Raw genomic sequence first — 111301 nt, forward strand, 5'->3', positions numbered from 1 at the left:
GCATACCATCACCACTATCGCCGGCAAATTTGATCACGACGTCTTCTATCTGTTGTATGGATGTATTTGACATTTCGGATTGTTCTATTAATAATGCAAAATTAGGCATTCGCCCGCTTAGTTTCGGTTATCCCTACGGATAATTACGTATTCCGTGCCCAAAAGTACACAAATATGGTAGACTTTTCACACTTTTCCACGCTCATTAATGGGAGTGCAAGTTATCGAATTACTGATCCAAGTAGTAATCAAAAGCGGAAATCCTAAAATGATCCCCTATAATGTTAAAGTGAATCTAAGAAAATGTTAAATACTTTTGTTGCAGATTATCTGGCACTTATGGGCATGGTAGTTGTCTTATCTCTCATACAAGCAACGATTGAAATGTGATAAAACCTAACGATTCAGTCATTCATTTTAACCATATATACATAACCATTCTTTATTGAACCATTTAAAATTGTATGCTATGAAAAAGACTAAATTAAGCATGTTAGCAGTAGCCGCGGTAGCCATTGGTGCATTCGCATTTAAAGGAATTGATGGCGGCGCAATCGCCGGTAAAGTAACACCTGCAGATGGTGCTACGGAAGCCTGGGCGGTAGCTGGTGCTGATACGCTGAAAGCAGCTATTTCAGACGGCGCATTTTCTTTCACTAACGCCAAATCCGGAACTTACACTATCATCATTGACGGTAAAGATCCGTACAAAGATGCTACTATCACGGATGTGAAAGTAGAAGATGGTAAGTCTACCGACCTTGGCGACATTAAATTAGAGCAATAGTTGGTTTTCATAGGGGTTAATCAAAGCCGGCACATGCGATAAGCATGGCCGGCTTTACTTTTTAAGTTGATATTGACATCAAATAAAAAACGCCACAGCGGATAGCTGCGGCGTTTTTCGTATCATATCAGGACGAGGCTTTTATCAAGCGCCGCCGAGTTTGCATTTCTGCAGCACTTCCCATGATTTGCCGTTGTGGCGGAGGAAGTACAGGTTGCTTACCTTAAAGCTGGCTTTGTACTCTTTATTCTCGTACTCCGGCCATGCTTTATCGAACTGGTCGTCCATGAGGTCTTTGAACGCCACGGTAACGTGAGGTGTGAAGCCAGTGCGCGCCAGCATCGTACTGAAGCCAAATTCCTTACGCAGGAAGTTGATCAGCTGACGGTGCATAGCACTCATGGTTTCGCTCTTTTCAACGTTAATGAACAGAACGCGGTTTTGTTTATTCGGGAAAGTACCGAAGCCGTTGAGCGACACTTCGAAAGGCGCCTGCGTTTTGGCAAACTCTGTGAGTTCATCGCAGAAAGATCTTTCGAGTGCCGGATCAGCAGTGAATGGCACCTGGAGCGTGATGTGCGGGAGCACTTTCAGCGCGTACATCGGGCCATAGTTTTCAGCAAATTCCTGCTTTATTTTGATGATCTCTTTACCTACTTCTGCTGTGGGCAGTAAAGCGATAAAGTAGATTTTGTTATCCACTCTTGGCTCCCCTGGAGCCGCCGCCGAAGCCGCCACCGCCTTGTCTGCGCTGGAAGCCACCGCCGCCACCGCGATTGCCGCCGTAGCCACCGCCGCCGCGATTGCCGCCGCCGTAACCACCACCGCCGCGATTACCGCCGCCGTAGCCACCGCCGCCGCCACGATTGTAGCCGCCGCCACCGCCTTCACGGTTGCCATAGCCACCACCGCCATCACGATCGCGATAACCGCCACCGCCTTCGCGGTTGCCGTAGCCACCGCCACCCCGATTGCCGCCGCCATAACCACCGCCATAGCCGCCACCGTCACGATTGCCGCCGTAGCCGCCACCGCCGCGATTACCATAACCGCCACCGCCTTCACGGTTGCCGTAGCCGCCACCGCCTTCGCGATTGCCGTAACCACCACCGCCTTCACGGTTGCCATAGCCGCCACCGCCTTCGCGATTGCCGTAACCGCCGCCGCCTTCGCGACCGCCGCCACCGTAGCCGCCACCACGGTTTCCACCGCCGTAGCCGCCGCCGCCATCACGATCGCGATAACCGCCGCCGCCCTCACGGTCGCGGTATCCACCGCCACCGCCGTAGCCGCCGCCACCGCTATTGTCACGACCGCCGCCGTAACCACCATTATTGTCGCGCGGACGATATCCGCCGCCGCTGCCGTCCCGATCGCGTCCATAGCCACCGCCGTCGCGGTCACGATCATTGTTGAAACGACCTAAATCTCTGTCGCCCCGGTTAAAACCGCGGTCACCATCCTTGTTAAAATCGGATTGACTGTTAAAGCCACCTTCCCGGTTTTGGTTGGGTTCTTGATCTCCTCCATTGGAATCTGGAGAGTACTTTCGGGGGCGTTCATTTCTCTCAAAGTTCATCTTACTTGATTAAAAACGTTTTGAAGCAATTTTTTCGATGATTTCATAAAAATGAAAGACATCTTCATAAGAGTTATACATAGGTGCTGGAGATACCCTGATCACTCCCGGTTCTCTCCAATCTACTACGATACCGGCCTCGGTCATCCTTTCATGGATTTCTTTTCCTTTTTCTTTAAATAACAAGGATAACTGGGCACCTCTTTCATTACAATTTTTAGGTGTAATTATTTCTAGATCAATATCTTTTAATTGTTCCAGCAGGAATTCAAGATAGTTGGTTAACCTGATGCTCTTTTCCCGTAACCTGTTAATACCAGCGGCATTGAACAATTCCAGTGAAGCTTTAAGCGAAACCATATTGAAGACCTGGGCAGTACTTTGTTGCCATCCTGAGGCCTCGGCTTTAGGGATAAATCCTTTTTCCATGCGGAAGCGGGTACTCTCTTCGTTCCCCCACCAACCGCCAAACCGTGGATAGTTACGATCCGATGCATGTTTGTCGTGTACAAAAACACCGCCAACAGCACCCGGACCACCATTTAAATATTTATAAGAACACCAGACGGCAAAATCTACTTCCCAATCATGTAACTTCAACGGAACATTGCCTGCAACGTGCGCGAGGTCGAAACCTGCGATAGCGCCAACGTTATGCGCCGCGGCAGTGATAGCCTGCATATCTAATAACTGACCCGTGTAGTAGTGTATTCCGCCCAGCAATATTAACGCAATACTAGTATTATGTTCGTTAATAATTTGCAAAATATCTTCTGTCCGAAGGATACTTTCGCCGTGACGAGGTGAAATTTCAACTATGGTGCTATCCGGTTCAAGGCCGTGATGCCCTGCCTGCGTCTCTACCGCGTACTGATCACTGGGAAATGCTCCTTTTTCAACCACGATCTTATACCTTGCTTCGGTAGGCCTGTAGAAGCTGGTCATCATAAGGTGAAGGTTCACGGTAAGGGTATTCATCACTGATACCTCGGTTTCCTTCGCGCCTACTATTTCTGATAATGTCTTACTAAACTGTTGATGGTAGAATAACCAGGGATTTTTTGCTTTCCAATATCCTTCTACCGCTACTTCCCGCCAATCGGCCAATTCCTGCTCGATGGCTGCCTGTACGCCCCTGGGCTGCAATCCCAGAGAATTCCCACAAAAATAAATTGCGTCTTTACCATTATGTTGCGGGAAAAAGAACTCATTTCTAAACCCTCTCAATTCATCCTGCTCGTCTTGTTGCCTGGCGTACGCTAGTGATGCTTCAAATGATTGCATATCTCTCTTAAAAAAACGCGTTATCCGGTTTCCTATTGCCGGCGCATGTCTATCTTAAACTTATATTAGTATACTATTACTCCTTACGTATTAATATTTATTTGCAGGTTGGTTTTTCATCTTCCGAATCAGGTTAACAGTGGCCTGCTCCAATAAAGATAAGCTAATTATTCAATAATCAAAGCTTAATTTTTATCAATCGCCGTCCAGCAGATTGCCCAGTCCGCCCAGGATGCTGCCCTCTTCCCGTCTGCCTCCGGGACCGCCATAAGCCAATACCCGGCTGGCTAAACGACTGATCGGGAGCGACTGCACCCAAACCTTACCAGGCCCTCTCAACACTGCGAAGAAGAGCCCTTCGCCACCGAACACCATATTCTTGATACCACGTACAAATTCAATATCAAAATCGATGTTCTGGGTGTAGGCCACCAGACAACCCGTATCCAGCTTCATTACCTGGCCGGGCGCCAGTTCCTTTCCACCACCATGCCACCTGCATGTACAAAAGCCGGAGCCATCGCCCTCCAGTTTCTGCATGATAAAACCTTCGCCGCCAAAAATACCGGTACCCAATTTACGCTGAAACTCGATGCCCACACTCACGCCTTTCGCCGCGCACAAAAACGCGTCTTTCTGGCAAATTATCTTGTTGCCAAGCAGGGAAAGGTCCATTGGAATAATCTTACCAGGATAGGGAGAAGCGAAGCTGACGCGTTTTTGCCATAACCGGCATTAGTGAAGGCGGTAATAAAGAGGCTTTCGCCGGTGAGCAGCCTTTACCGGCACTCATCAATTTACCGAGAAAACCCTGGTTGGCCTGAGAACCGTCGCCGAACATGGTTTGCATCTGGATTTCCTGGTCCATCATCATGAAACTACCGCTCTCTGCGATCACAGTTTCCTGTGGATCCAGCTCAATTTCAACGATTTGCATTTCTTCACCAAAGATGCGATAATCAATTTCGTGGTTCTGCGGCATAAGGTCGGGTTGATAGATTTTTCAATTGCAGGGGCAAGATACGAAATCGGACGATTACCATGGTTACCTTTTATAAATATTAATATATGTAGCAGACTGTGGCAATGTCGCATGAAGCCAACCTGCCATAAAAAAGCCGTCCTGAAGAATCAGGACGGCGATCTGTTAAACCTACAACTGTTACACTGTTTGCTCTAATTAAAAAAACAACTAGTTTTTATATTCCGCATGCACACCGTTACCAGACCTTGCATGCTCTTTATTTTGCTCGTCATGCGCCTGGCTGTTGAAGAAGTTATACGGCTTCTCCGACTGGTAATTCACGTCGTGCAACCTGTGCAGCGTTTCTTTCCGGGAGAATAACTTCAGGAACAACGGCAGGAACGGTACATATTTCAAACCACGGGGCCAGCCATACACGTCCAGGATGTCGATCACACGTTTGTTCATGTAATACATCGTTGGTACCAGGATCAGGGTCAGGAAGGTCGCGAAGATCAGACCGAATACCATGGTCCAGGCCAGCGGTCCCCAGAACGCCACGTTATCGCCACCGAAATAGATATGCGGGTTACCGGTAGAGAACAGCGCGGCGAAGTCGATGTTCAAACCTACGGCCAGCGGAATCAGACCAAGGATCGCAGCGATCGCGGTCAGCAATACCGGCGTCATACGGGTACGGCCGGCTTCCACTACTGCTTCGTGTACAGGCGTGCCCTGCATCACCAGCAGATCGATGAACTCCACGAGTACGATACCGTTACGTACTACAAGTCCCGCCAGCGCCATGATACCTACACCGGTCATTACGATGGAGATATCCATACCGAAGATCGAGAAGCCAAGGAACACACCGATGATACTGAAAAACACTTCCAGCAGGATGAGCAATGCGCGGCCCATAGAGTTAAACTGGATAACCATGATCATCATCATCAGGCCTACTGCGCTCAGCAAGGCGCCTACCAGGAAGTTCATCGTTTCCATCTGGTCTTCCTGCTCACCGGTCATTTTAATCATAATGCCATCGGGCTGACCAAATTCGTCGATCGCCGTCTGGATGTTTTGCACCACTTCATTGGCGTTATAATCGGACAGTACGTTAGAATACAGAGTGATCACGCGTTTCTGGTCAATGCGTTTGATACCTGCATAGGTGTTACTGTAGCGGATGTCTGCCACGGAAGACAAAGGCACCTGGCGGATCTGGCCGCCCATGTTCATATCACGGTAAGTGATATTCATGTTCAGCAGCATATTAATATTGTTACGCTGATCTTCTTTGAAACGCACCATGATCGGGTAGTCGTCTTCCGGATCGCGGAACTTAGATACTTCGAGTCCGTACAACGCGCTACGCAGCGCACCGCCGATCTGGTAAGTTGAAATTCCTTCGCGGTTGGCGCGTTCGCGGTCAATCACCACAATTACTTCAGGTTTGTTCGCCTGGAAGTCGCTTTTCAGTTCTTCCACACCACCAATAGAAAGTGAATCGAGGTAACGTTTCAGGCGATCGGCGGTACCGGTCAGCTGGTCAAAATCATCACCCGAAATTTCGATGTTGATGGGTTTACCAGTGGGAGGTCCGCCTTGTTCCTGCTCAACAGTGATATCCGCGCCGGGAATGCCTTTTACGGCCTGGCGAATCTTATCCAGGTACGCCACGGTGGATGCGCCGTTACGCTGCCCGAACTCCACGAAGGCCACGGTCACTTTACCTTTCTGCGGTTGCACGCTCTGGTCCATCTGGCTGGGATCACCCGCACCAACAGCAACGTTGGAGATGATGGATTTTACCAGCGGGTTCTTTTCACCCACAACACCAACAATTCTCTTTTCCACGATAGCTGTAATAGAGTCGGTATATTTCTGATCGGTACCATTCGGCAGTTCCAGGTAAGCGTAGATAAAGTTGGGATCGGCCTGGGGGAAGAATACAACCTTCGGGCTGCGGACAGCCGTTAGGAACAGGCTGAATATTAGCAGGACGAACGTAGCAACCAGGGCCAGTACAGGGCGCCAGCCGTGCAGACACTTCTCCAGGAAACGGCTGTACGAGTTCTGAATACGTGGCCAAAAATTATGCTGGAACGAACGCGCCACACCGCCAAGCCAGAATCTCTCCAACACCACGAGCAGATACATCACTACGATAAAATTGCCTACGCCGATACCGATGCCATAACCAATTAAGGCTGCTACTGCAAACGCGATGGAAATTATCGTAAACGTCTTGTCAAATTTCGGTTTGGGATGATTTTCACCCTCATGACGGTCCATGAAATCCACCGCAAATACCGGGTTAATTACATAGGCCACGATCAGCGAAGCGATCAGCGTAGTAATAAGAGTGATAGGCAGATATTTCATGAACTCACCGATAACGCCGGGCCAGAACAGCAATGGCACGAACGGCGCCAACACCGTTAACGTACCGGAGAATACCGGCAGGAATACCTCGCCAGCCGCCATTTTTGCAGCTTTCACGATGCCCAGGTCTCTCCTTTCGTAAAAGATACGATGCACATTCTCGATTACCACGATCGCATCATCCACCACAATACCCAATGCCGGGAGGAAGGAGAAGAGCACCATCATGTTCAGTGTAATGCCTGTAATCTGCATCACAATAAACGCGATAAACATGGAGATCGGCACGGACAATGCCACGAAAATCGCATTCACAGCGCCCATGAAGAACATCAGGATCACGGTTACGAGGATAAAGCCGATGATAATGGTGTTGATCAGGTCGTGCAGGGTAACGCGGGTGGAGTCCGACTGATCCGCGGTAATTACTACCTCGAGGCCTTTCGGCAGGTAGTTTTCACGCATTTCTTTTACGATCTTCTGGATTTTATCCGAAGCATCGATCAGGTTTTTACCGCTTTGTTTAATTACGTTGAGCGTAATTACATTTTTACCGCCAAGACGTGCGTAGCTTTCCTGTTCCTTGAAACCATCCACTACGTCTGCAATGTCTTTCAAGTATACAACCGCGCCGGACGAGCCGCGCACTACGATGTTCTGAATTTTAGTCGGATCTTTATATTCGCCTTTCACGCTCAGTGTACGCTTCTGTCCATCCAGTGTTACCTGACCGCCGGACACTGTACGGTTTTCGTTCGCGATGGCGCCCGCTACATCTTCAAAGCTGATCTTAGCCGCGTCCATTTTGTATTTATCCAGATTGATCTGAATTTCACGGTCCAGCGCGCCAATGATGTCCACACGCGTAATTTCCGTCAGGGCTTCTACCCTGTCCTGCATTTCATCTGCATACTTCTTCAACGATTGCAGGTCAAAGTCACCGGACAGGTTAATGTTCATGATCGGTATCTGCGACACGTCAATCTTCATGATCTGCGGCTCCTGGTCGAGGTTATTCGGCAGGTCCGTTTTAGCATCGTCTACCTTTTCGCGTACCTCCTGCCGGGCCGTTTCTATATTAACATCCGTATTAAATTCAATCGTGATGATAGAAAAGTCCTGCATGGATGTGCTCTTGATTTCCTTTACACCGGAAATACCGCCCAGTTGCTTTTCGATGGGCTTGGTCACCAGCGTTTCCATATCTTCCGGGGAAGTACCAAAGTAAGCCGTCTGGATATAGAACTGCGGAAACACCACCTCGGGAAACTGTTCTTTAGGCAGCGACTGGTAGGCAAAGATGCCCGCCAGCGACAGGATGATCGTGGCCACATAAATGCTGACCTTATTATCGACCGCCCAACTGGTGATTTTAAACTCTTTATTTGAATCTTTCATAAAATACTTTTAGCATGATGAGCTGCGGAGATACACTTACAGTTTGATCAGGTCGTTGTCGTTCAATCCCTGGAAACCAGTGGTAACGATCTTTTCGCCGGCCTGCAGACCGCTTTTGATTTCCGCTTTATCATTATAAGTACGTCCCAGTTCTACGTTTTTACGTTGGGCTATCATTTTGCCGTTGCTGTTACCAGCCGTAATCACGTAAGGCTTGCCCATGGAGTATTGTAACACACCAACCGGCACTACCACAGCGTTAGACGCGACGTAGTCGACGATTTTCAATTGTGCGATCATGTTTGGGCGCAGATTTGCGTCGGGAGAAAGTGGAATTTCCACTTTAATGGTGCGGCTCAGCGGATCGATCACTTTGGACGCGAATGCGATTTTAGTGCGGATCTCTTTGTTGATGTCCGGCAGCACGATCACAACAGGATCTCCTGTTTTGACTTTACCAGCATAGCTTTCTGCTACATTCGCCACCACCTTCAGGTTACTCGTATTCACTACACGGAACGAGGGAGCGCCCGGTGCAGCCTGGTCACCCAGTTTCGCGATCACCGCATCTACCGTTCCGGAAATCGGCGACACAATGCGGTTCAACGCCAGCTGATCATTCAGCGTAGCCAGCCTTCTTTCCAGGCTTTCTTTCTGATTTTTAGCTGTCAGGTATTGCATTTCGGTACCAATTTTCTGGTTCCACAAACGCTGTTGTTTCTCAAAAGCAATGTTGGCGAGGTCCATCTGCGTTTTCACTTCCGCAATATTGGAGCGCATCACCTGGTCATCAATTTGCGCCAGCATTTGGCCTTTGCTTACCTGCTGACCTTCGCGCACATAAATGTTAGTGATCACACCCGGACTTTTTGCGCTAACGTCTACGTTTTCACGGGCATCGATGCTGCCCTGCACATCGATATAATGCTCAAACAGCGTATCCTGCACGGTGGCAACGGTTACTGTTTTCTGTTTTACATTGGCCGTATCTTTCGTTTTCTTTTCCAGTTCGGCAATCTCTTTATCCAGCTTTGCACGGTCCTGTTTCAGCTTCAGCAGTTTCTTTTCCGGGTTCTTTTCTTCACCACCGCCACATGCAGCAAGAACAGCGGTGAACATCAGCAGTGAAAAATATCTTTTAATCATATCTATAGATTTTAAAGCGCGATTGTTAGTGTTGTTAAAGTTTTGCATTGGCTTTGAGGTAAGCGATTTTAGCTTTGATAGCCTCGTACAAAGCAGCGAAGTAATTGCTTTGTGCGGTCAGCAGATCATTTTCGGCCGTAATCATTTCTATGCTGGATCCCACTCCCTCACGATATTTAATGCGGGTACTTTCCAGTACGTCCTGTGCCAGGTGCATGTTCTGATCCTGCGCGTCCAGCGTTAGCACATTGTTTTTAAAAGTAATGGCTGAAGTTTCCCGTTCCATATCTATCACCTGGCGGATATTATCCAGGTCTACTTCCGATTTTTCCAGTCTCAGGAAAGCCTGGTCTGTCTGGCGTCTGCGCTGGTTACCATTAAAGATGGGCACATTCAGATTTAAACCCCAGGCCACGTAGCCGTACCACATTTCACTTTTGAAGTAGTTGAACGTGTTCGACTGCCTTGATGCGCCGGCATTGGCAAAAGCTGCCAGTGTCGGGAGATGCGCCAGTTTGTAACGTTTCAGGTCATACTCGTTCGCCCTTTTCTGTGCATCCAGCATCTGGAATTCGATGCGGTTGTTGTAGGTAAAGGAACCATCTTCGCCGATGTTTTTCACCTGGTTTACGTCCAGCGTATCAGTAAGAATGATCTGCTGTTTCAGCGGCATGCCAATCTGGTATTTCAGGGTAGCGATGGTCACATCAATGGAGTTGGCCAGCTTCCGTTCTTCGGTACGAAGATTGGTTACCTGAACCGTCAGGCGGTCTACATCCAGCTTTTCGGCCAAACCATTATTATAGATTTCTTTTGTTTCCCCAGCATCTTATCGAGGCGGGTGATATTTTCACTGAGAAACTTGTGGGCCTTCTGGGCAGAGAGCACTGGTAGTAGCTCTGGTACACATCGCTTTTCACATCGATCTCTGTTTTTACCACGTTTTTGTTCGCCAGTTCTTCCAGCGTTTTACGCGCCTGAAGGGCCACCATCACGCTTGGATCGAATAAAACCTGCTGGAGGTTCACCTGTCCCAGGGCGTTGTACTTCAATCCAAACGCAAATGGAACCAGCGTACCTTTGGGAATGGTATCACTGAAGTTTGATGCGTCGATCAATTGTTTCTGGATGACCGGATTGTCCTGGAAACTACCAGTGGCGCTGAGATTCGGCAACGCCATACCCGACACTTCCTTGTTGCGGGCCAGGGCGATCAGTTCATCGAGCTTGGCAGTTTTGATAGTGTTCCGATTGGCGAGTGCGTAGTCAATGGCCTGTTGTATGGACAATGGCTGCACGTCAGTAGTTACCGTCGGCTTCTGTTGCGCGTACACACCAGCGGCCAGCGGCATCATCGCTCCCAGTAAACCGATGAGCTTCCGTTGTAGTTGCATATTTCCTGATATTTATTAGGGTCTTTGTTTTCGATATGTTTCGATCAATTCGTATCCTTCTTTTGTCACTAAGCCAAACAGAAAATGCTCCAGCAGCACAAGCTGCACCTTACTCATATCGTACGTCTGCATCGGAAACACATCGGGTTGTACACAAAACATCACGCAGGCGGTACGAAAACGGCTAAGAATATCTATCTCCAGGTCCGGGCGATACAATCCTTCTGCAATACCTCTTTCCATATTATTCCGGATAAAGTCGAGCAGAAAAACATTACGATGGGTCTGGAACAGTTGAAAGGCGCGGGCATGAAACTTCTGGAGGTCTAACATCGCTACGGGGTTCATGTTTCTAAGGCGTTCATCCAGCATCTTCATCACCGGGAACATCTCTTCAAGCGCGTTGGCCGATTGTTGGCGGCCACTGTTACACTGGTCTTCCATCAATTGAAGGTGACGGCTCATTACATTCAGCACCAGGTCATCTTTGTCCGCAAAATTTGCATACAGCGTTTTTTTGAAATCCCCATACGGACGGATATGTCGTCCATCGTAACAGAGCGTGTGCCATACTGCCGGAATAGAGTAAAAGCAGTATCCAGGATTCTTTCTTGTACTTCCATGGGTAATTTTTAAACGCTTTGTAAATGCTTAACAAAACTATGGAAACTTTTTAAACCACAAAAGTTTCCATAGCATTTTTTTAGATTTATTTCGGGAATGGGAGAAGCTGTGGATTTAGTCTAATTTTGCCGCGATATCCGCTAAACAACGCCCGGAGCATGAGAAAAATACCATAAAAGCTGTAGACACAGATCATTACAGCCTTACATATAATTAACACACACCATGTCTGCTAAAACAAGTATCAAGAAATTATTTTCGCGCCTCTTGCGCTATTTTTTCCAGGGATTATTGATCCTGGCTCCCATTGGAGTCACCATGTTCACCCTATATTGGGCATTTAACACGATAGACGGGCTGTTGCCGCGCGACCTGATTGCAGATAACTCTACCCTAAAGTTTGTGAGATACCGGGGCGTGGGCTTCGCCTTTGTGCTGATCATGGTAGTGGGCGTGGGTTACCTGAGTTCCTCCTTCATTATCAGCCGACTGTTCGACATGTTCGGGCATATGATCGAGCGCACCCCTTTATTAAATATATCTACTCGTCTGTTAAAGATGTGTTCGATGCCTTTGTGGGTGAGAAAAAGAAATTCGATCATCCGGTGCTGGTCAACGTTTACGGCGAGGATGTGTGGGAGATGGGCTTTATCACCCAGAACGATGTCAGCAATTTCGGGCTGGAGGGGTACCTGGCGGTATATGTGCCTCACGCCTATGCCATTACAGGTAAAGTATTTATGGTAAGAAAGGAGAAAATCCGCGAGCTGGAGAATATTTCGGCGGGCGATGCCATGAAATTCGCTGTATCGGGCGGGGTTACGACCATTACAGAGCATCCGGCGGTACAATCATAATTTTATCAAGGGAGATATGACAGCCACGAATCCTTGCGGTTGTTGGCTTTTCGTTATTGTTGATAAATAATTTTACCCCTTCCAATGTATATATGTACTAGAAAAATATTAAGTAAAAATATTTGGTTAACAATAGGATGATGTGTTAACTTTATTCCAGGCCGACCTTAACGGCTTCGAACATGTTAACCCGTATCATCTGTATTATCGCCTTTCTGGCCGTGCCGTTACTTGCTATTGCCTGGGGCTTTTTCGGGCACGAGAAAATTAACCGCCACGCTATTTATTCGTTGCCGCCGTCCATGGTGGCATTTTACAAACTGCACACGGACTACCCGGTGAAGCATTCCACCGACCCGGACAAGCGGCGCTACCTGCTACCGGACGAGGGACCGCGCCACTATATCGACCTGGACCATTATCCGCCGCAGATGCGGGACAGCCTGGCTATTCCATGGAAACAGGCCGTGGCAAAGTTTGGGCTTGACAGCCTGCAACCGCACGGGGTGCTGCCCCGGCATTTCGAAACCATGATGTACCGGCTTACGGCAGCGTTTATATGCCGCGACGTGGCGGCTATCCTAAAAGTTTCTGCTGAATTAGGCCACTATGTGGCGGATGCGCATGTACCGCTGCACAGCACCGCCAACCATAATGGTCAACTGACGGGGCAGCACGGCATCCACGGCCTGTGGGAGTCGCGCATTCCCGAACTGCTGGCCGACGCGGAATTCGATGTCTGGGCGGGAAAAGCCGCCTACATCCGGGAGCCGCGGGCATTTATCTGGCGCGTGATCGGCGAAAGCGCCGCGGCGGCAGACAGTGTATTGATGATAGAAAAACGGCTCAGCCAAAGCTGGCCTGCCGATGCACGCTACGCCTGGGAGAACAGGAAGGGCAAACTGACACGTAGTTACGCCAGTGACTACACGAAAGCGTATAATCATAAAATGGGCGACATGGTGGAGCGTCGGATGCGGTCGGCCATGTTGGCCGTGGCCTGCTGCTGGTATACTGCGTGGGCAAACGCGGGACAGCCGCCTTTGCAAATGATTAACAATACTAAACTTCCGGACGTAGTGGAAAAGGAGCAGGAGCAATTGGAACAGGGGTTCCAGGCAGGTAAAATATTTGGAAGAGAGCACTAAGAATTGTGAATAAGTTACGCTATCTTTGTTGCTCTATCTTTTTAACCTGTCCTCAGCCACCATCCTACCGGTAACTATACCGTTTATTATTTTACCAAATTCCTTCGAAAAACCATGAACGTGGAAAATACAAACAACGTATTCAATTTAGATCGCAACATGAAGGTGCACAACTTTAACGCTGGTCCTTCGGTATTACCTAACGAGGTTTTATACAAAGCCAGTAAAGCATTGATCGACTTTGAAGGGACAGGGATGTCTATCCCGGAGATCGGCCACCGTACGGAACATTTCACTGCCGTGATGGAGGAAGCCCGTTCCCTGGTAAGAAGCCTGATGCAACTGGAAGACGACTTCGAAGTATTATTTCTGCATGGTGGCGCAAGCACCCAGTTCATGCAAGTTCCTATGAACCTGCTTGAAAGTGGCGAAACGGCGTCTTATGTAGATACCGGTGTATGGTCCAACAAAGCCATCAAAGAGGCTAAACTCTTTGGCTATGTGGATGTTTCCGGAAGCTCGAAGGACAGCAACTACAACTTTATCCCCAAACAACTTGCAGTACCGCCACAGGCGAAGTACCTGCACATTACTACGAATAATACCATATACGGTACCCAATGGTCTACTATCCCCGAAACGGAAGTACCACTGATTGCCGATATGAGCAGCGATATACTCAGCCGCCAGATGGACTTTAACAAGTGCACACTGATTTATGCGGGCGTACAAAAAAACATGGGCGCCGCCGGTGCTACCATGGTTGCTGTACGTAAAAGCGCCCTCGGTAAGGTAACCCGTAAAATCCCCACGATGCTGGATTACCGCTTACATATCGAGAACGGCTCTATGTTGAATACACCGCCGGTATTCTCCGTATACATTTCCATGCTCACCCTGCGCTGGTTGCGTGACCAGGGAGGCGTTGCCGCCATTGAAAAAATCAATGCAAAAAAGCCGCCCTGCTGTACGACGAAATCGACCACAACCCTTTGTTCCGCGCTAATGTGCCGAACAAAGACGACCGCAGCAAAATGAACGTGACCTTCACGATCGACAAAGCCGAGCTGGAAGAAGAATTCCTGAAATTCTGCAAAAAGAAGATATCGTAGGCATTAAAGGCCACCGTTTGGCAGGAGGCTTCCGCGCCTCCCTGTACAATGCGCTCCCGCTCGAGAGTGTGGAAGTGATGGTGGAAGCCATGAAATATTTTAGCCTGAAGAAGGCGTAGCATGTGCTCTAAAGACTGAACGCATGTTGAGAACAAATCCCCGGCGCCTGAGTGCCGGGGATTTGTTTTATATGAAGTATTCAGGATACCGCATCTTTCCCAATGACCGTCCAGTCATTGGTCCCATGACCACGCCCGATCCACTTATCCATCTCCTTTGCAATGGATGGGATCACCGCGAGTGGCGTGCCCGCGGCTTCAGCAGCTTTAATAAACAAACCAGTATCTTTCCGGGCCATGTTCAACTCCCATGAAGGATCATCATAATTCCCTTTAGACATGCGCTGCATACGGGCCTGCAACATCGTACCGGGATTCCAGGCGCTGAACAAGGTGCTTAAATCATCCAGCGGCACCTGCAAAGCCTTTGCGAGCATAAGCGTATCGGCCAGACCGGCAGTAAGTGTTACAAGAAAAGCATTACCCAACAACTTCATGGATGCTGCACGGCCTTCTTCCGCTCCAAAATTCAATACCTTACCGGTCATCTTAGCCAGCTGTGGCTCAAGGCGCGTCACCACGTCCTGATCGCCCGATACAAGCATAAAACCGGTGCTATCCGCAGCATTAGCGGGCCCCATAAATACGGGCGCATGGAGGTAAATAAATCCGCGATCTTTCCAGCTTTTTGTGCGTGCTACCGCACCTTCGGTAGTAGTAGTGGTATGATCTATAATAATAGCCCCTGACTGTAAACCCGGTGCTGCCTTCGCCAACACTTCGTCTACCGCGGCATCGTCCTTCACCACGAGGTGCACCACATCCGCACCACGTACTGCATCCGCTGCATCCGTAAATGCCTTTGCGCCAAATGGCTCCAGCGCCGTAGCCCTGGCGGCAGTACGATTCCATACCTGCACAGTTTCGCCCTTTTTCAACATGGTTTAACAAAGTTGGAGCCTAATAACCCCATCCCCAGAAATGCTTTCATCGAACAAAATTTTAGATAATAAAGATAGCGCTAGTCTTCCTGAATAATATATTTACACCAGATCATGTCACATTTATTAGTCACATGCCAGAACTTAAACCCCGCACGGCCGGTAGGAATGGTCCATATCGGAATTTCCCGGGCCGGTAATGCCATGGCGGCATAGAGCTGTTCCTGTACCGCTGCCGGCAATGCCGGAAAAAGGACAAAATTATCTGGTTCTTTCCCGACGGCCACAAACTTATGGAACCAGTGTTCCAGCCGGGCGGCAATTTGAGCAGGCGCTTTAACAAATTTTTCCAACGGGGCGGGTTTTAGGTTACCCACAAGATAAAAAGGAGTTTTGACAAATCAGTCATTCATAAACACCTCGCGGGTCAGCTGGATCTTTAGCCGCCTTAACATCCCCGGCAATTAATCCTGCCGGCTGTACTCAGCCTGTACCTGTGTGTTCGCGTCCTGGGTAGCGCGGGTATACTGTAAATTATGCGTGATCTCGGTTTTAGCGGACACTACTCGCCAAATTATTCTCTTTTCGTAATTTACACCCATGTCCACACCACTCCACCAACATATCGCCAAACACATACCCATCACACCCGAAGAAGCCGCAGACATCGCCCTCTACTTCCACCCCGCTGATTATAAAAAGAAAGAAAACCTCATCACCGAAGGTCAATACAACCACCAGCTGTTTTTCGTCGTAAAAGGCGTACTTCGTATGTTTTTCATCACCGATAACGGCAACGAGCAAACGATACAGTTCGCCATCGAAAACTGGTGGATGACCGATCACGATGCCTTTCACAAAGGGATAACAGCTACGTTTTCTGTACAGGCCATTGAAAACGCCGAAGTATTATGTATCACCAAACCTAATATGGAAGCCTTACTGAAAGCGCATCCGATCATGGAGCGCTATTTCAGGATGGTGTATGAACGCGCCTATACGGCCTCGCTGTTTCGCGTGAAGTACATTTTCGATTACTCCAAAGACCGCTTCTATCTTCACTTTTCCAACGCCTACCCGGAAGTTGTGCAGCGCATCCCGCAAAAGATACTGGCTTCGTTCCTGGGGTTCACACCAGAGTACCTGAGCGAGCTGCGGAAAAAGCTGGCAAAAAATGGCGGGCATCCTATTTCTTAAACCAGCTTAACTTTTTAGGGAAACGTTTGGGCCATCTTTGTGTTATCAAAATAAAAAAAAAAACACAAATGGAAAACAGACTCAATATTCAACACGCATTCCCCGCAGCTTTCAAAGCCATGTATGGGCTCTCCGCAATTCTCGAAAACACACAGTTAACCAAAATCCAAAAAGAGCTGATCAAGGTGAGGGCTTCACAGATCAACAGCTGTGCATTTTGCCCGGATATGCACACCAAAGATGCACTGAAATACGGCGAAACCGCACAGCGCCTGTTTCTATTGAACGCCTGGCGGGAAACCGATCTTTTACAGCAGCAGAAGAAAAGTCTTGCTCGCTATTACTGAAGAGGTAACGCTTATTCATCAACATGGCTTGAGCAGCAGTACGTATACATTGGCTAAACAATTCTTTAGTGAAGAAGCAATTGCGCAGATCATTATGGCCGTAGTGGTGATTAATGGATGGAACAGAATCGCGATCAGCACACAGCTGCCCGTGCCCAGATGATATATATATGGAGCGCTCTAAGGCGCTCCTTTTTTAAAATCCTCTTTTTAAGGATTGCCCGCCCCTCCATCGCTGCTGATCTTTACAGAAAAAGCAAGCCATGAAACTTCTCGCCCCCATGTTACTGTCCGCCCTCATCGCCACTGCCTGCAGCAAAGGCGGAAGCGACGATACCAATCCACCGACCGGCGTTAAAACACCTACCTATCAATTTACGATCACGAACTGGGATGACGGCTGGACAAGCACCATTAAGGAAAATTGGGCCGAGGTGAATAAAGGAACTGTAAAAGTACTGCTGCATTACCCCAATGCCGCTACGGAAATTTCCGCCGACCCACAACCGCTGGTTAATAATGCCCGGAACCTGCTGTCGGCTTCGAGGTACAGCAACCTGCAGAATTTTACGGTAGCTTCTCCTTCACTGGACTTCGAGCGTGCCTACCTTGGTTACGGAGCCGCAACAGATATTGCCACCAGCAAAACCGTGTTCGTTGCGTTATTCAAGAAAGGGAAATCAGGTTGGATAGAATTTGTAACACCCGATAAAGCCACGTTCGTAGCGCAATTCGGGCTCGATCCGGTTACGATTGACTGGTCCACCAGCGGCAGCGTGTTTAATTCCCTGCGGGTGATGGCCAACTACAACCGTTTTGCCGTAGCGGCCACCGACCTGGAAAGCACCGGAAAATGGACAAACAACTTCGGCGCCAACACTTTCTACTACAGCCTGTACACCGGATTGGGCGTGGGTATGAGCAGTTACAGCGCTACAGAAGAATTCATCTTTTCCAGTAAAATGAAATACCAATGGCAGCTGTTCACCGCCAATTCAGCGGGCGGGGGCACCACGTTCGCCAAAGCCAGGTCGGCCGGCAATTATCAGCTGAAGGACAATTGGAATGCCTATTTCTCCGACATTGAAGGAGTGCCGAAAACTTACCCCGTATGGTTTGCGGCCACCAAAACAGGGCGCGTATTATTCATCGATGGCAATCCGTACACCTGGGTAGGTCAGTAACTCCCAAACTGAGGCAGCCGCCAGATATACAAATGCAGCAACTTAAAATTTGATTAAAATCTGTGCTAAAATCTGACCATGAAAATTAAAATCTAATTATATCTTCCGTCCGGCATACCCTCCAGGCAATGCACACCTATAAAGTTTATTACTTTTGATCCCGATGAGAGTAATGATATTTTTGATGTGCTTGTGCTACCTCCTGCTTGGAGGGTATAACTACATGCATGCCGGTGTGCAGCATGTACGTTATGCCATTGCGGAAGACATCGACAAATCTCATCAACAAAAATTTGTTAGCCGCAGCAGCGTTGTAAAAGACGTAAAAGTTGACCGTGCGGACAATTGCTTCATCAACGAAAATGTTGAAGACGAAGACCCGACCAACAGCGCCGCCCGCAAATACCGGCTGATCGGCAGTATCTATATAATGCTTGCAGGCCTTTTGCTCATAGCATTTTCGCTCCGCCGGCGCCCCAATCCCAAGCCTTACTCCTACCTTCTTTCCAATAAATACATTACCCAAAGGGTACTAAGGATCTGATCCTGCATCAGTTCCCAGGGTAGGGTTTGCAAATCTTACCTCACTACTTCCCCCGACAACGATCGTTGCCGGGCATTCCAACCGCTCAATATCCAATTACATCATGAATAGAATTGTCATGTTTACGGGCTTGCTGGCCTTAATTTCCCAGGCGAGCTGCGTATCTAAAAAGGAAGAAAAAGAAGAAACCGGCAAATACGCCGTAACGAGCCCTTTACGAGTAGACACCTGCTTTTACCAAAGAGTATGTTTCGCAAATCCGCTCTATAAGGAACATTGAGATCAGGGCACAGGAAAAAGGTTTCCTGGACCAGATTTACGTAGATGAAGGCCAGTACGTAAAGGCCGGACAAATACTGTTCCGGATCATGCCGAAGCTGTATGAGGCTGAATTACAGAAGGCGCAGGCAGAAGTAAGCGCCGCGGAAATTGAACTGCAGAACACCAAGGCGCTGGTCGACAAAAATGTTGTTTCCAAAAATGAGCAGGCCATGGCACAGGCCAAACTGGAACAGGCTAAAGCAGAAGCATCCCTGGCTAAACTGCACCTTTCCTTTACCGAAATACGCGCACCTTTTGACGGCACCATCGACCGCATCCCTAAAAAACTGGGCAGCCTTATCGACGAAGGAGAGCTGCTGACCAGTCTTTCCGACAACAGCCAGATGTTCGCTTACTTCAACGTTTCCGAACCCGAGTATCTCGATTATCAAACTAATGCCAAAAGCCGTGGCGACGCCAAAGTAAACCTGTTGCTGGCCAACAACCAGCCACTCCCTTACAAAGGCGCCGTAGAAACCATCGAAAGCGAGTTTGACAGCGAAACTGGTAACATCGCGTTCCGTGCGCGCTTCCCGAATCCTGACAAACTGCTGAAACATGGCGAAACCGGTAAAGTGCGTATGACCATGCCGCTGAAAAATGCCATGATCATTCCACAGAAAGCCACTTACGAAATCCAGGATAAGGTATATGTGTTCGTGATCGATAAGGACGGCAAGGCGCGCTCACGCAACATTGTTATTACCGGCGAACTCCCCGACCTGTATGTAGTGCAGAGCGGCCTGCAGGACGGTGATAAAATCCTGCTCGAGGGCGTTCAGAAAGTAAAGGATGATGAAAAAATCGAGTACGATTTCGAGAAACCGGAAGAAGTGATATCACATCTGCGCCTGAAAGCAGAATAGTAGCTCAATCTTAATGACAGATCAATGTTTAATAAATTCATACAGCGGCCTCCTATCGATCGTTATTTCGCTGATTATCGTATTCCTGGGTATCCTGGCTATTACCCAATTGCCTGTTACACAGTTCCCATCCATCTCTCCGCCCAAGGTAAACGTTACCGCCGATTACCCGGGTTCGAACAACGAGCTGATGGTAAAATCGGTGCTCATTCCACTGGAACGTGCACTGAACGGCGTTCCCGGCATGAAGTATATGCAGTCGGACGCCGGTAACGATGGTGAAGCCACCATCGGTAGTGTTTAATCTCGGTACCGATCCTAACCAGGCAGCACTGAACGTACAGAACAGGGTAGCATCCGTGGTAAACAAACTCCCGCCGCTGGTGGTGCGCGAGGGCGTGAAAGTAAGCCGCGAAGAATCGAATATGTTGATGTACATCAACCTGTACAGCCAGGACCCGAACGCCGACATGAAATTCCTGTTCAACTTCGCGGATATCAACATCCTGCCGGAACTGAAAAGGGTGGATGGTGTAGGTTATGCAGACATTCTCGGTACGCGCGAATACGCGATGAGGATATGGCTGAAACCCGACCGCATGCTGGCTTACAAGATTTCGACCGACGAGGTGATGGAAGCATTGGCCTCGCAAAGCCTGGAAGCCTCTCCCGGTAAAACGGGTGAAAGCTCGGGTAAAAGATCGCAGGCATTTGAATATGTATTGAAATACACGGGCCGCTTCACCACGAAAGAAGGTTACGAAAATGTAATTCTCCGTTCCAGCCCCAACGGTGAGATTCTTCGCCTGAAAGATGTGGCGGAGATAGAGTTTGGCAGCTCGATGTACGACATCTACTCCAACCTGAACAACCACCCGTCCGCGGCCATCGTACTAAAACAATCTTACGGCAGTAACGCCAGCCAGGTAATCGAGAACGTAAAGAAACGCATGAAGGAAATTCAGGCCGAATCGTTCCCGAAAGGCATGAGTTACGAAATCAGTTACGACGTATCAAAGTTCCCGGATGCCTCTATCGAAAAGGTGATCCACACCCTCGTGGAAGCCTTTATCCTGGTAGGGCTGGTAGTATTCCTGTTCCTTGGCGACTGGCGCTCCACGATCATCCCGGCCATGGCGGTACCGGTATCGCTGGTCGGAACGTTCTTTTTCATGCAGTATTTCGGCATCACACTGAACCTGATCACGCTGTTCGCGCTGGTACTGGCCATTGGTGTGGTGGTCGACGATGCCATCGTGGTGATTGAAGCTGTGCATGCGAAGATGGAAGAAGAGCATCTATCGCCGCTACGGGCCACGCAACGGGCCATGAAGGAGATCAGCGGGGCGATTATTGCGATTACCTTCTTGATGGCGGCGGTGTTCATACCCGTGGCGTTTATGTCGGGGCCGGTGGGCTTGTTCTACAGGCAGTTCTCGATTACCATGGCCACCGCGATCATACTGTCCGGTATCGTAGCATTGACACTTACACCCGCCCTTTGCGCCATGATCCTGAAAAATAATCATGGTCATAAAAGGAAGAAAACGCCGGTGAACAGGTTCCTGGATGGATTCAACAACCTGTTTAACCGCGGCGCCCGCAAATACGAAGGATTGCTCGGTCGGATCGTAACACGCCGATTGGTCACCTTCCCGGTACTGGGACTGTTCTGTTTAGGCACCTGGTTCCTGCATGGGAAAGTGCCTACTGGTTTTATTCCGAATGAAGACCAGGGGCATGTTCTACGCGATTATTCAAACGCCCCCGGTTCTTCACTGGAACGCACCAACGAAATAGCAGAACGCTTACAGAAAATTGCGGAAGGGATCGACGGTATTCAATCTGTATCGGCACTCGCGGGTTACGAAATCCTGACCGAAGGTACTGGCGCCAACTCCGGCACCTGTCTTATCAACCTGAAAAACTGGAGCGAGCGTAAACACTCAGTGCAGGAAATCATGGACGAGCTGGAAGAGAAAGCGAAAGACATTTCCGGCGCCACCATCGAATACTTCCTACCACCAGCCGTGCCTGGATACGGTGCTGCCGGCGGTTTTGAGCTGCGTTTGCTCGACAAAGCCGGTTCCGGTGACTATAAGAAAATGGAGCAGGTGAGTAATGATTTTGTGAAAGAACTGCGCAAACATAAAGAGCTTACTTCTCTCTTCAGCTTCTACAGCGCCAGCTTCCCGCAATATATGTTGCATGTGGACAATGACATCGCACAACAAAAAGGCGTAAGCATTGAGAACGCGATGAACACGCTCTCTACTTTGTTAGGTAGTAACTACGAGATCAGCTTCATCAAATTTGACCGTCAATACAAAGTGATTGTGCAGGCTGCGGCGCAATACAGGGCCGAGCCGGAAGACATCCTGAAATTGTATGTAAAGAATAATAAAGATGAAATGGTGCCTTTCTCCACTTTTATGAAGATGGAAAAAGTGTATGGTTTGTCAGAGATCACACGTTACAACATGTACAATGCCTCTGAGATCAGCGGATCCGCCGCACCAGGCTACAGCTCCGGCGAGGCAATTAAACTGATCGACGAGATTGCGGCCAAGACCTTACCAAGAGGCTTCGCGATCGACTGGGCCGGTATTTCGAAAGATGAAGTGGCGCAGGGCAACCAGGCCATTTACATTTTCCTGATCTGTCTTGGTTTCGTGTACCTGATCCTGGCCGCGCAATACGAGAGCTTCATTCTGCCACTGGCCGTGATCCTATCCCTGCCTACGGGCATCTTTGGCGCATTCGTGCTGCTGAAATTAATGGGACTGGAAAACAACATTTACGCACAGGTAGCGATGGTTATGTTGATAGGCTTACTGGGTAAGAATGCCGTGTTGATCGTGGAGTTTGCCGTACAGAAGCACCGGGAAGGCTACACTGTATTCGAAGCCGCCATGGAAGGATCCAGGGTGCGTTTCCGCCCGATCCTTATGACCTCCTTCGCGTTCATCGCCGGTTTGATTCCGCTTGTATTTGCAACGGGTCCCGGCGCACTCGGCAACCGAACTATTGGTACGGCTGCAGCGGGCGGTATGCTGTTCGGGACAGTGTTCGGGGTGCTCATCATCCCCGGCCTGTATTACATATTTGGGCGCATTGCTGAACGATACCGGTTAACGAAGATTGAAGTAGAAGAACCTTTAACAGAAGAAATTGAACATGTATAACATAAAAAGAATCACCTGCGCGGGACTGCTGGGCCTTAGTCTGGCAGCCGCCAGCTGTAGGGTGCCGGCGGTCGATACGCGTACCGAAAACCGCTCGGCGCCCGACACCTATGCGGGCAACGGCGACACGAGCAACATGGCAAACATCCAGTGGCGCAACTTCTTCACCGATAAAAACCTGGCAGCGCTGATTGATACCGCACTGAAAAACAACCGGGAGCTGCAGATCACCCTGCAGGAAATAGCGATCGCACGCAGTGAAGTCCGCGAAAGAAAAGGAGAGATCCTGCCCAGCGTAAGTCTTGGCGGCGGTATTGGCGTTGAAAAAGTGGGGCGCTACACCAGCCAGGGAGCCGGCGATGCCACCACTGAAATCAAACCCGGTAAAGAAATGCCCGATCCGTTAATGGATTACAAACTGGCTATTTACGCGAACTGGGAAGTAGATATCTGGAATAAACTGCGCACCGCGAAAAAGGCTGCCATTACACGTTACCTCTCTTCTGTAGAAGGCAGGAACTTTGTTTTGACCAACCTGGTAGCGGAAATCGCCAACTCCTATTACGAGCTGCTGGCGCTGGATAACCAGCTGGCCATTGTGAAGCAGAATATCGACCTGCAGAAAAATGCGCTGGAAGTAGTGAAAATTCAGAAAGAGGCCACACGCGTGACGGAACTCGCGGTGCAAAAGTTCCAGGCGGAAGTACTGAAATCACAGAGCCTCGAATTTGATATTCAACAGCAGATCAAGGCGACCGAAAACCGAATCAACCTACTGCTGGGCCGCTTTCCGCAGAACATTGCGCGGACGCAGGACAGCTTCCTCGATATGCTGCCTTCATCGATACAAACCGGTATTCCTTCGCAACTGCTGGTGAATCGCCCGGATATTAAACAGGCGGAACTGGACCTCGCGGCATCGAAGCTGGACGTACAGGTAGCGCGTAAGGAGTTTTACCCTTCCTTTGGTATTTCTGCAGGATTTGGCGTACAGGCGTTTAATCCCTCGTACCTCACCAAGCTGCCGGAATCGTTGCTGTACTCACTGGCCGCCGATCTGGCCGGACCATTGATCAACCGTAACGCCATACAAGCGCACTTTGCCAGCGCAAACGCGCATCAGGTACAGGCAATGTATAATTACGAACGTACGATCGTGAATGCCGTGCAGGAAGTATCCACGGAGCTCTCAAACATCGAAAATCTCTCTAAAAGCTATACGCTGAAATCGCAGCAGGTAGATGCATTAACGCGCTCTATCGACATTTCGAACGACCTGTTTAAAAATGCGCGCGCGGATTATTTAGAGGTACTGATGACGCAGCGCGATGCGCTGGAAGCGAAGCTGGAGTTGATCGAAACAAAAAAGCACAGTTTAATGCGGTAGTGAACGTATATAGAGATTTGGGGGCGGTTGGAAGTAGTAAGCCTTCTCTGAATGGAAGCCGGCCCTTGTGGCCGGCTTTTTATTTCTTTACCGTACGCGTGAATGCCACCGCCAGTTTCACCCAGCGATCGAGGTCTTTTTAGTGGGCATCACCACTTCGTCTACATACACATAGCCCTTCATGGGCTTGCTGCGCATTACCATTTCAGTAACCCCATCTTCTTCCAGGTAAGCAGCATGCATGGCCGGATCAATACGACACATCATTTTTGTGCCACCAGCGGTGAGGCAAAGCTTATCATCGAGCATAAAAGCGGTGCGGCCGAACATCTTCTTTTCTTCGATGCCCTCCGTGTTGCTTAATGCCTGCCGGAGTCGATCAGTGAGGTCCATATCTTTCTTATTTTAGTTACCATTCCCCGTAGACAATACGTTGCGCCTGCCCTCCATTATATGCTCTACCTTTTCGTCTACTTCTTTCCGGACTACTTCCGGATCAACATTTTTAATGGCTCCGCATTCTTCGACCAGTTCATTTAACAAGTGCGTTTCCATATGCTTACACCTAAACATCCGATATGGATGCGGAGTATTCATAATATCGCGTACTGGCAGACGTTTGTCAAACAGCATCAGGATTATTTCCTCCATCAGGAAACAATCGATAGGCCCGTATTCACTTTTCTCAAAATGCCCATCCTGCATTTCCTTGAGCCCCTTGACATATTGCCAGGCCCTTTGCCTTAGTAGTTCCCGGACGTAGGAACCGGGCTGCCCCATTGACCTCACCTTCGAAAACACCAGCAGGTTTACCATATCAAGCAGGCACATTTCTTTCGCGACGAGAATTTCTTCTTTAGTGATACCATTTATCACTACAACCCGCTCGCCGGTCAGGTTTAAATAGAGTTTCATTCGCTCTGTACTTGCTGGATCAAATAACATAATAATAATCGTTTGTAAAACAATCAGTATAAATAATTAAGTTATTGGGTGAGTTTTCACCTATCTTTTTTCCACCACCTCTTTTATAATACGAAGCGTCTCATCCCACATACCGGCATGTTCTTCCACATATTTCCGGGCAAGCGGGCCAGCTTCCAGATGAAGTTCGTAATCATCCTCCCCAACTTTTACCAGTCGGTATTTCTCCGAATATTCCCCGGGCTGGCTGCCGGGTTGCGGGTCTGGATCGTCATACATATCTGCCTGCAGCAACTGCTGCGGTTCGTGTGTTTTAATGATGCCCCGTGCACCTACATTCCCCTCTTCATCGTACCAGGTGATAGCTGTACCCGGCTCCCAGCTTGCTTTCACTTCGGCGCCACCGCCGAATGCCTTACCCCACTGACCATTCGGGTGCAATAACACCTCCCATATTTTTTCGGCAGATGCCTGTAGTGAAACGGACTTTTTGATGACTGCTGTTTCGATATAGTTTTTCAAGGAATCGCCCAATATAAAATTCCAGCCTTGCGTAAAGCTTTCTACGGCGAAGTTCGGGTCGTCTTTCGGAAAACTTTCGAGGCCTTCGTGCGTGAGCTTCAGGCGGGTTTTATCGGGCGCTTCTTCCGTAAGTTCAAATGTTACCACAGAATAACCTTCATAATCCGGGTAGCGCCAGCTGCAACTTAATTTATGCGGAGGACTTACTTCGAGAATTTCACACTCATGGAGATATTGTACGTTTTCATCACCGCCACTGAACTGGAACTTAAAGCCCTTTTCAGGCTTAAATTCCTTGAGATCGAAGTACCATATTTTCATTTGGTCCTTATCCGTAAGGGCCTGCCAGAGCTTGCGGACAGTCGTGTTATAAATTTGCTCAACAGTCATATGGATGAGTTTTGGTGCGCCTATGAAAATTACGTAAATTCAGGAAAACACCCTAATTATGAAGTTTAACCCTCCCCAATTACTTTGCGCCGTTGGCATGCTCGCTTTAACGGTATTGTTTTCCTGTAGTAAGTCTGATGGACCTGAACGCCAACTCCTCAAGCCGAAGGACGTATCGCTTGATAAAATGGCTAATATCAACTGTTTTGATCCATGGAACTACACCCTCGCCAATTACTACTATGCGTTGCTTTTTCCGTGCGAGGTTACTGCGAATCACATCGCCTCTAATCTGGCAGCGGTCGACCGTCAGAAGCGAATCGATTCGATTATCAAAGCCAATTCCTACAAGTACCCGGAGCACATTTTTTCCACTGCTCCGTCTCCTTGTACCACGCCTCCGGGCAATTACACGTGGTTACCACTCTTCGGCACCTCGGTTGTGTTTAACACAGTTGACGGCGCGATCTCCGAATTTTATAGCGCATCGTCTGCCGTATTCACTATTTACGTCCTGCAAAACGGCATGCACGGAGGCGGTGTATTCTTAGGTTTACAGAACGCCACCAGCGCCAAAACATTCGGATTTTATCCGAATCAAACCTACATCTATCCGACAAGTGGCTGTGGCGTCACCGGAAGGTCCAGTAGTCTGACGGTGCCTGGCGAGATCAGGAACAATGCTGACATTGTATACTCTGTCAGCATCTCAAAAACATTGAATTCTTTCCAGATGCAAAACCTGTTTAACTATTTGCGGAATACGGGTAGCAGCTTTTACAATTACAGCCTGAGTTATTTTAACGAGGTCCATTATGCACTAGGTGCAGCCAATGCGATCGGCCTCTCCGTTTATGAGCCTGTGAGTGGCGCTTATGGGACCGCATCAACACCAAGAACACCCTACGAATTGGCGCAAAACATAGCAGTGATGACGACGACACCTGCCGGCGTTACGATTAATAAACTAGGGGGCATTACACCCGGCGTATCTGATATTATTGAATAACAAACATGGGGGCTGTCCGACCAGGGCGGCCCTCATTAACGCGATCTCCGATAAACCCTCACCGGCCTGCTGACCGGCGGCGCCAGCCACTCATTCAAATCCTTGAACCGTGCATACAACGCACTGCGGTCCTTAAACTTCCCATCCGTTTCCATCAGCAACTCCGTTAATTTCCTACCCGTACTATCCCTATCAAGATATAGATTGATCTCATGATGCCGCTCAAAAAACGGCCTTGCTTTCTCTATCAGCGAAACTGAATTCAGCACAAGGAAATTACTCGCAGACTGCTGATACTTTGGTTCCAATGCCAGGTAAGAAAGAAAATCAAAACAACCTTCAAACATAGCCAGCTGGTCGCTTCCGTTATCGATAAAGGTGATATCCTTCGGCGAACTGCTTATTTTAAAATAGGGATTACGCAACTCATAACCACCGGAGCGATTTTTAAACCCGATGGCAAAGTATTCACGCTTGTTAACTTGGTAATGCACTTCGCTGCAATGTTTACGGGCAATGTTCATCGGAATGCCACGGGTTTTCAGATACGCGAGCAATGCGGGCGCCGACAGTGTTTCCTCCCGTAAGATCGTCACCTTTCCTTCATCGGAGTCCACGATCGTACGTTCTGCCAATGGCACAGAAGCATAGTTCTGCACCTTTGCCGAAGACTCCAGCTTCTCTGCTACCGCAGCAAGATCGCATTCAAAATAAAGCATGGCAAAGTCGATCACCGTTCCGCCTTTTCCCATTCCGAAGTCGAACCAGAGCTGCTTCAGCCGATCTACTTTGAAGGACGGGGTGCGTTCCATGCGGAGCGGGGAGTGGTACCAGTAGTTGTTTGCACGGATCTTCGCGGGGCGATGGCCGAGGTAGTCGAGGTATTCTACCAGGTCGATGTTTGCTTTTATGTCTTCGAAGGATAACCTGCTCATGGCTTCATCAGATGGTTTTTGTAAATTAGAAACGAACAATATCCGATATGTACAAAAACATTTTAAATATACAGGGCAATATTCATATTACAGGTAAAAAAGAAGCACTTTCTGAATTACCTCCTTCTTATCAACAATTTGCCCCGGAACTGGGGTACGGACTTCTATGCGGGTTATTTATTATCTACATCCCTTTTGATGCGCCGCATGAGAAACATCCTGACTCGTTAGACATCGCAGCAGAAAGAATGCAGGAATATTTAAGCCGGTACCTCGATGCCGAGCTGTCGATTCTGGAAGAAGAAAAGGAACAGGCACTGATTAAAAGGGCGGTTCCCTTTGGCATTAGTGAAAACGGTCATTTTTTGTTCTGGGATCGGCAAAACGCTCTTCCAAACGGCGAGTGGCCTATTTACATGGCAGATTTCCCGGTAAGTATTACCCATGTTGCAGACAGCCTGCATGAACTGATTGCGAAATTAACGGACACACAGACAGTCCGGTCGGTTATGCAGTTTAACAGGGAGGCGTTGCCGAAGGTTTTTTCGCCTTATGAGTGGGTGAAGTATTAGTAAAGTTGTACTATGAGAGGATTTCATTCAAATTCTCACTTACTAGTAATGGCAGAATTCCATCTTTTGTCTAGATAATCCTGAAAATGTCCAGATAATGTCCAGATTAAGACATAAAGTGTCCAGATAATGTCCAGATTAAGATTTTCAGTACAAATCGAAGAACACCAACGAAATCATCAGGCACAAAAAAGGCCTTAAGTCATCAACTTAAAGCCTTTGTAGCCCCGCCAAGAATCGAACTTGGATCTAAAGTTTAGGAAACTTCTATTCTATCCATTGAACTACAGGGCCAATAATTATTGGGAGTGCAAATTTACGCGTTTTCCGGAGAAAACCTAAATTATTACGAATAGATCCGCTCGATATCTGCTTCATACTTATTTGTGATCACCTTCCGCTTCAGCTTCAACGTCGGCGTCAGTTCCCCGCCCGCCACCGTCCACTCCTGCGGCAACAAGGCAAATTTCTTCACCTGGTCGATGTGGTTAAAAAACTGGTTGTACTTGTCTACCGCCTGTTTAAACAGCTCTACCACCGGGTGGTAGCGAATCACCTGCTCATGGCTTGTAAACTCAAGTCCCCGGCGTTTACACCAGTCTTCCAGGTTCTTGAAATTCGGTACGATAAGCGCGCCGGTAAACTTCCGGTCGGCGCCTACCACCATGATCTGTTCTATATAAGGACTTTCTTTAAACTTGTTCTCGATGGGCTGCGGCGCCACGAACTTGCCGCCACTGGTTTTAAACAGCTCCTTTTTCCGGTCGGTGATCTTCAGGAAACGCCCGTCGGCCAGGGTGCCGATATCCCCGTATGAAACCAGCCATCCTTAATCGCCTCCGCGGTCAGGTCGGGGCGTTTGTAGTAGCCAATGGTTACATTCGGGCCTTTGCAAAGTATTTCCCCATCTTCAGCCAGCTTCACCTCCACATCCGTAATCAATGGTCCTACAGTACCGAACATCCTGTCTTCCACCTCGAAACGGTTCACGGCGATCACTGGCGATGTTTCCGTGAGACCATACCCTTCCAGGATAGGCATGCCTGCGGCGGTAAAAATCTTCAGCAGGCGTACCTGGCAGGCGGCTGCACCTGTTACAATACACTTAATGTTGCCGCCCAGTGCCTCCCGCCATTTGTTAAATACCAGGCGGTTCGCGAGCGCCAGCTCTATTTTATACCAAAACGGCAATGGCCGGTTAATTTCATATTGCTTACCCACATTCACCGCCCAGAAGAACAGCGCCCGCTTAATGCCTTTCAGCGCCAAGCCTTTCGCCATGATCTTTTCGTAAACCTTCTCCAGCAAACGGGGTACTGTGGTGAAAATACCCGGTTTCACCTCCCGGAGGTTGTCGGCGATCGTTTCCATGCTTTCGGCATAATAGATAGATACTCCGGCCATCATGTATACATACGACACCATCCGTTCAAATATATGATTCAGGGGAAGAAAGCTGAGGGCACGGGCATCGGGCGATACCGGCAGGTACGGAATGCAGGCCATCACATTGCTCAAAACATTGCGATGCGTGAGCATCACCCTTGGGCACACCGGTGGTACCGGATGTATAAATGATCGTGAGCAGATGATCCGCAGTAATAGTGCTGCTGATCGCATCTACGCGGGCAAGGGTTTCCGGGGTGGCCATGTTGGGCAGGTCCGACCAATGCTGCACACCGGCGGCGCGATCATAAGTGAAGATGTGAAGCAGGTGCGGCAGTCGTTCGCGAATCTGCGCGACCTTATCGAGCATATGGCTGTCGCTCACGAACAAGGCCCCGGCCTCGGAATCGTTAAGTACAAACTCCAGTTCGGGTTCGCTGATCGTTGGGTAAATGGGCGCCAGCACAACGCCTGCCTGCTGACAGGCAAGGTCGGTTAGCAACCACTCGGGGCGGTTGGGCGAAAGTATCGCGATTTTCACCTGGTGTTCGGGACGCAGATCGTCTCCACCCAGGCCAATATTCAGCAGCCCCGCGGCAAATTTCCGGGTAATCTCCAACACCTCCTGCGTGCTGTATTTTTTCCAATCCTGTCCTTCTTTCCTGGCCAACATATCCGGTTTGGGATACCGCGACAGCTGCCAGGCCATAACGTCGAATAATCTGATGGGGTGCTGCATAATGTGAGATTAATATCCTCGCCGCTCCTGCTCTTGCTTCAACTTTTCATATTCATTTACCGCATCGCCAAACGGATCGCGGTGATATGCGTTGAAGTAGGCGAAAGCCAGGCCAATACCCCACCCCAGGCTGGGCCAAATGGGCCAGGGCGTACCATTTTTGTTATTATCGGTGATGAACCAGAGCGCCCACAAAAACGCATTAATTACCAGGTAGGTAATCAGGTGCGACTTGAAACCGGCGCGGTGACGAGCGATGCGCCAGAGGCGTTCATCTTTTTGTTGACTTGTTTCCATGAAATTATAGGTTTAATTAAGTTTAGCGGCTTAACTAAATATAAGGTTTTCTCACGGAAATCCCCCGGCTATCTTTTGGCCCTGATATTCAGCCGCACGTTCACCAGCGAGTTGATCAGCCGGTCCTGCAGCGATTTATCAGCGCGATAGGTGATGCCCCATTGGGTACGGTCGATATTGAAGTTTGCCTCGGCATTGATCTCCTGCGGACTTACCACAATTTTAGCGGGGAAGCTGATGTTTTTAGTACTGTCTTTCAGCGTCAGGTTTCCTTTAACCAGGTGCGTAGCATCTTTGAGCAGCACTTCCGCATCCTGCGTACCCGGGTGAAAGACGCTCACTTCGGTGATTTCGAAGCGGGCAGTGGGATATTTTTCCACATCAAAGAAGTTAGGGCCATTGAGTTCATCCTCCAGCTTCTTCTTCATATCTGCATCCTTGACCAGGTCGAGGTTCTGGAGGGTTTTCATATCTATTTCCAGGCTGCCACCGGTTAACGACGAATCGTTAGCGTGCAGGTTCCCCTTCGAAAATTTGAATACGCCTTTGTGCTCGCCCGTTGGCTTGGTGCCGATCCAGGTAAGCAGGCTCGCGTCTTTATCCAGTTGATATTCGTGCCCTTCGGGCGTTGTCTGCACTGCCTGCGGTTCGGTCACCTTAGCCTTGTCGGCCTTGGGCGCCTGTTTACAGGCCGCAAAGGTAAAAATGGCAATCGTAACTAAAGGTGTAAGCTGTTTAAACATGGATACACGTTTTGGTGATAAAATATAGGTTACAAAAGCGAAAAACAGGCCAAAAGGCGGCCGCCGCTGAAGTAAGTAGCACACCGGCGGCCTTATAGCAGCTCAGGAGTTGATAGCCTCTAACTTATCTGCATCCTGTTACCGATCCACACAAAGCGTTTCAGGATGAACTCCGGGTTCGTGAAACTCGCGTTGCCAGCCGGGTTGCCGCCGGTAACGTGAAAGTCGGAGAACGCCGCGTGCTGGTTTACCCATATAAAACCGGTAAAGTTGAACGACACCGGGGTGAATACGCTGTTCATTTCCTCCTCGATCTGTGCGCGCACCGCGGGGTCCGTAGTGTACGCGCCACATGTGATCGCCCCGTGCTGACGGGCAATTTCCTTCGCCAGCCGGATGCTTTCGGCCGTATCGTTCGTGCGCACCAGCAATATCACGGGACCGAATAACTCCCGCGCATACACGTCCTTGTCGGCCGCATTTACCTCCAGAATGGTGGGCGAACAGGTACGGGCCTTCGCGAACTCATCGTTGGTCACCGGCCCGCCAACCAACAGCACGCCCGCACCCAGCGATCGGGCCGACTGTGCCCGCAGCACCGTCACTTCGCTCTGCACCGCCCCCAGCGTACCCGGCCCCATCTTGGGATTGGCCACAAGTGCGCTTACCGCATCGCGGATCTTACCGGCAACTTCGTCATATAACCGTTCCGGTATAAAAAAGTTCTGCGGCGCCGTGCACATCTGTCCGGAATATAAGCTCACTGAAAACGCGAGGTTTTGCGCCACGGCGTCCATATTATCGGCCGAGTCGATGATCACAGAGTTCACACCCGCCTTTTCGGTAAACACCGTTTTGCAAGGTAGCTGCTCTATGTAATTACCAAAGGATGAACCACCGGTATAGTCGATCAGCGCCACTTCCGGATGTTCGCATAGCGCTTTCGTATTTAAATGCTCGCTGGTATCAGCGGCCAACTGACAAAGCAAAGGGTCCAGACCGTTTTGCTGCAATACCTGCTGAATAGCCGCGACCACAATGGCAATAGGCAATACTGCTTTCGGATGCGGCTTTACCAGCACGGGATTGCCGGTCACCAGGTCGGCGTATATGCCTGGCAGTGAGTTCCACACGGGGAAAGTGGAACAACCGATCACCAGTCCTACACCTTTGGGAATGGCGCGGAAATGCTTTTCCAGTACGATGCTCGCCTTGCCCATCGGCTTTTCCCAGGTAAGTTGTTCCGGATACCGCTGCAACTCCCGGTAGCCCATGGCAATGGCTTCCAGCGCCCGATCGTTTGCATGGGGACCGCTTGCCTGAAAACTCATCATGTAACTCTGTCCCGTGGTATGCATCGTGGCATAGGCAATTTCAAAAAAGTGGCCTTTGATGACCTCCAGCGTTTCGGTGAGTATCGCCGCCCGCTCGGTTACCGGCAGCTTCGCCCAGGCCCCTCCGGCGGCTTTGGCAGACATTACCAGCGCATCGGCCGGAACAATCGGGTAACTCACGCCCAACGGCTCGAGGGTGTAAGGCGATACTTCTTCGCCCTGCCAGTTGTCGGAGTCCTGCAAAAGTCGCTGAAAAGGTTGGCCCAGCTGGGATTTAAAGGCAGCTTCGCCCGATTGAGGCGCTTCTTCACCATACGCTTTGGGATGTTCGGGGTACTGCGCGTAAAAAGTTCGGTCATGGCTGGCTTTCACCGCATTGTCTAAAATGTCTTGGTGTTTTGCGAAAAGCATATCGTGGATTTTAATTAATTGCTACTACAACTAATTTACGCAATTATCAGCGTCTCTGCCAACAAAAGTAGCTACCCTGGTGCCGAAAGCAGTCCAAAATTGTGGTGAATGCGCTCCAAAGCGGGGCTGTAATCAGCCTCCCCCAATAATCCTTCGGTAATCCCTCGGTGATCCTTCGGTCATCCTTCGGTGAAGGTACGTCTAAGCCGCGTCCCGACCGAACAACACCGAAGGATCACCGAAGGATGGCTGAAGGATCAGCGGCATGAAAAAGCGGCCGGGATTACCCGGCCGCCCACAAATATGCTGTTTCAATTATCTTGTAATGCTCAATTTACCCGGATTCGCATAAAACTCGTCGGACCGCAGTTTCAGCGGGTTATTCCGCTGGTATTTCGCAAACTCGTCGTACTCCTGCTTGTGGCTGTTGGTCCAGGCTTTATAGTCGCCCTGGTTACTCACTGGACCAAACACCCACTGGTTATACGCTACGAACATCCCATCCTTCAACAGTTTGCGTTGAAAGTCGAATAAAGCGTAAGGGTATTTGAGGCTGTAAAAGTTGTACCAATCCAGCAAAAAGCGGGTGCGCAGCATCACGAGCCCTTCCGGCTCAATGCCCGTCATCACAACGCTTACATGCTTTGCCATGGTTTTGCGGAAAGCAGTGGCAAAGTCCAGGTCCGGGATGTCGCTTTTCTTTTTACCGGTGCTTTGCCGGTACATCGTCCGGGATGTTGTTGAAGATCGCGGGATCGTCGAACAGCTTTTTATAAGAATCCACCAGCAGGTTGCGCACTTCAGCCGTACGGGTGGTATAGCTTTCGAGGTTCACGAAGGTTTCGCCGTACAGGATCGTCCAGGTGGGATCTTTACCGTAGTACAGGGAAACAGCTGCGTGGTAATAGTTTCCTGGGAAATTAGGATCCACCTGTATGCCCTTCACCCAGGTTTGCACCGCGGCCGACACGTTTTTAAGGTTCGACTGGAGTTCTCCGTAGTCATTATGCAGTTCGCCGCTTTTCGGAAATTTCCGCAATCCTTTCTTATAGGTTTTCTCAGCGCCGGAAAAATCGCCTTTCGCCTGGTAAATATTGCCGGCAATCTGGAAGACTTGTGCATCCGCATCTCTCTTATCAAGCAGCGGTTCCACCACGCTCTTGGCGCGGTTAAAATCATTCCGCAGGTAATAAGCGAAGGCGAGGTCTTTCCGCAACTGGAAATCATCGGGCGACTGCTGCAAGGCCTGGTTCAATACCAGCACGGCGTTGGCGTAATCGCCGCTGCGCATGAAGGTACGGGCCGTGTTATGCAGTTCCGCTGCGTCCTGCGCGGCTACCCGGGTTACGGAGAGCGCGCTGGCGATGATCAAAATCCAAATTCTTACTGCCTTTTGCCACTGCATGTGCTGATGTTTTTTTACAAAATTACGGAATAAAATACAGGCGGGATAGGACGGTAACGGCGGAAAAGCAAACGCTTCCCCGCCGTTAAGATAGGAATTTATCCGTTTCAGATCGTATGTGTCAGCAATCCATCCCGCAGTTTAGGCTCAAACCACGTGCTTTTCGGCGGCATTACATTGCCACTGTCCGCAATATCGAACAGCTGCTGAATAGTAACGGGATACAGCGCAAAGGCCACCGCCATTTCGCCACTGTCTACCCGCTTCATCAGCTCCTCCAGCCCACGGATGCCACCTACAAAATCCACACGTTTATCGGTACGCGGGTCTTTGATGCCGAAGAGTTTATCCAGCACATTATTTTGCAAGATCGTCACGTCAAGCACCCCGATAGGATCGTGGGTATGCGTGCCTTCCTGCGCCACCAGGCGGTACCACTTTTTATCTATATACATGCTGAACTCGTGCAGCATGGAAGGCTTCTGCGGAAGATGCCCCACTTCCTCCACTAAAAATCATATTCCAATTGAGAAATCAGCTGCTCCTTCGACAGACCGTTCAAGTCTTTCACCAACCGGTTGTAATCGAGAATTGCCAATTGACTTGCCGGGAAAATCGTTGTCAGGAAATACGCACTGCTATTGGGATCCGCTTTATGCACCAACGCCGCCGAAGCCGCGCGGTGATGCCCGTCCGCAATGTAGGTAGCAGGTACTTTTTCACTGAACAGCTGCGTGATATCCGCTACAGTGGCTACGTTATCAACCACCCAGACCGTATGGCTGATGCCGTCATCCGCTGTAAAATCGTACACCGGCGCATTATCCTGCATCCAGCGGTCGATCTCCGCATTCAGTTCGGGCACGTCTTCGTAGGCCAGGAACACATTGCCCGTTTGCGCACGCGTGGCGGTAATGTGGTTAATGCGGTCCTGCTCCTTTTCGGGGCGGGTAAATTCATGCTTTTTAATAATGCCTTCGTTGTAGTCAGCTATCGACGAAACGCAAACGAGACCGGTTTGTGCCCGGCCATCCATCACCAGCTTGTAAATGTAATAATATGCTGCGGGGTCTGGAACAGGGTACCGTCCGACTGCAACCGTTGCAGATTGGCGGCAGCCTGCGCATAAACAGCCTGGTCGTGTACGTCGGTACCGGCTGGCAAATCGATTTCTGATTTGGAAACGTGGTAAAAAGAATGTGGATTGCCGGATGCTTCGGCTTTTGCCTCTTCGGAGTTGAGCACGTCGTAGGGACGGGCAGCTACTGATTTTGCCAGCGCGGGCTGAGGACGTAATGCGCGGAAGGGTTTGATACTTGCCATGGTCTGTCAATGCTGGTTAAGAGCTTCAAAAATAGTAAAAATGATGCCAGCTTATCCGGATGACAAGTTGGTAATCAACTATTTTTCGCTCTTCAGCCCCCGTTGTGTTTTCTATGGTTTTTGCAAATTTTGGTAGATATAATTTTTATCGAACCTCGTCTGTTTTTGTACAACGGCTGTTATAGTTAGGACGATTTTGTTTCTTAAAGCGTTTATAACGAGCATCTTGTGTTTTCCTTCGGCTATTTTTCTCCGAAAATAATCCCCAAAGCTGTTTTTCATTTTGGTGGCTGTCAGGGCACACATGTGCAGGAGGCTTTTAAGCACTCTATTAGCTAAATGACTGACCCTGGCAGGCTTTCGCACGCTGCTGCCGCTTCGTCGTTCAAATGGAACAACGCCACAATAACTACCTAGCTGTTTGCCCGATTTCACTTGCTTAAATCCATCGGTGTAGCAGATGAGGTGATAAGCGGTGATAGGCCCTACAGAAGGAACGCTGGTGATCAAGCTGACCTGACGGCGCATTTGGGCGTCCTCCTTAACCAGTTGGGCGATGTCCTCATTGATTCGTTTAAGATCGAGTTCAAGGCCCTGTATGCCCGCTGTGTATGGTGTGGTTTTAGGAACGCCACTCCAGTCATAGAAGGCTTTCTCTTCCAATGGCTGTTTGAGGGCCTTTAATACACTCAGTAATCTCCGACGCTGTGCCAGTAGTTGCTTAAGTGTGGTGATTACTGATATGGGTTTTTTCCATAGCTGCAACTCATCACTATGATGCTTAGCATAACGAGCGATGTCTAATGCATCTTTGGGATCGCTTTTCTTACGGATATCGCGGATGCTCCTTTTGATATTAGCGGCATTTTCCAGACTCACGGCTATTTGCTGGCTGTCCAGGTAATGAACAACGGCCTCATTATAATGCCCTGTATTCTCAATACAGATCAATAACTTTTTGATAGTGCCGCCCATCAGACTACGAAGCCACTTTTTCATGTCAGCAAACCCTTTGTTACTTTGTTCAAAACAGTTGCTGTAGGGGTACTTTACATCACCTGACAGCAACACACAGATATCTATTTTGCTCTTGGATACATCTATTCCGGCAAAATGAACGAATTTTACACTCATTGGTTTTGTTTCTTTTGGGACCCGCGAAGATCCATGAATAAAGCCAGTGAGATCAACCAGTTTGAACTTTCCCTAGACCTTTAATAAGCTCTACGTTTATTTTCTATTTGGGTTTTGTTCAAACCAGGCTACGGCAGGATTAAAACACAACCTGGGTTTTACCCTTGTCACTCTAAAAGTGCCTGCCGTAGTCCGGTTGACCTTACAGTTATCCACAATCTGCGTGTTAATTCACAAAAAGAAAAAAGAACCAAAAAAGAAAAAGTTATAGTAGTAATAGTAATAATATCTTCTCTTTTGTTTCTTTTCACAAACCTAAAGGTCACACCCTTCAGCCGCAACGCGCTGCCCGGGCGTTTTTACGCGTTTCCACGCTCCCACTCCAGGTACTCCAGTTCGGCATTCCAGAAGCTGCCATTATCAAGTGCGCGGCGGTCCGCTTTGCGTAGCAAGGACTTCAGTTGTTGCATTTCCGTGTCGGTAAACTTACGGCCACCATTTTCTGCCGCCAGGAAGTCCTGGTAGCCCACAAGACATTGCGCAAAATGTACAATAGAAGCATTAATGAACACCCGCTCGAAGTGCTGATCGTGATCCAGGTAAACGATCTCATTCTTCCGCGCCAGGTCAATGCATACAGGCGCGCCGGAACCATTGGTACCAATCATCAGGTAGTTGTCCAGCTCTTTGTCGCTGGTGCCCAATACCTCGTTTACTGTGGAAATGTACTTGTTGTCTACAAACTTTTCAAAAGCCAGGCAAGGCTCGCAGTCGGCCGGCAGGCCGCAACCTTTCAAAAAAGTAACGGTGGCGGCGGATAAACCGGGACGGGAAAGCTCTGTGGCACTAAAGGCATGGATGGTTTCGGTATAGGATTTCCAAAGGTTTCTGGTCAATTGCATGCTAACATTACATTTATCGCTTCACCTAAAGGTAACAATTATATAATAAAAAAACTTCACCCGTTAGTTACAATAAAGCCCTTTAACCCGGTAAACCGGACTAAAGGGCTCAATATCAATATATAAATATTTTTAATTATTCAACACCTTTTACCCGCATTTGCAGCGTATACAGACTTTCGGAGGCGGTCATCACCAGCACGTCCCGTCCTTTACCGGCGAAGCAAAGGTTGCCCACCCATTTTTTTGAGGGAACGGGAATGTTGCCGAGCTTCTTACCGTTCCTGTCAAATACGGTAACACCGTTTCCCGCGAGGTACAGGTTGCCCTCGCTGTCTAGCGTCATACCATCGGTGGTGTTTTGCGCGAACTCCTGTTTATCGGTCAATACGCCGGCGCCCCGGATGCGGTAGCGGAAAATTTTACCCACGCGGATATCGGCTACGTACAGGAACTTCCCGTCCGGCGAACCTACAATACCATTTGGCTGTTGCAGCGTAGTGTCAAGGGCTATCGGCTGTTTCTTACCTTTGGGCAGGTAATAAATTTTCTGTTTATCTACATCTGGCTGCTTACGCGTCCAGTAATTACGCTGGTAGTAAGGATCGGTAAAATAAATGCCGCCGCGTTTATCGATCCAAAGGTCGTTGGGCCCGTTCAGTTTTTTACCGGCGTAATCGCTCATCAGCACCGTTACTTTTTTATCGGGCGTAATAGACCATAATTCGTTGTGTTCGTCGGAGCAGGAAATGATATTTCCTTTCTTATCGAAATACAGCCCGTTAGCGCGGCCGGTTTTATCCATGAACAGGCTGAGTTGCCCGTCTACACTATATTTCCATATCTGATCATTAGGCTGGTCCGTAAAAACACATCGCCCTTTTTGTTTACGGCAGCACCTTCGGTAAACTTAAACTGGGCAGACACTAACTGTATTACCGCGCCCGGGGCAACTACGGGCAAGGTGGAATCCTGGGCGGACAGGCTGCCTGTCCACATCAACAACAATAACAACTGGAATTTTCGCATGGTCACGTTTTGTGAAAGATAATAAAAAGCATTACAGGAAGTTAGTCACTTTATCCCCGCGCTTCCGGAACGCGGTAGGACTGGCCCCCATCTGCTTGCGGAAAAATTTATTGAGATGACTTTCGTCGGTAAACCCCAACTCGTCGGCAATTTCTACGATGCGCATATCGCTGTGCAGCAGGCGCGCTTCAATAAGTTTTACGCGATAGTTGGTAATGTATTGCTGCATGGTTTCGCTGGTATGCTTCTTAAAAAAGCGGCCCAGGTAATTGTCCGATATCCCGAAATGTTTGCTCACGGCCTCGGCACGGATCTTTTCGGGATAGTAGATATTATTTTGAATGTAGTTAAGAATGTCGATGGCCTTTTCGTCGGTATGCGCAGTTACCTGCTCCGGCACGTAGCGTGCAATATTTCGGGCTACGATCACGATTAGCGTGTTCACCAGCTGGCGCACTACTTCCTGGTTGTACAGGTCCTGCTGTTGCCGCTCGCGGGCAATGGCTTCCACGATGGCCTTTACCAGCTGCTTGTCCGGCTGGTTTTTCAGAATGCAGCCGGGGGCATGGTTAGCGTTCTGCAAAATGTATTCGAGGCGGCGAATGTCTTCTGCATGAAAGCCCCCAGACTTTATATAGATGTCGTTAAAGCGCAGGAAAAAGAAATCAGTGGGAGTGTTGATGTTGAAAGAGTGGCAGTCGTCCGGCGCAAGCAGCATCATATGTCCCGCGTGATAAGAAAAATTGTTCTTGTTCACACATTGCACGCCGGTGCCGGATATGACGTACACCAGTTCAAAAAAGGTGTTTATGTCCGCCTTTGGGGCAATCATGCACAGTTTTATACTCGATCTCAAAGGGCTCGTACAAGCTTTCCTTTTTCATGGCCTAAAAATACCGAAAATCAGAAAATATGTACAAGAACGAAGCAACTTTTCCGGGACATCTTTGCGCTATCAAAAAATAATTGCTATGAACACGACAAGCTTTTTATTAGTAAGACTGGCTTTGGGCGCCAGCATGTTCGGACACGGTCTGGTACGTATGCCTAAACTCCGTGGCTTCAGCGAATGGATGGTGGGCAGCTTTTCCAAGTCGATGCTGCCGGCGGCTTTGGTCACCCCATTCAGCTATTTCGTGCCTTTTGCAGAACTGGTGATCGGTATTTTGCTGCTGCTGGGACTATTTACAGCGCAGGCGGCTTTTGCCGGCGGACTGATTATGGTAGCGCTGATTTTCGGCAGTTGTATGATCGAACATTGGGATTCCATTGGATCGCTGCTGATGCATGCGGCGTTATTCGCACTGTTAACCGGCTTTGTGCAGTATAACAGCTGGGCGGTGGATAAGGTGCTGCGGCCCTGAGGATGTTATATTCCCCCAGTTTACCCAGTACCTGGAAAGTGCTGGCCGCCGGTTTAAAGGCCTCTTTCTCAAAGATCCGCTGCACCTGCGCAATTTCATCGGCATACATCGTTTTCTTACGCGTACCGAAGTAGAGGATGTTTTCCATCACATCATTGCCCTCCCATACGAGTTTGAGTTTGCCGGACCTGATCTCCTCCCGGCACAAAAAGTCGGGGATTACAGAAAAGCCATGTCCATCGCTGAGGCAACGCACGATAGAGCAGATATTTGGCACGATGTAATTGGGTTTAAAATCGGGATGATGCTCGAAGTTGAGTTTCCAGAATTTTTTAAGATGCTCCATGTCGGCCGCGGTGGAGTACCATATCTGTTGCTTCAGCCACTTTTCGGCATCTGCGGTGCGATTGTTTTTGAGCAACGGCTTCAGGCCTTTGAGATCAGTTTTGGCGCCACACACCATCACAATGCGTTCGCGGGAGAAGGGCCTGTACTCCAGGTTCTTCTGCTGCTCGCGTTGCGGGGTGATGATGAGATCGAGCAGTCCCTTGTCCAGGTCATGCAGCATTACCGGGTATTCGCCGAACTTGATGATTACATTGAAAGGCAACGACGAAATATGTTTCTCCAGCGTAAACTGGAATGTTTCGAAACACATGCCGATACTGATGGTAGCGCGGTCGGTCTTGGAACTTTTATGAAACAACTGTTCAGCAGATTCCAGCTTCGAAACCGGCTCCAGGATAAAGTTGTAGAGCACCTTTCCCCGTTCGGTGGGCACCATTTTCTTCGCCGAGCGGTCAAATAATTTATAGCCGGTATATGCCTCCAGCGAATTGAGATGCAGGCTTACGCCGGGCTGCGAAATGTAGAGTGACTGAGCGGCACCGGTCAATGTACCCGTTTCGTAAATCGCTTTAAAGGTGCGCAACCATTCAAGGTTAAACATATTTATTATCATTTTACTGATACAAAAGTACAAGTTAACTAATAATTATAATGATTTGGACCGCTGTAAATTTGTATTAAATCTCATGTAAAATGTTATTTTCTCAATATCAATTAGGCGGTCTTTCGCTGAAGAATCGTATCGTAATGCCCCCATGACCCGCTCCCGCGCGGGACAGGGCGAAACCGCCACCGCTATGATGGCTGAATACTACGCACAGCGCGCTTCCGCAGGACTCATCATCTCCGAAGGCACGCAGATCAGCCGCCAGGGCCAAGGCTACGCATGGACGCCGGGCATTTACTCGCCCGCCCAAATCGACGGATGGAAACAGGTAACAGCTGCCGTGCATGCACAGGGCGGCCGCATCTTCGCGCAACTGTGGCATGTCGGTCGCGTATCGCATACTTCGTTGCAGGAAAACGGCGCATCGCCGGTAGCGCCGTCGGCCATCAGCGCAGCCGGTGTAAAAGTGTTTGTAGATGAACAGGGATTGGGGCCAGCAGCCGGCGCGGGTGCCATGGTACAACACTCGGCGCCACGGGAACTGACCATTGCTGAAATACAGGCCATCGTAAAAGAATATGCACAGGCTGCCCGTAATGCGATCGCCGCCGGCTTCGACGGTGTAGAGCTGCATGGCGCCAATGGTTACCTGATCGAACAATTCATCGATTCACAAACCAACCATCGCACCGATGCGTACGGCGGCAGCCTCGAAAAAGATTGCGCTTCCTCCGCGAAGTAACCACCACCGTGGCCGACGCTATCGGCAAAAACCGCGTGGGTGTTCGCCAGGCACCGCTCACCACCTTGATGGGCGCGATCGACGATACGCCGGAGCTTACCTACATCGCCGCTGCTAAAATTCTCGAAGAAATTGGGGTGGCCTATATCCACATCGCGGAAGCAGATTGGGATAACGCACCGGTGATGCCGGTACCTTTTAAAGAAGCATACCGGGAAGCCTTTTCCCGCACGCTGATTTATGCCGGCAAGTACAACAAAGCCCGTGCGGAAGAAGCGCTCAGTAAAGGCTGGGCAGATCTGATCGCGTTCGGACGACCGTTTATTGCTAACCCGGATTTGCCATACCGGCTGCGACACGACCTGGCGCTCAATGAGCCCGATAAAACAACGTTTTTCGGTGGACAAACAAAGGGCTACCTCGACTACCCGGTTTTGTCGTAATTTGCGGCTCTATGCAACAATTCCGCTTATCTGAACAAGGCATCCGCTTCCTCTCGCAGAAAGGTTTACGCAAATCGCTCATGATTATGTTGTTTGCAATGGTAGCCATATTAGTAATGGGACCATTAAATGTGAACACCGGTGTAATTCAGATAACGCCATTGCTGTACGCGCTGCCAGTTTTGCTGGGGGTGATGTTGTTCTCGATTATCCGCAATAACAAGCGGTTGCGGGAGTTGTTGGGTGGATATGTGATTACAGTGGAACAGGCGGCCATCGCCAGAACACAGGGAGGTACCACATTGACCATTCCTTTTGCGGAGATATCCGGGATATATGAAAAAGCGGATGGACTGCTGATTGTGGCAGGCCGCACTTCCAACGACCTGATCGTGCTGATGCCGGAGCTGGAAGGTTTTGCAGAACTGAAAGCCGCCATGGCGACATTACAGGAATTTTCGCCCATTCCGAAGGAAACTGTTTTTCAACGTTACCCGATACAGATCGTACTGGTCGCACTAACGATCATGATTATTTTCTACCTGGCGCAAAATAAGATATTGGCTTATACTGCCGGCATTCCACTGGTCATCGGGGCGGCCTGGGCGATCACGCAGCTGTGGCGTGTGCGCAATACACAACACCCGTTACGCCGCTCGGCCTGGGCGTTAATGGTGATCATGATATGCATTATCGGTTCGGTAGTGCTGAAACTGTCGCACTAACCTCGTCGGGCAGTATACTGGCTTCAAAGCCATGCTCATACAGCAGCGAAATCAAATCCTGGGGAGGAATATGCCCGGCACACTTCACCCGCAAAATACGGTCGCAATCCTCGAGGTCAAAGTTCGCGGCATACTCCGCAAACTTTGCGTGGATACAGTCCAGCAGCATCGTTGCATGACGTTGTTCGTGTACATTCGTTTTAAAAACTTCTACCATAACATCATTTTTAGTTGCAGGTGGTCCGGGTTAACGCTGATACAAACTTACAGCGACGATTTTACAATCTATATGGTCTTATACGACATTCAAAGGGGGCAATTCTGACAAATAACAAAGCCGCCCAGTACGGACGGCTTATCTGGCTTAAACGGCTATCAATTCTTTATTGTATTTATTACGATACGCCAGTGGCGACAGTCCCGTAATTTTGCGGAACGTCGTGCGGAACGCTTTCACATCTGAATATCCCACATCGTACATGATTTCATTGATATTCTTGCGGCTGGTCTCAAAGCTCTTCTTCGCAGCTTCGATCTTTACCCGCTGAATATACTCGGTAACCGTATTGCAGGTGGCCTTTTTAAAGCGACGCTCAAAGCTGCGGCGGCCAATAGCCAGCATATCCGCCAGCTGGTCCACGGTAATGCGGTCTTCAAAATTCTTCTCGATAAATTCCTGTGCCTTCTTCACCTCCTCGTCGTCATGCAGTTTTTGTCCTTCAAACATGATAAAGGGCGACTGGCTATGGCGATCAATATCTATCATGAATGCTTTTGAGGCCAGGATCGCCATTTCGCGGCCGGCATACTTTTCAATGAGATACATCAGCAGGTTAAGGTACGAATAGGCCCCACCACTGGTGTAGATGCCGTCTTCGGCGGTCATGATCTTATCGTCCACCAGGTTTACTTCCGGGAACATTGCACGGAATTCGTTGGCGAGCTTCCAGTGTGTAGCACATTGTTTACCGGTCAGCAACCCCGTTGATGCCGGAAAAAAGCTCCTATGCAAAAACTGGCCAGCTCCGCACCAGCGCGGTACTGGTCAATCACCCAGGGAATAAACTCCTGGTTCATCTCGAGCGCATTCTGCAGGTCGCCATGCATCGCGGGAATAATAATCAGGTCTGTTTTTTTAATGTCGCTGATCAGCACATCGGGGTGAATCACGTACAGGCCATCGCGCTGGCCTTCGGGAGCAAGGCCTACCAGCTGTACTTTAAAAAGGGGTTCGCGGCCCATGGCCTTCATAAAACCATTTACCTCACCAAATACCTGGTGTGTGCCGTCAATATTGGGGAGACTGCAATGTCCGCGTGGAATAATGATGGAGATATGTTTCATGTCCTAAAATTATAAAAAATATTTGTCGCAAACAGCGCCTCTTATTGGCGCATCTACCCCCTACCCAAGCGCGCCGTGGGCCTTACTTTTACAGCAGTAGCAGTTGCCCCAAAATAGATGTTGGAACATTAAAAAATCGATCATGAGAAGAATCGTTTACCAGGCCATTATATCAGTAGACGGCTTTTTTGAAGGTCCCGGACGGGAGCTCGACTGGCATATTACGGACGATGAGTTTAACAAATTGTCGATACACCTGCTCAACAGTGTGGATACACTTATTTTTGGCAGGACTACTTATGAACTGATGGCAGCCTACTGGCCTACATGGCACTCGCAGCATCAACGCTACGGTGGCGCATAAGATGAACAACCTGAATAAGATCGTGTTTTCTCATACGCTGGAGCGGGCCGACTGGCAAAACGCCGTTCTTGTAAAAGAAGATGCCGCAACGGTGCTTCGCCGTATGAAAGCGATGCCGGGCGGGGATATGGCCATCCTTGGCAGTTCAAAACTGGCGGGCAGCCTGTTCCCTCACGACCTGATCGATGAATTCCGGATCCTGGTGGCCCCGGTATTGTTGGGAAAAGGCCACACTTTGTTCGAAGGCGCTGCCGGGCAATACAAACTTGCCCTTACCCGCGCGCGGATGTTGCGATCCGGCAACGTACTGTTGTATTATCGCCCGGAGAGACGTTCGCACCAGTTAACACTGAAGCATTCGGCTATTTCCGGCTGATAAGCTCAGAGACCATAGTGGCGCCGAGTTGGCGGGCATGTGTGGCCGCCCAGGCGTCCGTGTTCCGTATGGCGCGCATTACGGCCAGCCTGTTCTTCAGCCAGGCCGAAGCCTCCGCATCGCGGACGGCATTAACGACAAAGCTGTAGCGATGCCCGCGGTCTTCCCGCACCAGGCATTCGCGCAGCAGGCGTAATTCTATTCGCAGTGCATAGAAGTAATTATCTTCCAGCCTTTGCCGGATAGGGGTTTTCTCCTGAAAAACGTCGCTAAAAAACTCGACGGCGATCTTTGCTTGTTGCATGCTGATCCTGTAAAATTGAAAATTGACCTGCTGTGGAGCGGGCAGGCGTTGAAGGCTAAACGGGAGGAATGCAATGATAAAACATATTCTTATTGTGGCAAAAAACCACAAGGCTGGGTTTGGCATACTATTCGCGCCATCAACCTAAATTTTGTTTATGAATAACTTCTGGAGAGCTTTAATTGCCGGGTACGGCGCGAAGAAATTAGGTGGTGGCTGCATGGGCACAATCATCGTATTCATTATCATCTATATGGCGCTGGGACATTGTAATTAATGCACCTTATCGAACCCGTAAGTCCTTTAATGTATTTGTTGAGAAAACGCCCCTTGGACGTAGCCTTCTGCATTGATGCGAAAACTTCTGGCGGCACTTCGCGGTAATCGTACACCATCCCCGACACGTAAATAATTCTCAACGTGTGCGAGTCAGGATCATATTTCATCGAGGCGATTACGGTGGACGGCATAACTACTCATTTTCTAGGATACAGCCCCGAAAATGATGCCAGCCGCTACTTCCTTGGCAACTGCGCCAGCAATGACAACGAACCGCCATCTACCGCAGAAGCGCCATAACCTGTAACCAGGATACCCTTGCGCCCACCGGTTGTTTCCAGTGCATATACAGCAGCCTCGTCCGACGGATCACTGTTACCTTCGTAACGGTAAATATCTACGATAGCAATATCTTGCAGGGCAATTTTACTGGTACCGTTCATAATGCACTCGTCCTCTATATTAAAATCGATCGTAAAACCGCGCTGGCGGAGTGCATTGATGGCGTTCACCACCGTATCGTAATGTAAGGGTTGTTCCATATTTTCCATGTTTTGTACAACAGCACGAAGTTAACGCCCGGCGCTGCTAAAATGTTTATGAATACCCGTTTTCTGTTGCTCAAATCCTCTATAAAAATAAGAAAGGATGACCAGATGGCCATCCTTTCCATTTACGCATCATGCTGATTAATACGCTGTAGATGCGGATACACTTTCCCATTGACGGAAGTTTTGTTCCAGCGATTGCAATTTCTCGATCGCCATTTTGTAGGCATCGCCACCGAGTACCAGGTGCAATGGCGCTTCCGCACCTTCAGCAACCTGGATCAACGCCACCGCGGCCTTGTCCGGATCGTTCGGCTGATTTCCGTTAATACTGTCCGTATGCAAGCGTTGCACATCGCGCACGGCTTTATATTCGGCGATTTCAGTTGCCGGCAGTCTTACTGAATCAGACTCCGGGAAGTTCGTACGGAAATAACCCGGCTCTACCACCGTTACCCTGATGCCGAATTCTTTTACTTCGGCTGCGAGGGCTTCCGTTAAACCATTCACCGCGAACTTTGTAGCGCAGTACACGCCAAACCCGGGGAATTCGCCGCTAAGGCCGCCTATAGAGGATATATTGAAAATATAACCAGAACGCTGTGCACGCAGGTACGGGAGCGCTTTGCGGATCACATTCAATGAGCCGAAAACATTTACGTTAAAGTTTTCGCGGGCTTCAGCGTCGGTCAATTCTTCGAGACCTCCTACCAGTCCGTAACCGGCGTTGTTCACGATTACATCCAGTTTGCCGAAATGCTCCACGGTGCGGGCAATAGCCGCTTCCGCCTGTGCTTCATGTTTGATATCTGCTTCCAGGGGAAGAAAACTGTCGCTTTGTTCACCGAGGGCCTTTTGTAAATCGGACAGGCGGCGGGAAGTAGCGGCGACTTTGTAACCTTGAGACAAGAGTTGTTTGGCCAGCGCCAGTCCTAGTCCTTTGGAGGCGCCGGTAATGAACCATACTTTCATATACTGATTAAGATTTAAGGTGAGCAGTGGATCTGGTGAGTGCCTCCCAGGTCCTGAATTGCTGGCCCAGGGCGGCTATCTTATCATTCGCGCGTTTGTACGCGTCTTCGCCGAGCAACAATACGGTCGGAGGATCGGGCAGGGTAGTAAGTTCGATCATCGCGGCAGCGGCCTTTTCCGGATCGCCGTCCTGCAACCCGTTCATTTGCTTATACCGATCGTGGGAAGCGCGTATCGCCTCATATTCCGGGATGATGTGCTGCGCCAGCACCAGTGACTCATCCGTTAAAAAGCTGGTACGGAAAGCGCCGGGCGCAACCGCAGTTACCTTGATATTGAAATCTTTCACATCGGCCGCCAGCACTTCGGAAAGTCCCATCACAGCATATTTGGCAGCGCCGTAAATCGCCCATCCGGTGTTAGCAGTAATGCCTGCAATTGACGCGATGTTAATAATATGCCCGGCTTTTGCGGCACGCATATACGGCAACACCTGGCGAATGATATTGATGGTTCCAAATACATTAATGTCAAACGCGGTACGGGTTTCTTCATCGCTGAGTTCTTCAATGCTCCCCCGATGCCGTAACCGGCGTTATTCACAGCAACGTCTATACGCTCCCATTTATTGATTGTTTGCGCTACCGCGCTTTTAACGCTGTTATCATCCGCCAGATCAACCTGCAACGGCAGGAAGTTTTCCCCGGGAAACCCACTGCGGAAGTAAGGGCTTTGAGATTGCGGGAGGTAGCTGCCACACGGTGTCCGGCAGTAAGCAGCTGTTTTACAAGACTGAGACCAAGTCCTTTGCTGGCACCGGTTACCAGCCATACCTGAACTTTTTCCATTTGTTTTTTCTTTTTGTTGATGATACAAAATTAGGACGCCGCGGCGGGGTGATTATTAAGCCCATCAAACCAAAGCTTACAAAATTCAAACATAAAAAAGGGCCGCCCGAACATGCAGTGTTGGCGACCCTTGAGTCAAAATGGCAAGTTAGTACTACCTATGAAAGGAACTTAAGCTGTCCGCGGTGATACTCCTGGTGACCGGTGCGGCTGAGCAACACGTTCAGGCGATTGCGGTGCGGTTCCTTCGCAAAATCTTCCGGGCTAACTGCAGTATGGCGTGCAAACCAGTCGTCCGCAGAAAAAGCGGCCAGTGCGGGCGATAACCTTTCGTTTACGGCTTTCCAATACTGGCGCAGTTCGGGAATAGAAGGATGTGGCAGGCCGGACTTATCGGGCTTGCGGAGAAACACTTCTTCCAGTTCCGGATAAGCGCGTTCGCCAATACCAAATAAAGCTACCATTCCATCGCTTACCGCGATGAGGTGCCCCAGCAGGTACGTACCCGTATTGCGTCCGGGCGCCACTTCTTTGGCGAGCTGCTCGTCGCTTAACTGATTAAATAAAACATCGGTGCGCGATACCGACTGCTCCCAGGCGGTAAGCGCCATTTTTGCAAACAATTGCTGTTGATCCATAGAGGTGGTTTAAGCGTGCGTAAAAAGACAGAACAGGTTGCGGTGTAAAGCCGCAACCTGACTTTTTTATATGGAGTGGTTATAGTTTTGACCGTTATTGCCTACATTTGTTACTCAAAGTTACTATCGAAAGTAATCAAAAGTAACTATCAGCCTAAAATAGTGGTAACCTGTACGTAACTAACGACTTATGACGAACGATACTTTTAAACTGGATAAATGCCCGATGACCCGCACTATGGCTATTTTGGGCTCTAAATGGAAACCGGTGATCATCTATACACTAAGCAAAAGACATCTCCGTTTCGGCCAATTGGCAGCACAGATGCCGCTGATATCCCGCAAGGTGCTCACCGATCAATTGAAGGAACTGGAAGAGGACAACATCCTGTTACGCGAGGCGTATAATGAACTGCCGCCGCGGGTGGAGTATTCGTTAACGGCGAAGGGACTGGCGCTGTTGCCTATTTTGCAGCAGATGTGTGAGTGGAATAAGCAGTTTGAGGGACATGTGGGGGCTTGTGAGGCGCGGTAACAAAGTTTAACAATTAGAAATCTTTCTACGCCGTATTTTGGTGGACGTTATACCCGCTCCATGAAAAAATCATTGCATTACTGCTCCTGTTTGTATCTGCTAACACTGCTTTTGCGCAGGAACCCACCCGCATGTCGCTTCTTGACTCCCTAGCTAACGATGCTGAAAATAAGATATTCGAGCGGCATGCCGGGCGTCAGAAGTTTGGATTCAAAGGCCGTGAAGTTTTACTGTGGAACGATACCACCGAACAATGGACGCCCTGGATAACCTTACCCTGGAGCACCAGGAGTCTTTATCTAAAGGCCGTCAGTGAAAACGAATTTGTTTATAGTGACGGGCGAGACAGCCTGCAATATTTTTACCTCGACCGGCGCCAACTTGTAACAGTCCCCTCGGCCGTCGCAGTTAAGAAATTTGCGGCCTCAGTCATCAAAGAGATACAGTTCAGTTACATAAACGGGGGATGCGGACCTTCGCGAATAGTATCCTGCCTCCCCAACGGCGAATATTTTTACAAAACGACACGCGATAATTATACGCCCAGCCTTTATTCTTATTGGGAGCCAGCTCCCGAAAAAGTGGAGTGCGGTGTCATAGCACGTTTTTTTGAACAGCTACCTGGCATGTTGTATGAAACACCGGCTGTTGCAGACATGCAGTTCACCGCAGCAGACTATGAACGTTGCCGTCAGCACCTTGATACAATGTCTTATGAAGAAAGGCCAGCCAATTTAAGGGGCTATTCTCCGTTACCAAAAAAATCATTTGGTAAAAATCGCATGCTGACAGCCCTCGATGAAGTGGCCCAACTGGAAGGAACTGCGATAAAAGACGGACTGAGAAAAACAAATGAAAACTATCACTTTAACTTTGCACATGGCATCCATTTTATTAATTCCCAGGGAAGCCGCCTTACGATTTCACAGAATTATATTGACACCTGCAATCAGCCAGTAGGCGTATGGCATATTTACCTGGACGGGATAATACTCAGTTCAGTATCTCCGCACATTGACAAGTTTGCACGGGAAATAGCCCCGGCGGTGTTCGTTAGCCCGGATAAAACATTTATCCTTCAGCAACTGGCCTGGATCATTTGTCAAAAAAGGAAGAAGAGAGCCTGACGACTAAGGCTTATAAGGAATCCGCACCAATATCTCAATCGCCCTTTCCTGCGCAGCCGTAATATCAAACGTACCGCCATGCAGCCTGGCCACATATGCCATCAGGTAACTGATGCCCTGGTCGGGAGAAGAAGTAGCGAACTGAAATTTCTCCTGGTCGCCGGTTTTAAGTGAAGAGGACACAAAGTGGTTCACCGACGCAGCAGTGTACTCCCCTTTGATCTCGAAAAAGGTATCTTCAAAATTGAAAGTAAGAACGGGTTCATGCCCGGAAGCTGCATTCTTCTCCATACGGAAAAGGATATTCAGCACCAGCTGTTTCAGCAATGCCTCGTCTACCTGCATATCCGCGGGCTCCCTGTTTACGTTGAACACTACGTCTACGTTAAACAAAGCCTGGTATCTTTCATCCAGGAAAAGGCCCTTTAACAAGTGTACGATGCCACCCGGAACCTTCCTCGGGTTCAGGGAATTATTGAGGATGTGCTGAATGATCTTTACGTTTTGTAACTGGTACTCCAGTTCCACCACCTGCATTTTGATAGCCCCGGCCTGCCGGTTAATCTTCTCCGAAGCTGGCAAACGTTCCTTACCGGTATTGTCAGCATACAACTCAATCAGTTCAACGCTGGACAGGATACTGCTAAGTATAGATCTTAGTTCGTGGAATACATCTTCAATAAGCCGTTTGTTGTTATCAGGAAGATGAAGTCCCCCATTGTAGATTTCATTTATATGCTCCTTGTTTCTGTTAAACAAAAATATGGTTAGGTTTCCCCGCGAACGGGATAATGCGCTGTCAATACTAATCTACTCAAAATTGCACAATTTTATGCTGGCGTTCCTTACCAAAAACAGTATAATTGGAGGTATTTTATGGGTGATGTGCAGGTTTTCTTACTTATAACAGGTGGTTTTTCAAATCGCTGCCGGTAAGCAGCGCTGTCACCGCCGGATCGCGGGGCAACGTCAGTACATCCGGTGCCGCTGATGATGAATATCCGTCCCCACAAAGCTCACGAGTTTTTCTTCCAGCAACTGCACCGCAACTTTCTGGATCGAGCGGCCGTAGTGTCCCTTCAGCGATAGTAAATTCACCTGCAGGTATACACCCGTTTCGTGCAGCTCGCGATACACATCGAAATTATCATGGAGGTAACGAAAGCGCTCAGGGTGCGCCAGTATTGGCTCGTAGCCGGCCATTTTGATATCGAAAAACATTTCCCGGTAATTAAATGGCATCGACACGAAAGAAAATTCCGTGAGTAAATACTTATTGCTGATCTTTAATAGCGGCTCACGGTCGGCGAGCAATCCCTCAAAATAATCATCAAGCATGTACTCGGCGGCAGCTTCCAGCTCCATCGGAATACCTTCCTGTTCCAGGCGTGCGCGCAACTTATCGAGCGCAGGCAAAATGGTATCTGCATGGTTGTGGTACAGACCGGAAATAATATGCGGCGTGGTCACCAGCTTCGTATAGCCGGCGGCTTGCAGCTGCTTTACCAGCTCCACAGCCTCTTCTATATCCTGCACCCCATCGTCCAGCCCGGCCAGCAAATGGGAGTGCATATCGGTTTTGATGTGATCAGAAAGCATTTTTCTCTCCTCTTATAGTGTTTGCAACAGTTAGGAAAATGATTTTTAAGTCCGGTACACCGACCAGTTTTCCATGTACCAGATATCATATTCAACGCGTCTGCGCAATTGGAGATTCTCTGTAATTTCGCCACGGTAGCCGTTTACCTGTGCCCAGCCGGTGATACCGGGCTTCAGGAAGTGGCGCACCATATATTGCTGGATGATAGCAGAATATTCTTCGGTGTGGCGCAACATGTGCGGGCGCGGACCAACAATAGACATGTCGCCAAGCAGCACGTTGATGAACTGCGGCATCTCATCCAGGTTGGTTTTGCGCAGGATACGGCCGATTTTCGTAAACCGGCTGTCGTTGCGTGTGGCCTGTTTGCTGTTCGCCTCGTTATTTACGCGCATGCTGCGCAGCTTCAGACATTTGAACTCCCTGTTGTTACGCCCCGTACGGTTCTGGCGGAAAAACACCGGACCCGGTGACTCCAGTTTTATCAAAATAGCTAAAATAGGAATCAGCCAGCTAAGAATGAAAATGCAGACAAATGAACTGAATACAATATCGAACACGCGTTTGCGGATGCGGTTCGCAATATCGTCCAGCGGCTCTGAGCGAAGCGAGATGATGGGAATATTATTAAAGTAGTCCACATAAATCTGCCGGTTCACAAACATTTTAAAGTCCGGCACGAAGCGGAAGTGAATAAAATGCTGCTCTGCTTCATACGCCAGCGTGTACAAATAGGGGAACTGTTCGGGCGACAAAGTCGAATAAATTTCCCGGATGTTATTGTCCTTCGCATATGGCACACACTCCTCCAAACCGCCTATTACCGGGTAATACGAGAGCTCCTGCACATTGCCGGGTTCCTCAAAATAACCTTCAAACTTAATATTACTTTTGCTCTCGGTTAAATTATCCGCCAGCTTTTTCGACATTTCGTTATACCCAAGAATCACCATTTTCTTTTCTACTCCTTTCCGGTTGATGATATGGTTGGTCACAAAAAAGAACAGGAGCCTGTCCAGCACAACCGCTACCATAAACAGTCCCAGGTACATCATCACAAAAAAGCGGGAGTACAGGTAGTGCGAAATAAAGATAAAAAACATGAGCAGCATGAAATACAACACCAGCGCCTTAATGGTCCTGCGGGCCATTTTTTCGTAGGAGAGTTGCGCATTCGTAGTATACACGCCGGTCGTAAACAAAGCAATGATCCAGCCCGCGTTGGATACGAGCAGAAATGCCTCTGCGCCTTCGTGCAATGCCAGGTCATATTGACGCAGGCCAAAACCGGCCATGAAAAAGATGGCGTTCAACCAGATGAAATCCAGTACAATAACCTGGATGATAAATATTTTAAGATAGCGGTCCAACATATGTTAACATTAACAATTCACAACTGTTTCTTCGTATCTCGCCATCACGCGACGGATAGAAAGATGTTCCTCTGCGTACGCTCTCGCGTTTTGCCTGATAAGGCTATGATCATTTTGCAGGGCACTGCGTACGCCCTCTGTAAGCGCCTGCGGATTTTCGGCATCTACCAGCACACCCATATCGTATTTTTTTACAAGGGTGTGCAGGCCGGACCCCTGGTTAGCCGTAATGAGCGACAGGCCGCCCACTGCCAGTATGGTCGTGAGTTTCGAAGGCATCACCAGGTCGCTGGCATTGGCCTTCTGAATCACCAGGTGCAGATCTGCCATATTCAGAAACTGGTTAAAGGTTTCGAAGGGCTGCAATGGAAAAAGAGCACATTGTCCAGGCCGCGCTGTTGCACCATCTGTTGCAGTTTCTCCTTGTACGGGCCAGAACCGCAGAGCACAAACTTTATTTCTTTTAAGGCAGATGCGGTATCGAGTATGCTTTCGAGCCCCTGCTTTTCGCCCATGGCGCCGGAATACAGCACTACTTTATCTTCCGGATTAAAGCCGTATACCTTTTTCAATTCACTTTTTTCCGCCAAAGGATAAAACATGTCGATATCGGCCCAATTCGGGAAATAAACGATGTCCTTATTTACCTTTTCCGCGATGCGGCTCATCATGCCATCGGAAATACTGCTCACATAATCCGCCTGCTTCAGGATATATTTTTCGACTCCCAGCAGGGTATTGATCATTTTCTTCGATTTAATCATGTTAAGGTCGCGGGCCGCTTCGATCTGCAAATCCTGTATATGATAGTGAAACCGCGCACGGCGCAGCTTTTTATACAACACCCCCAGCAATCCCAGGTGAAACGCGGGCACCACAGAAATAACCACATCGTACTTCTTCCCCGGCAGCAACTGCATCAACTTAAAAAAGCAGATACGGCGAAAGAAAAATCGAGCATCATCCTTTTCTTGCCGGAAGGCTCTCCGGGTACGTACTGCGGACAGCGATACACTTTCAGTTGCCCACCATTTTCGGTTCCGCCTATATTGATCAATTCCTTTTTATACCATGATTTGCCACGGTGGTAGGGTTCCTGCACCTTCCATTGCGGGTAGTACGGGTACGACGTAATCACCGTACAGTCATAGCCGCTACGCGCCAGCCAAGCCATCATTTCTCCATTATACTTACCGATGCCGGTAGGTTCGGGCGAAAAATTTCCTCCTATGAGTAATAATCTTTTCTTCATGTTGATATTTTTAGCCCTTCATCGTACGCTTCCTGACAAAAGTGGCCGGGTTGCCGGCATAAATGCTCCAGGGTTCCAAATCTTTGCTGCCAATGGCGCCCACCGTAAGAATTGCATGCGACCCGCAGGTTACACCGGGACAAACCACCGACTTCGCGCCTATCCAAACGCCCTCTTCCAATACTATTTTTCCTAACCGATACGGGAAATCATGTTTCGTGTAATCGTGGTTGCCGGTAAGCAGCAATGCTTCCTGCGAAATACACACATGATCGCCGATGCTTACATCCTCCAGGTTATCGATCCACACCGATTCACCGATCCAGCAGTGGTTGCCGATGACGAGCCGCCAGGGATTTTTAATACGCACTTTCGTTTTAATTACCAGTCCTTGCCCCACCTTTGCCCCGAAAAGCCTCAACAGGAAAGATTTAAAACCATATGGCCATGGAATGGCGCTGTAAAAAAATACCGTAGTTGATAAAGTACCATGCCAGCACTTTCCATTTCGGGCCAGCCTTGTACGTGCCGGTATTAAAGGCGGAAAGGTCCGTTGCGGCCGGCTTTACCGGTTGCACAACCCTGTCGTATGTAGCGGTCGTTGTTTCCATAAAATCGTCTTATAAGGCAATGTTATAATCCTGTTTCAGCAGTTCCACCACCTTTTCGCGGCGGTTGTCGCCGGCGAGCTTCTGTTCAAACTCCTTCACATTCACATCTACCAGCAAGCGATACCAGTAGCCCTGCATGAAGTGAAATACAAACCCGTGGTAACCGTCGAGAAAGCCGAAACGTAAAAAATAGCGGTACATGAAATACATGAATGCGCGGCCACCGGGTGGTATCACGGCATATACCTTCTCTTTCAGAAAGCGCTTCCGTTTAGCCTGTGAACTCTCGCTTTGCAGCAAACGTCCGTCGCTGTCGATGAAACCATACTTAATATTAAGCAGGTCCACCATTTCGCGGATCGCGTAATTATTATGTTTATTCACCCACCAATGAATCGAATTCAGGTTGTAATCCACCAGGTGTTCGCGGAACATCATGGTATCACCATCAGATAATACAATGTGCTCATCCATCCAGCGCTGCTCAATCGCGCCTTTGCCATTACGCCAAATACGCAGCAGCGTATGCGGATAAAAGCCGCCGTAGCGGATCCATTTACCTTTGAACAGTACCTTGCGGCGGATGTAAATACCCGTAATATGATCGGGAATTTTCGCCTCGTTGATTTCCCGGATCAGCTCAGGTTCCGGTATTCATCGGAGTCCATACGCATGATCCAGGGAGCAGTGATACCGCAATTATCCAGCGCCCACTGGAATTGTTTCGCATAACTAATCCAGGGATTATGAAACACTTTAGCGCCAAAGCGATGCGCGATCTCTATCGTATCGTCTTTAGAACCGGCGTCCACGATGTAGATATCGTCGGTAATCAGCCGCAGACTTTCCAGGCAGCGGCCAATATGCTTCGATTCGTTCAGGGTGAGAATGATCACTGCCGGTTTCATACTGCTTTTTTATTTGTACTGTTCTTATACATGTTGATGTAATCCTCCGCCAGGCGGGCATCGTCGAAGTCATAACGGATAATGTTAACGGATGCATCCGATATGCGGCGGCGCTCTTCGCGGGCATTGTACACATTCGTCAGGCTTTCTCTTACTTCTTCAATTTTCTCGATGCCAGTTACCCAGCCAAGCTGCTTTTCGTTCACATATTTGGAAAGTCCTACGTTATTGCTCACCAGCACAGGCGTACCCACAGCCAGTGACTCAATTACCACGATCGCAAAGTTTTCGTTGTGAGAAGTCAGCGCGAACAAGTCGGACTCCGCCAGGAACTGATATTTCTCCTCATTGTTTTTCCATCCCACCCACTCCACGTTTGCTTCCATTTTATTTTGATGAATGATCTGCTTCAATGTTTGCACGTAGGCATCCTCACCAGCACCAGCTATCCGCAACTTGTACGGAAACTGTACGCCAGATAAGGCATGCAGCAGGATATCCAATCCCTTTTTGGATCAACCCGGGAAAGAAAGCTGATGTTAAACACCTCGTTATCGCGACGGCTATACTGTTTTTCCGGCAGCGCCACCGGGTTGTGGATCAGGTCTGCGTTCCATCGGTTGTGAATGCGCAGACTCTCTGCCTGTTCCATAGGCGACGATGTATGCAGATGCGTTTTACCGAGCAGACGTTTACCCAACGCATTGTGTAACACCTTCTTCTTTAAACTGTTTTTGCTGTTAAACACCCAGTCGCACAGCATGCCGTGCGGCGACAGCACCGGTTTTATCCCGCGCAGGTTGCATATCCACGACGCACCCAGGATCAAAAAGTTCCACCAGGAATGGATGTGCACCGCATCGTACCGGTCTACCGTAGCCCAGGTGTGTTTCCACAGGGCCGGCGATACATGCGTGTGATCTTTTGTGATCCTTTTGAAGTACAATACATTCACCCCATCCACATCCATGCTTTGTCCCGCCGGCACATTCAGTTCATTTTCGCCATTGGCAGTAGTCGTATACACCGTTACCTCATGCCCGATCTTCACCAATTGCTCCGCCAGCCGCGCGATACAAACCACGGGCCCGCCGTAGATGTACGCTGGTTTGTAAGACGGAACAATGAATAATATCTTCATCTTGATCTGTTTAAAACTTCGTGCCTTTGTAAGTCATTTTTTTATAGATGCCGCCGAGGTTGACCAGTTTTGCGTAAAACTCGTACACCGGCCATAATGCGCCGGAACGTTTCAGGTCGAGCTCCTGCATCACCTTGCCATGTTCTACGATCATCTTATCTGTTACAGAAACCGAGAACGAAGCGCCGTGCAATCTGTATTCACCGAGCGGTTGCGGCACATAAGCCTTTTTACGCTTGGGTCGAGGCATATCTGCAACAGGAATTTCGAATCGGCCACGTACTTCAGCGAGCTGTCGAAACCGCCCGTCTTCAGGTACATTTCGCGTGTCCAGAACGAGCTTTGCTGTGCAAACGGCACACGGCATATCTCTTTAATCGCCTTTGCGCCGAAGTTCACGCCCTTATAGGAGAATATCACGTCGCCCTGTTCGTTGATGTAGTTTACATCGCCAAACACGAGGTCACACTTTTCTGTTTCAAACTTGTTCACCACTTTTTCCAACGTGGTGGGCAGCAGGCGATCATCCGAATTAATGTAACACATGTATTCGCCGGTCGCTTTGTCGCATCCCTTGCGCAATGCGTCGTACATGCCTTTATCTTTTTCGGAGATCAGTACATGCGGCTGCAGTTTATGCGCCTTCACCACATCCAGCGTTTTGTCGGTCGACGCACCGTCCACCACGATCAGCTGGATGTTTTTATAAGTCTGGTTATAGATGCTGTCCAGCGTTTCAGCGATATACGTTGCGCCGTTATATACCGGAACTATGATCGATACTGTTTTTGACATACTCACTGGTTTCTGAATTTTTTGATTACGGCCGGGTTACCCGCCACGATGGCGTATTCCGGCACGTCTTTGGTCACCACGGCGCCCGCCGCCAATATGGAATGTGCGCCTATTTTAACGCCTGGCAGAATGATCACCCGGGTGCCTATCCACACGTCATCCCCAATAATCACCGGCTTACGCGCGGTGGCGCCTTGCTCTCGCATCGGAATATCAATACGGGAAAAATTATGGCCGCCGGAAAGGATCGTCACCTCAGGACCAAACATCACGTCGTTACCGATCACGGTATCATTACCGATCCAGCAGTTTTCATTGATCCCTACATAGTCACCGACTTCCACTTTGGCACCGCTGCCAAAACGCACGTTGCGGCTGATTTTCATTTGCTTTCCCGCACGCAGGAATATCTTACGCGCCAGGAAACTGCGGAAAGGTTGCGCAATAACGCCCAGGGGACGGGGAGGGTCAGGCAGCCAGCTGCCCAGGCTGTAGTATAAATACAGGCAAATCGCTCTACCGAATGATATCTTGCTGCGCTTCATGAAGAACAGCGGATTATCGCGGTAGACCTTTACCCTTCCGGTTTTGTCACGTTTTCCCTCAAACAGTGGTTCGGCAATCATATCTTTCTTTATTAATGGAGGATTTTACTTCTTCTGCTTTTTCGTACATGCGGCTGAATACGCGTTCAATGGTTTCATCATCCGATAAACTATAATTATGGATGTTGCCCAGTTGCTGTACCAGCTGTTCGCGCACGACCTTCTTCACTAAAAACTCAACGTTCACCATATCCGCTGTCAGACTTTTCACCAGACTGTTCACTTTCGATTTGCGATACAGTTTGATGTGCGTAGTATCCGTTTGTACCTGTCCGATGGAATGGAGCCAGTCCATCCACTTGAATTCGGATACGCCGCTGCCTTCGGTGTAGGGCGTGGTAAGGACAAAGCGGCTCCGGGGCACCCGCAGGATGTCCGCAATGATAGCGCCGTGCATAGCTTCGGTAATGATATATTCTGAAGCGGCAATTTCCTTCAGCGTTTCGGCGATGCCGTTTTCCGCGGAAGGCGAAATGTAATGGTAGCCGAGCCTATCGCAAATCGCCTGCCAGTTAAAGAACTCCAGCGACTTAAAATACGGGATCACACTAACTTTATATTTCTTTGGCGTGTTCACGTATTCGCTGTAATCGTTCATCAATCCCAGCGCGTAAGCAGCATCTGCTATATATTCATGTTGATTATTAAAGTAACTGGCGGAGAACGGTCCACGTAAAAACTTTACATCCCAGCTGGGATCGAATTTGAACGCCTGATAGGCGGGCCTTACGCCGGTACCGAAAACTACTTTACGTTTTTTTTTCCAGGTCTTTAAACAGCGGGGAATCTTTACACAAAATGGAGCCGATGCCCACAAATGCGTCCGCTTCGGGTTTTGCCGCGCCAAAGAATTTCGGCCACAGCCACGCGTTGAGGTCGTCCCCAAAGTTCCCTTTTGCATCTTTATAATAAATGTAGTGCATATCAGTATCCGGTTTTTATAGGGTCTGGAAGTTGCGCGAGCTCCATTTCGTCGTAGCCCTCATCTTCATCATAAATAAAATCGTAGTACGAACTCAGTAGTATTGCGCCGGTAGCGGGTATACTAAACCGCAATTGCTGGAACGGCGAAAACGCGAACGCCCACACCAGGCCAATGGTCAGGATCACAATGACCGGGTACAGCGCAGCATGCTGCGCATTCCGTATCAGGTGAAAGCCCATCTTCAATAAGTAAATAAGTAGCAGCAACACGGCAAAGAAGCCGCCAATACCGCAGTTGATCCAGGCACCCAGCAGAATCGAGTGGCTTGGGATCAGGTAATCCGCCTCCATCACTTTGTTCGCGTTGAACTCCTCGTCATGGAACATCAGCAATATCTGGTAATACTTCAGGGTTTTGTCGGTGGCCCAGGAGCCATGCCCGAAGTAAGGTTTATCGTTAATTGCCGTAACCGCCGCGAAGGTCTCGCCACGCCCCGTCATCAGCAGCTGTAGCGGGTTGTACGGGTTGGACACGCGCGACATCTGGGTACGGGCATGTTCGCCGCCGATCTTGCCTGCGAGCACCCCATCCACATAAAATATATAAGCGATCTGGAAAATTACCAGCGCCACCAGGGCAAACAGTACCACTTTCGCGCGGGTAATTTCTATCTTCCTGTTAAAGAAATAGATAACGATAGCCGAAAGAAAAAATACCACGCCGGTGGAACGCGAGTCGAAGGCCAGGCAGGTTAAACTGTAACCAAGCAGCACCGCCATTACCCCAGCCATGTTATTACGGCGGTAAAAGTAAGCGGAAAGCAGGTATACCGCCGACGATAAAATGGGTACCATCTTAAACTTGAAGAAGGTCATGTCGGAATCCACAATATCGTCCGTATAAAAAATGTTCTTCAACATCACCAGGAAAAAGTAGAAGAGGATATCGTTGTAACCACGCAGTACTTTGAACAGCACGACAAACGAAATCATACAGATGATGATGGAGGCCCAGCCACGGAAGTAGTTTGCCGAGGAATTATGTACGATGAACAAATCGGTGAACACCGGAAACCCAGCAGCAGAAAAAGTGCAATAAGGATTTTACGCAGGTAAGGATAGGTGTAAAAGTCGTTTTTGTCGAACATGAACGGCGTGGCCATCACCACTAACACCTCGCTGAGGCGCATTTGTCCCACCAGCGACACGTTAACTGTGCTGAGCAGCGTATAAAGTGCTATTTTGATCCGGTTCCACATAAAATCAATCCTAATTAATGGTATAGGCGATCACGTCGCTGATGCGCTTTTTGTTCACCGCCGCGCTGTATTCTTTCATAAAATCTTCTTTGAGGGCATTTCCCTTCTGCTCACTGCCATTAAATCCGTGTAGCGCCTGTTTAAACTCATGGGCAGTATCTGCCACGATAAAATTGTTGCTCAATACCCCTTCCACTCCCCGGGAGGTAGCGATAATAGGCGTATTGAGCGCCATGGCTTCCAGGCATTTAAGCCGGGTGCCGCTGCCATGAAGCAAAGGAATGATCACCCCTTCGGCCATAGCGATATATTGTTTCACGTCCGGCACTTTGCCGGTTGCGCTTACATTTTTCCAGTTATCTGTGCCGGTTACAGCCTCCAGCGCGTCGCGGGAATCGCGCCCTACGAGCAGCAGTTCAAATTTTTCGGCGAGGGTATCGTCCCACACTTCCTGCAGGAACCAACGTAAACCTTCGCGGTTCATGTACACCGAAAAGTTGGCGGACATTACCAACAATCGTGGTTTGCGGCTTCCTATCGTCACGTACTCCCGTTCGTCAAGGAAGTTGGGCACTACGAATACCTTCTTCTGATCGATAAACTGCTGATGATACGCCTTATCGTGATCGCTTACCACCAACACGGCGGCAGCTTTCTTAAAGAAGCTCCGTTCGTGCAGTCGCTCCAGGCTTACCAACTGGAACTTGCGTAACTTTTTAAGCAGGTTGCCGGCCGGCACCTGCCGCGATATTTCCGGCTGGGCATTGTGCGTACCCAGGATCACTTTAATATTACGCGCCGTGAAGAAGTCGATGTAGTGACCGATGTAGCCATAGTCCAGCACGGCGATGTCAATACGCGTATAGCCGCAAATCTGTTTAAGCTGCAGCACATGTGTCGATTTTTTAAAATAATGACTGCCCGTAAGGCGCTCTTCCAATGTGAGCGGCTCATCCGGGTGCGTGTAGTAAGTAACATTTTCCAGGGGATAGGCGCTGAGATCGACCTGCTCCTCATTACGAATAACGGCAAACACGCGATGGCCCAGCTCCGACAATGCTTTCAGCAAATAGTAGCTGCGGAGTTTTTCCCCGCCGTTTTGCGGGAAAGGAGAAATATGTGTAAAGAACAGGATGTTCATATTGATCTACTCATTTAAAACTTCCGGCCTGCCAGTACAACGGCGAAACGCGGATGAATCTTCGTTACTGCTTTTATCATCACCTCCCTCATCTTCTCCAATTCGTAGGGCGTAAGGCCCAGGTAACGCATCAGCACAATAATGGATAATACACTAACGGTGCAGGTGAGCATTAATCGCAGCCAACCTTCGGGCAACAGCGCCAGGGTGAAGGACGAAATACAGGCGGCTACCAAAATGGGAACCACCGCGCTGACGATTACCTTTTGGAAGTATTCCTGCACGTTGAGCCCCATCAACCGCCGTCCGGCCAGCATCCTGTACACACAGGTCACCACCTCTACCACTGCCGCGGTAACCAGTACCGATTGCGGCTCGAAGCCCAGCCAGAGCAGGGCGTACGCCACCGGCAGGTTCAACATCAATAGCAGGCTAACAGTAACCTGGTAGCCACCAATGCGACCCACCGACTGCACACCCACCTGGATGCCCTGCGACAATTGGTTCACCAGCGTAGCCAGCAGGATCAACCGGCAAAAAACAACCGTGTATTCCGGCACCTCCTTCAACCATAATTGCAGTATAAACGGCATTTCAATAATGGCCGGTATCGCAAAAAAGCAAGAAGCGAGAAGGAGAATTTGCTGGCAATCATGGCAAGCCGTAACATTCTTTCGCGATCTCCCCTTCCTTCACTTTTGATGATCTGGGGATTAAGCGATTGGAGCATGGTTACCGAAAAGAAGCTCAGTTGTGCATTCACCTGGTTGGCGATGCCATAAGCGGCATTCACCACGGTACCGAAAAAAACGTTCAGTATCATGGCGATGCCCTGGTTGCGCGCTACTACGCTCACTGCCCCGAACATATTCCATCCGCCGTACCCAAACATTTCTTTTAAAAGATCTTTTGAAAAGTATTTCCTGATGCGCAATCTTGTTTCCTCGTAGCGTGCCAGGCAATAAAACCGTTTGATCAGCAACATTGCCACCGTAATGCCGGCAGAAAAAGCTGCGAACAATACGAGCTTGTCAGTCGCCGCATATTGCAGGTATATCGCGATACCCAGTTTCAGCAACGATTCCAGGATACCAGTAATCGCCACCAGCATCATATTTTCCCGTGCATTGATCACCGCATCGTACGGCACCGATATCACCGTAAAAAATGCGCTCACCACCATCAGGTGAAATATCACCTGTGCGGCGCCCACGCGGTCCTGCGGAATGTTCAGGACGTGCCCGAACATATAAATGCCCACCATTTCAAAGATCAGTACCAGTAACAGTCCCAGCACGAAATGCAATAACACCGAAGAATTGAAAACTTTCTTCAGTTGATCGTCATCGCCGCCGCCAAGGCTGTAACTCATGTAACGCTGGGTCGACAGTGTCATTGCCATATTCACAAAAGATAGCATCGCTATCACACCGCTGATGAGGTTAAAGATCCCAAAATCGTTTGCCCCCAGTGCGTTCAGTACCAACCGGGTGGAATAAAGGGAGATCACAATTGTGATCAACATTTTCCCGTATAAGGTACCGGTATTGATAACTACCCTGTTTGCTGCCTGCACTTTTTATTCTTTTGTCGTTCTGCTATGCTAAGGAAGCAGCCGGCTTACACCGGCTGCGTTCCGTCTTATCCAATTAAATGTTCAAATTGCGCTACTTCTTTCTTGCGGAATACTTCCACGTCCGCGGCAACCATTTCTTTTACCAGTGCGGGCAGGTCGTATTTAGGCTGCCAGTCCAGTTTGGTCTGTGCTTTGGTCGGATCACCGATCAGCAGTTCTACTTCTGTAGGACGGAAATAATGCGGATCCACCGCTACCACTTCTTTACCGATGGGCAGCACAAACTCCTTGTCGCGGCAGGCCGTTACGACTGCGGTTTCGTTCACACCTTCGCCGATAAATGCGAGCTCAATGCCCACTTCATCGAACGCCATGCGTACGAAGTCGCGCACAGGCGTGGTAATACCGGTAGCGATCACGAAATCCTCCGGCTTATCCTGCTGCAGGATGCGCCACATCGCTTCCACATAATCTTTGGCGTGGCCCCAGTCGCGGCGGGCGTCCAGGTTACCGAGATACAGTTTGTCCTGCAGCCCCAGTACGATCGCAGCTACGGCGCGGGTGATCTTGCGGGTTACGAACGTTTCGCCGCGCAGCGGACTTTCGTGGTTAAAGAGGATACCGTTGCAGGCGAACATGCCGTAAGCCTCGCGGTAGTTCACGTAATCCAGTAGGCATACAGTTTGGCTACTGCATAGGGACTACGTGGGTAGAACGGTGTGGATTCCCTTTGCGGAACTTCCTGCACCAGGCCGTACAACTCCGATGTAGACGCCTGGTAGATGCGCGTTTTGTTCTCCAGCTTCAGGATACGCAGTGCTTCCAGCAGGCGGAGGGTACCAATACCATCGGCATTGGCTGTATATTCAGGCGTATCAAAACTTACGTGTACGTGGCTCATCGCGGCGAGGTTATAAATCTCGTCCGGCTGCGTTTCCTGGATGATGCGGATCAGGTTGGTGCTGTCCGTCATATCACCATAGTGCAGTTTAAAGCGTACGTTTTCATCATGCGGATCCTGGTATAAATGGTCGATCCTTTCTGTATTAATGAGTGATGCGCGGCGTTTGATGCCATGCACCATGTATCCTTTTTCTAATAAAAGTTCAGCGAGGTAAGCGCCGTCCTGTCCGTTCACACCGGTAATTAAAGCAACTTTCATGGGTGTCTGTGTTTTATTGTTTTGTATTCGATGGTTAAAAGGTGGCTAATGGGAAATGAGCTTTTTAAGAAAGTGGGCATAAGCCAACGCCACTCCTTTAGGCAGATCTGTGCTGTGTTTCCAGCCCAGGCTATGCAGTTTGGTGACGTCCATGAGCTTACGGGGCGTGCCATCCGGCTTCGTACTGTCAAACACGATCTCACCTTCGTATTGGGTCACTTCTTTCACCAGTTCTGCTAATTCTTTTATGCTGAGGTCTTCACCGGTGCCGATGTTAACCAGTTCTTTTTCATCGTAATGCATCATCAGGAACACGCAGGCATCTGCGAGGTCGTCTGCATACAGAAACTCACGCTTAGGCGTTCCGGTTCCCCAAACGGTCACATTCGGTTTGCCTTCTGCTTTTGCCTCATGAAACTTGCGGATCAATGCGGGCAACACGTGCGAATTTTCAGGATGATAGTTGTCGCCGATGCCATACAGGTTAGTAGGCATCACGCTGATGAAGTTGCAACCATACTGATCGCGGAATGCTTCGCACATCTTGATGCCCGCGATTTTAGCAATCGCATACGGCTCGTTAGTGGCTTCGAGCGGACCGGTAAGCAGGCTGTCCTCACGGAGCGGTTGTGCCGCCAGCCGGGGATAGATGCAGGAGCTGCCGAGGAACATCAGTTTTGTTACGCCGTATTTATAGGCGGCATAAATGATGTTGGCTTCCATCATCAGGTTATCATAAATAAATTCAGCGCGGTAGGTGTTGTTTGCATGTATACCGCCCACTTTGGCGGCGGCCAGGAACACATATGCGGGTTGCTCGCTTTCGAAGAAGTCGTTCACGGCCGCCTGGTTACGCAAGTCCAGTTCGCTGGACGTGCGGGTCACAATATTGGTATATCCCAATGCTTCCAGTCTTCTGCAAATAGCGCCTCCCACCATTCCGCGGTGGCCTGCTACATAAATCTTATCGGTTAACTTCATTGTATCTTATCTATTAAGAATTTGAAAAGAGATTTCCCACCACGTCCATCTGATTATCAGAAATGGCCAGTTCTGCTGCGGGCAGCGTTGCGATCATATGGTAGCCCATGCTGTGCAGGGTAGCCTTCACTTTGCGCTTGCTCACTTCTACCAGGCGACGCTGACGCAGGGCGGGCAGGTCGGTAAGATCATTTTTGCGGATGGGGAACTGCTCCAGCTCCACTGTCCGGAACTCATCCAGAACCGGCGCATCATGTCTATCTCAGGATCGCTGATTACAGCGGGCCTTCCCAGCCAGTACACGAAGTTTACTACCCCTTCCGTTTGTCTTACTACAGACATGAGGCGCTCGGGGATGCGCACAAAAACATACGATTTAAAGAGCGGCTCTTGTACAATCTTCCTGCGATCGCTCCACTGGCTCTCTACCTCGTTCATCGGACAATAGCACTCAAGTTGTTTGCGGGCCAATAAAGCCGCCACTTTCTTTTCACATCTCGATTTGGTATAAACTGCATACCAGGCATGTGGTTCGTGATGCATAAGGTTTCTGTTTTTATGGTTATTCAAATCCGGGGTAATCAAAACGTGGCATCTATAAAGGCGGAAGCACTTAATGTGCAGGTTTTCAATAAAGCAATTTTGTTGTCTTAGCTTTTTTGGACATGGCTTCGCATGTTCAGTCCCATGACCAGCATGCTCCTGAAAATTTCTTAAGCCAATATTTTTTTATTTCCTACAGATTGAAAATTCCCTTGATGAAACTTTTTGGCTTTCCGTTCTTCTTTCGTTTCACTTCCTCGGTGTATCCGTATCCGTATCCATACCCTTGTCCCTGCACACTGTTCAGCTTTACCCCGTTGAACACAAGGTTCAATTTGCCGAGTTCCTTGTTACGGAACAATTCGTCGATCTTTTTCAGGTAAAGTCGCGGCGTTACCTGGTGACGCGTTACGTATAGCGTAGCATCGGCAAACGGTGCGAGCAGGCGTGCGTCGGAAACCAGGCCAACCGGCGCGGTATCTATAATCACATAATCGAACATGGATTTAAGATGGCGCAGCAACTCTTCCAGTCGTCCGTTCAGGATCAACTCCGTCGGGTTGGGCGGGATAACGCCAGCGGGCAATATATACAGGTTTTCGTTACCTTCTACCTGCCTTAGCATTTCGGATATATTGCTACGACCCACCAGGTAATTAGTAATACCCGGCTCGCGTGACACTTTCATCATTTTGCTGATCATCGGTTTGCGGAGATCGAACTCCAGCAATACTACCTTCTTGCGGATCAGGGAAAGGCTTACTGCCAGGTTCACTGAAATAAAGCTTTTGCCTTCGCCGGAGATAGAAGAAGTAACCAGTAGTGTTTTATTATCGCCATTTAGGCCGATGTACGACAGCGAGGTCCGCAGCGTACGGAACTGCTCGGCCACCAGGCTCCTGCGTCCGTCCGCGATCACTACCGCGTCGTTGCTGTCATCATACAATATCTCTGCCACAATCGGCGCAGCAGTAACTTTTTCGATGTCGGCCCGCGAAGTAATTTCGCGGTTCATCATATCTTTTAAGGTGATGAAACCTATCACCAGTACAACACCGGCGGCCAGCGCCATCGCTATCACCATCATCCGGCGCGGACTAAAAGGACCAGGGTCCGATTCGGCAGCGTCCACGATGCGGTTGTCCGAAACTGCGGCGGAATACGCCAGGGCCGTTTCCTCTCTCTTCTGTAAAAGGAAAGTATAAATAGCTGCCTTAATTTCTTTATCACGACTTACCTCTACCAATGCTCTCTCCTTGCTCGGCACGGTGCGTAGCATACTGTTGAAGCGGGCGTTATCCGACTGCAGTTTCACACGGCTTGCATTCAGGTTTTCGCGTAAGCTATGCAGGTTCTCGAGTATGCTGGGCGTAAGTTTCTCTACCTGCCTGTTCAGCGCGGTCAACTTAGGACTGTTCTCGCCGGTGGTCTTCTTCAGCGCCTCTATCTCCATTTCCGTTTGATACAGTTTGCTAAGCAACTCCATCATTACAGGATCGGATAAACCAAGCGTAGCCGGAACAATGCTCTGGCCGCCGCTCTTGCCTGTTATGTGCTTTTCGATGGCGTCCAGTACTGACAGCTGCATCGATGACTCACTTAACTGACGATCGTTCTCCTGCACACTTTCGAGAAACAGTTTACTCTGCTCGCCGATATCCACGATACCGGAAGCCGTTTTAAACTGCTCTACCTTACCTTCCACAGCGCTTAGTTCCTTTGAAACAATGTCCAGGCGTTTGGTAACGAACTCCATCGTGCTGGCTGCCAGCTTATTTTTATCTTTGATAGATGCGGCGGTATACACCTTCATCAACTCATTCAAAATATCTTCACCGCGGTTAGGCACCACGTCGGTATACTCCAGATTTATAACCGTAGCCATTTTCGAAATCGGCGTCACTTTCAACTTGGTAAGCAACTCTTGTGTAAGTTGTTTCTCATTGATGATGCGCACATGGTACAGTTTGTTGTCGTCTACACCCGGCTTCGCTGTAATCTTCATTTTGCCCCAGGGCGTTTGCACCGTATCGTTAAGATTATATGCTTTTCCGGCAAGAATCGCTTTGTTCTGTTTGGCCTGCAGCTGCAGTGTTACCTTTTCGGGTACTGCAGACATAATTCTTTCTGGCTCCGGGAACTGCAACTTCACAGGCGTATAGTCATAAGCCGGTATGTTGCGGATCTGGCCCTCTTCGTAGATGTCGCCGTAAAGGTTCAGGTTATGCGCCACTTCTCTTATAAGCGTACGTGACGTAAGTACCTCTATCTCGTTTTCAATATTCTTTTTAGAACCAAACAAGTCCATTTCCGCGAGAATGTTCGATTCTCCAAGGTCCTTAGAATCGTCTTTCACTAATAAAGTAGATGAAATATGGTATACCGGCGTAGCGTAACGGAGGTACAACAAGGCAGCGCCGACAGACAGGCCTGCTACGATGAGGAACAGTGGCCAGTAGGCAAGATAGCGGTAGCGGATCAGGGCTACCAGGTCAACCTTGTCTTCGGCTTGCGACGGTTTATTATGTGCGTTAACTTTCTGCATGGGATGTCCAATCCATTAATTATATGGTTTCTCAAAATATGGTTTCACATTCCGTTAAATGCGATGGCAATGTACTATGTGCCGTACTATAACTAATTATAACAACCTATCTATAACAATCACCAGGAGCGACAGTCCGCTCATCACAATCGGCAGTATCTGCCTGTTGCGGTCGGCGCTTGCAACTTTTGACTTATTGGGTTCTACGTAAACGATGTCGTTCGACTGCAGATAATAATAGGGGAAGAAAAAATGCTTGCGTCATTAAGATTAAGACGCGACATCACTTGTTTCCCACCGGTTTCGCGAATTAACAGTACGTTTTCTTTTCTACCGTATACTGTAATATCGCCGGCCATGCCAAGTGCCTCAAGGATAGTAATTTTCTCATTCGTTACATTCACGACCGTAGGCTTTGCCACTTCACCAAGCAGTGTTACCCTATAGTTAACAAACCGGATACTGACAACCGGGTCGACCAAAAGCTTCTTATCAGTAAGTTCCTTTTTTAAATAATCGGTCAGTTGCTTTTTGGTTAACCCCTCCGCTTTCACCTGGCCTAACATCGGGTATTGAATATTACCCTGTTGATCTACCAGGAACCCCGCGGCCGGGGAAGATGTCGTGACACCGGCAGGTTGTATACCTGTGGTACCGGAACTGTTCGGCACGTTATAAATGATCGTTTCTTCCGGATTGGCGCTGTTCACGTTAATCTGAAGGATGTCGTTCTTCTGTATCACCGGTTCAAAATCGCTGAAAGCGGCTTTGAGTGTCGTATCGCCCATGCTATTGAAGTATACAGCGTTCTTAGTGCTTACACAGGATGAAAAGAGCATTAATATCAATACAATCGAAAGTCCGTTCTTGAGGCTATAGTTCCCTTTGCTGAGCATTTTTAATATGGTTATTTTATCGCTTTCACGTTGCTTTCCGCTCACGTTTACAATATTAGTTTAAAGTGTCAATGTCAAATATTACTTACTACAGTATAAATACCAGTTAAGTGCCGGATGGCACTACTAATTGTAGTAACAGGCTATGCAAGATGCTTTATGCCAGCTACATACACATTAATAATAGGAGCGCTTAAAAGCAAGGCCACAGTGGATGTAAACAAATTGTTAGACCATATACGGGAGATGAGTTCCGATTTAGAGGTAACGTTTAGTTTCTGATAAACCTTCTTCAAATGTTGATTAATAGTAAACACTGTCACGAAAAGTTTATCAGCCATTTCCTTATATGAGTAACCCTCTTTCAACAAAGTGAGTAATTCGTACTCACGCTTGGTGAGTTTATCTCTAACACTTTCGAGCGGATCTTTATTAATATGATTGATGAGGAGATGCGCTGCTTTGGGCGACAGCGTACCACCCTGGTTCACTGCATCGAGAATGGAATGATAAATTTCCATCAGCCGGCTTGTCTTGATAATATACCCACTCGCACCTTTCATGATCGACTCTATCACATATTCTTTATCGTCATGACCGCTGAGTACAATGATTTTCGCGTCCGGGTAACACTGCTTCAGCTCCTGCATGCCCTCTATGCCTGATTCTCCGGGCAAAGAGATGTCGAGCAATATCACTTTCACTTCCGGGTCTTTGTAAGGTAAATCACGAAACTCCTCCATCGATCTGCAGGAAAAAACCACGCGGCATTCCTGAAAGTCTTCAAGGAATTCCTTGTAGTTATTCAGTTGAAAATGATTGTCTTCTATTATCCCAATATTGATCATAAAACGGTTAACGGCATTAGCGGTTATTCTCTAAATAATGGTTACTGTTTTCAATGTTCAACAAAAATAAGTCCAATTTTTGCAAGCTATATACATTATATGGGCTTTCATTGATGAATAATTAATTAACATTTCATATGAGTTATCTTATTATCAACCAATTGCCAAAATTAAAAATGAATAATATAAAATTTTATGTGTTGTGTCCGGGCAATAAATACCACAATTCAATTGTTTTTAGATACCTTCACGGTAGATGCAACTATCTTCCGGAATGTTCGGAAATCCATATCCATAACCATGTCTTAAGTATCCCTGTTGGAAAACCTACTAACAGATGAAGCCTGATAACCAAGTGAAGGTGAGCAACCTGTTGACTGGCTTGAGAGAGCCTGCGTTGCTTATTAACCCGCATACACAAGTCATATTAAAGGCCAATAAGCCTGCCGTAGCAATGTTGGGCGTTGATGACCCGGAACAACTTTCCGGCGCCGCGTTACAAACATATTACGACGGCCCTTTATATTCTTTTACGGAGGCCATTGTGCTGAACGGGCTGCGCAACGGCACTGCAGTACGCGTCGACTTCCGTTTAAGTCCGCTGAAGTTGAGCGACCAGGAGCTGTTACTCGCCATCGGGCGCGAAATAGCCACGGATGCAGATCTCAGGATACAACTCCATCAACTTGCCAAAGAAAAAGCTTTACAGGAAACCAGGGCGCACTTTATATCCATGACCTCACATGAGCTGCGAACGCCGATTACTGCTATCGCATCATCATTGGAACTTATGGAAGCCAAAATGCTGAAGGACGATGTGATGAGCGAATTCTACAATCATCAAATCGCTAAAATATCTACCGAACTGTTTAATCTGACTACACTGCTCGATGAGATCATGACGATGAGCAACCTCGTTTCGGATAAATATAAAGTGGTGAAAAGCGCGGTTAATGCGCAAGATGTCGTAACTTACTTACGCGAACAGTATTTTTCGGAACGAAAGGACGGTCGCAGTTTACAGGTAAAATGCACCGGCACCCCGAGAAATATTTACGTAGATAAAAACCAGCTGCATAAGATTCTTACTAACCTCATCAGCAACGCCTTTAAATTTTCCACCGAGGGCAATCCCTCTTTAAAACTGAACTACCGGAAAAAAAAACTGGTGATAAAAGTGCGCGACACTGGCATTGGTATTCCTACCAAAGAATTGCCCAACCTGTTTAACTCCTTTTACCGCGCCAGCAACGCCGCCAATATAGAGGGCACGGGGCTGGGACTGGTGATCGTGAAAACCTTTGTGGACAGCAACGATGGCACCATCAACGTGGAGAGTGAAAAAGACAAAGGCACCACTTTTACATTAAGTTTCAAATACTCGGAATGAATTAAAGGTTACCCATTATGACACACACCATCCTACTGATCGAAGACAACTTAGGCATTTCTGAAAACATGAAAAGCCTCCTCGAATTACACGAATACGATGTACTGACCGCCAATAATGGCGCCGATGGAGCCACCATGGCCAGAGCGCACCGCCCCGACCTCGTGATCAGCGATATTTACATGCCCGCCTGCGATGGCTATGAATTGTTAGATATGTTCCTGGAAGATGAAGAAATGCGCGATATCCCTGTGATCATGCTCAGTGGCCGCACCGAAATGGAAGATGCAGACCTGGCCATCAGCAAGGGCGCAGCGGGTTACGTAACCAAACCTTTCATGTTTAAAAGCCTGCATGCCAAAATACAGGCCGTACTCAGCGAGCGCCATTGATCAACCAATGTACCCCCAACATTACACCTGCATTATCTGTGATATCCCCGAAGTCAAAAGCCGCCGTGGCCGTGACAGATAAGCCGGGAACAGGCGTTTGGTAACTCACTTCCTGCATCGTATAAAACTGGTTCATCGAAGGAGATAAAGGTCCTTTATAATGGGTACCATAGTTTTTAGTGAACGTGAAGAACGTTTTCGCTGCTACATTTTCGCCAAACCCATAAGCACCTGCCAGGTGAAAGCCCACTACGCGGTTATTGATGATGTTCCAACCTTTCCCGCTGATATCGTCTTTATGATCGTTCCAGTTAAATGGCTTGATGTCGTCAAAAAGTAACTCCCACGGGTGCGGTTAATAAACAATGGTGTGCCGATAATCCGGCTTTGGTACTCCCAACCGGTTAAATACACGCCATTGTTATAATAATTTTCACGCACGTTCAGCGGGTAAAAATCATTCATTTGTTTAGTGTAGATAAATTCGGCCGTTAGTTTTTTGAGAAAACTTCCTTCCTTTTTATTGACGTACATGATCCCCAGCAACCGGTCGATATTGCGAATATCAATACCCTGGCCGGTTTCAAAAGGCGTTTGATTATACAAACGTAACAACATGTTATCATCCTCCCAATCCACGCCGCCTTCCACTACGCCGCGGTGATCACCGGGACGGTTAGGCAGAATACTATCGGTGTTGACCGTACCATCGTCGCCCTGCTTCACAAACACTACATTCAGGTAATCTTTAAAGGATGATTTGATTTTCGGCAAATCGGGCCTGTTGCCCCCAAACTGCGTAGTGCTGTACGCCGCCCCATACCTTTAACCGCTGCTTGCCGAGGCGCATATAAAAATTCTTTTCATGCAGATAGGCAGAGCGAATGTACTGGTCGCGGCCCATCCAGCCATGGCTGAATTGCCCTTTAAACTGCAGAAAACCTTTCGTGAACGGCACATCTATATAATCACTTATCGCGATGCTCAGTTTAGGAATGGGCAATGCATTGCCGCTTACTCCCAGCGAACCGCTGGACAGTTCCTTATCCATTTCCCCGATAATTTCTTCATACCGGCCTGCACGAAACTCCAGTTTCCGCCAGGCAGCCTTTACGAAAGCCTGTTCCAGCTGCACATTGCGAAAGTGGTTATTATTATATAGACTGATGCCATAGCTGATTTTGTAGTCATCTCCAAGCTCGTGCGCGTTAGAGAGCCGGAAATAAGTAGAAGCGTCCACCTTTTGATCGGTAATGGTGCCGTAGCGTTTGGCGCCAAGCCATAGAGGCTGATAGTCCTGCGTAGCGGCAGTGATGTTAGTCCCTATACGGATTTGCAACGAATCCGAAAACTGTCCTTTGGAAGATATGGTGGCAAACAACAATAGTGTTGCAATTAAAAAGGGTTGTTTCATAAGATATGCTAGTGGTGTACGGGTGCAAGTTTAGGGCCATCTTGGAAATTTTCGTACTACTTAAATAAGTATAAAAGCCATCATATTGGTATTATTCCATACTTAATAGAGGGAGCAGGTGCATAAAAAAGTAAAGGCCCGGTTTAAACCAGGCCCGTGCATACTTTTATCAACCATTATAATATCATTGTGGGGTCATCCAAACCAGTCGGGCTACACGACGGTTCCCATCGTCAATTTTCACGGTAACATAAATATTGCGGTCCGCGTCGTAAGCCGATATAGAAAACATCGCGATGTTATTTACATAGATATTGTTCTTACCCGGCGCGTCCAATACGGTACCCCGGTCAGGCATCACTTCATTGCCCAGCGCGTAATAAAACGCGTCGCAATGCTGCACATCACTGATCACACTCAGTTTGCCGGTTTTCGCCTTTTCAGTATTCTCGTGCGAATCGTTCATCAGGATATATTGCTTGCTGCCGCCATCAAGATAAGAGAAGGTTTTGTATGTATCCGCCGAAGCTACCTGCTGCGCAGCGCTGCCCCGGCTGGCGCGGGAAAACTCGCGCATTCTTACGCCTGGTAGATAGTGTTTTTAGGAATAAAGTAGTTACCTGTTTCCATACCGTTCTTATCGAACATGAGCATAGCGATATTGCCGGCATTGGTATTGGATTTCATCATACCGCCCTGCCGTTGCAGGCTTAAGTCCTCCAGTTCTTCCCACACGATGGAGAAAGAACCGTCCTTGTTGATGAACAAATCCTGCGGCACACCTTCGTAACCGCGCTTCTTACCGAACAACTCCATGCTTTTCGCATTCGCCTTTTCCGGGAACACCGCGCGGGCGCTGTCGGCCTGCATATCGGCGCGGGCTATGCCCAGGTAGGTAAAACGCTCGCGTTTATTCACACCCGCCGCCACAACAATATATTGCGCCGTCACGGGATTGTATTTCATAATAACACCTTCCGCTTCCATGTTCAGGGGAAACTTAAGCGGATGCACCGCCAGCTCTGTGCTGCCTGCTGTTAGTGTTGCCATTACCAGTTCGCGATCCTGCCTGCCCTGCTGCGTGGCGCGGCCGAGTAATACTACTTTCGACGGACCATTCACCACCATATCCCAGAAACCAAAATCCTGATAGGCGCCGGTGATATTGAAGTACGCGCGGCTCAACTGCTGGTGGGCGGCGCTGAAGTACAGCGCTTCCGTCCGTTGCGTTTTGTCCTCCGCGTTCGGATCTATTTTTACTACTGCATAATCACCCGTTTGCGGGTCGTTCTCGATAAAGAAATCAAGCCGCCCGGTGTTGGACATCATACTGGTGCGATATTGTGTAGCGTTAAGTTTTGTGAGTGTCAACAGCTTCTCGTCGCGATCCAGTTGCCCTGTTATGCCATTGATGACCAATCGGTATAACACGGGCGCCTTCTCGTCCAGCTCGCTGACAAGCAATGTAGCATTACCACCAGTTTCGAAAACCGTCGATGCTGCCGCGCTCAAGCCTGCCATAGGTCGCTGTGACCGCCTGCTGCACAAGCAGCTTATGGGCACTATCATATAATTGGATATCAATACCTCCCTCCATCGAAAACTGCAGGTACATCGTATTGCCGTTCCTGAATTGCAGGATACGCGCAAATCCCTGCTCCGGTTCGGAAAAATCCGCACCTTCCGCAATCGTGGTGAACTGGGCATAAGTGGTAAACCGCACACATAACAGCATGCAAAAGATCAGGGTCTTTTTCATAGGTACTAATAGGGACTACAAATATATAATTAATTAAATATATATCAAATTATATTTTTTCCTAAGTTTGATAGCATGATCACCAATACAAAAAATGCGGAACATTACAACTGGGGCGATTCCTGCGATGGCTGGCACCTCTTGAAAAACAATGACTTAAGTGTCATACAGGAGCGAATGCCGCCCGGCACCGCAGAACAATTGCATCTGCACGAAAAAAGCCGACAGGTATTTTATATTCTTTCCGGGGTCGCCGTCATGGAAGTTGAAGACGTACAACATACGCTCTCTGCGGGCGACAGCCTCACCGTAGCGCCGGGATCCAAACACCGTATTTATAATGAAAGCGAAGCGGATGTCCACTTCCTGGTAATTTCGTCGCCAAAAGCGCACGGCGACCGGGTTAACGTTTATACATCATCGTTATAAAAGGAAACGGCGGCTTTGCAGTATTGCACAGCCGCCGCCTGTTTCTTAATCATCCTCTTCTTCATCCTCGTCATCATCAGACTCCAGCCAGTCCATATATTGGTAGTACCAATCTTCCAGCTGCTCTATCAATGCCTCCTTTGCCTCTGGCTTACCCTTGAAAAACGCTTCCACATCATCAATTTCTGAAACGATGTCAATATAAGCGGTTTCCTCGTCTTCTTCTACGCGCTTAGCGAAAAAGCGGGGTTGCTCTGTGTGAAAAATATACTCGTTATCCGGATCATTGATCGGATCATCGGCGATCATAAACTTGGGTAGATTTGCCATGGTTTGTTCGTTTATCAATTTATACAAAAATAGGGTTTATGACCATCAAAAATGATGCGAAGCGTTGTTGGATTAAAAAAGTGTCATAGCAACAAAATACTGAAATAACGCAAACATATACCGCTCAGATAATTTATTTCTGTACAACTTTACGCTATAAAATTAATCTATCATGAAAGCGATGAAACTTACAGCCCCCGGAGGTGTAGAAAACCTTGTCCAGGTTGAACTCCCGGTTCCCACTATAAATGATAATGAAGTACTGGTGCAGGTAAAGGCCATCAGTATTAACCCTGTAGATGTGAAAAGCCGCAAAGGCAAAGGTGTGTACGGCAGACTCAAAGACCTGCATCCACTGATTCTCGGTTGGGACATCTCCGGTGAAATAACAGCAGTCGGCGCGGCGGTAAAAACCTTTAAACAAGGTGATGCGGTGTTCGGAATGGTGAATTTCCCCGGGCACGGACAGGCCTATGCGGAATATGTAGCTGCGCCTGCGGATCAACTGGCCCTGAAGCCGGCGAACATCTCGCACGAGGAAGCTGCAGCGGCAACATTGGCGGCACTTACCGCTTACCAGGCGCTGTTACACGCAAATATTAAAGCGGGCGATAAGATACTGATACACGCCGCGGCAGGTGGCGTAGGACATTACGCCGTGCAGATCGCGAAACACCCGGGCGCCGAAGTTGCCGGTACAGCATCGGCGGCCAACCGTGAATATGTATTATCGCTCGGTGCAGATACCCATATCGACTACCACACGCAGGATTTCACCAAAGAACTCCATGATCTCGATTACGTACTCGACAGCATCGGCGGCGATAACATAGACCGATCACTGGAAGTGATCAAACCCGGCGGCGCCATCAATTCCATTCCTACCGGTCTGTCTGAGGATGTAACTAAGAAGGCCGCAGCCAAAAACATAAACGGGTATCATACCATGGTGCAGAGCAATGGCGCAGATATGGCAATAATCGCCGGCTGGCTGGAGAAAGGCATTATAAAATCGACTGTTTCACAAACATTCAGCTTTTCAGACATCGCACAGGCGCACCTGCAGGTCGAGACAGGCAAAACGAGAGGGAAAGTGGTCGTTACTATATAAAATACAGGAAAGCTGTGTGTTTGCACGCAGCTTTCCTGTAATTAGTCAATTACTAGTTTTGTAAACCACTGCATCATTCACAGCAGATATTGAAGGAATATGGTGACCGGATGGTCATGCAGATTACGGTGGTGGTAAATTTCGAACCGGAGCGGGAATTACTGGGGCTTGGGGAGTGCGTAAAGGTGTTATCGCCAAGGCAATTAGCGGAACGTCTAAGCAAAAGATTACAGTCGGCCGCGAAACAGTATAAATCATAATGCCAGATTCACGGCCATAACTGCCAGCATCAAGAACAGGGAAGCGCCAATAGTCCCCGGCATGCATCTTTGTGCAAAAACGATCCATGAAAACACGCACCCTCTTTTTGCTTCTATTATTCAGGTTGATGCCGGCCTTCAGCCAGGCAGGCTTTACTATTAACGGCACGATTCCGGACACTCTTAACGGCCGGAAAATATACCTCTACAGCATAGACTATTCGGGCCTCAATACCGTAATCCGCGATTCGGCCATTATCGCCGGCGGCAAATTCCGATTTACGGGCAAGCTGGAAACCACAGGCATGCTGGCCTCCATCTACCTGAATGACATTCGGGTTTTCTTTGATCAGTTGATACTGGAAAACCGTAACATTATAGCTACAGTGATACCCGGCACCGCCAGCTCCAGGCCCGGGATGATTGTTAAAAACAATCCGCTGACCGGGCAATACCGCGACTGGCGCAAAACTACATCGGAGCCATTTGTAGCACAATATCCATTGATGATGAGGATCGATAGTTTATCAAATGCAAAAGCTGACACCTCGCTGATTCGTGCGCTGGAAGCAGAGGTGAAACGGATCGCGGCGGCGCAGGTACGGGCCGAAATCAGCTACATACGACAGCATCCGGAGGATTATATTTCGCTATTCTGGCTCTGTTACGCTATGCCAGGCAAACAATATGACACATTGATGAATCTATATAAAAATTTGTCGCCACAACTAACCGCGCAACCGGAAGCAAAGAAACTTGAGACGCGGCTCGCCGCCATGAAAGCGATTCGCCCGGGGGCCATGGCGCCGGCTTTTAGCGCGGCTACGCCTACTGGCAAAGCTATCAAGCTGGAAGATTATAGCGGAAAATACGTGTTGCTCGATTTCTGGGCCTCATGGTGCGGGCCTTGCCTGGCGGCTATCCCCAGGTTAAAATCCGCCTATGAAAAGTATCATCCGCAGGGATTGGAAATACTGGGCATTTCGCTGGATGAGGACAAGCCGAAATGGGAAGCGGCCATTGCCAAATACCAATTAAACTGGGCGCACATTTCAGAACTGAAGGGATGGAAGGGAGCAATATCGCGCCAGTATGATGTTCATGCAATTCCGGCATCAATCCTCCCGGATAAGGCAGGTAAAATTGTCGCGGTGAATCCTGATATGAATGACCTCTCATCTTACTTAAAATAAGTGTATGCGGAAACGTCAATCCTTTTTTATCGTTTGCATGTTTTGCAGCCCGGTGGTCAACGCACAGCCTATGCAGGAAACACATCTTACAAACGGCGGTATTTATTTCACCATAAAAAATACGTTCACCCGTCCTGTTATAGACAGCCCGGGACGCCCGATGCATCGTCTGCATGTGTTTGGCGATTCACTCACCGTTACCGCGGCGGACATACAGGGGTTTATATTCCGGCGGGTAAGCGGCGGCTGGCTTAATGGCGGTATTCCGACTGCATCGCACGTACCGTATGCCGATATACAGGTATTCATCTCGCGGAACGACAGTATTATGCAGCGCTGGACACAGATCCGGCAATTGCCGGCTTTTACGGACAATGAAATTGTACATGCACAGGACACTGGCCGCAAGGCCCGGGTAATGTGTTAATCCGGGAGCTGTTGAAAAATGGCGATACCATGCGGCTGGCGCTGCGGGTACCGGGACATTCAGCTTTCGGGGAAATCCATTTTGTAAAAAAGGAGTGGGATGTACAGCCCTACCTGCGGGGATTTCGGGCGGTGCCCAATGAAAACCACACTACGGCGCGGGCCGCGCTGGCGAACATGAATCGAATGAGTTACGCAGGCTGGCCTGGGATTGGCACAGGGCCTCATGGAGAAACATATGCGCACAATATGCACTTCACCCTGTATTTCCGGCCACAGGCAACACCCGGTGATTCCATTTTTGAATATCGTCTATGGCGCAACAATAAAACAAAAGGCTGGTTCAAAGGACATGAGGTGTTATCACTGGGTCGATTGAAACCCGGCAGCGCCTATGTACTACAGGTACGTTTTGCAAAAAATCCCGAACACGGCTCTATCTACAGCTTCAAAACACAGCCGGAGCCCTGGCAGGAAAATATCTGGGTACGCATCATCGGCAGTCTGTTACTCGCAACATTGCTAACACTCACATTTTTGGCCATCCGGTTCGTAGTAACGAAACGACGCGCAGACCGCTACCGGCTCGAAACCCGCGCTCTTTATGCACAAATGAATCCACATTTCCTGTTTAACGCCCTCAGCACTATACAGGGACTGATGAACGACGCGCAAATCGAAAAGGCGAACCACTACCTGAATGGCTTTGCATCATTGATGCGCGGCACCATCCAGATGGGCAGTAAAGAAATGGTTCCATTCGCCATAGAATTAAAAAACCTGGAGCATTATATCCATCTTGAAAAAATGCGTTTTAATTTTCAATATGAGTCAGCAGCTGACCCGCACATCCCCATAAACGAGCTGGAAGTGCCGCCATTACTAGCGCAACCACTGATTGAAAATGCAGTGAAACATGGCATTGCCGGTAAACGTGAAAAAGGCATCCTGCTGGTAAAGCTGTATCGCGAGGGCAAAGACCTGCTCATGGTTATCAGCGACAATGGCAAAGGGTTTGACGTAAAAGCCGCTACTGCGGGCTACGGCCTGCAACTGACGCGGGAACGGATTAATTTGTTCAACAAGCGATATGGTTCGCGCAAGATCGAATTGCAAACGCGCTCGGACCGGGATGGCACTACAACTGTTCTTCATTATAAAAACTGGCTGCAACATGATTAAAGCGGTGATCATAGATGATGAGCCCATCAACATTATTAACCTGCAACGCCTGTTGCAGCAATACTGCCCAACTGTACTGGTCGTGCAAACTGCGACCAGCGCCGATGAGGGCGCGGAGGTAATTCGCCGGCAGCAGCCCGACCTGGTATTCCTGGACATCCAGATGCCGGACAAAAGCGGACTTGATTTATTAAAATCGCTTCCAGCGCCGGAATTCGAGCTGATATTGGTAACAGCGTACGATCAATATGGCATACAGGCGGTAAAATTCTCCGCCATCGATTATCTGCTAAAACCGGTAAATGTAGAGGAGTTACAAACTGCCGTGGAAAAAGCAGGTATAAGAATTATCGAAAAACAGCAACACCAAAGGTTACATAACCTGCTGCACTTGTTGCGCCAGGGACCGCAGCGGGACGAACACCGGCTGGCGCTACCCTCCCTGAAAGAAACCCGTTTTGTATACACAAAAGAAATTATTCGTTGCGAAAGTAGTAACAGCTACACAACTTTTCATCTTGATAATGGGGAGAAACTAATAGTATCCGTGTCTATTTACGAATATGATGAAATGCTGACTCCATACGGGTTTATTCGCTGCCATCAGTCACACCTGGTGAACAGTCGTTTTGTGAAAAGTATGGTAAAAGAATCCGGTGGATACCTGTTGCTGCACGATGGCACGCAGATACCCGTATCAAGATATAAGAAAGATTTTGTCCGGAATGCCCTGTTATGATCAACGTGGTTTTGCGCGTTCGTACTGCACCGGCCATGGTACATCTACGCCCAGTTCGCCGGCCGCATGCAGCGGAAAATAAGGATCGCGCAACAACTCACGGGCAATAAAAATGAGATCTGCCGTACCGTTTGCCACCAGCTCCTCCGATTGCGCAGCAGTAGTGATGAGGCCAACCGCACCGGTACGCATGCCCGTCTCCCGGCGGATGCGGGCCGCAAACGGCGCCTGGTAACCTGGCCCAAGCGGGATTTTTACGCCCAATGCAAGTCCACCGGTGGACACATCGATCAGGTCAACACCTTTTGTTTTCAATATAACTGCGAGCTGCACGGATTCATCGGCATTCCAGCCGCCATCGACCCAGTCTGTAGCAGAAATACGGACGAAGATCGGGAGGTTTTCCGGCCACTCGGTTTGAACAGCAGATATAACGTCTAAGAGCAAACGAATCCTGTTATCGAAGCTGCCGCCATATTCATCGGTGCGCTTGTTACTGAGGGGCGACAGGAACTGATGCAGCAGGTAACCATGTGCAGCGTGCAGTTCTATCACTTTAAATCCTGCCTTAAGTGCGCGACGGGCAGCGTGTTTAAAATCACTGATCACTTTTTGAATACCGGCGGCATCGAGCGCCAGTGGCGGCGCGTCAGCGGGATTAAAGGGAACGGCGCTTGGCGCCACAGGCAACCAGCCACCATCGAGCGGACTAACAACTTTACCGCCTTTCCAGGCAGAAGCCACACTGGCTTTGCGGCCCGCATGTGCAAGCTGAATACAGGCACTGCGCCATGCTCTTCAAAAAAACGTTGATATCCGCAAGCTTTTCGATGTGCTCCTCTTTCCAGATACCCAGATCATCCGGCGAAATTCGGCCTTCGGGCGATATGGCCGTAGCCTCGGTGATAATCAGTCCGGCCCCACCTACAGCACGGCTTCCCAGGTGTACGAGGTGCCAGTGGTTGGCGAATCCATCCACTGAAGAATATTCGCACATAGGCGATACCGTAATGCGGTTGCGAAAGGTGACAGATTTTATAGTAAGTGGTGAGAAGAGCTGCGACATGGCCTTTTATTTTATCGCGACAAATATCGTACTTAAAACGTATTCAACGCGCGAGCTGCCTCAGCCGCCGACACTTAAAAAAGGCGGCGCCAGGCCACCCTTTACATTAGTTTGCTAACTTCCGCTGTAGATTATTTCGCCAGGCAAGCCCCACACATAACAATACGCCAACACCGGCGAGCCCGGCGCCCACATATTCGGGCGACGTGTAACCGTAACCGGCAGCGATAGGTAATCCACCAAGATACGCACCCAGGGCATTCCCCATATTCGCGCTGGCCTGCAGGGATGCAGAAGCAAGCATTTCGGAACCTTTGGCCGCGTTGATCATCAACATTTGCATAGGAGCAATTACCGCAAAGGCCGGGCACCCGTTACAAAAGTCATGACGATCGCCGCAGGCTGGTATTGTGTTACAAAGGAAACGATCATAAGCGATACGATCATGGCCGTAAGCAGTAAGCCTGTAGTGAGCAATGGTGAAAAACGGTCGGCCAGCCGGCCGCCGAGGAAATTACCAACCGCCATCCCTACCCCGGCGATGATCATAATTACCGGTACAAAAGCAGGATCGAAGCGGCCTACCTCCGTCATCAGTGGGGCAATGTAGCTGATCCAGGCAAAAAGACCGCCCGTACCTATCGCTGACACGCCAATAATGATCCGGGGCTCGGGTTTACCAAATGCCTTCATGCTTTCGAGAAAGCTGCCATTGGAAGTAGCCGGCAAATCAGGCATCCAGCTTTTGATGCTGCCGGCCGCTGTGAGCGCCAGTACACCTACAATAGCAAATGAAATGCGCCAGCTCAGGTTATGCCCGATAGCGGTACCGATAGGCACCGCCACAATATTAGCAATGGTGAGCCCGGCGAACATCACGGCCACAGACCTGGCTTCACGGCCGGGATCCGCAAGCCTGCTGGCCACTACCGCCCCAATGCCAAAAAAGGCGCCGTGCGGAAGGCCGGAAAAGAGCCGGGCAACGAGCAGCAACTCGTAATTGGGTGCCAGGGCGAACGCAGTATTAAATACCGCGAACAGCAACATCAACACCATTAAAACTTTTTTAGGGGGATAATTGGCCGCAAAGCCAACCATGAGCGGCGCCCCGATCACCACTCCCGGGGCATACGCCGAAATGAGGTGACCGGCTTCGGGAATGCTGATGTTTAACGTGCGGGAAACGTCCGGCAGCACGCCCATCATCATAAATTCCGCCATTCCTATACTTAATCCGCCAAGCGTAAGGGTGAGCAGACTTTTTTAACCATGTTCGCAGTTCCTGTTTTTTTCAGGGCGCAAGTTACCACAAATTGGCGGCAGCGGGTAGTACAATTCGCACATTTGATGGCACAGCAAACCGGTACAGCTTTGCTAAAACAATGAATAGGTCAATATGTTGAAAAAAACACGACGGGGAACTTTTCCTATGGTTGCACTTCCCGTAAATAAAAAGCCCACTGCACATCTGCACAGCGGGCGATATTTAACGGGTTTCATGATCAGAGGTAAGGTTTCAGCAGACCAGCCCACAACTTGTAGCCTTCCGCATTCAGATGGAGGCCATCCATCGTCAGTTCTTTTTTGAGCTTCCCTTCACTGTCCTGGAACGGTTTATTCAGTTCGATGAGAGTAGCGCCGGCTTCCGCGGCTATTTTACGATAACCTTCGTTCAATGCGGCAATATGCTCATCTTTATTATAATGATTCTTGAATTGTGTAAACGTGTTGTTTACGGGCAGCATCGTTTGTACATAAATTTTCGTTTTAGGCGATTCTTTTTTATGCGGTGCACGATTTCCCGGTAATTATTGATAATGATGCTATCCGGCGTATTCCATTGAATATCATTGATCCCGATCAAAATAAAAACTTTTGCCGGCTTGCCTTCGGTTACTTCGTCGAGCCGGCCGAGAATACCAAACGTAATATCGCCGGAAATACCGCGATTACGGCAATTGGGGTTGCCAAGCAATTCTGCCCAGTCTGTACCCGCAGTAATGCTGTTACCGAGGAAAATAATGTCTTTGGACGAATTTGGATAGCTCCTGAACTGACCGGTTTTTAACGCGTAACTACCGGGACGGTAAGCCGGGTTCCAGCCGGTTTGAACGGCCTGCTGCGCGCTGGTCACCTGCCAGCCAGCTAATATCAGCAACGCTACCAGCAATGCTTTTCTCATGACGTGTTACTTTTATATCTGCCTAAAATAGTAATTTTTGTTGACGGATGGTAGAATCAATTCTTTGGCAATCATTTGATGCTCCGCCTTGTCCGGATGATCCGCGGGAACGAACTGCTGCGCGGAAGCTGCAATAGAAAAGAGCAGGCCCAGGACTAGTAATAAAGCACGCCTCTTGCTAAAAGGATTAAAAAAGCCACTGTTGATAAACATCGAACAGTGGCTTGTGTTTTTTTATTGTTGTCATATGATTACAGGCCAAGTGCCTTCATCATTTCGTCGGCCACCAGCTGGTTACCTTTCTCGTTCAGGTGCACGCGATCTGTGGTGAGCACACCCTTAGCCTCGTTATTCGTATTGTTTTTACTTCATAGTCTACAAAGGCTTTACGCAGGTCGATCAGTTGTACGCCATTGTTTTTCGCAATGTTGCGGATCGTTTTGGAATACTGGTTCAGGTCGCCGTCCTGGGGATTGGAGAAATCGTTCAACTCACCAATCACCGAAGGCGTGCAGATCAACACTTTAATATTCTGCGCTTTCAGCTTTTTGATAAGGGCGTTGTAAAATTTCTCAAATTTATCCAGGTCGGTTCCCGTACCGGAAGATGATTTATGCCATACGTCGTTGATACCAACATACACCACTACCACGTCCGGCTTTTTTGCCAGCACGTCGTCTTCCATCCTTAAATACAGATCATACACTTTGTTCCCGCCGATGCCTGCACCAATGAGTTCGTAGTTGTCAGCGGTCTTTTTCTCGCCTAACGATTTCTGGATGAGGGTAATGTAGCCAGTTGGCCCTACGCCGCCTGGGTAATGGAGTCGCCGAAAAACACGATCCTTTGCTTTTTCCTGAAAGTCATTGACATACTTGCTATTACCACCAGCAGCAGTGCGAATTGTCCGATTATTTTTTTCATGAAGTGGATATTTTTACCGCTAAGTTAATCTCCGGATAATCTCTATGCAAGCCCGGGTGTTATGATAAGGGCATTTCCAGAAGCCCGCCTTGTCCTGCCCCGCCATGGGCGCGTTATTTTCGTCCACTCCCCGGAACCATTCGCCGTTTTGGTTATCGCGGATGTACTGGCGGATAAACTCCCAGCTGGCGTAGGACGCCTTCAGGTATTTATCGCGGCCGCTTACCTGCCAGGCGTTTAAAAAGCCCACCATAGCTTCGGCCTGGGGCCAGGAATGTTTTTCCTTTACAATATGATCCGCTTCGGGATCATATTCATACCACAAACCGTCATCATCGTCCAGCCCTTCGCCGGCTGCATCTGCAATGGAAATGGCCCATTGCTTTGCTTTTTCGACCCAGTTTTCGCCGCCCGTCGCTTCCGCGGCCGCCTGCAACAGCCAGGCCACCTCAATATCGTATCCATATGAAACCAACGGCGATCTTGGCTGCCAGTTTTCATCAAAAAACAGGCCGACGTGACCGCCGGATTTATCTATAATATAACGATCAAACACTTCCAGCAAATCCTCGATGCGCTCTTTCACCAATGGTTCCGGCAGCACCCGGTACAGATTCGTATATGCTTCGATCACGTGCAGCTGCGTATTCATGGCCTTTGGATGGTTGGCATCTTTGGCGCTCAGGCGCAAATCCTCCATGGGTGACCAGTCGCGGTTAAAGGCTTCGAAATACCCGAGGCGCTCCGGGTCAAAGCCCTTTTGTTCGATCAGGTTAAACAGGCGTACGGCATGTTCCAGCACTTCGTGTATTTCCGTAGCCTGGTAGTATTCGCTGAAAGCGTACAGGCAAAACGCCCGGCCATAGATCTGCTTGCGGCCGTTAGCCACCTTGCCATCCGGGTCCAGGCTCCAATATACACCGCCAAATTCCGGGTCCAGGAAATAGGTGGTAATGTAAGCGTAGGCGCGGTCGGCGATGGTCAGGTAATCGGGCGTTCCGGTCAGGTTGTAAGCTGCACTAAAAGCCCAGAGGATGCGGGCATTCAGCACCAGCCCCTTTTCCGCCGAGGGATCAGGCACATTATCATTATTCACTTTCCCTAAAAAACCACCGCGTTCGTGGTCCACCGTGTATTGCATCCAATAAGCAAGAATACTGTCTAACTCCTGCTCCATCTCCTGTTTATACTGGGAAGTGTTTACCATAGGTTACTGTTTACAACCGGAATTTACGTAAATAACGGTTATATAGCGCGATGGCCTACACGTCCGTTTTCCTTCGGCGCCTGTAACAGTTCCATATTTTTATCGATGATGCCGGTGAGCGTGTCCACAGAAGCGGCCGATGTAAATCCATCCCGTTCGGTGTGCAGCACATAATCCAATAGTTGATCGATGGAGCTTACCGCCACGTGCATGCGGGTATCTGAAGACGCATAATAAATAAATACTTTCCCGTCTTCGTCCGCAATCCAGCCGTTGGAAAACACGACATTGCTTACATCTCCCACACGTTCCTCACCTTCGGGCGCGAGGAAATAACCAGCCGGTTTATAAATTACTTTAGTAAGATCCTGCAGGTCCGTCATAAACATATACAGTACATATCGCAAACCGGCGGCGGTGTTGCGCACACCGTGCGCCAGGTGCAGCCAACCTTTCGGCGTTTTAATCGGCGCGGGCCCCTGCCCGTTTTTAGCTTCATATACGGTATGGTATTTTTTCGGGTCGATCACCTGCTCCACCAGCACTTCGGCCTCGGTAATAGATGCAGAAAGGCCAAACCCAATACCACCGCCGCTGCCGGCGTCGATAAAGCCGTCCTGGGGACGGGTATAAAAAGCATATTTACCATCTACGAACTCCGGGTGCAACACCACATTCCGCTGCTGTGGTGAAGTGGTTTTCAGGTCGGACAGCCGTTCCCAGTTTTTAAGATCCCTGGAGCGGATGATACCACATTGCGCAATGGCGGCCGACTGGTCGTACGCCGGCACCGACGTGTCTTTACGTTCCGTACAAAACAAACCATACACCCAGCCGTCTTCATGAGCCGTCAGGCGCACATCGTATACATTTACATCCGGTTCGCCGGATTGTCCTACCTGGATGGGGTAATCCCGGAAACGGAAATTATCCACACCATTAGGACTTTCAGCGATCGCAAAAAAGGATTTGCGGTCCAGGCCTTCTACCCGCACCATCAATATATATTTCCCTTCCCATTTGATAGCACCCGCGTTAAAAGCGGCGTTAATACCGAAACGCTCCATCAGGAAAGGATTGGTCTGCTTATTTAAATCGTAGCGCCAAAAAACGGGCGCATGGGCCGCTGTAATAACGGGATGCTTATAACGGGTATACACCCCGTTATGCTGAGGCAGTGGCTCATTCGGCCTCGTCACCAGCGCTTCATATTGCTTTTCCAGATTTGCCAGGCGCTGTTCAAATTGATGCTTCATCATCGACGTTTTAAAGTTGTTTACAATCTCCAATGGATGTTAGTATTCGTTGAGTTTGTTCCACCATGTTTTTTTCAGGATGGCCAGTATCACCACCAGGATAACGATCGTGATCAGCAAAGGCAGCTTCATCCAGAGAATAAGGTACATGGGTAGAATGGTGAGGCACAGCTGCCCGACTATTCCCAGCGCCACGTTAAACATGTTGAGTTTAAAATTCTTGTTGCCCTCAAAAGCTGGATCTTCCCGTACCACCAGCGTATGCACCGGCTTCCAGAAGCCCCAGGGACGAACGGTTTTATAAAATTCTTTCAGGGTATTGATTTCGGTGGCCGGCGCCGCATACGTACCGATGATAGAACCTGCCAGCGATAACAGGAACAGCAAAGGCCAGTAATACAGATCGAGACCCGACAAAATGTTGAATGATTTGAGCACAGCCAATGCAATAGCCGGCACGATACCAGAGAGCATGCCCCAGAAAAAACCGCTGGCATTAAAGCGCCACCAGTACCACTTCAGCATATTGGACGCAACATACCCGCCATACAGGCCACTCACGATCCATTGCAGCACCGTATTTACATCTTTCACAAACAAACCAAGCACCACGCCCAGCGCCACCACGGCCAAACCGGAAACGTAGTTCATGGTAATTACTTTTTTGGTAGATGCATGCGGGTCTACATATTTAAGGTAAATGTCGTTCACAATATAAGCCTGCGCAGCATTGAGCGTACCTGAGAACGTACCCATAAAAGCGCCCAGCAACCCTGTCAACACCAAACCTAATAAACCAACCGGGATAAAAGTATTGACCGCTGCCGGCAGTATTTTTCGAAATCCACGCCGTGCGCAGATTGTATTTCGCCGCTGATCTGCGGATAGTAGAGGAGCGCCAGTATCGTCAGGCCCATCACCATCGAATAACGGATCGGCAGCAGGATGATGGATACGAAGCCACTCATCTTACTGGCTTCCTGCGGCGACCGCGTGCTCAGGATTTTTTGCATGTCGTAGTTCGGCGCGGGACCCGCCAGACTTGCAAAAATGCCTTTAAACAACATCATCATAAAAAAGATACCAAAGAGAGAAAACCCATCTTCCTCGATCTTTTTATTGGCCTCGTTCACGATACCGGTCCAGTCGAGATCCAGCCTTGCGCCGAAAAACGGGTCCAGCCAGCCTTCGGGCACATTCGGCGATCCGGATTTGTGCAGGTGTATCACAGCAATCACCCCTATGCTGATACAGGCCACCGTCATGATGCAATACTTGATCACATCGCCCAGCACGATACTGTGCATGCCGCCCAGGATCGAATAAAACATGGCGAACAACGTGAGCACGATCCCGTAGAAGTGCGGCACATATTCGGCTGGCACAGCGAACGGGATATAAGGCTGGATGATATCCCAGGGAAAAAATATCTCCATGAACTTACCAAGTCCCACGAAACCGTAGGCCAGGAAGCCGAGACAACTGAGCAGCGCAAAGGCCACTACGATGTTATGCGACGACCGTACCGCTTTACCCGCCGCGCCGAAACGGCCTGCGAGCCATTCCGCACCGGTAGTGGCATTGGAGCGGCGCAGCCAGCGTGAAAGGAACATCATCAGAAACACCTGGTTAAACACCGGCCACAACCAGGGAATCCAGATACTTTTTAAACCATATACGAAGCACAGGCTCACCATCCACATGGTACCCGAAATATCGAACATATCGGATGCGTCGCTCAAGCCTAACATATACCATGGGAGCGACTTCCCGCCCATCAGGTAATTCTCTTTATTCTGCCTTGCTTTCTTTCTTAATACCCATCCGATTACGACCATTGTAATGAGATAGGTAAGGATGATCACGATATCGAAAAACTGTAATTTCATCAGTTACTTATAGATGTTTGTGCGCCAGTTTAACTCAGGCAGGGATTAATATTAAAGTTAGCAGCCGTGGCGGCGGGGAAGCCGGCCATCATTCAAAATAAACATTACTGCGCTTTCCTGTATATTGAAATTACGGCTAATTCAAATTGATCTCCTGCAGCCGGCTTCCAGGCATAATATTGTACCCGCACTGCTGGCTTATTTCAGGCAGGACATCAACTTTAATGGAAAAAATGTTGGCTAACCTCCTGAGGAGCTCGTGGAATACGGTCATTCTCATAACGTCTGCTATATATCCAAATGTATACCCACTATTTTATCTATTTAAATACTTTTTTATCCCTTTGAGATGATTTTTCTACTTCCGGAAAACCCGCTAATTGATAGACTCAATACAGTTAAGCATTTTTGAGAGTTTTACTGGCAATAAAATTTATGGTACTTATTTTACAGTGCTTTACTTATTTTTGATATCGTATCAAGTATAAAATAAACCCTGTATGAAGAGCAAACTGCTGAGAGAGATCACCCCACTGACACAAAGCGATTGTTTCACCATTTTTTCGCGGGTGAAGTCAGCTTTCGACTTCCCTTTACACTATCATGATGAGTTTGAATTGAATTTGATCCAACATGGAAAAGGTGCAAAACGTGTTATTGGCGATCACATTGAAGAGATTGACGACTGGGAACTGGTGCTGGTGGGTCCCAACATTCAGCACGCCTGGTTTACCCACAAATGCGAGAGCAGGGAGATTAAAGAGGTGACGCTACAGTTTCATAAAGATTTGTTCGACGACCGGTTCCTGCGCCGCAACCAACTGAGTTTTATCCGCACGATGTTCGAAAAATCCTTGCGGGGCATTTTATTTTCGAAAGAAACAATTCAACAACTGGCCCCGCGTATTATTGAACTGCACCAAAAGCACGGGTTCGATTCTATGCTGGAATTAATGTCCATTTTGCACGACCTTTCTATATCGCGGAACATCCGGGTACTGTCAGACGCATCGTTCAACAACCACGAACAGTTTTCCTATAACAGCCGCCGCATCGAAAAAACATTAGAGTACATCAACCAGAATTTCGACAAAGCCATTACCCTGGGCGAAGTAGCCAAACTGTCAAATATGAGCGAGGTATCCTTCAGCCGCTTTTTTAAGCAACGCACCGGCAATACCTTTATTGACAGCGTGAATGAAATTCGCCTGGGCCACGCCTCCCGCATGCTCATCGACACCACGCAAACTATTGCGGAAGTAGCCTACCATTGCGGGTTTAACAACATCTCTAACTTTAACCGTATTTTCAGGAAAAAGAAAGGCTGTACCCCAAAGAGTTCCGCGAGAATTTTTCCGGCACGCGCACTTTTATTTAATCTACGATATGATATTTATTTACGGCATCCTTCTTTTAGGATTACTCATTTACAGCATTCGCCTTAATATTCGTGGGATAAAGAGGCGACGTAAAGCATCCAATTACAAACTTCCCGGGTCCGAAGATGAGTCGCAAACTTAACAATCAGGGCAAAAGACCTGTGGATGGACGCACGGCCGGCGAGACACAATCACGTGCAAAATAAAAGGCGCCGCAACATGCGACGCCCTCCAATTATAAAGCGTGTAAATCAATGTTAAAAGGCCATGGCCAGGGAGCGGACAACCTCCCGGCGCGTGGTGCTCAAATGTCTTACTACCGCATCCAGCAACTGTCCACGCAATACAGGTTTTACTACATACTCGTCGGCCCCCAGTGCGAGCATCATCTCCTGCTCTTCGATCAAAGCATTTGACGACAACGCAATAATGGGCACCCGGTTAAACTGCGGCAGACTACGCAAAATACGGGTCGTTTCTTTACCATCCATGACCGGCATCGACACATCGAGCAAAATAAGATCGGGCACCTGCGCACTCGCGGCAGAAATGCCTTCCACCCCGTTAGCGCAGATGGTGGTGTCCAGCCCCAGCGGCAGCAGGAAACGTTCGAGGATCATGCTGTTCATGGGTTCATCTTCAATAATTAGTACACTTTTGCCTGCCAGGGAAGGATAGCGCACCTCATTGCGCGGCTGCACATCATCACACACCTGCAATGGCAAACGAACACGGAACACACTGCCCACGCCCAGCACACTTTCCACATTTACAGCCCCGCCAAGTTGCTCGGCATAGCGGCGTGTAATCACCAGCCCTAACCCAGATCCTTTATGATCAGAAGTCAGCCCGAGCTGGGTAAACGGCCGGAACAGCCATTCAATTTTCTCCGGCGGGATACCCGGACCACTATCCTGTACCGCCATGCTCAACACACCATCGTCCTCCCTGATAGCCAATACCACGGTTTGTCCGCGTGGCGTTACCTTAATCGCGTTCGATAATAAGTTATTCAGGATACGCGTCATTCTCGACTGATCCGTCATCACACATTCCGGCAGCGTATTCGAAATCTGCAGGTCGAGCTTTACTCCGGCCATGTTCGCAATATTGTAATACGTATTCGTTACCGGTTGCAGCCAACGTTGCAGCGACACCGGTTCGTTATGCACTTCATCCCCCAGCCCTGCTTCAATTTTTGAAACTTCCAGCACATTCGTAAGCATGCCGCGCAGGTCATGGCTGTTGCAATAAATATCTTCAATGATCTGACGCGTATCCTGCGGCAGGTAAGTATCACGGGTTTCCTGCAGCAGAATATCGCTCAGACCAATAATAGCATTGATGTAGTTACGCGTTTCATGGCTGGTTTCGCTGAGGTAGCGCGACTTTTCATAACTCGCTTTCTCCAGCGCTGCCGTCCGCTCTTTTACCTGTGACTCCAACTCGGCATTATATCGCTCGAGCCATACATTCTGCCACTCTACACGACGTTGCAACTGATCGTTAATGCGGCAGTGAAAAGCAATAGCCAGCACGCAAAGCGCAAATACCACCGACATGATCAACCAGCGGAAAAGCTGTTGAATTTCTGCAGGGATAGCAAGCGGTTCCAGAACGCCCGTCGTATAGTTCACTTCCAGCAATACAACGCAGGTAACGGGCAGCAACGAACAAAAGAGGATCATCTTAAGTTCTTCCACCTTAAAAGATAACATGGCTACACAAATGGAAAAAACAGCGAATAGCTGCACTTCTGCCAGCCGGCCAAACAGGGCGCCATAATATAAGATGATGCCCGAAAATAACACCTGCAGCGCCACTTTGGCCGCCCTGGAGGCGCCACGACGGTTCAGCAGGATAACGCCCATGAACAAAGGGCAAAATAAGATGGCAGGATATAAAATCTCCTGTGCGCCGGATATCGCGTAAAATAAAATGCCGTACACGACAACCAACGTGGCGCAGAGAAAACTGATAAGATTCACGATGCGCACTCTTTTCGCCTCATATTTATCTACATCTGCGTGTATACCTGATGAAATCAGCTGTGTTAACATGTCTGGGGAATTACTTGTAAATGGAATCGAAGGTTCTTCTTCGGGTTAAGGATACTGGTCTGCTATTCAGCCAGGGTGATCGGCGTTTCTTGTCTGTTCGGGTTTCCAGAATTTGGTTCTTCTTCCAACTAAGTGTCCGGGCTAAAAAAGAGAATATTGGTGTTTACTGTTTTAATGTCGAACTAAGTTAATGATTTTATATCAGCTTCTCTAGCCACTACTTGATATACGGTGAAAAATTTAGGGCGGATTTACGAAGAAAAAATCTCTTTGAGCCACAGTGGCTTGTTTTCGGACTTAGCAATCACATCTATATGATTATTAACGCTTGATCTGAATTTGTTAACACATTGTTATTCGCTTTGGCCGCACAGCGACTTCCGACCTTACTGTTGTTATGGGACTGTGGGCATAGGCCGAAGGATATTCGACAATATCTATTGTTCCGGAAGCCGCGGTGCGGTCGCAGTATTGGGCGGCGAAAGTAAAAAGCGGCAGGCGGATTTGCAAGTGCTCCTGCCCCGCAACACACCACATAAACATGTGAAAACTCCCGATTATGGCGAATTTTGATTATTCTTACCTATGCTTTTGCTGAAGCGCTTCCTTTTTCCCTGGCTTATCTTGATCCCTTTCACCTCCGCAAAGGGACAGTCATCTTATGTATATACTCATTATACTACGGAAGACGGACTGCGCAACAACCAGGTAATATCGCTATTGTGCGACAGCCGGGGCTATATGTGGATAGGTACGGCCAATGGCCTGCAACTTTACGACGGGCTCAGTTTTAGATTTATCGAATTTCCGCTGGCCAACCCCGCCATTTCCCGCGAAACCGTGCAGTGCATGTACGAGGACAAAGCGCGCAAAACGCTCTGGATCGCAATGCTCACCGGCGTAGTGGCGTATAATTATCATCTTAACACCTATCATTTTTACCCGGTACAGCACGGACGCCGCGAGGGTAGCGTGCAAATGAGCGTTATCACCCGCGATACGCACGGCCACCTCTGGACCATCAGCACCCAGGACAACGCCTATATTTTTGACACTGCCCAAAACGCGTTTGTCCCCTACACCCGTTTCCTGGCCGAAGCACCCGGAAAAATTACGACCCTGCTGCAGGATGAAAAAGGCAATTACCTCTTCGGCACCTCGCAGGGACTGTGCTACTACGACTATCAGCAAAAGCTATACTCTTATTACCAACACAACCGGCAGCATATACCTTACCTCGACCAGCCCGAGTTTACGCACGCTGTGAACAGCGTATACCACAGCCGTTCGGGTATCCTCTACGTCAGCCTTTGGCCATATGGTAAATCGGCGCCCTACTTTTACCAATACCATCTCCGCGAACGGCGCATCACACCCGCCCTTGAACTGAATATCGGCGGACTCCGCCGAACGTTCGAAGACAAAAACAATAACACCTGGATCGTAGGCGATAAGGTATTATTGTTCGATAATACGGGCCGTGCGATCGAGGAAATGCTCATTGAACCCAACACCCGCTTCGGGCTGGACTACTCACAGATGTATTCTGCGGAGCCGGACAACCGGGGCAATATCTGGCTGGCCACTAACAATGGCCTGTTCGTATTCAATAAGGAAAAGCAACAGTTCCGCAGTACCCGCTTCCTCTCCAACGGCCAGCGCGTAAATTTTGAACCGACCGACATCCTCGAAACCGGCGATGGCAATATTTATGTAAGCTCCGGGGACAAGGACTGCTGGTATACGATAGTACCCTCAGCATCCTGAAAAAAACATATCGCCACCCTACAGAACCTTTTTTCAATTTAGGCTGGAACCTGGTACGTGACCGCGAAGGCAATATATGGATGGCGGCACAGCATGGACGATACAGCGTTTTGAATCCTAAGACAGGGTATATGCGTTACGAACGGTCCGACACGTTCGACAACCGTACCATCCGCTGCCTCACGCTGGACAGCGACGGCAACGTATGGATGGGCACACAACGGGGCTGGTCGTGAAATATGATATGCAAACCAAAAAGCTCGTACGTTACCAGGACAGTCTTTACCACACCGGCATTTCGTTATGGGGCCACATCATGGATATGCACGCCGACAATGATCATCATATTTATTTATGTACCGGCAGCTATGGTTTGCTGGAAATGGACAGCCGTACCGGCAAGATCCTGCGCCGTTGGGGTAAGGACGAACCGATAAGAAAACTCCCCGTCAACGGCACACACAACATCCTCATACATGGCGACACGCTGGTCCTCGCCAGCACAGACGGCATTGCGCTCATAGAACGGCGTACGGACCAGATCACACGTATCACGGAAAAAGACGGTCTGCCCGTCAACATGATCACCAATGTACAGCTCCACGGCCGCAACCTGTATTTCACCACGAATTTCAGCCTGGGTAAAATCAACCTGGACAATCGCAAAGTGGTGAACTATGGCCGCAAGTACGGCATCGTGGAAGAAGCGTTTGAGCAAACCAACAACCAGCAACTCCGCGATGGCCGCATCGTATTTGGCTCTGTAAAAAGCCTGATCAGCTTTGATCCCGACCAGCTCGAAGACCCGCAACCGCCACCGGATGGCACATTACGACGACACTGCAGCTGGGGCCGCGATTATTGAATGCGGATTCTGCGTTTCAGCAAAGCAACGTGCTGAAATTATCTTACAAGGAAGGCCCGCTGACCATCGGCTACAATGCCATGGCCTACCTGGACCAGGACAATATCACTTATTACTATCAACTCGAAGGCGTAGACCCTCAGCCGGTGATGGCGGGCAACCGTGTGCTGGTGAATTACACCAATCTCCCCAGTGGCCGGCATACTTTCAAAGTATGGTGCGAAAATGGCGAGGGGCTCGCGGCCGCACATGCCACGAGTTTTGTGCTGCAGGTAGCCCGGCCTTATTACCGCCAATGGTGGTTTTTATGTTGATATTGTTGCTGATCGCCGGCCTGACCTACCTGGGCTACCGCATCCGCATCAACCGCCTGCTGGCTACGGAAAAAGTGCGGCGGCGCATTGCCCGCGACCTGCACGACGACATGGGCTCTACACTCACGTCGATCAATATTATGACCACCATGGCCAAACGAAACGTGCAGGAGAACACGCAAAAGACCGAAGACTTCTTATCAAAAATAGGCGAAAGCACCACGCGCATGATGGAGTCGATGGACGATATTGTTTGGTCCATTAACCCGAACAATGACAACATGCCGATGATCCTTGCCCGCATGCGCGAGTTCACCACCAGCCTGTTTGAGGCCAGGGGCATCAATTTCAGCTTTCATGCAGATGAGCAGGTAATGCTGCTGAAACTCAACCTGGAAAGCCGGCACGACTTCTTCATGATTTTCAAAGAAAGCGTGAACAACATCGCGAAACATGCACAGGCCACACACGTAGACATTGTCATCACGTATAAAAAGAAAACCCTGTATATGCAGGTAAAAGATAATGGCAAAGGATTTCAGCCAACGGTCCAGGGCGAAGGCGATGGCCTGTTTAACATGCAGCGGCGGGCGCAGCGCATGAAAGGTTCGCTGGACATTGCTTCTGCGCCGGACAGCGGAACGCGCATCAGCCTGCGATTTGTTACCACATAACTATGTGATAGCATAAACCGCGCAGGTCCATTAATTTTATCAACAAGAAAAAGAAAGAAATTATGATCCGGATCGTGTTGTACGAAGACAATAGTAAACTGCGCGAAAACCTAACCCTGCTCATAGACGGATCGTCCGAATTTGAGGTGTGCGGTGCATTTAAAAACTGCGACCGCATCCTGGAGGAAACTGCGAACCTGGTGCCCGACGTGATTCTGATGGACATTGACATGCCCGGGACCAACGGCATTGAAGGACTTAAACTCGTACGCAGCCGTTATCCCCATTTACCAATCCTGATGCTCACCGTATTCGACGATGATAAGAATGTATTTGAATGTATCAAAGCAGGCGCCGATGGTTACCTGCTCAAAAAGACGACCCCAGAAAAATTGTTGGAACACCTTCGCGATGTGTACAATGGCGGCGCACCGATGACCTCGTCCGTGGCACGCCAGGTACTGGAACTCTTTGCCCGGCAGCCTGCCGGTGAACGCAGGGAACTGTATAACCTTACAGAGCGTGAGCGCGAAGTACTACAACTGCTCGTAAACGGCTACAGCTACAAAATGATCGCAGCTGAAATTTTCATTTCGATAGATACCGTGCGGTCGCACATCAAAAAATATATGAAAAGCTGCACGTGAACTCTAAGTCCGAAGCCGTGGCCAAGGCATTTAAGGATAAGTTGATTTAATACGCGCCTGCTTTTCAAGAAACAAACGTAAATACTCTTTCCGTAAAGAACCGCTCAGGAACGATTGCTCCACCATATTACGCACTGCCTGTTCCTTCCCCGTCATACTGTCGATGATAGACCCGGCGCGGGCTTCGGTGATGCCGAGCCGGCGTGCGAGACCAATGAATTCGGGCAGACCATAATATCCATACTGCTCGTAGTGCGGCGATTTATTAACGCCGGTATATAATTCCAAAGCCGTATCGCTGCTGTCTTTTTCGTGCAGCGGGGTACAATGCAGCCCGTATGCAGGCGCCAGGGCGTAATCGCCATGTTCCGTACGCTGGATCGAAAATCCGCGTAGTCCCGCATCTCCCACTGAAAAAAGGTAATTGAAAACAATTCTTTTAAAGAAGATGACCATGGCCGGCGCGTAGGCCGCAATATGCTTTTTGATGAGTGCGCCCATGTATTCATAGGTAGGTTGTCCCACCGCGGGCTGCCGGTCTTTCAGCTGCATAAAATCCTCCTGCTGAAAACTTACCTGGTCCGGATCCACATCGAAGCGGCGCAGCAATAATGCGGGCGATTCATCCTTAAAATATACTAACCCGTTTTCGACTGTTTTGATGTCGAACACATTAGCCGCAAGCTGCAAAGTAAGATGCTCATTCTGTGTGAACATGCGCACATGCTGGTAGTTCCCGGATGCCGGGGGCAGCTTCAGTAAAAACAAACCTTTCACATCTTCGCGCGTAAGCACGAGTTCGTCGTCTTCCAGCATCAGCGAATACTTGGGCTGACTGCCGGGAACGGCCAAGCGTAACAGTTGTCGCTCGAACCAATACGCATCTTCCCCTATTGGCGGATTAAAACCAAGCACCGGCGGCACTTTAATGCCATCGAACAACTTTCGGCGGCATTCGCTGCAATAACTTAACCTTTTTGTGGCTTGTAACAGCCGGGACATGCGCCTACCATGCACGAACAGTGATGGCGCCGACAGTATCTACCTGCGCGGTGTGAAGTAATAAAGCGAATTCGTCGGCCGGATCTATGTCGAGCAACTCATGCTGCTGCCGGCGGGTATCGCCCTCGGCCAGCAATCCCGAAAAAATGGGAATAATACCGGCGATTGGTGCTCGCGGCGGCTTTTAGGCAACCCCAGGCTGATAGAGGGCGCCGAAGCATCTGTAAAATAAGGCGGGTCGTAGGAGAAAATGAATTCTCCCTCGTTTGTTTTCCGCAAGGTTCCCGCCAGTCGTTCGTTAAAGTATACTGCCGCTTCTGTCATAGTTCAATTAAATACTTTGCTTTACCCGGACGATCAACTCCAAACCCAGGGCGTTAAGAATGTTGTGGATCGTTTGAAACGAGGGATTTCCCTGTCCCATTTCCAACATATACAGCGTTCTGCCCGCCATACCGCCCATTTCCGCCAGCTGTTCCCGTTCCAGCCCAAAACTTTCGCGCCTTTTCCTTACCAGTTCGCCAATTTCCCGCAAGTCCATTTTTGTGAATTGAATTATTACAAAAGTACTACGGCAATATGCTTGGTAAATTATTGATTTGCTTTTGATTATATTGATTTGCGAGTGTTATTCCAGCAATGAAATTCTGAACCATTTTTATGAGAAATAGCGGTTAATTGAGTGGAAAAAACGCAGTGCAGCAGGTAAAAAATGAAGGCGTGGAAAAATGGGGCAAGGCGAGCGTCAAATGATGCGGTAAGACGGTATCCTGACAGCAACATTATTAATTTGAGAGCGGCACTATCAAATTTCAAATATCAAGCGAAAGTGAGAAGTGTAGTGACGTACGTCGCCAGTAATTTTACAGCAATTTAGAATCATTCACTAACTCAAACGAAATTTTTATGTGCAAACCCGCAGATGGCCGCCGCCTGGCCAGTATTCTTTCAAAGAAAGGAATCAGCTTTCAGTGGTTTTTCCGTCAGGCCGAAATTCCCCGGGACAAAGTAGCGTCGTACCTCGACAAACCCGCTTTTGGTAAAGTAAAACGCCGGCGCTTTCTCAGCATCCTGCAAATTACGGAGGCACAGTTTTACCGGGGCCCTATCCCGAATTAACCCCTTTCTATATTTTGATTCAAAATGTGTAAACTTCACATTTTCATTTAAATTGCGGCGCGATAGCGGTCTATGCAACCAGTTTGGCCGTATATTTGTTATTTAACAGCGGACTAATAAACAACCTGTAAATTTTATGAAGAAAGTCTTCCATGCCGTATTGATGGCAGGCCTGCTGGCCGTCGTGTTCAGCTCGTGCAAAAGCAGTAAATCGGCGCAGGCGGCCACGGCTAAAAGTGAAAAGAAGAGCGTGAAAGGAACCTGGGTGTTGAACAACATTTCTTTTGAAGGCGTGCCTAAAACCGCCCGCATCACCACTGTGTTCAACAACATTCCCTACAAATGTCTGGAAGGCAGCGTATGGACGCTCCCCAACGCCACCGCAAATGGCACATACGCCATTACTTCCGGCGAAACCGGCTGCTCGCCCGTAACACAAAACATCGTTTGGTCTACCTACGACCGCGACGGTATTGTTTATTTCCAGTTCAAAGAGTTGCTCAGCGGCGTAAAAGCTAAAAATACGCCCGACGGTTACCGCGTGGAACTTACCAGCGTAGACAACAACTCCATGACCTGGCGCGCACCCGTAAACATTGACGGGCAAACAGCCTACATTAATTACTCGCTCAGTCGCAGATAATAGCATACGATACTTTCCGGAATCCGGCATAATGCATTAAAATCTAAGTGCATATGCCGGATTTTCTATGTAGGGGATAATGCCCGCTTTTTACTTATCTTTGCCGTCCTATTCTGGATTTAGCAATGAAAGCATTTTACCTTTTTATCAGATACCGTTTCCCGTTGGGGATTGTTCTGCTGTTGGGCGGCATCGCGCTCGGCTTCACTTTTGGCTGGTGGGAAGCCTCTATTTTATTGATTTTAGGTGTGGCGTGTCTCGTTACGCACTTCCTTTTCGGCCCTATCCGCCTAGTGCAGGAAGCCATGGAAGCCGGCGACGTAGAAGAAGCTATGCGCCTCATGAACAGCATCCGTTTCCCGAAACTGCTGCTGAGCCCCATCAGAAAAGGTTATTATATGATGCAGTCAAACATGGCCATGGCCACCCAGGACCTCGACAAAGCCGAAGCGGCCATCAAAAAAGTATGAAAACCTCCGGCATGCAAAAGGAATACGGTGGTATGGAATACTTCCAGCTGGGTAGCATCGCTTTCCAGAAGGGCGACATCAAAGCAGCCGATGCCAACCTGAAACAAGCTATGAAAATGGGCATGCCCGATAAAGAAAACGCTGCCGGCGCACTGCTGATGCTCTGCTCCATCGCCATGAGGCGCCGCGATTTCAAATCAGCGAAAGAGTATTTCCGTCGTGCTAAAGCGCAGAAACCGACTTCAGAAGAGCTGGTAACACAGATTAAAAGAATGGATAAAGATATTTCGAGGATGCCGGGTTGATCTGGTGTTCTTTCAGAGAAACGGCTGCCTTGTAAAAAGGCAGCCGTTTTTTATTGGTGTCAGCGGGAATAAACGTTACTAAATCGGTTTTACAACGTGGCCAAAGCCTGTTCAAGATCCTTTATTAAATATCCCGGCTCCTCAAGACCAATATACAAACGCACCATCCGGTGCCGCGGCTCCTCTGCTTTAAAGTCAGCTACATTCATAGACGCACACGCCGGAAAGGCCAGCGATTCATGCCCACCCCAGGAAACCGCCATCAGGAAGTGTTGCAGCGAATCGCAAAAACGCTCTACCTGTTCTATCTTTTCCGCTTTTAATTGAATAGTGAGTAATCCGCCGGCGTCCTGCATTTGTTTTTTCGCCAGTTCGTATTGCGGAAAATCCGGGTCCATCGGGAAAATCACCCTCTCGATAGCAGGATGTTTTTTCAACCAGTCCACAATTTTCAGGGTACTTTCCGAAATGCGTTGCAGGCGGATGGGCAGCGTACGCAAACCGCGCAATAACAGCCAGGCCGCGAAGGGCGACACGCCACTGCCGACATTCATATATTCCGAAGCGAAAATTTTGCTGATCATTTCCGTAGAGCCGGTAAGCACACCCGCCACCACATCGCTGTGGCCGCCGATGTATTTGGTGGCCGATTGCAAACAAAGATCGACGCCCATTTTAATAGGCTGCTGGTAAATCGGGCTGCAATAACTATTGTCGATGATGGTGACGATGTTGCGGCTTTTCGCCAGCTTCACCACCGCGGATATATCCTGTAATTCGTATGTGAACGAGTTGGGCGACTCCAGGTAAATGAGGCGTGTATTGGATTGCAGGGCTGTTTCAAAATTCTCGGTGCGGGTGCCATCTACATAGGTGGTAGTTACACCAAAACGCGGCAATATCACATCAAACATGCGGCCGGCCCAGCTATAAGGATCGCGGACAGACACGATATGGTCGCCCTGCTTTACCTGCGATAACACCGATGCAAAAATCGCCGCTGCACCACTACCAAACACCAACGCCGCTTCTGCGCCATCCAGCGCGGCCAGCTTTTGCTGTAAAATCGACAACGTGGGATTATTGCCGCGGGAATAAAGGAAGCCCTTATATTCGTCCAGCATCAGTTCACGCATTTCGCTCACCTTATTGAATGCAAAATTGCTGCTCTGCACGATCGGCGGCGCTACCGCATTGAAATACTGCTCTCTGTCTTCTCCTAATTCGTTCAAAATAAAGGATACATCCATTTTTCAGACAAGTTGTTTTTAGTTTTCGTTAGCCCAGAGGTACAAACATATGGTCTTTCCGGGTATCGTAAATCCCGTATATTAACAATTACTGATATTTAAACCGCTTTCCGGTTTACCTGCTTCATTAAAAGGTATAGTGGAAGTCCCGCTATTACCAGGCCGAGGCCGATAGACGCGCCCAGCCAGTCCTGTATAAAAATATTCACGGTTACAAAAAGGTACACCAGTACAAACAGCAGCGTTACATACGGGTATAGTTTCATTTTGTAGATGCCCGTACCATCGAGATGCTGCGTCCTTTTTCTTAGTATGAAGATGGAAGCCGCCGCAGAAGCCAGTCCTATCGTATCGAACAACATCACATACCGCAGGATTACTTCAAAAGTATCCGCAAAAAACAGCACCAGTAAAATTACCCCTACAAATACCGACAGCGCCACTTCCTGCACCTGGGTCTTGCTGTTCACCCGCTTGAACGCCGCCGGCAGTACACCGTCTTCCGCCATTGCATAATACATGCGGGGATTGGAGATCAGGTTCACATTGGCGTAACCCAACACCGAAAAAAACAACATCAGCGATACTACTTTAAAACCGTACGGACCAAAAAAGCTTCCGCCATGCGCGCTGCCAGTGCATTGGTATGCTGCAGGTTTTCGAAACCAATTACTTTATAATAGGCATAGTTGATAGTAAGATACAACACCACAATGATCGCAAAGCCATAAAAAATACCGCGCGGCATGTTGCGCCCGGGATCTTTACGTCCGAACCAAAGTTAATTGTTTGCTGATATCCCCCGAAAGTAAAAAACACCGGCACCAGCGCCGCCCCGAAAATATACAGCCAGCTGCGTTCTGCCTGCACCACCTGCACCGGCGCCGCGTTCGCCGGATGTCCCGAAGAAAATACCGCCAGGCACAACAGCACCATCATCCCTATCTTGATCACCGTTAGTACGTTCAACCAGGTTACACTCATGCGGATACCGATCATGTTAATGCCGTACAACAGTAATACTGCCGCCACACACACCAGTTTTTGTCCGATGTCGTTCTGCAACGAGTCCGGCAATAACACCGGGCTGATATATTCTGCGCCGATCAGGCACACCGCCGCCACCGAAGCAGCGTTGGAAATAAGCAACATCCAGTTGATCATGAAACCATACGCCGGATGGTAAAAATTGGACAATACCTTGTAAAAGCCACCCGCCACCGGGTAGCGCGAACCAATTTCCGCGTAGGTCAATGCTCCGCAAATGCTCACGATACCACCCACCACCCAGATACCGAAAAACAACGCAGGATCGTTCGTTTCCCGCGCCACATTTACCGGCGTCCGGAAAATCCCCATACCTATTACCAGGCTCACCACGATCATGGTCAGGTCAAAAATGCCAAGCTTTGGTTTGATGCTCATGCATACAAGATAGTAAATATTAAAACAGATCAGATGTTACAACAATCGCCGTTTTTGAGCTGGTTATGCTTTTTTATGTAGGTTTGCGCCGGAATTCGGTTGTCCGTAGTGGACATTAATAGGGAATACCGGTGAAAATCCGGAACTATCCCCGTAGCTGTAATCCTGCCCCCGGATCGTGTCCGGGGCGTTTTCCGGGAAATTCATTTTCTCCATTTGCCACTGTTCCGATATTGTTGGAGCGGGAAGGCCCTCCCGGAAAGCAGGAAAGTCAGAAGACCTGCCGCATCCCATTTTTTCTTTCAGCGCTTTCGGGTGAAAAGCCGGGAATAAGCATGCTTTCGGGCATTCGCTATTCTGTCTGTTCATTTATTCGGAAGCATAGTTTTATCAATGTAATTTGACTATGCAAAAAAGTTTTACGCATTTCTGTCGGGTGGACTGCTGCTCATGATGCACAGTGCCGCTGCACAAGACACCACACAAACCAACCTGTTAAACACCGTGGTGGTAACCGCCACTAAATTCGCTAAAAAGCAGGGCGAAACGGGTAAAGTCGTAACCGTTATTTCGCGTCAGCAGCTGGACCGCAGCATGGGCAAAACCGTTGCGCAGGTGCTGAACGAGCAGGTGGGCCTGGTGATCGCCGGCGCCAACTCAATCCCGGTAAAAACAAAGAAATCTATTTCCGTGGTGCTACCACTAACTACACTACCATCCTCATCGATGGTATTCCCGTGAACGACGCATCCGGCCTTACCGGCAGCAATGTCGACCTGCGCTTTTTACCAATTGACCAGATCGAACGTATCGAAATCCTGCGCGGCACACAATCCACATTGTATGGCGCAGACGCTATCGCAGGTGTGATCAACGTGATCATGCGCAAAGGCGGCGACAAAAAGTAAGCGTGAGCGGCGATCTCGGATGGGGCAGCAACCGCACGGTGAAAGGCACGGTAGGCGCGAACGGACATATCGACAATGTAGACTACAACCTTAGCTTTTCCCACTACGAAACCGATGGTATTTCTGAAGCAGAAGACACGCTGAACACCCGCAAATTCGACCGCGATCCCTTTAAACAGGACGCATTCATGGCGAACATCGGTATCCAGGCCAGCGAAAACCTGCGCCTGCAGCCGTTCCTCGTGTATTCTAAAATCAACAGTAATTATGATGATGGATCGTTCACGGATGGCGCCAATAATACTAACTCAGAATTTCTGCATACAGGCATGAGCGCCATTTACAACCTGGACAAGGGCCGCATCCAGGCCAACTACGGTTTCCAGAAAGTAAATCGTGCAGAGTCCACCGCCTGGGGTAAATCCAACTACGACGGCCGCAACTGGATTGCCGATGCATTTGGCAACTACGGCGTTACCGACTGGCTGCAGGTAATGGCGGGTGTGGAGTTCCGCAAATCTCAACTGCTGGACACATCGTTAACAACGCCGAACCCGGAAATGCACAACACCAGCCCTTACGCGGCACTGTTCTTCCGCAACCTGGGTGGCTTTAACACGGAGCTGGGCGGCCGTTACACACTGCACAACACTTACGGGAATAACTTCACCTATACCATCAACCCGTCTTACCTGATCGCGAACAAAGTGAAGGTATTTGCAACGATGGCTACCGGCTTTAAAGCACCTACGCTGAGTAACCTGTACGGCGCATATGGCTCGAACCCGGACCTGGAGCCGGAAAAAGCAACCAGCTACGAAGGCGGCGCGGAAGTATCTGTCTGGAATAATAAATTAGACCTGCGCGGCGTGGTGTTTAAAAGAGATATCGAAAACGTTATCTTTTATAATAACCTCGGCAACTACGTAAACCTGAACAAGCAAAAGGACAAGGGTTTTGAACTGGAAGCAACCGTGCGCCCGGCGAAATCAGTGCAGATTAACGCCTACTACGGATTTGTGGAAGGCGAAACACAAACGGTATCTTCTACCGGTAAGGACTCGCTGTATTCCGGCATCCTGGTACGCAGGCCCAAACACAGCGGCGGCATCAACATCGGTTACGAAATTTGCCCGCACCTGTTTGTGAGCTCGAACGTACGCTTCAACGGCGATAAAAACGACCTACGTTTCGACCCTAAACCTTCGCCAGCAGCCCTGTAATCGTGAACTCCTTCACCCTCTGGGACATGTACGTAGAATACCGCTACTCCAAAAAAGGACGTTTGTACGCAAATTTTAATAATATTACAGACACGAAATACAACGAAATTTACGGATACGGCACGCTCGGCTTCAACGTGATGGCCGGCGTTTCCTTTAACTTCTAAAAACACAGTCCCGGCATGTCGATTAAAAAAATACAGCCTCGTTTCTTTGTACTGCTCGCCTTTATCGTGGCCGCAGGCATCCTGAGAGTAACTACCGCAGGGCAGATCACCGCCATTTCCAACTTTTCGCCCGTGGGCGCCATGGCCTTATTCGGCGGCGCTTACTTTTCCGACAAGTGGAAATCTTATGTATTTCCCCTGCTCACGATGTTCCTCAGCGACCTGCTGATCATGAAAATCTATTTCCCGGAAATGAGCACCGGACCGCTGTACGACGGCTGGTACTGGAACTATCTCGCCATTGCATCAATAGTATTATGCGGACAGTTCATCATTCGCAAAGTGAGCATCGGCAACCTGGTGATCGCCAGCGTAGCCGCTGCCGTTACACACTGGCTGATCAGCGATTTCGGCCTGTGGAGGAGCAGTGTAAGCATGTATACACACGATTTTAAAGGCCTCATCGAGTGTTATGTGGCGGCCATTCCTTTTATGAGAAACATGTTTATTGGCAACATCGTATTTGGCGCCCTCATGTTTTTCAGTTTTGAATATGCCAAAGCAAAATACCCGGTGCTTGCCCAACAGTAATAACTTCCGGCGCCATGCACTCCCGCATGGCGCTTTTAAATTTCCTGCCATGAACGCCTGTTCCTTCCTCCCCGCCGCCACACAAATGATTTATGACATGGGCCTGCAGCATCTGCTGAAAGGGGTTACGTTTGAATGTCCGCCGGCAGCACTGGCCGAAAAGGGACGCGTGGTGCGTTGTGTACTGGAAGGAAACAACTACAGCAGTGAAGAAATCGACCGTATTTTCTCTGCCTCAAAAGCGCAGGGTAAAAGTTTATATTATGTGGATGAGGAGCTGCTCGGTAATATAGCCCCGGACGTCATCTTTACGCAGGACGTGTGCGAAGTGTGCCAGATCGATACCCGCTGCACACAGGAGGCCATTTCCTCGCTGCCAAAGGAGCCCGTGCTGGTGCCGCTCAGCCCCAATAATCTCAACGATGTATTTAAATGTGCGGTCGACATTGCCACCGCACTCGGCCACGAAGAAGCGGCCTACCGTCACCTTGCCGAGCTGCAGCAACGCCTGGATGCGGTGACCGACAAGCTGCGTCAACACCGATCGCCCTTACGTCGCGTGATGATCATGGAGTGGATGGCCCCGATTTATAACTGCGGTCACTGGATCCCCTACCAGGTGGCCATTGCGGGCGGGGTAGACATGCTCAGCAATCCCGCTGGCGACTCGATCGTAACGCCATGGGAAAAGGTACAACGGTACGACCCGGAAGTATTGGTAATTGCGCCCTGCGGATTTTTAACGGACCGCAGTGCGGCCGAATTGTCGTTGTTAACGCGCCTGCCCGGCTGGAACGAGTTGCAGGCAGTACGTAACGGCGAAACCTATCTCGCCGATTATGATTTATTTACCCAACCCAGCGCCAGCACGCTGGTAGATGGCGTAGAGCTGCTCTCAAAGCTGTTCCACCCGCAGATATTTACCATGCCGGCGCACCTGGAGCACAAGTGGGCGCCTTTACAAACGACCCACGCATCTGCCTAAGCACTATTTTTCAAAATCCTGGAAGAAGTAAATAACAAGGATCACCGCATCGCCGGGACCAACATTCGTGGGCTTATGGGGCAAACGACCGTCGAAAAACAGGGAGTCGCCTTCTTCCATGGCGTAGGTTTCGTTATTGATGAGATACTCCACCGAACCTTTTACCACGTACTTGTACTCGTAGGCATCTGTTTTCACCAGTGCCGGGCGTTTGGCGCCTTCCTTCAGCTCCAGCAGCACAATATCTACCGTACTGTCTTTCAGGTTGCGTGTCAGCACACGGTTGTAAAAGAACCCTTTAGCATCTTCCTTCTGGAAGGGGGCATAATCCTTTTTCTTGATCAGCAGTACCTTGGGGGCATTCTTTTGCCGGTGAATGTCGTTGAAAAACTCATTCATATCCAGGCTCAGCGCGCGGATAATGTTTACCAGTACCAGCAATGATGGCACCGTACGGTTATTCTCGATCTGGGAAATAAGCCCTTTACTTACGTCGGCCTTATCCGCCAGCTCCTGCACAGTAATCCCCTTTGCCTTCCGTTTTTCCTTTATTTTGGTACTGATCTGTATAATTATATCTTCCTGCATAGGATGTTTTTGCTCACAATGATTTAAATTAATAACAAATTAGATATTTTCGCGCAATCCGTGTCCGCTACTGCTAAAATACAGCGGCCCCGTCATATCCTGACAAAAAAACATTGCCCTATGTTCAGTTTCGACCAAATATTTACGATCAGCTTTACCCTTTTCGCGGTAATTGATATCCTGGGCTCCATTCCCATCCTGCTGTCGTTACGCGAAAAGATCGGCGAAATCAGCGCGGCAAAGGCCACACTGGCTTCCGGGGTGTTAATGGTGGTGTTCCTGCTGGTAGGCGAACAATTTCTCAAGTTGATGAGCGTAGACGTACAATCCTTTGCAGTAGCGGGTTCTATCGTAATTTTCGTCATCGGCCTGGAAATGATCCTGGGAATTGAGTTTTTAAGAGCGATAATGATACAAAAACAGGCAGCCTTGTCCCGATTGCGTTTCCGCTTATCGCAGGATCCGGCACCTTAACCACGATTATGTCGCTGAAAGCCGATTTCAACGATTCTAACATCTTCGCCGGTATTTTCATCAACCTGGTGATTATTTATGTGGTATTACGCTCCCTCAATTACATCGAACGCATACTCGGAAAAGCAGGCCTGATGGTGATCCGCAAGTTTTTTGGAGTGATTTTGCTGGCCATAGCCGTAAAAATCTTTAAAAGCAACATCGGGAACATATAAAATTCCAATTAAAAACTTAGCTTTGCCCTCCCCGAAAGGGGCACCGGTCTCGTAGTACAATGGATAGGACGAGGGTCTCCGAAGCCCTAGATGCAGGTTCGATTCCTGCCGAGACCACCACTAAAGCCTCAGCAGCAATGTTGAGGCTTTTTCATATAAACACCCCGGCCTCCCCCAATCTGCAGTATTTTCGCCTTAATCCCGCAACCACCAAGGGAAAAGCCGTATTTTACCCGGCAATGCTATTCGAACGTATTATCACCTATTTCCTGCCCCGGGAGTTGCAGCAGGATAAAACGCATCCGAAGTATAACGAACTGCGGAACGTCTTAAGCACCACGCTCATCGGGCTGTCGCTCATGCTATTCTTCCCGCCGATAGTTTACTTCATCCATAAACCAATTACCGGTTTCCTGGTAAACAACCTGCTGATAGCGTCGATCATCCTCTCCATTAAGTATTTCGGGCATTACCGTATTCCGATGAGCCTCACCGCCATCGTTACTTACTATATCATTTACGATTGGATACGGGATACGGGCCTTATTTACTCCTCCAACGTATCCATTCTCCACATGTACCTGCTGGCCGCCATATGGGCCGACAAAAAGTATGGATGGCTCGCCATTTTTACCAACCTCGCGCTTTTTGCTTTTATTTATTACCAGACGTTACAGGCATATTTGCCAACCGGTATTGACGAGCGTTTAGGCGGCCCACTTTATGCCCTCACCATGAACTGCCTGATCACCATCTTCTTCGGCGGGTTCCTGGCTTACCTGCAGCTGGACCAGGAACGCGACCGGGCCAAAATACGGTCATTACAGGATCAAAAAATAAGTGTGCTGGACGAAACCGTTAAAAACAGGACCGAACAGCTGAACAACATGCGCGAAACCATTGCCACCGATTTTCATGATGAAACGGGCAATATGCTTTCCGCCATCACCCGGCAGGCTTCTTTACTGAAATTAAAATCGGGAATGAATCCCGAAACACAGCCGCTGATCGACAGCATTATCAAAAACAGCAACGATCTGTACGCCAGCAGTAAAGACTTTCTCTGGCACCTGAACCACAACAGCGACGATCCCACTGCACTGTTTAATTATCTCACCGGCTATGGTCAGGTGTACTATAATCAATTCGACATTGCTTTTTCCTCCTCCGCGGAGCCCTGTCAGCCCTCCGCTTATATACCCTCCGGCGCACTGGACGTCATCTATATTCTTAAAGAAGCCATGACCAATGTGGCCAAACATGCGAACGCCAGCGAGATTATGCTCCGGATGACCTGCCGCCACCATCAGTTACAACTGGTGTTGAGCGATAATGGTACCTGGAAAGAAACGGATAGCAGTACGCCGCATTACGGATTGAATAACATGCAGAGGCGCTGCAACCGGAACGGGTTTACACTACGCATCCTGAAATATCCATCCGGAACACAACTCGTGCTGGAAATCCCGGTGAAACATAAAGAGGCATTTATATGAAGAACATCATCGTTATAGAAGATAATCCGGTCATCAGGGAAGGCTTTGCCGCGGTGATCGACAGCAGCACCGAATATCGTATTTCGGGGCAATA

General features: G+C 49.0%; 137 protein-coding genes, 2 tRNA genes, 11 pseudogenes and 1 riboswitch (2 of these 151 only partly in view). Of the genes and pseudogenes, 52 read left to right on the forward strand and 98 right to left on the reverse strand.

Annotated features, from left to right (window positions below; all coding sequences use genetic code 11):
• A pseudogene (locus MKQ70_RS24180) lies at positions 1 to 109 on the reverse strand (2-oxoacid:ferredoxin oxidoreductase family protein) (its annotated part extends 502 nt beyond the left edge of the window); the annotation flags it as partial.
• Between the two features lie 360 nt (positions 110 to 469).
• Between MKQ70_RS24180 and MKQ70_RS24185 the strand changes: the two are divergent.
• Positions 470 to 787: a carboxypeptidase-like regulatory domain-containing protein gene (locus tag MKQ70_RS24185; RefSeq protein ID WP_248074884.1), complete on the forward strand. Its 318-nt coding sequence runs from the start codon at positions 470 to 472 to the stop codon at positions 785 to 787.
• Positions 788 to 931: 144 nt separating this feature from the next.
• On the opposite strand, the gene MKQ70_RS24190 is transcribed toward MKQ70_RS24185, so the two are convergent.
• The 11 genes from MKQ70_RS24190 to MKQ70_RS42640 all read right to left on the reverse strand — a co-directional run bounded on the left by MKQ70_RS24190 (position 932) and on the right by MKQ70_RS42640 (position 11563).
• On the reverse strand, positions 932 to 1489 hold the full coding sequence (locus MKQ70_RS24190; protein WP_248074885.1) for a 2'-5' RNA ligase family protein: 558 nt from the start codon (positions 1487 to 1489) through the stop codon (positions 932 to 934).
• Positions 1482 to 2366, reverse strand: coding sequence for a hypothetical protein (locus tag MKQ70_RS24195; RefSeq protein WP_248081890.1), 885 nt, complete (start codon positions 2364 to 2366; stop codon positions 1482 to 1484). The genes MKQ70_RS24190 and MKQ70_RS24195 overlap by 8 nt, the downstream gene beginning before the upstream one ends.
• 9 nt (positions 2367 to 2375) lie before the next feature.
• The gene (gene kynU / locus MKQ70_RS24200) at positions 2376 to 3650 is read right to left on the reverse strand and encodes a kynureninase (RefSeq protein WP_248074886.1); all 1275 of its coding nucleotides are present in this window, start codon (positions 3648 to 3650) and stop codon (positions 2376 to 2378) included.
• 195 nt (positions 3651 to 3845) lie between these two features.
• Complete coding sequence (locus tag MKQ70_RS42630; RefSeq protein WP_372490026.1) at positions 3846 to 4325, reverse strand: AIM24 family protein; 480 nt, start codon at positions 4323 to 4325, stop codon at positions 3846 to 3848.
• A 10-nt stretch (positions 4326 to 4335) separates the two neighbouring features.
• A complete protein-coding gene (locus tag MKQ70_RS42635; RefSeq protein ID WP_372490027.1) occupies positions 4336 to 4632 on the reverse strand; it encodes an AIM24 family protein in 297 nt (98 codons plus the stop codon).
• 210 nt (positions 4633 to 4842) lie between these two features.
• Positions 4843 to 8400 carry an efflux RND transporter permease subunit gene (locus tag MKQ70_RS24210; protein ID WP_248074887.1) on the reverse strand — a complete coding sequence of 1186 codons (3558 nt, stop codon included), beginning with the start codon at positions 8398 to 8400 and terminating at the stop codon, positions 4843 to 4845.
• Positions 8401 to 8436: 36 nt separating this feature from the next.
• Positions 8437 to 9546, reverse strand: a complete 1110-nt coding sequence (locus tag MKQ70_RS24215; protein WP_248074888.1) for an efflux RND transporter periplasmic adaptor subunit — start codon at positions 9544 to 9546, stop codon at positions 8437 to 8439.
• Positions 9547 to 9580: 34 nt separating this feature from the next.
• The gene (locus MKQ70_RS24220; RefSeq protein WP_248074889.1) at positions 9581 to 10339 is read right to left on the reverse strand and encodes a TolC family protein; all 759 of its coding nucleotides are present in this window, start codon (positions 10337 to 10339) and stop codon (positions 9581 to 9583) included.
• Between the two features lie 7 nt (positions 10340 to 10346).
• A complete protein-coding gene (locus tag MKQ70_RS24225) occupies positions 10347 to 10940 on the reverse strand; it encodes a TolC family protein (protein WP_248074891.1) in 594 nt (197 codons plus the stop codon).
• A 15-nt stretch (positions 10941 to 10955) separates the two neighbouring features.
• Positions 10956 to 11417 (reverse strand): hypothetical protein, encoded by a 462-nt coding sequence (locus tag MKQ70_RS24230; RefSeq protein WP_248074893.1) that lies wholly within the window; start codon positions 11415 to 11417, stop codon positions 10956 to 10958.
• A complete protein-coding gene (locus MKQ70_RS42640; protein WP_372490028.1) occupies positions 11411 to 11563 on the reverse strand; it encodes a TetR/AcrR family transcriptional regulator in 153 nt (50 codons plus the stop codon). The genes MKQ70_RS24230 and MKQ70_RS42640 overlap by 7 nt, the downstream gene beginning before the upstream one ends.
• A 561-nt stretch (positions 11564 to 12124) precedes the next feature.
• Between MKQ70_RS42640 and MKQ70_RS24235 the strand changes: the two genes are divergently transcribed.
• The 3 genes from MKQ70_RS24235 to serC all read left to right on the forward strand — a co-directional run bounded on the left by MKQ70_RS24235 (position 12125) and on the right by serC (position 14607).
• The gene (locus MKQ70_RS24235; RefSeq protein WP_248074894.1) at positions 12125 to 12421 is read left to right on the forward strand and encodes a DUF502 domain-containing protein; all 297 of its coding nucleotides are present in this window, start codon (positions 12125 to 12127) and stop codon (positions 12419 to 12421) included.
• 182 nt (positions 12422 to 12603) lie between these two features.
• Complete coding sequence (locus tag MKQ70_RS24240) at positions 12604 to 13569, forward strand: zinc dependent phospholipase C family protein (RefSeq protein ID WP_248074896.1); 966 nt, start codon at positions 12604 to 12606, stop codon at positions 13567 to 13569.
• Positions 13570 to 13689: 120 nt separating this feature from the next.
• Positions 13690 to 14607: a 3-phosphoserine/phosphohydroxythreonine transaminase gene (gene serC, locus MKQ70_RS24245; RefSeq protein ID WP_248074898.1), complete on the forward strand. Its 918-nt coding sequence runs from the start codon at positions 13690 to 13692 to the stop codon at positions 14605 to 14607.
• A gap of 273 nt (positions 14608 to 14880) precedes the next feature.
• Here the strand turns inward: serC and MKQ70_RS24250 are convergent, their stop codons facing one another.
• Together MKQ70_RS24250 and MKQ70_RS24255 are read right to left on the reverse strand one after the other, a co-directional pair.
• Positions 14881 to 15681, reverse strand: a complete 801-nt coding sequence (locus MKQ70_RS24250; protein WP_248074900.1) for an NAD(P)-dependent oxidoreductase — start codon at positions 15679 to 15681, stop codon at positions 14881 to 14883.
• Between the two features lie 80 nt (positions 15682 to 15761).
• Positions 15762 to 16034, reverse strand: a complete 273-nt coding sequence (locus MKQ70_RS24255; protein ID WP_248074902.1) for a hypothetical protein — start codon at positions 16032 to 16034, stop codon at positions 15762 to 15764.
• Between the two features lie 247 nt (positions 16035 to 16281).
• Here MKQ70_RS24255 and MKQ70_RS24260 point away from each other — a divergent pair, with 247 nt between their 5' ends.
• The 8 genes and pseudogenes from MKQ70_RS24260 to MKQ70_RS24295 all read left to right on the forward strand — a co-directional run bounded on the left by MKQ70_RS24260 (position 16282) and on the right by MKQ70_RS24295 (position 24712).
• The gene (locus tag MKQ70_RS24260) at positions 16282 to 16878 is read left to right on the forward strand and encodes a Crp/Fnr family transcriptional regulator (RefSeq protein ID WP_248074903.1); all 597 of its coding nucleotides are present in this window, start codon (positions 16282 to 16284) and stop codon (positions 16876 to 16878) included.
• A 68-nt stretch (positions 16879 to 16946) separates the two neighbouring features.
• A complete protein-coding gene (locus tag MKQ70_RS24265) occupies positions 16947 to 17225 on the forward strand; it encodes a carboxymuconolactone decarboxylase family protein (protein ID WP_248074906.1) in 279 nt (92 codons plus the stop codon).
• Positions 17209 to 17388, forward strand: coding sequence for a carboxymuconolactone decarboxylase family protein (locus MKQ70_RS24270; RefSeq protein ID WP_248074908.1), 180 nt, complete (start codon positions 17209 to 17211; stop codon positions 17386 to 17388). Before MKQ70_RS24265 ends, MKQ70_RS24270 begins: the two co-directional genes overlap by 17 nt.
• Positions 17389 to 17488: 100 nt before the next feature.
• Positions 17489 to 18409, forward strand: a complete 921-nt coding sequence (locus tag MKQ70_RS24275) for a hypothetical protein (RefSeq protein ID WP_248074909.1) — start codon at positions 17489 to 17491, stop codon at positions 18407 to 18409.
• Positions 18410 to 18599: 190 nt separating this feature from the next.
• Positions 18600 to 18953: a hypothetical protein gene (locus MKQ70_RS24280; RefSeq protein ID WP_248074910.1), complete on the forward strand. Its 354-nt coding sequence runs from the start codon at positions 18600 to 18602 to the stop codon at positions 18951 to 18953.
• 281 nt (positions 18954 to 19234) lie between these two features.
• Positions 19235 to 20140 (forward strand): efflux RND transporter periplasmic adaptor subunit, encoded by a 906-nt coding sequence (locus MKQ70_RS24285; protein ID WP_248081609.1) that lies wholly within the window; start codon positions 19235 to 19237, stop codon positions 20138 to 20140.
• Between the two features lie 13 nt (positions 20141 to 20153).
• A pseudogene (locus MKQ70_RS24290) lies at positions 20154 to 23325 on the forward strand (efflux RND transporter permease subunit).
• Positions 23318 to 24712, forward strand: a complete 1395-nt coding sequence (locus MKQ70_RS24295; RefSeq protein ID WP_248074911.1) for a TolC family protein — start codon at positions 23318 to 23320, stop codon at positions 24710 to 24712. Before MKQ70_RS24290 ends, MKQ70_RS24295 begins: the two are co-directional and overlap by 8 nt.
• A gap of 117 nt (positions 24713 to 24829) precedes the next feature.
• Here the strand turns inward: MKQ70_RS24295 and MKQ70_RS24300 are convergent, their stop codons facing one another.
• The 3 genes from MKQ70_RS24300 to MKQ70_RS24310 all read right to left on the reverse strand — a co-directional run bounded on the left by MKQ70_RS24300 (position 24830) and on the right by MKQ70_RS24310 (position 26548).
• Entirely contained in the window at positions 24830 to 25105 is a 276-nt protein-coding gene (locus MKQ70_RS24300; RefSeq protein WP_248074912.1) for a TfoX/Sxy family protein, read from the reverse strand.
• Between the two features lie 12 nt (positions 25106 to 25117).
• Positions 25118 to 25627: a hypothetical protein gene (locus MKQ70_RS24305; RefSeq protein ID WP_248074913.1), complete on the reverse strand. Its 510-nt coding sequence runs from the start codon at positions 25625 to 25627 to the stop codon at positions 25118 to 25120.
• Positions 25628 to 25717: 90 nt separating this feature from the next.
• On the reverse strand, positions 25718 to 26548 hold the full coding sequence (locus tag MKQ70_RS24310) for an SRPBCC family protein (RefSeq protein ID WP_248074915.1): 831 nt from the start codon (positions 26546 to 26548) through the stop codon (positions 25718 to 25720).
• 58 nt (positions 26549 to 26606) lie between these two features.
• On the opposite strand from MKQ70_RS24310, the gene MKQ70_RS24315 reads away from it, so the two are divergent.
• Positions 26607 to 27557 (forward strand): hypothetical protein, encoded by a 951-nt coding sequence (locus MKQ70_RS24315; RefSeq protein ID WP_248074917.1) that lies wholly within the window; start codon positions 26607 to 26609, stop codon positions 27555 to 27557.
• Positions 27558 to 27592: 35 nt separating this feature from the next.
• Here the strand turns inward: MKQ70_RS24315 and MKQ70_RS24320 are convergent, their stop codons facing one another.
• Positions 27593 to 28492 (reverse strand): DUF8464 domain-containing protein, encoded by a 900-nt coding sequence (locus MKQ70_RS24320; RefSeq protein WP_248074919.1) that lies wholly within the window; start codon positions 28490 to 28492, stop codon positions 27593 to 27595.
• Between the two features lie 47 nt (positions 28493 to 28539).
• Here MKQ70_RS24320 and MKQ70_RS24325 point away from each other — a divergent pair, with 47 nt between their 5' ends.
• Positions 28540 to 29064 (forward strand): SMI1/KNR4 family protein, encoded by a 525-nt coding sequence (locus MKQ70_RS24325; protein WP_248074920.1) that lies wholly within the window; start codon positions 28540 to 28542, stop codon positions 29062 to 29064.
• Between the two features lie 222 nt (positions 29065 to 29286).
• Here the strand turns inward: MKQ70_RS24325 and MKQ70_RS24330 are convergent.
• The 15 genes and pseudogenes from MKQ70_RS24330 to MKQ70_RS24405 form a co-directional block, all read right to left on the reverse strand.
• Positions 29287 to 29358: transfer RNA gene (locus MKQ70_RS24330), tRNA-Arg, on the reverse strand.
• Between the two features lie 52 nt (positions 29359 to 29410).
• On the reverse strand, positions 29411 to 29887 hold the full coding sequence (locus MKQ70_RS24335; protein WP_443657960.1) for a hypothetical protein: 477 nt from the start codon (positions 29885 to 29887) through the stop codon (positions 29411 to 29413).
• Positions 29839 to 31189: pseudogene (locus MKQ70_RS24340) on the reverse strand (AMP-dependent synthetase/ligase). Before MKQ70_RS24340 ends, MKQ70_RS24335 begins: the two are co-directional and overlap by 49 nt.
• A gap of 9 nt (positions 31190 to 31198) precedes the next feature.
• Positions 31199 to 31486 (reverse strand): 2TM domain-containing protein, encoded by a 288-nt coding sequence (locus tag MKQ70_RS24345; protein WP_248074922.1) that lies wholly within the window; start codon positions 31484 to 31486, stop codon positions 31199 to 31201.
• A gap of 68 nt (positions 31487 to 31554) precedes the next feature.
• Positions 31555 to 32229 carry a YceI family protein gene (locus tag MKQ70_RS24350; protein WP_248074923.1) on the reverse strand — a complete coding sequence of 225 codons (675 nt, stop codon included), beginning with the start codon at positions 32227 to 32229 and terminating at the stop codon, positions 31555 to 31557.
• Positions 32230 to 32348: 119 nt separating this feature from the next.
• Positions 32349 to 33974 carry a phenylacetic acid degradation protein PaaN gene (gene paaN, locus MKQ70_RS24355; RefSeq protein ID WP_248074925.1) on the reverse strand — a complete coding sequence of 542 codons (1626 nt, stop codon included), beginning with the start codon at positions 33972 to 33974 and terminating at the stop codon, positions 32349 to 32351.
• A gap of 315 nt (positions 33975 to 34289) precedes the next feature.
• Positions 34290 to 34700 carry a hypothetical protein gene (locus tag MKQ70_RS24360; RefSeq protein ID WP_248074927.1) on the reverse strand — a complete coding sequence of 137 codons (411 nt, stop codon included), beginning with the start codon at positions 34698 to 34700 and terminating at the stop codon, positions 34290 to 34292.
• Positions 34678 to 35379 (reverse strand): tetratricopeptide repeat protein, encoded by a 702-nt coding sequence (locus MKQ70_RS24365; protein ID WP_248074929.1) that lies wholly within the window; start codon positions 35377 to 35379, stop codon positions 34678 to 34680. Before MKQ70_RS24365 ends, MKQ70_RS24360 begins: the two co-directional genes overlap by 23 nt.
• Before the next feature lie 107 nt (positions 35380 to 35486).
• On the reverse strand, positions 35487 to 35888 hold the full coding sequence (locus MKQ70_RS24370) for a DUF1015 domain-containing protein (protein ID WP_248074931.1): 402 nt from the start codon (positions 35886 to 35888) through the stop codon (positions 35487 to 35489).
• Positions 35888 to 36702, reverse strand: a pseudogene (locus MKQ70_RS42645) (DUF1015 domain-containing protein). Before MKQ70_RS42645 ends, MKQ70_RS24370 begins: the two are co-directional and overlap by 1 nt.
• A gap of 111 nt (positions 36703 to 36813) precedes the next feature.
• Complete coding sequence (locus tag MKQ70_RS24385) at positions 36814 to 37836, reverse strand: IS110 family transposase (protein WP_248074935.1); 1023 nt, start codon at positions 37834 to 37836, stop codon at positions 36814 to 36816.
• Between the two features lie 359 nt (positions 37837 to 38195).
• Positions 38196 to 38738: an SUKH-4 family immunity protein gene (locus MKQ70_RS24390; protein WP_248074937.1), complete on the reverse strand. Its 543-nt coding sequence runs from the start codon at positions 38736 to 38738 to the stop codon at positions 38196 to 38198.
• A 136-nt stretch (positions 38739 to 38874) separates the two neighbouring features.
• On the reverse strand, positions 38875 to 39582 hold the full coding sequence (locus MKQ70_RS24395) for an SMP-30/gluconolactonase/LRE family protein (RefSeq protein WP_248081614.1): 708 nt from the start codon (positions 39580 to 39582) through the stop codon (positions 38875 to 38877).
• Entirely contained in the window at positions 39564 to 39767 is a 204-nt protein-coding gene (locus MKQ70_RS24400; protein ID WP_248074938.1) for a hypothetical protein, read from the reverse strand. Before MKQ70_RS24400 ends, MKQ70_RS24395 begins: the two co-directional genes overlap by 19 nt.
• Positions 39768 to 39798: 31 nt before the next feature.
• Positions 39799 to 40599, reverse strand: a complete 801-nt coding sequence (locus tag MKQ70_RS24405) for an AraC family transcriptional regulator (RefSeq protein WP_248074939.1) — start codon at positions 40597 to 40599, stop codon at positions 39799 to 39801.
• Positions 40600 to 40738: 139 nt separating this feature from the next.
• Here MKQ70_RS24405 and MKQ70_RS24410 point away from each other — a divergent pair, with 139 nt between their 5' ends.
• Positions 40739 to 41131 carry a DoxX family membrane protein gene (locus MKQ70_RS24410; RefSeq protein ID WP_248074940.1) on the forward strand — a complete coding sequence of 131 codons (393 nt, stop codon included), beginning with the start codon at positions 40739 to 40741 and terminating at the stop codon, positions 41129 to 41131.
• A gap of 124 nt (positions 41132 to 41255) precedes the next feature.
• Here MKQ70_RS24410 and MKQ70_RS24415 read toward each other — a convergent pair.
• A pseudogene (locus tag MKQ70_RS24415) lies at positions 41256 to 42092 on the reverse strand (LysR family transcriptional regulator); the annotation flags it as partial.
• A 187-nt stretch (positions 42093 to 42279) separates the two neighbouring features.
• On the opposite strand from MKQ70_RS24415, the pseudogene MKQ70_RS24420 reads away from it, so the two are divergent.
• Both MKQ70_RS24420 and MKQ70_RS24425 read left to right on the forward strand, forming a co-directional pair.
• Positions 42280 to 43271: pseudogene (locus MKQ70_RS24420) on the forward strand (alkene reductase).
• A gap of 11 nt (positions 43272 to 43282) precedes the next feature.
• Positions 43283 to 43996 carry a hypothetical protein gene (locus MKQ70_RS24425; protein ID WP_248074941.1) on the forward strand — a complete coding sequence of 238 codons (714 nt, stop codon included), beginning with the start codon at positions 43283 to 43285 and terminating at the stop codon, positions 43994 to 43996.
• On the opposite strand, the gene MKQ70_RS24430 is transcribed toward MKQ70_RS24425, so the two are convergent.
• The 3 genes from MKQ70_RS24430 to MKQ70_RS41480 all read right to left on the reverse strand — a co-directional run bounded on the left by MKQ70_RS24430 (position 43962) and on the right by MKQ70_RS41480 (position 45340).
• Positions 43962 to 44213: a hypothetical protein gene (locus MKQ70_RS24430; RefSeq protein WP_248074942.1), complete on the reverse strand. Its 252-nt coding sequence runs from the start codon at positions 44211 to 44213 to the stop codon at positions 43962 to 43964. The two genes, MKQ70_RS24425 and MKQ70_RS24430, sit on opposite strands and share 35 nt — an antisense overlap.
• A gap of 147 nt (positions 44214 to 44360) precedes the next feature.
• Positions 44361 to 44975 (reverse strand): GlxA family transcriptional regulator, encoded by a 615-nt coding sequence (locus MKQ70_RS41475; RefSeq protein ID WP_308199153.1) that lies wholly within the window; start codon positions 44973 to 44975, stop codon positions 44361 to 44363.
• Positions 44969 to 45340 (reverse strand): type 1 glutamine amidotransferase family protein, encoded by a 372-nt coding sequence (locus MKQ70_RS41480; protein WP_308199154.1) that lies wholly within the window; start codon positions 45338 to 45340, stop codon positions 44969 to 44971. Before MKQ70_RS41480 ends, MKQ70_RS41475 begins: the two co-directional genes overlap by 7 nt.
• 142 nt (positions 45341 to 45482) lie before the next feature.
• On the opposite strand from MKQ70_RS41480, the gene MKQ70_RS39395 reads away from it, so the two are divergent.
• Positions 45483 to 45704 carry a dihydrofolate reductase family protein gene (locus MKQ70_RS39395; protein WP_282456690.1) on the forward strand — a complete coding sequence of 74 codons (222 nt, stop codon included), beginning with the start codon at positions 45483 to 45485 and terminating at the stop codon, positions 45702 to 45704.
• Positions 45694 to 46080, forward strand: a complete 387-nt coding sequence (locus tag MKQ70_RS39400; protein ID WP_308199155.1) for a dihydrofolate reductase family protein — start codon at positions 45694 to 45696, stop codon at positions 46078 to 46080. Before MKQ70_RS39395 ends, MKQ70_RS39400 begins: the two co-directional genes overlap by 11 nt.
• Here the strand turns inward: MKQ70_RS39400 and MKQ70_RS24445 are convergent.
• From MKQ70_RS24445 to MKQ70_RS24475, 7 genes and pseudogenes are all read right to left on the reverse strand, one after another.
• Complete coding sequence (locus MKQ70_RS24445) at positions 46067 to 46384, reverse strand: hypothetical protein (protein ID WP_248074943.1); 318 nt, start codon at positions 46382 to 46384, stop codon at positions 46067 to 46069. The genes MKQ70_RS39400 and MKQ70_RS24445 overlap by 14 nt on opposite strands.
• 245 nt (positions 46385 to 46629) lie before the next feature.
• The gene (locus MKQ70_RS24450) at positions 46630 to 46854 is read right to left on the reverse strand and encodes a KTSC domain-containing protein (protein WP_308199156.1); all 225 of its coding nucleotides are present in this window, start codon (positions 46852 to 46854) and stop codon (positions 46630 to 46632) included.
• A 45-nt stretch (positions 46855 to 46899) separates the two neighbouring features.
• A complete protein-coding gene (locus MKQ70_RS24455) occupies positions 46900 to 47205 on the reverse strand; it encodes a hypothetical protein (RefSeq protein WP_248074944.1) in 306 nt (101 codons plus the stop codon).
• A 147-nt stretch (positions 47206 to 47352) separates the two neighbouring features.
• Positions 47353 to 48183: an oxidoreductase gene (locus MKQ70_RS24460; protein ID WP_248074945.1), complete on the reverse strand. Its 831-nt coding sequence runs from the start codon at positions 48181 to 48183 to the stop codon at positions 47353 to 47355.
• A 7-nt stretch (positions 48184 to 48190) separates the two neighbouring features.
• Positions 48191 to 48870, reverse strand: a pseudogene (locus MKQ70_RS24465) (SDR family NAD(P)-dependent oxidoreductase).
• Positions 48825 to 49031 carry an SDR family NAD(P)-dependent oxidoreductase gene (locus tag MKQ70_RS24470; protein ID WP_282456691.1) on the reverse strand — a complete coding sequence of 69 codons (207 nt, stop codon included), beginning with the start codon at positions 49029 to 49031 and terminating at the stop codon, positions 48825 to 48827. The pseudogene MKQ70_RS24465 and the gene MKQ70_RS24470 overlap by 46 nt, the downstream one beginning before the upstream one ends.
• A gap of 158 nt (positions 49032 to 49189) precedes the next feature.
• On the reverse strand, positions 49190 to 49669 hold the full coding sequence (locus MKQ70_RS24475) for a DinB family protein (protein ID WP_248074946.1): 480 nt from the start codon (positions 49667 to 49669) through the stop codon (positions 49190 to 49192).
• Positions 49670 to 49859: 190 nt separating this feature from the next.
• Here MKQ70_RS24475 and MKQ70_RS24480 point away from each other — a divergent pair, with 190 nt between their 5' ends.
• Both MKQ70_RS24480 and MKQ70_RS24485 read left to right on the forward strand, forming a co-directional pair.
• Complete coding sequence (locus MKQ70_RS24480; protein WP_248074947.1) at positions 49860 to 50204, forward strand: winged helix-turn-helix transcriptional regulator; 345 nt, start codon at positions 49860 to 49862, stop codon at positions 50202 to 50204.
• 131 nt (positions 50205 to 50335) lie between these two features.
• Positions 50336 to 51331, forward strand: a complete 996-nt coding sequence (locus MKQ70_RS24485) for a hypothetical protein (protein WP_248074948.1) — start codon at positions 50336 to 50338, stop codon at positions 51329 to 51331.
• 3 nt (positions 51332 to 51334) lie between these two features.
• Here the strand turns inward: MKQ70_RS24485 and MKQ70_RS24490 are convergent, their stop codons facing one another.
• From MKQ70_RS24490 to MKQ70_RS24630, 29 genes and pseudogenes are all read right to left on the reverse strand, one after another.
• Positions 51335 to 52090: a hypothetical protein gene (locus tag MKQ70_RS24490; RefSeq protein WP_248074949.1), complete on the reverse strand. Its 756-nt coding sequence runs from the start codon at positions 52088 to 52090 to the stop codon at positions 51335 to 51337.
• 210 nt (positions 52091 to 52300) lie between these two features.
• The gene (locus MKQ70_RS24495; RefSeq protein ID WP_248074951.1) at positions 52301 to 52903 is read right to left on the reverse strand and encodes a tyrosine-protein phosphatase; all 603 of its coding nucleotides are present in this window, start codon (positions 52901 to 52903) and stop codon (positions 52301 to 52303) included.
• 72 nt (positions 52904 to 52975) lie between these two features.
• Positions 52976 to 54304: an undecaprenyl-phosphate glucose phosphotransferase gene (locus tag MKQ70_RS24500; protein WP_248074952.1), complete on the reverse strand. Its 1329-nt coding sequence runs from the start codon at positions 54302 to 54304 to the stop codon at positions 52976 to 52978.
• Between the two features lie 9 nt (positions 54305 to 54313).
• Positions 54314 to 54634, reverse strand: a complete 321-nt coding sequence (locus MKQ70_RS24505) for a hypothetical protein (protein WP_248074953.1) — start codon at positions 54632 to 54634, stop codon at positions 54314 to 54316.
• Positions 54635 to 54636: 2 nt separating this feature from the next.
• Complete coding sequence (locus MKQ70_RS24510; RefSeq protein WP_248081621.1) at positions 54637 to 55224, reverse strand: glycosyltransferase; 588 nt, start codon at positions 55222 to 55224, stop codon at positions 54637 to 54639.
• Complete coding sequence (locus MKQ70_RS24515; RefSeq protein ID WP_248074954.1) at positions 55224 to 55556, reverse strand: hypothetical protein; 333 nt, start codon at positions 55554 to 55556, stop codon at positions 55224 to 55226. Before MKQ70_RS24515 ends, MKQ70_RS24510 begins: the two co-directional genes overlap by 1 nt.
• Before the next feature lie 10 nt (positions 55557 to 55566).
• Complete coding sequence (locus tag MKQ70_RS24520) at positions 55567 to 55977, reverse strand: LbetaH domain-containing protein (RefSeq protein ID WP_248074955.1); 411 nt, start codon at positions 55975 to 55977, stop codon at positions 55567 to 55569.
• A 10-nt stretch (positions 55978 to 55987) separates the two neighbouring features.
• Complete coding sequence (locus MKQ70_RS24525; protein WP_248074957.1) at positions 55988 to 56167, reverse strand: hypothetical protein; 180 nt, start codon at positions 56165 to 56167, stop codon at positions 55988 to 55990.
• Positions 56168 to 56176: 9 nt separating this feature from the next.
• Complete coding sequence (locus tag MKQ70_RS24530) at positions 56177 to 56641, reverse strand: glycosyltransferase family protein (protein ID WP_248074958.1); 465 nt, start codon at positions 56639 to 56641, stop codon at positions 56177 to 56179.
• A gap of 161 nt (positions 56642 to 56802) precedes the next feature.
• Entirely contained in the window at positions 56803 to 57075 is a 273-nt protein-coding gene (locus MKQ70_RS24535; RefSeq protein WP_248074959.1) for a glycosyltransferase, read from the reverse strand.
• Positions 57072 to 57578, reverse strand: coding sequence for a glycosyltransferase family 4 protein (locus MKQ70_RS24540; protein ID WP_248074961.1), 507 nt, complete (start codon positions 57576 to 57578; stop codon positions 57072 to 57074). Before MKQ70_RS24540 ends, MKQ70_RS24535 begins: the two co-directional genes overlap by 4 nt.
• The gene (locus MKQ70_RS24545) at positions 57521 to 58216 is read right to left on the reverse strand and encodes a glycosyltransferase (protein ID WP_248074963.1); all 696 of its coding nucleotides are present in this window, start codon (positions 58214 to 58216) and stop codon (positions 57521 to 57523) included. Before MKQ70_RS24545 ends, MKQ70_RS24540 begins: the two co-directional genes overlap by 58 nt.
• A 10-nt stretch (positions 58217 to 58226) precedes the next feature.
• Positions 58227 to 58370, reverse strand: coding sequence for a hypothetical protein (locus MKQ70_RS24550; protein WP_248074967.1), 144 nt, complete (start codon positions 58368 to 58370; stop codon positions 58227 to 58229).
• An 8-nt stretch (positions 58371 to 58378) separates the two neighbouring features.
• Positions 58379 to 59011: a glycosyltransferase family 2 protein gene (locus MKQ70_RS24555; RefSeq protein WP_248074969.1), complete on the reverse strand. Its 633-nt coding sequence runs from the start codon at positions 59009 to 59011 to the stop codon at positions 58379 to 58381.
• A 2-nt stretch (positions 59012 to 59013) separates the two neighbouring features.
• On the reverse strand, positions 59014 to 59637 hold the full coding sequence (locus MKQ70_RS39405; protein ID WP_282456692.1) for an acyltransferase: 624 nt from the start codon (positions 59635 to 59637) through the stop codon (positions 59014 to 59016).
• Positions 59615 to 60433, reverse strand: a complete 819-nt coding sequence (locus MKQ70_RS24565) for a polysaccharide pyruvyl transferase family protein (RefSeq protein WP_248074971.1) — start codon at positions 60431 to 60433, stop codon at positions 59615 to 59617. Before MKQ70_RS24565 ends, MKQ70_RS39405 begins: the two co-directional genes overlap by 23 nt.
• Entirely contained in the window at positions 60366 to 60539 is a 174-nt protein-coding gene (locus MKQ70_RS24570) for a hypothetical protein (protein ID WP_248081892.1), read from the reverse strand. The genes MKQ70_RS24565 and MKQ70_RS24570 overlap by 68 nt, the downstream gene beginning before the upstream one ends.
• Position 60540: 1 nt before the next feature.
• Positions 60541 to 61533, reverse strand: coding sequence for a hypothetical protein (locus tag MKQ70_RS24575; RefSeq protein ID WP_248074972.1), 993 nt, complete (start codon positions 61531 to 61533; stop codon positions 60541 to 60543).
• Complete coding sequence (locus MKQ70_RS24580; protein WP_248074974.1) at positions 61530 to 61799, reverse strand: hypothetical protein; 270 nt, start codon at positions 61797 to 61799, stop codon at positions 61530 to 61532. The genes MKQ70_RS24575 and MKQ70_RS24580 overlap by 4 nt, the downstream gene beginning before the upstream one ends.
• A 10-nt stretch (positions 61800 to 61809) precedes the next feature.
• The gene (locus tag MKQ70_RS24585; protein WP_248074975.1) at positions 61810 to 62940 is read right to left on the reverse strand and encodes a glycosyltransferase family 4 protein; all 1131 of its coding nucleotides are present in this window, start codon (positions 62938 to 62940) and stop codon (positions 61810 to 61812) included.
• A gap of 14 nt (positions 62941 to 62954) precedes the next feature.
• Entirely contained in the window at positions 62955 to 63533 is a 579-nt protein-coding gene (locus MKQ70_RS24590) for a hypothetical protein (protein WP_248074977.1), read from the reverse strand.
• Positions 63506 to 64465: an MATE family efflux transporter gene (locus tag MKQ70_RS24595; protein ID WP_248074978.1), complete on the reverse strand. Its 960-nt coding sequence runs from the start codon at positions 64463 to 64465 to the stop codon at positions 63506 to 63508. Before MKQ70_RS24595 ends, MKQ70_RS24590 begins: the two co-directional genes overlap by 28 nt.
• A 116-nt stretch (positions 64466 to 64581) precedes the next feature.
• Positions 64582 to 65678, reverse strand: a pseudogene (gene gmd, locus MKQ70_RS42650) (GDP-mannose 4,6-dehydratase).
• A 45-nt stretch (positions 65679 to 65723) separates the two neighbouring features.
• A complete protein-coding gene (gene fcl / locus MKQ70_RS24605; RefSeq protein WP_248074979.1) occupies positions 65724 to 66659 on the reverse strand; it encodes a GDP-L-fucose synthase in 936 nt (311 codons plus the stop codon).
• Between the two features lie 13 nt (positions 66660 to 66672).
• Entirely contained in the window at positions 66673 to 66882 is a 210-nt protein-coding gene (locus MKQ70_RS24610) for a hypothetical protein (protein ID WP_248081893.1), read from the reverse strand.
• Entirely contained in the window at positions 66807 to 67202 is a 396-nt protein-coding gene (locus tag MKQ70_RS24615) for a UpxY family transcription antiterminator (RefSeq protein ID WP_248074980.1), read from the reverse strand. Before MKQ70_RS24615 ends, MKQ70_RS24610 begins: the two co-directional genes overlap by 76 nt.
• 193 nt (positions 67203 to 67395) lie before the next feature.
• The gene (locus MKQ70_RS24620; protein ID WP_248074981.1) at positions 67396 to 69747 is read right to left on the reverse strand and encodes a GumC family protein; all 2352 of its coding nucleotides are present in this window, start codon (positions 69745 to 69747) and stop codon (positions 67396 to 67398) included.
• A 203-nt stretch (positions 69748 to 69950) separates the two neighbouring features.
• Positions 69951 to 70688, reverse strand: coding sequence for a polysaccharide biosynthesis/export family protein (locus tag MKQ70_RS24625; protein WP_248074982.1), 738 nt, complete (start codon positions 70686 to 70688; stop codon positions 69951 to 69953).
• A gap of 98 nt (positions 70689 to 70786) precedes the next feature.
• A complete protein-coding gene (locus MKQ70_RS24630; RefSeq protein WP_248074983.1) occupies positions 70787 to 71491 on the reverse strand; it encodes a response regulator transcription factor in 705 nt (234 codons plus the stop codon).
• Between the two features lie 337 nt (positions 71492 to 71828).
• On the opposite strand from MKQ70_RS24630, the gene MKQ70_RS24635 reads away from it, so the two are divergent.
• Together MKQ70_RS24635 and MKQ70_RS24640 are read left to right on the forward strand one after the other, a co-directional pair.
• A complete protein-coding gene (locus MKQ70_RS24635) occupies positions 71829 to 72881 on the forward strand; it encodes a sensor histidine kinase (RefSeq protein ID WP_248074984.1) in 1053 nt (350 codons plus the stop codon).
• Positions 72882 to 72898: 17 nt separating this feature from the next.
• Positions 72899 to 73273, forward strand: coding sequence for a response regulator (locus MKQ70_RS24640; RefSeq protein ID WP_248074985.1), 375 nt, complete (start codon positions 72899 to 72901; stop codon positions 73271 to 73273).
• On the opposite strand, the gene MKQ70_RS24645 is transcribed toward MKQ70_RS24640, so the two are convergent.
• The 6 genes from MKQ70_RS24645 to MKQ70_RS24670 all read right to left on the reverse strand — a co-directional run bounded on the left by MKQ70_RS24645 (position 73257) and on the right by MKQ70_RS24670 (position 76446).
• Positions 73257 to 73523, reverse strand: a complete 267-nt coding sequence (locus tag MKQ70_RS24645) for a hypothetical protein (RefSeq protein WP_248074986.1) — start codon at positions 73521 to 73523, stop codon at positions 73257 to 73259. The two genes, MKQ70_RS24640 and MKQ70_RS24645, sit on opposite strands and share 17 nt — an antisense overlap.
• Positions 73523 to 74047 (reverse strand): capsule assembly Wzi family protein, encoded by a 525-nt coding sequence (locus MKQ70_RS43880; protein WP_248074987.1) that lies wholly within the window; start codon positions 74045 to 74047, stop codon positions 73523 to 73525. The genes MKQ70_RS24645 and MKQ70_RS43880 overlap by 1 nt, the downstream gene beginning before the upstream one ends.
• Positions 74022 to 74687, reverse strand: a complete 666-nt coding sequence (locus tag MKQ70_RS43885) for a capsule assembly Wzi family protein (protein ID WP_248074988.1) — start codon at positions 74685 to 74687, stop codon at positions 74022 to 74024. The genes MKQ70_RS43880 and MKQ70_RS43885 overlap by 26 nt, the downstream gene beginning before the upstream one ends.
• Positions 74688 to 74871: 184 nt before the next feature.
• A complete protein-coding gene (locus MKQ70_RS24660) occupies positions 74872 to 75264 on the reverse strand; it encodes a hypothetical protein (protein WP_248074990.1) in 393 nt (130 codons plus the stop codon).
• 2 nt (positions 75265 to 75266) lie between these two features.
• Positions 75267 to 76208, reverse strand: coding sequence for a hypothetical protein (locus MKQ70_RS24665; protein WP_248074992.1), 942 nt, complete (start codon positions 76206 to 76208; stop codon positions 75267 to 75269).
• Entirely contained in the window at positions 76159 to 76446 is a 288-nt protein-coding gene (locus MKQ70_RS24670) for a hypothetical protein (protein WP_248074994.1), read from the reverse strand. The genes MKQ70_RS24665 and MKQ70_RS24670 overlap by 50 nt, the downstream gene beginning before the upstream one ends.
• Positions 76447 to 76521: 75 nt before the next feature.
• Between MKQ70_RS24670 and MKQ70_RS24675 the strand changes: the two genes are divergently transcribed.
• The gene (locus MKQ70_RS24675; protein ID WP_248074996.1) at positions 76522 to 76875 is read left to right on the forward strand and encodes a cupin domain-containing protein; all 354 of its coding nucleotides are present in this window, start codon (positions 76522 to 76524) and stop codon (positions 76873 to 76875) included.
• A gap of 45 nt (positions 76876 to 76920) precedes the next feature.
• Here MKQ70_RS24675 and MKQ70_RS24680 read toward each other — a convergent pair whose 3' ends face one another.
• The gene (locus tag MKQ70_RS24680; protein ID WP_248074998.1) at positions 76921 to 77205 is read right to left on the reverse strand and encodes a hypothetical protein; all 285 of its coding nucleotides are present in this window, start codon (positions 77203 to 77205) and stop codon (positions 76921 to 76923) included.
• 172 nt (positions 77206 to 77377) lie between these two features.
• Here MKQ70_RS24680 and MKQ70_RS24685 point away from each other — a divergent pair, with 172 nt between their 5' ends.
• The 6 genes from MKQ70_RS24685 to MKQ70_RS24705 all read left to right on the forward strand — a co-directional run bounded on the left by MKQ70_RS24685 (position 77378) and on the right by MKQ70_RS24705 (position 82116).
• The gene (locus tag MKQ70_RS24685; RefSeq protein WP_248075001.1) at positions 77378 to 78316 is read left to right on the forward strand and encodes an NADP-dependent oxidoreductase; all 939 of its coding nucleotides are present in this window, start codon (positions 77378 to 77380) and stop codon (positions 78314 to 78316) included.
• An 89-nt stretch (positions 78317 to 78405) separates the two neighbouring features.
• Entirely contained in the window at positions 78406 to 78576 is a 171-nt protein-coding gene (locus MKQ70_RS42660; RefSeq protein WP_443657608.1) for a WCX domain-containing protein, read from the forward strand.
• Positions 78577 to 78662: 86 nt separating this feature from the next.
• Complete coding sequence (locus MKQ70_RS24690; protein ID WP_248075003.1) at positions 78663 to 79769, forward strand: TlpA disulfide reductase family protein; 1107 nt, start codon at positions 78663 to 78665, stop codon at positions 79767 to 79769.
• A gap of 4 nt (positions 79770 to 79773) precedes the next feature.
• Positions 79774 to 80196, forward strand: a complete 423-nt coding sequence (locus tag MKQ70_RS24695; protein ID WP_248075005.1) for a hypothetical protein — start codon at positions 79774 to 79776, stop codon at positions 80194 to 80196.
• A gap of 11 nt (positions 80197 to 80207) precedes the next feature.
• Entirely contained in the window at positions 80208 to 81377 is a 1170-nt protein-coding gene (locus MKQ70_RS24700) for a sensor histidine kinase (protein ID WP_248075008.1), read from the forward strand.
• A complete protein-coding gene (locus MKQ70_RS24705; protein ID WP_248075010.1) occupies positions 81370 to 82116 on the forward strand; it encodes a LytR/AlgR family response regulator transcription factor in 747 nt (248 codons plus the stop codon). Before MKQ70_RS24700 ends, MKQ70_RS24705 begins: the two co-directional genes overlap by 8 nt.
• Here MKQ70_RS24705 and MKQ70_RS24710 read toward each other — a convergent pair whose 3' ends face one another.
• From MKQ70_RS24710 to MKQ70_RS24755, 10 genes and pseudogenes are all read right to left on the reverse strand, one after another.
• Complete coding sequence (locus MKQ70_RS24710; RefSeq protein ID WP_308199159.1) at positions 82117 to 82860, reverse strand: oxidoreductase; 744 nt, start codon at positions 82858 to 82860, stop codon at positions 82117 to 82119.
• On the reverse strand, positions 82835 to 83182 hold the full coding sequence (locus MKQ70_RS39420) for an oxidoreductase (RefSeq protein ID WP_282456694.1): 348 nt from the start codon (positions 83180 to 83182) through the stop codon (positions 82835 to 82837). The genes MKQ70_RS24710 and MKQ70_RS39420 overlap by 26 nt, the downstream gene beginning before the upstream one ends.
• 106 nt (positions 83183 to 83288) lie before the next feature.
• Complete coding sequence (locus MKQ70_RS24715; protein WP_248075012.1) at positions 83289 to 83519, reverse strand: hypothetical protein; 231 nt, start codon at positions 83517 to 83519, stop codon at positions 83289 to 83291.
• A gap of 14 nt (positions 83520 to 83533) precedes the next feature.
• Complete coding sequence (locus MKQ70_RS24720) at positions 83534 to 84403, reverse strand: MFS transporter (protein WP_248075014.1); 870 nt, start codon at positions 84401 to 84403, stop codon at positions 83534 to 83536.
• Between the two features lie 281 nt (positions 84404 to 84684).
• Positions 84685 to 85364: pseudogene (locus MKQ70_RS24730) on the reverse strand (GDSL-type esterase/lipase family protein).
• Positions 85365 to 85671: 307 nt separating this feature from the next.
• Entirely contained in the window at positions 85672 to 86154 is a 483-nt protein-coding gene (locus MKQ70_RS24735) for an SGNH/GDSL hydrolase family protein (protein ID WP_308199529.1), read from the reverse strand.
• Positions 86155 to 86307: 153 nt separating this feature from the next.
• Complete coding sequence (locus MKQ70_RS24740; protein WP_248075020.1) at positions 86308 to 87495, reverse strand: AGE family epimerase/isomerase; 1188 nt, start codon at positions 87493 to 87495, stop codon at positions 86308 to 86310.
• A 38-nt stretch (positions 87496 to 87533) separates the two neighbouring features.
• Complete coding sequence (locus MKQ70_RS24745) at positions 87534 to 88754, reverse strand: glycoside hydrolase family 130 protein (RefSeq protein WP_282456695.1); 1221 nt, start codon at positions 88752 to 88754, stop codon at positions 87534 to 87536.
• Between the two features lie 36 nt (positions 88755 to 88790).
• Positions 88791 to 89534: a sodium:solute symporter family transporter gene (locus MKQ70_RS24750; protein ID WP_248075022.1), complete on the reverse strand. Its 744-nt coding sequence runs from the start codon at positions 89532 to 89534 to the stop codon at positions 88791 to 88793.
• Between the two features lie 5 nt (positions 89535 to 89539).
• A complete protein-coding gene (locus MKQ70_RS24755; RefSeq protein WP_248075025.1) occupies positions 89540 to 90640 on the reverse strand; it encodes a sodium:solute symporter family transporter in 1101 nt (366 codons plus the stop codon).
• Positions 90641 to 91140: 500 nt separating this feature from the next.
• Here MKQ70_RS24755 and MKQ70_RS24760 point away from each other — a divergent pair, with 500 nt between their 5' ends.
• On the forward strand, positions 91141 to 92085 hold the full coding sequence (locus tag MKQ70_RS24760; protein ID WP_248075027.1) for an AraC family transcriptional regulator: 945 nt from the start codon (positions 91141 to 91143) through the stop codon (positions 92083 to 92085).
• A 191-nt stretch (positions 92086 to 92276) separates the two neighbouring features.
• On the opposite strand, the gene MKQ70_RS24765 is transcribed toward MKQ70_RS24760, so the two are convergent.
• The gene (locus tag MKQ70_RS24765; protein WP_248075029.1) at positions 92277 to 94079 is read right to left on the reverse strand and encodes an ATP-binding response regulator; all 1803 of its coding nucleotides are present in this window, start codon (positions 94077 to 94079) and stop codon (positions 92277 to 92279) included.
• Between the two features lie 624 nt (positions 94080 to 94703).
• Here MKQ70_RS24765 and MKQ70_RS24770 point away from each other — a divergent pair.
• The 6 genes from MKQ70_RS24770 to MKQ70_RS24795 all read left to right on the forward strand — a co-directional run bounded on the left by MKQ70_RS24770 (position 94704) and on the right by MKQ70_RS24795 (position 98346).
• On the forward strand, positions 94704 to 95846 hold the full coding sequence (locus MKQ70_RS24770; RefSeq protein WP_248075031.1) for a ligand-binding sensor domain-containing protein: 1143 nt from the start codon (positions 94704 to 94706) through the stop codon (positions 95844 to 95846).
• A 131-nt stretch (positions 95847 to 95977) separates the two neighbouring features.
• Positions 95978 to 96082 (forward strand): two-component regulator propeller domain-containing protein, encoded by a 105-nt coding sequence (locus MKQ70_RS24775; RefSeq protein WP_248075033.1) that lies wholly within the window; start codon positions 95978 to 95980, stop codon positions 96080 to 96082.
• Positions 96079 to 96711 (forward strand): hypothetical protein, encoded by a 633-nt coding sequence (locus tag MKQ70_RS24780; RefSeq protein ID WP_248075035.1) that lies wholly within the window; start codon positions 96079 to 96081, stop codon positions 96709 to 96711. The genes MKQ70_RS24775 and MKQ70_RS24780 overlap by 4 nt, the downstream gene beginning before the upstream one ends.
• A gap of 29 nt (positions 96712 to 96740) precedes the next feature.
• Positions 96741 to 97025, forward strand: coding sequence for a triple tyrosine motif-containing protein (locus MKQ70_RS24785; RefSeq protein ID WP_248075037.1), 285 nt, complete (start codon positions 96741 to 96743; stop codon positions 97023 to 97025).
• Positions 97019 to 97699, forward strand: a complete 681-nt coding sequence (locus MKQ70_RS24790) for a sensor histidine kinase (RefSeq protein WP_248075039.1) — start codon at positions 97019 to 97021, stop codon at positions 97697 to 97699. Before MKQ70_RS24785 ends, MKQ70_RS24790 begins: the two co-directional genes overlap by 7 nt.
• A 62-nt stretch (positions 97700 to 97761) precedes the next feature.
• On the forward strand, positions 97762 to 98346 hold the full coding sequence (locus MKQ70_RS24795; RefSeq protein ID WP_248075041.1) for a response regulator: 585 nt from the start codon (positions 97762 to 97764) through the stop codon (positions 98344 to 98346).
• A gap of 30 nt (positions 98347 to 98376) precedes the next feature.
• Here MKQ70_RS24795 and MKQ70_RS24800 read toward each other — a convergent pair whose 3' ends face one another.
• The 3 genes and pseudogenes from MKQ70_RS24800 to MKQ70_RS24810 form a co-directional block, all read right to left on the reverse strand.
• Entirely contained in the window at positions 98377 to 99288 is a 912-nt protein-coding gene (locus MKQ70_RS24800) for a HipA domain-containing protein (RefSeq protein ID WP_248075043.1), read from the reverse strand.
• Positions 99289 to 99352: 64 nt separating this feature from the next.
• Positions 99353 to 99672 (reverse strand): annotated as a pseudogene (locus MKQ70_RS42665) (HipA N-terminal domain-containing protein).
• Between the two features lie 7 nt (positions 99673 to 99679).
• Complete coding sequence (locus MKQ70_RS24810) at positions 99680 to 99889, reverse strand: helix-turn-helix domain-containing protein (protein WP_248075047.1); 210 nt, start codon at positions 99887 to 99889, stop codon at positions 99680 to 99682.
• A gap of 365 nt (positions 99890 to 100254) precedes the next feature.
• Here MKQ70_RS24810 and MKQ70_RS24815 point away from each other — a divergent pair, with 365 nt between their 5' ends.
• The 4 genes from MKQ70_RS24815 (at position 100255) to MKQ70_RS24830 (ending at position 101885) form a co-directional block, all read left to right on the forward strand.
• On the forward strand, positions 100255 to 100467 hold the full coding sequence (locus MKQ70_RS24815) for a hypothetical protein (protein ID WP_248075049.1): 213 nt from the start codon (positions 100255 to 100257) through the stop codon (positions 100465 to 100467).
• Positions 100468 to 100603: 136 nt separating this feature from the next.
• On the forward strand, positions 100604 to 101110 hold the full coding sequence (locus MKQ70_RS24820; RefSeq protein ID WP_248075051.1) for a hypothetical protein: 507 nt from the start codon (positions 100604 to 100606) through the stop codon (positions 101108 to 101110).
• A gap of 164 nt (positions 101111 to 101274) precedes the next feature.
• Positions 101275 to 101580: a hypothetical protein gene (locus tag MKQ70_RS24825; protein ID WP_248075053.1), complete on the forward strand. Its 306-nt coding sequence runs from the start codon at positions 101275 to 101277 to the stop codon at positions 101578 to 101580.
• A gap of 11 nt (positions 101581 to 101591) precedes the next feature.
• Entirely contained in the window at positions 101592 to 101885 is a 294-nt protein-coding gene (locus tag MKQ70_RS24830) for a tetratricopeptide repeat protein (RefSeq protein ID WP_248075055.1), read from the forward strand.
• An 89-nt stretch (positions 101886 to 101974) separates the two neighbouring features.
• Here MKQ70_RS24830 and MKQ70_RS24835 read toward each other — a convergent pair whose 3' ends face one another.
• The 3 genes and pseudogenes from MKQ70_RS24835 to MKQ70_RS39430 form a co-directional block, all read right to left on the reverse strand.
• The gene (locus MKQ70_RS24835; protein ID WP_248075057.1) at positions 101975 to 103135 is read right to left on the reverse strand and encodes a trans-sulfuration enzyme family protein; all 1161 of its coding nucleotides are present in this window, start codon (positions 103133 to 103135) and stop codon (positions 101975 to 101977) included.
• A 98-nt stretch (positions 103136 to 103233) separates the two neighbouring features.
• A pseudogene (locus MKQ70_RS39425) lies at positions 103234 to 103743 on the reverse strand (amino acid permease); the annotation flags it as partial.
• A 61-nt stretch (positions 103744 to 103804) separates the two neighbouring features.
• Entirely contained in the window at positions 103805 to 104560 is a 756-nt protein-coding gene (locus tag MKQ70_RS39430) for an APC family permease (protein ID WP_282456696.1), read from the reverse strand.
• A gap of 79 nt (positions 104561 to 104639) precedes the next feature.
• Positions 104640 to 104862, forward strand: a riboswitch (cobalamin riboswitch).
• A gap of 148 nt (positions 104863 to 105010) precedes the next feature.
• Here MKQ70_RS39430 and MKQ70_RS24845 point away from each other — a divergent pair.
• Genes MKQ70_RS24845 through MKQ70_RS24865 form a run of 6 tightly spaced genes read left to right on the forward strand, consistent with a single transcriptional unit; the run spans position 105011 to position 108434 of the window.
• A complete protein-coding gene (locus tag MKQ70_RS24845; protein ID WP_248075059.1) occupies positions 105011 to 105301 on the forward strand; it encodes a hypothetical protein in 291 nt (96 codons plus the stop codon).
• On the forward strand, positions 105277 to 105468 hold the full coding sequence (locus MKQ70_RS24850; RefSeq protein WP_248081627.1) for a TonB-dependent receptor plug domain-containing protein: 192 nt from the start codon (positions 105277 to 105279) through the stop codon (positions 105466 to 105468). The genes MKQ70_RS24845 and MKQ70_RS24850 overlap by 25 nt, the downstream gene beginning before the upstream one ends.
• 2 nt (positions 105469 to 105470) lie before the next feature.
• Positions 105471 to 106691, forward strand: a complete 1221-nt coding sequence (locus MKQ70_RS24855; RefSeq protein ID WP_308199162.1) for a TonB-dependent receptor plug domain-containing protein — start codon at positions 105471 to 105473, stop codon at positions 106689 to 106691.
• A gap of 2 nt (positions 106692 to 106693) precedes the next feature.
• Positions 106694 to 106858 (forward strand): hypothetical protein, encoded by a 165-nt coding sequence (locus MKQ70_RS39435; RefSeq protein ID WP_308199163.1) that lies wholly within the window; start codon positions 106694 to 106696, stop codon positions 106856 to 106858.
• 15 nt (positions 106859 to 106873) lie between these two features.
• Positions 106874 to 107449 (forward strand): DUF6580 family putative transport protein, encoded by a 576-nt coding sequence (locus tag MKQ70_RS24860; RefSeq protein ID WP_248075061.1) that lies wholly within the window; start codon positions 106874 to 106876, stop codon positions 107447 to 107449.
• Between the two features lie 49 nt (positions 107450 to 107498).
• A complete protein-coding gene (locus MKQ70_RS24865; RefSeq protein WP_248075063.1) occupies positions 107499 to 108434 on the forward strand; it encodes an ABC transporter substrate-binding protein in 936 nt (311 codons plus the stop codon).
• A gap of 3 nt (positions 108435 to 108437) precedes the next feature.
• Here the strand turns inward: MKQ70_RS24865 and MKQ70_RS24870 are convergent, their stop codons facing one another.
• Positions 108438 to 109022, reverse strand: coding sequence for a helix-turn-helix domain-containing protein (locus MKQ70_RS24870; protein ID WP_248075065.1), 585 nt, complete (start codon positions 109020 to 109022; stop codon positions 108438 to 108440).
• Between the two features lie 120 nt (positions 109023 to 109142).
• On the opposite strand from MKQ70_RS24870, the gene MKQ70_RS39440 reads away from it, so the two are divergent.
• The 5 genes from MKQ70_RS39440 to MKQ70_RS24890 all read left to right on the forward strand — a co-directional run.
• Positions 109143 to 109496, forward strand: a complete 354-nt coding sequence (locus MKQ70_RS39440; protein ID WP_282456697.1) for a MarC family protein — start codon at positions 109143 to 109145, stop codon at positions 109494 to 109496.
• Positions 109475 to 109711, forward strand: a complete 237-nt coding sequence (locus tag MKQ70_RS39445) for a MarC family protein (protein ID WP_308199531.1) — start codon at positions 109475 to 109477, stop codon at positions 109709 to 109711. The genes MKQ70_RS39440 and MKQ70_RS39445 overlap by 22 nt, the downstream gene beginning before the upstream one ends.
• A gap of 45 nt (positions 109712 to 109756) precedes the next feature.
• A tRNA-Arg gene (locus MKQ70_RS24880) sits at positions 109757 to 109831 on the forward strand.
• A gap of 17 nt (positions 109832 to 109848) precedes the next feature.
• Positions 109849 to 111207, forward strand: a complete 1359-nt coding sequence (locus tag MKQ70_RS24885) for a sensor histidine kinase (protein WP_248075067.1) — start codon at positions 109849 to 109851, stop codon at positions 111205 to 111207.
• Positions 111204 to 111301 carry the beginning of a response regulator gene (locus MKQ70_RS24890; RefSeq protein WP_248075069.1) on the forward strand. 238 nt of this gene lie beyond the right edge of the window, so only the first 98 of its 336 coding nucleotides appear in the window; it begins with the start codon at positions 111204 to 111206; its stop codon lies off the right edge, out of view. The genes MKQ70_RS24885 and MKQ70_RS24890 overlap by 4 nt, the downstream gene beginning before the upstream one ends.

It is taken from the genome of Chitinophaga sedimenti (genome assembly GCF_023156195.1).
Lineage (GTDB): Bacteria > Bacteroidota > Bacteroidia > Chitinophagales > Chitinophagaceae > Chitinophaga > Chitinophaga sedimenti.

Coding starts and splice junctions, on each gene's coding strand:
- MKQ70_RS24185 (WP_248074884.1), top strand. CDS start 470: ATGAAAAAGACTAAATTAAGCATGTTAGCAGTAGCCGCGGTAGCCATT.
- MKQ70_RS24195 (WP_248081890.1), bottom strand. CDS start 2,366: ATGAACTTTGAGAGAAATGAACGCCCCCGAAAGTACTCTCCAGATTCC.
- kynU (WP_248074886.1), bottom strand. CDS start 3,650: ATGCAATCATTTGAAGCATCACTAGCGTACGCCAGGCAACAAGACGAG.
- MKQ70_RS42630 (WP_372490026.1), bottom strand. CDS start 4,325: ATGGACCTTTCCCTGCTTGGCAACAAGATAATTTGCCAGAAAGACGCG.
- MKQ70_RS42635 (WP_372490027.1), bottom strand. CDS start 4,632: ATGCCGCAGAACCACGAAATTGATTATCGCATCTTTGGTGAAGAAATG.
- MKQ70_RS24210 (WP_248074887.1), bottom strand. CDS start 8,400: ATGAAAGATTCAAATAAAGAGTTTAAAATCACCAGTTGGGCGGTCGAT.
- MKQ70_RS24215 (WP_248074888.1), bottom strand. CDS start 9,546: ATGATTAAAAGATATTTTTCACTGCTGATGTTCACCGCTGTTCTTGCT.
- MKQ70_RS24225 (WP_248074891.1), bottom strand. CDS start 10,940: ATGCAACTACAACGGAAGCTCATCGGTTTACTGGGAGCGATGATGCCG.
- MKQ70_RS42640 (WP_372490028.1), bottom strand. CDS start 11,563: ATGGAAGTACAAGAAAGAATCCTGGATACTGCTTTTACTCTATTCCGG.
- MKQ70_RS24240 (WP_248074896.1), top strand. CDS start 12,604: ATGTTAACCCGTATCATCTGTATTATCGCCTTTCTGGCCGTGCCGTTA.
- MKQ70_RS24250 (WP_248074900.1), bottom strand. CDS start 15,681: ATGTTGAAAAAGGGCGAAACTGTGCAGGTATGGAATCGTACTGCCGCC.
- MKQ70_RS24260 (WP_248074903.1), top strand. CDS start 16,282: ATGTCCACACCACTCCACCAACATATCGCCAAACACATACCCATCACA.
- MKQ70_RS24265 (WP_248074906.1), top strand. CDS start 16,947: ATGGAAAACAGACTCAATATTCAACACGCATTCCCCGCAGCTTTCAAA.
- MKQ70_RS24275 (WP_248074909.1), top strand. CDS start 17,489: ATGAAACTTCTCGCCCCCATGTTACTGTCCGCCCTCATCGCCACTGCC.
- MKQ70_RS24295 (WP_248074911.1), top strand. CDS start 23,318: ATGTATAACATAAAAAGAATCACCTGCGCGGGACTGCTGGGCCTTAGT.
- MKQ70_RS24300 (WP_248074912.1), bottom strand. CDS start 25,105: ATGGACCTCACTGATCGACTCCGGCAGGCATTAAGCAACACGGAGGGC.
- MKQ70_RS24305 (WP_248074913.1), bottom strand. CDS start 25,627: ATGAAACTCTATTTAAACCTGACCGGCGAGCGGGTTGTAGTGATAAAT.
- MKQ70_RS24310 (WP_248074915.1), bottom strand. CDS start 26,548: ATGACTGTTGAGCAAATTTATAACACGACTGTCCGCAAGCTCTGGCAG.
- MKQ70_RS24315 (WP_248074917.1), top strand. CDS start 26,607: ATGAAGTTTAACCCTCCCCAATTACTTTGCGCCGTTGGCATGCTCGCT.
- MKQ70_RS24320 (WP_248074919.1), bottom strand. CDS start 28,492: ATGAGCAGGTTATCCTTCGAAGACATAAAAGCAAACATCGACCTGGTA.
- MKQ70_RS24325 (WP_248074920.1), top strand. CDS start 28,540: ATGTACAAAAACATTTTAAATATACAGGGCAATATTCATATTACAGGT.
- MKQ70_RS24345 (WP_248074922.1), bottom strand. CDS start 31,486: ATGGAAACAAGTCAACAAAAAGATGAACGCCTCTGGCGCATCGCTCGT.
- MKQ70_RS24350 (WP_248074923.1), bottom strand. CDS start 32,229: ATGTTTAAACAGCTTACACCTTTAGTTACGATTGCCATTTTTACCTTT.
- paaN (WP_248074925.1), bottom strand. CDS start 33,974: ATGCTTTTCGCAAAACACCAAGACATTTTAGACAATGCGGTGAAAGCC.
- MKQ70_RS24360 (WP_248074927.1), bottom strand. CDS start 34,700: ATGTACCGGCAAAGCACCGGTAAAAAGAAAAGCGACATCCCGGACCTG.
- MKQ70_RS24365 (WP_248074929.1), bottom strand. CDS start 35,379: ATGCAGTGGCAAAAGGCAGTAAGAATTTGGATTTTGATCATCGCCAGC.
- MKQ70_RS24385 (WP_248074935.1), bottom strand. CDS start 37,836: ATGAGTGTAAAATTCGTTCATTTTGCCGGAATAGATGTATCCAAGAGC.
- MKQ70_RS24390 (WP_248074937.1), bottom strand. CDS start 38,738: ATGCAATTGACCAGAAACCTTTGGAAATCCTATACCGAAACCATCCAT.
- MKQ70_RS24400 (WP_248074938.1), bottom strand. CDS start 39,767: ATGCGAAAATTCCAGTTGTTATTGTTGTTGATGTGGACAGGCAGCCTG.
- MKQ70_RS24405 (WP_248074939.1), bottom strand. CDS start 40,599: ATGATTGCCCCAAAGGCGGACATAAACACCTTTTTTGAACTGGTGTAC.
- MKQ70_RS24410 (WP_248074940.1), top strand. CDS start 40,739: ATGAACACGACAAGCTTTTTATTAGTAAGACTGGCTTTGGGCGCCAGC.
- MKQ70_RS24425 (WP_248074941.1), top strand. CDS start 43,283: ATGCAACAATTCCGCTTATCTGAACAAGGCATCCGCTTCCTCTCGCAG.
- MKQ70_RS24430 (WP_248074942.1), bottom strand. CDS start 44,213: ATGGTAGAAGTTTTTAAAACGAATGTACACGAACAACGTCATGCAACG.
- MKQ70_RS41480 (WP_308199154.1), bottom strand. CDS start 45,340: ATGAAACATATCTCCATCATTATTCCACGCGGACATTGCAGTCTCCCC.
- MKQ70_RS39395 (WP_282456690.1), top strand. CDS start 45,483: ATGAGAAGAATCGTTTACCAGGCCATTATATCAGTAGACGGCTTTTTT.
- MKQ70_RS24445 (WP_248074943.1), bottom strand. CDS start 46,384: ATGCAACAAGCAAAGATCGCCGTCGAGTTTTTTAGCGACGTTTTTCAG.
- MKQ70_RS24450 (WP_308199156.1), bottom strand. CDS start 46,854: ATGCCGTCCACCGTAATCGCCTCGATGAAATATGATCCTGACTCGCAC.
- MKQ70_RS24455 (WP_248074944.1), bottom strand. CDS start 47,205: ATGGAACAACCCTTACATTACGATACGGTGGTGAACGCCATCAATGCA.
- MKQ70_RS24460 (WP_248074945.1), bottom strand. CDS start 48,183: ATGAAAGTATGGTTCATTACCGGCGCCTCCAAAGGACTAGGACTGGCG.
- MKQ70_RS24470 (WP_282456691.1), bottom strand. CDS start 49,031: ATGGAAAAAGTTCAGGTATGGCTGGTAACCGGTGCCAGCAAAGGACTT.
- MKQ70_RS24475 (WP_248074946.1), bottom strand. CDS start 49,669: ATGGATCAACAGCAATTGTTTGCAAAAATGGCGCTTACCGCCTGGGAG.
- MKQ70_RS24480 (WP_248074947.1), top strand. CDS start 49,860: ATGACGAACGATACTTTTAAACTGGATAAATGCCCGATGACCCGCACT.
- MKQ70_RS24485 (WP_248074948.1), top strand. CDS start 50,336: ATGTCGCTTCTTGACTCCCTAGCTAACGATGCTGAAAATAAGATATTC.
- MKQ70_RS24495 (WP_248074951.1), bottom strand. CDS start 52,903: ATGCACTCCCATTTGCTGGCCGGGCTGGACGATGGGGTGCAGGATATA.
- MKQ70_RS24500 (WP_248074952.1), bottom strand. CDS start 54,304: ATGTTGGACCGCTATCTTAAAATATTTATCATCCAGGTTATTGTACTG.
- MKQ70_RS24505 (WP_248074953.1), bottom strand. CDS start 54,634: ATGGCAGATCTGCACCTGGTGATTCAGAAGGCCAATGCCAGCGACCTG.
- MKQ70_RS24510 (WP_248081621.1), bottom strand. CDS start 55,224: ATGCAGTTGCTGCCGGGGAAGAAGTACGATGTGGTTATTTCTGTGGTG.
- MKQ70_RS24515 (WP_248074954.1), bottom strand. CDS start 55,556: ATGAAGAAAAGATTATTACTCATAGGAGGAAATTTTTCGCCCGAACCT.
- MKQ70_RS24525 (WP_248074957.1), bottom strand. CDS start 56,167: ATGGAAACAACGACCGCTACATACGACAGGGTTGTGCAACCGGTAAAG.
- MKQ70_RS24530 (WP_248074958.1), bottom strand. CDS start 56,641: ATGGATGAGCACATTGTATTATCTGATGGTGATACCATGATGTTCCGC.
- MKQ70_RS24535 (WP_248074959.1), bottom strand. CDS start 57,075: ATGAAACCGGCAGTGATCATTCTCACCCTGAACGAATCGAAGCATATT.
- MKQ70_RS24545 (WP_248074963.1), bottom strand. CDS start 58,216: ATGAAGATATTATTCATTGTTCCGTCTTACAAACCAGCGTACATCTAC.
- MKQ70_RS24550 (WP_248074967.1), bottom strand. CDS start 58,370: ATGATCGTAGAACATGGCAAGGTGATGCAGGAGCTCGACCTGAAACGT.
- MKQ70_RS24555 (WP_248074969.1), bottom strand. CDS start 59,011: ATGTCAAAAACAGTATCGATCATAGTTCCGGTATATAACGGCGCAACG.
- MKQ70_RS39405 (WP_282456692.1), bottom strand. CDS start 59,637: ATGATTGCCGAACCACTGTTTGAGGGAAAACGTGACAAAACCGGAAGG.
- MKQ70_RS24570 (WP_248081892.1), bottom strand. CDS start 60,539: ATGCACTACATTTATTATAAAGATGCAAAAGGGAACTTTGGGGACGAC.
- MKQ70_RS24575 (WP_248074972.1), bottom strand. CDS start 61,533: ATGATTTCGTTTGTCGTGCTGTTCAAAGTACTGCGTGGTTACAACGAT.
- MKQ70_RS24580 (WP_248074974.1), bottom strand. CDS start 61,799: ATGTGGAACCGGATCAAAATAGCACTTTATACGCTGCTCAGCACAGTT.
- MKQ70_RS24585 (WP_248074975.1), bottom strand. CDS start 62,940: ATGAACATCCTGTTCTTTACACATATTTCTCCTTTCCCGCAAAACGGC.
- MKQ70_RS24590 (WP_248074977.1), bottom strand. CDS start 63,533: ATGCCGTTTATACTGCAATTATGGTTGAAGGAGGTGCCGGAATACACG.
- MKQ70_RS24595 (WP_248074978.1), bottom strand. CDS start 64,465: ATGTTGATCACAATTGTGATCTCCCTTTATTCCACCCGGTTGGTACTG.
- fcl (WP_248074979.1), bottom strand. CDS start 66,659: ATGAAGTTAACCGATAAGATTTATGTAGCAGGCCACCGCGGAATGGTG.
- MKQ70_RS24615 (WP_248074980.1), bottom strand. CDS start 67,202: ATGCATCACGAACCACATGCCTGGTATGCAGTTTATACCAAATCGAGA.
- MKQ70_RS24620 (WP_248074981.1), bottom strand. CDS start 69,747: ATGCAGAAAGTTAACGCACATAATAAACCGTCGCAAGCCGAAGACAAG.
- MKQ70_RS24630 (WP_248074983.1), bottom strand. CDS start 71,491: ATGATCAATATTGGGATAATAGAAGACAATCATTTTCAACTGAATAAC.
- MKQ70_RS24635 (WP_248074984.1), top strand. CDS start 71,829: ATGAAGCCTGATAACCAAGTGAAGGTGAGCAACCTGTTGACTGGCTTG.
- MKQ70_RS24640 (WP_248074985.1), top strand. CDS start 72,899: ATGACACACACCATCCTACTGATCGAAGACAACTTAGGCATTTCTGAA.
- MKQ70_RS43885 (WP_248074988.1), bottom strand. CDS start 74,687: ATGAAACAACCCTTTTTAATTGCAACACTATTGTTGTTTGCCACCATA.
- MKQ70_RS24660 (WP_248074990.1), bottom strand. CDS start 75,264: ATGCGCGAGTTTTCCCGCGCCAGCCGGGGCAGCGCTGCGCAGCAGGTA.
- MKQ70_RS24665 (WP_248074992.1), bottom strand. CDS start 76,208: ATGGCAGGCTTGAGCGCGGCAGCATCGACGGTTTTCGAAACTGGTGGT.
- MKQ70_RS24670 (WP_248074994.1), bottom strand. CDS start 76,446: ATGAAAAAGACCCTGATCTTTTGCATGCTGTTATGTGTGCGGTTTACC.
- MKQ70_RS24675 (WP_248074996.1), top strand. CDS start 76,522: ATGATCACCAATACAAAAAATGCGGAACATTACAACTGGGGCGATTCC.
- MKQ70_RS24680 (WP_248074998.1), bottom strand. CDS start 77,205: ATGGCAAATCTACCCAAGTTTATGATCGCCGATGATCCGATCAATGAT.
- MKQ70_RS24685 (WP_248075001.1), top strand. CDS start 77,378: ATGAAAGCGATGAAACTTACAGCCCCCGGAGGTGTAGAAAACCTTGTC.
- MKQ70_RS24690 (WP_248075003.1), top strand. CDS start 78,663: ATGAAAACACGCACCCTCTTTTTGCTTCTATTATTCAGGTTGATGCCG.
- MKQ70_RS24695 (WP_248075005.1), top strand. CDS start 79,774: ATGCGGAAACGTCAATCCTTTTTTATCGTTTGCATGTTTTGCAGCCCG.
- MKQ70_RS24705 (WP_248075010.1), top strand. CDS start 81,370: ATGATTAAAGCGGTGATCATAGATGATGAGCCCATCAACATTATTAAC.
- MKQ70_RS39420 (WP_282456694.1), bottom strand. CDS start 83,182: ATGTCGCAGCTCTTCTCACCACTTACTATAAAATCTGTCACCTTTCGC.
- MKQ70_RS24715 (WP_248075012.1), bottom strand. CDS start 83,519: ATGTTGATGATCAACGCGGCCAAAGGTTCCGAAATGCTTGCTTCTGCA.
- MKQ70_RS24720 (WP_248075014.1), bottom strand. CDS start 84,403: ATGGCGGAATTTATGATGATGGGCGTGCTGCCGGACGTTTCCCGCACG.
- MKQ70_RS24740 (WP_248075020.1), bottom strand. CDS start 87,495: ATGGTAAACACTTCCCAGTATAAACAGGAGATGGAGCAGGAGTTAGAC.
- MKQ70_RS24745 (WP_282456695.1), bottom strand. CDS start 88,754: ATGATGAAGCATCAATTTGAACAGCGCCTGGCAAATCTGGAAAAGCAA.
- MKQ70_RS24755 (WP_248075025.1), bottom strand. CDS start 90,640: ATGAAATTACAGTTTTTCGATATCGTGATCATCCTTACCTATCTCATT.
- MKQ70_RS24760 (WP_248075027.1), top strand. CDS start 91,141: ATGAAGAGCAAACTGCTGAGAGAGATCACCCCACTGACACAAAGCGAT.
- MKQ70_RS24765 (WP_248075029.1), bottom strand. CDS start 94,079: ATGTTAACACAGCTGATTTCATCAGGTATACACGCAGATGTAGATAAA.
- MKQ70_RS24775 (WP_248075033.1), top strand. CDS start 95,978: ATGCGTTACGAACGGTCCGACACGTTCGACAACCGTACCATCCGCTGC.
- MKQ70_RS24790 (WP_248075039.1), top strand. CDS start 97,019: ATGTTGATATTGTTGCTGATCGCCGGCCTGACCTACCTGGGCTACCGC.
- MKQ70_RS24795 (WP_248075041.1), top strand. CDS start 97,762: ATGATCCGGATCGTGTTGTACGAAGACAATAGTAAACTGCGCGAAAAC.
- MKQ70_RS24810 (WP_248075047.1), bottom strand. CDS start 99,889: ATGGACTTGCGGGAAATTGGCGAACTGGTAAGGAAAAGGCGCGAAAGT.
- MKQ70_RS24815 (WP_248075049.1), top strand. CDS start 100,255: ATGTGCAAACCCGCAGATGGCCGCCGCCTGGCCAGTATTCTTTCAAAG.
- MKQ70_RS24820 (WP_248075051.1), top strand. CDS start 100,604: ATGAAGAAAGTCTTCCATGCCGTATTGATGGCAGGCCTGCTGGCCGTC.
- MKQ70_RS24830 (WP_248075055.1), top strand. CDS start 101,592: ATGCAAAAGGAATACGGTGGTATGGAATACTTCCAGCTGGGTAGCATC.
- MKQ70_RS24835 (WP_248075057.1), bottom strand. CDS start 103,135: ATGGATGTATCCTTTATTTTGAACGAATTAGGAGAAGACAGAGAGCAG.
- MKQ70_RS39430 (WP_282456696.1), bottom strand. CDS start 104,560: ATGAGCATCAAACCAAAGCTTGGCATTTTTGACCTGACCATGATCGTG.
- MKQ70_RS24845 (WP_248075059.1), top strand. CDS start 105,011: ATGATGCACAGTGCCGCTGCACAAGACACCACACAAACCAACCTGTTA.
- MKQ70_RS24860 (WP_248075061.1), top strand. CDS start 106,874: ATGTCGATTAAAAAAATACAGCCTCGTTTCTTTGTACTGCTCGCCTTT.
- MKQ70_RS24865 (WP_248075063.1), top strand. CDS start 107,499: ATGAACGCCTGTTCCTTCCTCCCCGCCGCCACACAAATGATTTATGAC.
- MKQ70_RS24870 (WP_248075065.1), bottom strand. CDS start 109,022: ATGCAGGAAGATATAATTATACAGATCAGTACCAAAATAAAGGAAAAA.
- MKQ70_RS39440 (WP_282456697.1), top strand. CDS start 109,143: ATGTTCAGTTTCGACCAAATATTTACGATCAGCTTTACCCTTTTCGCG.
- MKQ70_RS24885 (WP_248075067.1), top strand. CDS start 109,849: ATGTTGAGGCTTTTTCATATAAACACCCCGGCCTCCCCCAATCTGCAG.